Genomic DNA, 115,343 nt, shown 5'->3' on the forward strand with positions numbered 1-115,343 from the left:
GCGAGCCCGACGGGGCAGGCACACCCCCACTGCGGACCACCGGGAAGGGCGCACACCGCAGACGCAGCGGCCGGGACACAGCACCGTCGGCGAGCCCGACGGGGCGAGACAGGTCCCGCGATGCGGACCGCCAGGGAAGGGCGCACGCCGGAAACACGGCGGCCGGAGACACGGCGGCCGGGACGCGACACGATCGGGCGAGCCCGGCGGGGCAGGCACACCCCCTGCTCCGAGCCACCAGGAAAGGCGCACCCGAGAGACGACAGCGGGGGCGCAGTACGGCCGGCGAGCCCGACGGGGGCGAGACACGCCCCCTACTACCGGCCGCCAGGAAAGGGCGCACGCCCGAGAGGCGGGAGCCGGGACGCAACACGGCCGGCGAACACGGCGGGGCAGGCATGCCCCCTGCTCCGCCCCAGCGGGAAACGGCGGGCGGCACCGTCGGCGAGCCCCACGGGGCGGGGCATGTCCTCAGCCGCGAGCCGGCGGGGAAGGGCGCACGCCGGTGACGCGGTGATCGTGGTGCGGCACGGGCCTGGGGTAGTCGCCGCCTTCGCGCGCCGGGGCGTGATCCTGTGCGCCGGCTGTGTCGGGGGCGACGGGCCGGCGGGTGGACCTTCTTCGGCGGCCGCTCTCGCAGGTTCGTGACCAGCGGGGCGAGATGCTGTCGCGCCCGCGCACGGCACCCCGACCGTGACCCCCGAGCAGAAGCTTTGACCGTCCCTTGACCTTCCCTTGGTGTCTGTTTTGAGCCATCCCGCGATATCACTCAGGTAAGCCTCAGATAACTTAGGTCAGCCTCACCAAACATGTGACACCCGTCACGTGATGTTCAACGTCCGCACCAGGAGCCCGCATGCGAGCCGCCAGACTGTCCGTCGTCACCGCCACCGCCGTGGCGGCACTGACCGCCGTCACGGGGTGCACGGAGAAGGGAAGCTCCGGCGACAGCGACCGCGTGATCGACGTGACCGCCACGGACAGCAAGTGCGAGGTCTCCAAGAAGGAGTTCCCGGCCGGCCACCTGGAGCTGGCGATCGAGAACAAGGGCTCCAAGGTCACCGAGGTCTACGTCCTCTTCCCGGACGACCGGATCGTCACCGAGCGCGAGAACATCGGCCCGGGCACCAAGCAGAAGGTCACGGCCGAGGTGAAGGCCGGTACCTACACGATCGCCTGCAAGCCCGGCATGAAGGGCGACGGCATCCGCCAGGAGGTCAAGGTCACCGGCGGGACCGCGGCCAAGCGCGACCCGCGCCTCGACGCCGCCGTCGCCTCGTACCGCCAGTACGCGCAGGAGCAGGCCGACGCGACCCTGCCGCTGGCGAAGACCTTCGCCGCCGCCGTCAAGGCCGGTGACCTGGAGGCGGCCAAGAAGGCCTACGCCCCCTCCCGGATCGGCTGGGAGCGCACCGAGCCGGTGGCGGAGTCCTTCGGGGACATCGACCCGAAGGTCGACGTGCGGGCGGACGGCCTGGAGGACGGCCAGAAGTGGACCGGCTGGCACCGCCTGGAGAAATCCCTCTGGCAGGACAAGAAGATCACCGCCGAGGACAAGACCCTCGCCGACCAGCTGATCACCGACCTCACCGACTGGCAGAACCGGGTCGGCAAGGCGGACATCACCCCGACCTCCATGGCCAACGGCGCCAAGGAACTCCTCGACGAGGTCGCCACCGGCAAGGTCACCGGCGAGGAGGAGCGCTACTCGCACACCGACCTCGTCGACTTCAAGGCCAACGTCGAGGGCGCCGAGAAGTCGTACGAGCTGCTGAAGCCGGTCGCCAAGGAGCACAACGCGGCCCTGGTCACCGAGCTCGACAAGCAGTTCGCGGCGCTGAACACGCTGCTGGACAAGTACCGCGCGGACAAGTCGTCGTACGACTTCACCTCGTACGACAAGGTCGGCGACGCCGATCGCAAGCAGCTGTCGGACGGTGTGAACGCGCTCGCGGAACCGCTGTCCAAGCTCGCCGCCGCCGTCGTCACCAAGTCCGCCTGAGGCCGGGGTCATGACGGACACGACCCACGAGTCGACGCCCTCGCGCCGCGCGCTCATCGGCTGGGGCGGGGCCGGGCTCGCGCTCGGTGCCGCCGCGGCCGGCGGCGCGGTCGCGATGACCCGCACCGGGGACGACCTCACCCCGACCGCCGCCGAGGCCGGTGCCGCCGTGGAGTTCCACGGCGCCCACCAGGCCGGTATCGCCACGCCCGTGCAGGACCGGCTGCACTTCGCCGCGTTCGACGTGACGACCGAGGACCGCGCCGAGTTCGTGCAGATGCTCAAGGACTGGACGGCCGCGGCCCGCCGGTTGACCGCGGGCAAGGCCGTCGGGGAAGGGGCGTACGGCGGTCTCGCCGAGGCGCCGCCGGACGACACCGGGGAGGCGCTCGGGCTCAAGCCCTCGCGGCTGACGCTGACGATCGGCTTCGGTCCTTCCCTCTTCGGGAAGTTCGACCTGGCCGACCAGCGGCCCGAGGCACTCGTCGACCTCCCCCAGTTCGCCGGGGACAACCTCGACAAGAACCGCAGCGGCGGCGACCTGTGCGTCCAGGCCTGCGCGGACGACCCGCAGGTCGCCGTGCACGCGATCCGCAACCTCGCCCGGATCGGCTTCGGCAAGGTCGTCATCAGGTGGTCGCAGCTCGGCTTCGGCAAGACGTCCTCGACCACGCCCGACGCGCAGACCCCGCGCAACCTGATGGGCTTCAAGGACGGCACCCGCAACATCGCGGGCACGGAGACGGACCGCCTGGAGAAGTTCGTGTGGGCGGACTCCGCCAAGGACGCCAAGGACGCCCCGTGGATGCACGGCGGCTCCTACCTCGTCGCCCGCCGCATCCGTATGCACATCGAGACCTGGGACCGCACCTCGCTGCAGGAGCAGGAGGACGTCTTCGGCCGCGACAAGGGTGAGGGCGCCCCGGTCGGCAAGGCCAAGGAGCGCGACAAGCCGTTCCTGCCGGCGATGAAGCCCGACGCGCACGTCCGGCTCGCGCACCCCGACTCCAACGGCGGGGCGACGATCCTGCGCCGCGGCTACTCCTTCACCGACGGCACGGACGGTCTCGGCCGGCTGGACGCCGGGCTGTTCTTCCTGGCCTACATGAAGGACGTCAGGGAGGGCTTCATCCGTATCCAGCGTCATCTGGCCACCGACGCGCTCAACGAGTACATCCAGCACGTGGGTTCAGCGGTCTTCGCCGTCCCGCCCGGCGTCCGCGACAAGGACGACTGGTGGGGCCGCACGCTGTTCTCCAAGGAGGCCTGACCCGTGTTCTCCAACTACCTGATCGGTCTGCGCGAGGGCCTGGAGGCCTCTCTCGTCGTCTGCATCCTCATCGCCTACCTGGTGAAGACGGGCCGCCGGGACGCCCTGAGGCCCATCTGGATGGGCATCGGCGTCGCGGTCGCGCTCGCCCTCGGCTTCGGCTGCGCACTCGAATTCGGCTCGCAGGAGCTGACGTTCGAGGCACAGGAGGCGCTCGGCGGCTCCCTGTCGGTCATCGCGGTCGGCCTGGTGACGTGGATGGTCTTCTGGATGCGGCGCACCGCCCGGCACCTGAAGTCCGAGCTGCACGACAAGTTGGACGCCGCCCTCCAGATCGGCACGGGCGCGCTGGTCGCCACCGCGTTCCTCGCCGTCGGCCGCGAGGGCCTGGAGACCTCCCTGTTCGTGTGGACCTCGGTGCACGCGGCCGGCGACGGCACCCCGCGCCCGCTGATCGGGGCGGCCCTGGGCATCCTCACGGCGATCGTCCTGGGCTGGCTGTTCTACCGCGGCGCCCTGCGCATCAACCTCTCCAAGTTCTTCACCTGGACCGGCGGGATGCTGGTCGTCGTGGCCGCGGGTGTGCTGGCGTACGGTTTCCACGACCTCCAGGAGGCGAGCTGGCTGCCCGGCCTGAACGACAATGCCTTCGACATCAGCGACACCATCCCGCCCGACAGCTGGTACGGCACGCTCCTCAAGGGCGTGTTCAACTTCCAGCCGGACCCGACCGTCCTTCAGGTCACGGTGTGGCTGCTGTACTTGATCCCGACGCTCGCGCTGTTCCTCGCCCCGGTAGGGTTCGCCTCCGGGAAGGGGAAGGTGAAGGCACCTGATGAGCAGGGATCGCGGCCCTCTAAGGCTCCGCAGGCTTGACCGGAGCGCACTGATAGCAGCCTCTGTGACCGTTTTGTCGTTGACGGCGAGCGGATGCATGGTGGTGCACGGCGAGCGGGAGGTGCTGCCCGCGACCACCAAGGCGGAGGCCGCCAAGGCGCTCCAGCAGTTCACGAACGCGTACAACGCGGCCGACAAGGCGTACGACAGCTCGCTGGACGCCGCCCATGTCACCGGCGCGCTCGGTGCCATCGACGCGGCACGGTTGAAGGCCGGCAAGGCCAACAGCCCGAGCGGCAACGCCTCGCACACCCCGCTGAAGCTGTCGGACGTGACGTACACGATCCCGAAGAAGGCGGGCTGGCCGCGCTGGTTCGTCGCCGACGCGGCCGGCAACAAGGGCGGCACCGCGCGCTGGCTGTTCGTGTTCACCCGCGACGGCATGAACGAGCCGTTCCAGGTGGCGTATCTGACGCTGGTGGCCGAGGGCAAGGTGCCGCAGTTCAAGAAGGACGCGGACGGCTGGGCCGAAGCGGTCCCCGCGGACTCGACCGGTCTGGCCACCGAGCCCGGGAACCTGAGCAAGGACTACACGAACTATCTGAAGAGCGGCGGGGACGGCTTCGCGGACGGCTCGCACACCAGCGTGTGGCGGGCGGACCGGGCGAAGGGCGCCATCCGGCCGGGGCTGGCCACCCAGTACATCGACGAGCCGCTGGCCAACGACGCCTACGCGCCGCTGGCGTTGCGCACGACGGACGGCGGGGCGCTGGTCTTCTTCGCCACGCACCACTACGTGAAGGAGACGGCCGCCTCCGGTACGTCGGTGCCGGATCCCGGTGCCGCCGTGCTCGCGCTCACGACCGGCGAGATCAAGCAGTCGCTGATGATGGAGTTCGTCTCCAACGAGGTGGCGCTCGACCCGCCGAAGGGCGCGGGCGGCCGGCAGGTCGACGTGATCGGGCGGATCCAGGGACTGACGTCCGCGAAGGGCTCGTAGGCAGCCCGTAGGCACCGGCCACGGCCCGTGTGCCAACGGCTGCTACCGGCTGTCACCGGCGCAGGGGCCAGGCCGCGCTCGTGTGGTCCGGCTCCTCGCCGACGTGGCGGGAGCAGACGTCGGTGAGGACTTCCAGGAGGCTGAGCGGGTCGGGCAGCGGGTGTTCGAGGCCGCGGACCCAGTGCACGGCCTGGTCGCCGGGCAGCCGGGCCGGCGGTACGAGGACGTAGGAGCCGCGGCAGTGCCACCGCAGGCCGGGGTGTTCGTCCGCCGTCTCGGGGTGGCAGTCCAGTTCGCACGGCCACCACTCGTCCTCGTCCTCGGGGGTGCCGCGGGTGAGGGTGAAGAAGAGCAGCCGCCCGTCGTCGCTCTCGGCGACCGGGCCGACCTCGATGCCGGAGTCCAGAAGCCGCTCCAGGGCCTCCCGGCCGGCCTCCAGGGGGACGTCCAGGACGTCGTGGACCATGCCGGTCGCGGTGATGAAGTTGGCCTGCGGCTGGTGCCGGGCCCAGCGCTCGATCTGGGCGCGGTCGGTGGTCGACTGGGTCTGCCAGGCGAAGGACACCGGGTGCCGGGCGGGTGTGGGACAGCCGACCCGGTCGCAGGAACAGCGGTATCCAGGGGCGGGATGCGCGGCGGGCGCGAGCGGGAGTCCCGCTGAGGCGGCGGCCAGCAGCAGGGCTTCACGGCCGCCGTCGTCCCCGGCGGCGGCCTCCTTCGGCCGGCGTCCGCGCAGCCACTGGGAGAGTTTGCCCTGCAGGCCGGTCAGGCCCCCCGACTCCGCGCTCATCTACCACCCTCGCCTCGCTGTCGTGCCAAACAGCATGCCTCATGGTCCCACCTTCCTCTGCTCCGGGGGGCCCTGAGCGGATATGAGGGGTTCGGAAGCAATGCCCGTTGACCGTGTACGGGTCAGCGGGGTGCGATGCCGTGGAGGGCGTAGTCGACGAGGGTGTCGGTGTAGTCGTAGCTGATCGGGCCGGTGTGCTGGAGCCAGCGCTGGGCGAGGGGGGACACCCAGAGTTCGAGGGCGATGCGCGGGTCGATCTCGGGGCGCACCTGGCCGGCCTCCTGAGCGGCGCGCACCCGGTCGACGTACAGCTGGAGCGAGGGTTCGAGGAGCTTGGCCACGAAGGTCCGGCCGACCTTCTCGTCGACGACGCCCTCTGCCGCCAGGGCCCGGGAGGGGGCTTCGAAGCGGGGGTCCTTGAGCTGGTCCACGGTGAGCCGCAGTACGGCCTTGAGGTCGGCGGCGAGGTCGCCGGTGTCCGCAATGGCGTACGTCTCCTCGGGGCCGGCCTCCCGTGCCGCCTGCGCGCTGAGGTCGAGGAACGCCTCCATCAGCACCTCCGCCTTCGAAGACCACCAGCGGTAGATCGTCTGCTTGCCGACCCCCGCGCGGGCGGCGATCCCCTCGATCGTGGTCTTCGGGTAGCCGGCCTCCACGACGAGGTCGAGAGCTGCGTCGTAGATGGCGCGACGGGACCTCTCACTGCGCCGGGTGGTGTCGGGGGCGGACTGCTTGGGGTTCTGGGTGGCCATGGGCCGAACCTATCAGGTTGACAAGACGGTGCGTCTCGCCGGAGAGTGAGGAGGTGTTGAGTGAGACGATACGTCTCGTCACGTGTTGGGTGAGGGAAAGGGGCAGGTCATGGCGCGAGGTGGAAAGGGCGGCATGCTCGGAGTGGGCGGCACTCGCAGCAACATCGGCCGCAAGGCGCTGCGCGGAGGCAACCGCGACGGCCGGATCGGCGGCGCGCGGGACCCGCAGGCACACAAGCGCGAGCTGCTGCGGAAACTCCAGGAGAAGCGGGAGGCGGACGGGGCGGGGGAAGCGTCGACGTGACCGCCGCCCCCGGTGGATCGGGCCTAGGACTGGCTCAGGACCTGTCCGCCGGGGGCCAGCCGTCGCCCCAGGCCGCGTCCCTCGCCGCCTTGTACAGGTCCCCGTGGCGCTTGGTGACCGTACGCCGGGCCACCTGCTCGTCGGGTTCGCAGAGGTCGAGGAGGACCTGGCCCTTGCGGATCTGGGGGCGGCGGATCACCCGGGCGGGCACCGGGGTGGCGGGGAGCCGGGTGGCCGCGACGTAGCTGAACTTCTCGTCCTCGTACGGCAGCGAGCCGCCCTTGACCTGTCGGTGGAGGGAGGAGCGGCTGACCCGCGCCGAGAAGTGGCACCAGTCCTCGCCGGGGACGATCGGGCAGGCGGCGCTGTGCGGGCAGGGCGCGGCGACCCGGAAACCGGCGGCGATCAGGCGGTCGCGGGCCTCGATGACACGGGCGTACCCGGCGGGGGTCCCGGCCTCGACGATCACGACCGCCTGCGCCGACGCCGCCGCGGTGTCCACGAGGGCGGTGCGGTCGGCCGGGGTGAGTTCGTTGAGGACGTACGAGACGGTGACCAGGTCGGTCGCCGGCAGGGCGAGGTCCTGGCCGATCCTGGCGCGCTGCCAGCGGGTGTGCTTCAGGGTTGGGTGGGCGGCGGCGATCTCGCGGCCGAGGGCGAGCGCGGGGTCGGACCAGTCGAGGACGGTGACCGCCCGGTCGCCCGGCCAGGTGGCGGTGACCGCCCAGGTCGCGGCGCCGGTGCCGCCGCCGACATCGGTGTGGTCGGCGGGGGTCCAGTCGGGGACGGCCTCGGCGAGTGCCTCCAGGGCCGCGTGGACCGCCTCGAAGGTGGCGGGCATGCGGTAGGCGGCATAGGCGGCCACGTCCGCGCGGTCGCGCAGGATCGGGGTGTCGGTGGGGGTGGCTCCGCGATAGGTGGCGATCAGCCGGTCCACCGCCTGGGCGGCCCGCTTCGGAGGGAGGCCGTCGAGGAGGGCGGCGAGGGCGCTGCGGAGGGTCTCGGCCGGGGGCACGGGGGCGGTCACCCGGTGATTCTAGGGGCGGCGGGCGTGGGGACGACCCTCGCGGGTTCCCTGCGGGGGCGTGCGGGGCTGGGCTCGCGGGTGGCGTGCGGGGGCTTACGGGGCTGGGCTCGCGGGTTCCCTGCGCGGGCGTGCGGGGCCTGGGCTCGCGGGTTCCCTGCGGGCCCCACGGGGCTTCGCTCGCGGGTGGCGTGCGGGGCGCCTACGGACGGGGCCGAAGCCCACGCCACCCGCGGGGGGCCTCACGGGTTCCCTGCGGGGGCTTACGGGGGCTGGGCTCGCGCATTCCGCGCGGCGGGCCACCGGGCTGGGCTCGCGACGGTTGGGAGGCCGCCTGCGGATGCGGCGGAAGCCCACGCCACCCGCAGGAGGCCTCGCGGGTTCCCTGCGGAGGCTTACGGGGCTGGCCTCACGCATTACCCACGGCGGGCCACCGGGCTGGGATCGCGGATGGTTGGGGGCCACCTACGGCTGGGCCGGAAGCCCACGCCACCCGCGGGGTGGGTGGGCCTCGCGGGTTCCCTTCGGAGGCTTACGGAGCTGGCCTCACGCATTCCCCACGGAGGGCCACCGGGCTGCGCTCGCGGATGGTTGGGGGGCCACCTACGGCTGGGCCGGAAGCCCACGCCACCCGCAAGGTGGGCCTCCTGCGGGGGCCCACGGTGCTGGCCTCGCGCATTCCCCACGGAGGGCCACCGGGCTGCGCTCGCGGATGGTTGGGGGCCACCTACGGCTGGGCCGGAAGCCCACGCCACCCGCAAGGTGGGCCTCCTGCGGGGGCCCACGGTGCTGGGCTCGCGGCGTGCGGGGCGCCTGCGGACGGGGCGGGAGCCCGCGCCACCCGCACCGCTCACGGCGGGGTGGGCCTCACGGGCCCCCAGGGACGCCTACGGACGGACCCGAAGCCACGCCTCCACACCCCCGCGCCGGTACGCCTCACAAGCCCCCGCAAAGAGCACTCGCAAACGGAACCGAAACCGCACCCCCACACCCCCGCGCGGGTACGCCTCACAAGCCCCCGCAAGAGGCCCCCGCAGACGGACCGGAGGTCACGCCCCCCGCACTGCCCGCGCCACCCGTGTCGCCGCCTCCGCTCGTGGGCGGTTTTCCGGGGGGCGTCTCCTCGGGTGCACCGTGTTGGCCAGGAGCACCACGAACGTGTCCGTCGCCGGGTCCAGGACCAGTGACGTGCCCGTGAAGCCCGTGTGGCCCGCCGCTCCCCGGCCCGCCAGCTCCCCCATGAACCACTTCTGGTCGATGGCGAAGCCCAGCCCGGGCGGGGTCAGCAGCAGCTCCACGAAGTCCGGGCCGAGGATGCGGGCGGGGCCGTACGCGCCGCCCGCCAGCAGGGCCCGGCAGAAGATCGCGAGGTCGCGGGCGGTCGAGAAGAGGCCCGCGTGGCCCGCCACCCCGCCCAGCGCCCACGCGTTCTCGTCGTGGACCACGCCCCGCAGCATCCCCCGGTCCGCCTTGGCCCACGGCCGGCGCTGATCCTCCGTGGCCGCCGCCCCCGGACAGGGGCCGAAGCGGGTGGACGTCATCCCGAGGGGGCGGGTGATGCCGTCGTGGACGAGGACGTCGAGGGGGCGGCCGGTGATGCGTTCGAGGACGTGCTGGAGGAGAAGCGGGTTGAGGTCGGAGTAGGTGTAGGTGCCGGGGACCCCGACGGGCGGCTCGGCGCGCAGCAGGTCCAGACGGTCCTCGTCGGTGTCGCAGTCGTGGAGCGGGAGTTCGGGGCGCAGTCCCGAGGTGTGGGTGAGCAGCTCACGGACGGTGATCCCGTGGGTCACGGCCGCCGTGAAGTCGGGCAGGTAGGCGCCCACCCGCGCGTCGATGCCCAGCGTGCCGCGCTCGATCTGCTGCACCGCCGCCACGGCCGTGAACAGTTTGGTGAGGGACGCCAGGTCGAAGGGGGTGTCCGTCCGGACGGGGACGCGCGCCCCGGGGGGCAGTTCCACGCCCGCGTCGGCTTCGGGGTCGTAGGAGGCGTAGCGGACGGCCCAGCCCGAGGCCTCCTCCACGGCGATCACCGGGCCGCGCCCCGCGACGAGGACGGCGCCGGGGGCCCAGGGGCGGTTGCCGGTGGTGAGGGTGCGGAAGTCACGGACGAGATGCCGGAGTTCCCCAGGGTCGAGCCCGGCCCGTTCCGGTGTGTCGGTGCGCAGTCTCGGTGCGCTCAGCTCTCCGCCCCCTCCGTAGTCGCACGCTTGTTCCAGGGACGGCACATTGCCATGAAACACAGGAGCGCTACCAGTCCTGCCGCCAACTGGACGACCGCCATCGGGACCGCCGTGTCCTCTCCCGCCACCCCCACCAGCGCCGAGGCGACCGCGCCGATCAGGAAGGAGGTCGTGCCGAGGAGGGCGGACGCGGACCCGGCGGAGTGCTTGGTGCGCAGCAGGGCCAGGGACTGGGCGTTGGGCAGGGTGACACCCATCGCGGACATCAGGACGAAGAAACTGGCGGCGACGGGGAACAGGCCCACCTCGCCGAAGACCCCGGTCGTCATCAGCAGCAGAGCCGCGGCAGCCGCCGTCACGGTCAGCAGGGCCACGCCCAGGACCCGGTCCAGCCCGACCCTGCCCACCAGCACCTTGCCGTTGATCTGGCCGACCACGACCAGGCCGACCGAGTTCACGCCGAACAGCAGGCTGAACGTCTGCGGGGACGCGCCGTAGATCTCCTGGACCACGAACGGGGACGCCGAGATGTAGGCGAACAGCGCGGCGAAGGCAAAGCCTCCGGCGAGCATGTAGCCGGTGAACGGCAGGTCGGCGAGGAGCCGTCGCATGGAGTGCAGGGCGTCGGCGACGCCGCCGGTGTGCCGCTCGGCGGTGGGCAGGGTCTCGGGGAGCCTCGCCCACACCAGGACGGCGAGCAGCGCCCCGATGGCCGTCAGGACCACGAACACGCCCCGCCACTGCGTCACCCGCAGGATCTGCCCGCCGATCAGCGGCGCCACGACGGGCGCGACCCCGCCGATCAGCATGAGGGTGGAGAAGAACCGGGCCATCGCCACGCCGTCGTACAGGTCCCGGACCACCGCCCGGGCGATCACTATGCCCGCGGCGCCCGCGAGACCCTGCACCAGCCGGAAGCCGACCAGGAACTCCACGTTCGGCGCGACGGCACACAGCGCGGTGGCGACGACGTACACGACAAGACCGGCCAGCAGCGGGCGCCTGCGGCCCCAGCGGTCGCTCATCGGGCCGACCACCAGCTGACCGAGCGCCATGCCGAGCAGACAGGCGGTGAGGGTGAGCTGGACGGTCGCGGCCGGCGCGTCCAGGGAGTCGGTGACCTCCGGCAGCGACGGCAGGTACATGTCCATCGCCAGCGGGGGCGTGGCGGTGAGGCCGCCGAGGAGCACAGTGATGAGCAGGCCGGTACGGCGCACGGCGGCGGTGGACGGTTCCGTGCCGGCCGCGGTCGTCTGCTGCTCCAGGCGCGGTGTCGGTGCCCCGTGCTCGGGCATGTGCCCCTCCCTCTCCTATTGGTCCGCCACCTATGCTCTCAGCTCGTACAGGGTGGCGACGGTCAGGTGAGCGAGGGTGGAGCCGGAATGACGGAGCAGAGCGTGCGCTGGGGAATTCTGGCGACGGGCGGGATCGCGGCGGCGTTCACCGCGGACCTGGTGGATCTGCCGGACGCGGAGGTGGTCGCGGTGGCCTCCCGGTCCGAGGCCTCGGCGAAGGCGTTCGCGGAACGGTTCGGGATCGAGCGGGCGTACGGCGAGTGGGGCGCCCTCGCCGAGGACGCGGACATCGATGTCGTGTACGTCGCCACCCCGCACGCGGCGCATCGCGCGGCCGCCGGGCTGTGTCTGACCGCCGGACGCAATGTCCTGTGCGAGAAGGCGTTCACGCTGAACACCCGCGAGGCCGAGGAACTGGTCGGGCTCGCGAAGGACCACGGGCGCTTCCTCATGGAGGCCATGTGGATGTACTGCAACCCGCTGGTCAGGCGGCTCAAGGCCCTCGTCGACGACGGCGCGATCGGTGAAGTGCGCACCGTGCAGGCCGACTTCGGGCTCGCCGGGCCCTTCCCGCCCTCGCACCGGCTGCGGGACCCGGCCCAGGGCGGGGGCGCGCTGCTCGACCTCGGGGTGTACCCGGTGTCGTTCGCGCATCTGCTGCTCGGGGAGCCCTCGGACGTCACGGCGAAGGCGGTGCTCTCCGAGGAGGGCGTCGACCTCCAGACGGGCGCGCTGCTGTCCTGGGACAGCGGGGCGCTCGCCTCCCTGCACTGCTCGCTGACCGGCGGCACCGCCACGATCGCGTCGGTCACCGGCTCGCTGGGCCGGATCGACATCCCGAACGGCTTCTTCCACCCGGACCGTTTCGTCCTGCACCGCGACGGGCGCGACCCCGAGGAGTTCGTCGCCGACCCGGCCGACGGGCCCCGCAACAGCCTCAAGCACGAGGCCCGCGAGGTGATGCGCGCGCTGCGGGCCGGTGAGACGGAGTCTCCGCTGGTGCCGCTGGAGGGCACCCTCGCGGTGATGCGGACCCTGGACGCGGTACGGGACCGGATCGGTGTGCGCTACCCGGGAGAGCTCCTCACCCCTGCGTGAACCCCTGCCTGAGCCCCTGTCTGAGCCCCTGCCTCACCTACGCTGCGGGTTCATGGACACCAAGAACGTGAAGACCGCCGTGGTGACCGGCGCGGGCTCCGGGATCGGCCGCGCGGTCGCCGTGGAACTGCTGCGGACGGGCTGGTCGGTGGCGCTGGCCGGGCGGCGGACCGAGACGCTGGAGGAGACGGCGGCCCTCGTGCCCGAGGGCGCCGCTCTCGCCGTACGGACGGACGTCTCGCTCCCCGAGGACGTGGCCGCGCTGTTCGCCGCCACCGTGGAGCGGTTCGGGCGGGTGGATCTGCTGTTCAACAACGCGGGGACCTTCGGGCCCGGCGGGGTGCCGGTGGAGGAGCTGCCGTACGAGGCGTGGCGGCACGTGGTGGACACCAACCTCAACGGGGCGTTCCTGTGCGCGCAGGCGGCGTACCGGCAGATGAAGGAGCAGGACCCGCGGGGCGGGCGGATCATCAACAACGGCTCGATCTCGGCGCACACCCCCCGGCCGCACTCCGTCGCCTACACCGCGACCAAGCACGCTCTCACCGGCCTCACCAAGTCGCTGTCGCTGGACGGGCGGCCGTACGGCATCGCGGTCGGGCAGATCGACATCGGGAACGCGGCGACCGACATGACCGCGGGCATGCGGGCCGGAGTCCTCCAGGCCAACGGGGAGGTCGTGCCGGAACCGGTGATGGACGTGGCCGACGTGGCGCGCACGGTGCGGCACATGGCGGAGCTGCCGCTGGAGGCGAACGTGCAGTTCGCGACCGTACTGGCGACGGCGATGCCGTACGTGGGACGTGGCTGAGCAACCTATTTGCACAATCGGAATATGTGATTCCACCCCCTTCGCGGCCGGTCGGAGGCTTATGCTCATCACGCGCCCTCCACAAGAGCTTCACACTTGGGGGGTGGCGTTCCGTCGACCTCACCCGAGGGGGGAGCGCGGCGGCCGTCCATGGACCGGGTGGGGGTGGATCTCGCGTGGGACCGCGAGGTACGCACCGGTCCGTGGACGGCCGCCGCGCACATTCTCAGCTCGCGCACATCCCTTCCCAGCCTGCGCACATCCCTTCCTCACGGCCCCGCAATCCTTCGTCCCTACCTTGAGGGCGCGCCCACAGCGGGCGCCAAGAACCTTCGAGGAACGGGATGTTTGGCATCTATCTCAAGCGCGAGCTGGGCCGGCGCAAGAAGGCGGCCCTGGTCATCGCTCTGGGTCTGGCGCTCGGTATCGCGCTGGTCATCACCGTCAACTCGGTGTCGGCCGGCATGACTCAGGCTCAGGACAAGGTCCTGAAGTCGCTGTACGGCCTCGGCACCGACATGACCGTCACCAAGGCCAGGTCGGCCCCGACGTCCGGAAGTTCGGGCAGACCGAACTTCCAGTTCGACGCCAACTCCAACGACAGCGACGACACACAGAGCTCCGACCGCGTGATGACCCAGGGCGGCCAGGCCCTGGCGTCCAGTGTGGTCACGAAGGTCGCCCAGCAGAAGGGCGTGGCGAGCGCGGTGGGCGCGCTGACCCTGAACGTCACCAAGGTCGACGGCTCCTTCACCCAGGGCAAGGCGCAGAGTTCCGGTGGAAGCGGCGGGAACAGCGGTCCGGGCGGCAACGGCGGTAACAGCACCGCCGCTCCCCAGGTCCAGGGCGGCGGCGCCAACTTCGACGTGAACTCCTACTCCGTCGCCGGTGTGGACGTCACCGACCAGATGCTCGGGCCGCTGGCCGGCTCGAAGATCAGCACCGGCAAGACCTTCACCGCCGCGCAGACCGACGCGAAGGTCGCGGTCGTCAGCAAGTCGTACGCCAAGGAGAACTCGCTCAAGGTCGGCAAGACCCTCAAGATCTCCGGCACCAAGTACACGGTCATCGGCATCGCGACGCCCGACAGCAGCGAGTCCACCACCGACGTCTACCTGCCGCTGAAGCAGGCCCAGACGCTGGCCGACGCCAAGAACCAGGTCACCACGATCTACGTCAAGGCGACCGACTCGCAGCAGATCGACTCCGTCAAGGCGGCGATCCAGAAGAACATCCCGGGTACGACCGTCACGACCTCCGCCGACCTCGCGGAGACGGTGTCCGGCTCGCTGTCCACCGCCTCCGACCTCGCGGCCGGCGTCGGCAAGTGGCTCTCCGTCGCCGTGCTCGTCGCCGCCTTCCTGGTGGCCGCGCTGCTGACCTCCTCGGCGGTCTCGCGCCGGGTACGGGAGTTCGGCACCCTGAAGGCGCTCGGCTGGCCGAGCCGCCGGGTCACCCGGCAGGTCGTCGGCGAGTCGATCGTGAACGGCCTGCTCGGTGGCGCCCTCGGCATCGGACTCGGCCTCGCGGCCGCGTACACCGTGACCGCGATCAGCCCCAAGCTGACCGCTCAGCTCGGCAGCACCGGCGGTGGCGGCATGGGCGGCGGTCCGGGCGGTGGCGGCCCCGGACAGCAGTCCGCGCAGAACACCATGGAGATCGCGCTGTCCGCGCCGGTCTCGATGACCGCCATCGCGCTCGCCGTGGGCCTCGCGGTGACCGGCGGTCTGATCGCCGGGGCGTTGGGCGGCTGGCGGGCGTCCCGGATGCGGCCGGCGGACGCGCTGCGCAGCGTGTCGTGACAGCGCCCGCGCTGTCGTACCACCCCACTCTTCCTCTCCACGGAGTTCACATGTACAGACTCACGGGCGTCACCAAGCGCTACACGCGCGGCAAGGAGACGGTCGAGGCGCTGCGCGGCGTCGACCTGACCATCGAGGACGGCGACCAGCTGGTCATCCAGGGCCCCACCGGCGGCGGCAAGTCCACGCTGCTCCAGATGATCGGCGGACTGGACCGCCCCACCGAGGGCAGCGTCGAGCTGGACGGTGTCGACCTCGCGAAGATCAGCGAGGCCAGGCTGACCCGGCTGCGGGCGGAGAAGATCGGCATCATCTTCCAGTCGTTCAACCTCATCCCGACACTGACGGCGCAGGAGAACGTGGAGACGGCGCTGGTCCCGCTCGGCGTCAAGCCCGCCGAACGCCGTGAACGGGCGGCGCAGGCGCTGCGCTCGGTCGGTCTCGGCGAGCGGCTCACCCACGCGCCGGCCGAGCTGTCCGGTGGGCAGCAGCAGCGGGTGGCCATCGCGCGGGCGCTGGTCAAGAAACCGAAGGTGCTGCTCGCCGACGAGCCGACCGGCAACCTCGACGAGTCGATGCGGGACGAGATCATGGCGTTGCTGGAAGGGCTGTGGCACGAGTACGGGTTGACGTTCGTCATGGTCACCCATGACTCGTCGATCGCCCGGCGGGCGCCACGGCTGGCGACGATCAGGGCGGGTCAGATCGCTTTGACCGAACAGTCGTTGACTCAGGGGTAGTCGCCGCGCCAGGCGGGGCCGTTCACCGTGCGATAAGCCTGTTGATCTCGGTCAACTGGTCGGCGGTGAGCGGCCCCTTCTCGATCGCGCCCGCGTTCTGCTCGGCCTGGGCCACCGACCGGAAGCCCGGGATCGGCACCGTGCGTGGGCTGCGGGCCCAGATCCAGCCCAGGGCGCCCTGGGCGAGCGTACGGCCGTCGCTCGTGAGGATCTCCTTCAGCGCGTCGATGCGGGCCAGCCACTGGGGGTCGGCGGACGCGCCGTCACCGAAGCCCTGCAGCCAGGCCGGGGGCCTGCTGCGGATGTCGCCGGCGTCCTTGGGCCCTTGACGCTTGCCGGCCAGCAACCCCATGGCGAGCGGGCTGCGGTTGATGCTCGCGAGCCCCGACTCCTCGCACAGGGCCAGCATTTCGGGCGCGTCCTGCATCACGTTGAGCGCGTGCTGTACGGCCGCGCAGTGCTCCCCCTCGGCGAACAGCGCGGCACGGGCCGGGTCGTCGGTGCTCCAGGCGTAGGCGCGGATGAGCCCCTCGCGCACGAACTCCTCGCACAGGTCCCTCAGTTCGGCCGCGAGCGCCGGGTCGAGGTCGGAGAGGTGGAGCTGGTAGAGGTCGATGCGGTCGGTGTCCAGGCGTTGCAGGGACGCGGTCAGGGCACGGCGGGCGTACTCGGGGGTGTGGTCGGAGCCGGTGAGGGTGCGGGTGTCCTCGTCGAAGACGTTGCCCCACTTGGTGGCGAGGACGACGTCGTCCCGGCGCTTGCCGAGGGCACGGCCCAGGACGCGTTCGCTGTGCCCGGCACCGTAGGTGTCCGCGGTGTCGAAGAAGGTGATGCCCAGGTCGAGGGCGCGCCGGACCGCCCGTACGGACTCCTCGTCGTCGACCTTGCCCCAGCCGAGCGGCTGCCCGTCGGCGGCCTGCCATTCGCCGCCGATCGCCCAGCAGCCGAAGCCGAGCGCGCTGATGTCGATGCCGGAGCGGCCGGGGGTGCGTGTGATCTCCATGCCCAGGAACGTTAGGAGTTGGAGTGCGCTTCAGGGCAAGGGCTTTCCGCGCCCCGGTTTTCCGGGGTTCAGGCCTGGCCGGTCTCGAAGCGGGAGATCCTGCCGTCCTCCCCGACCGTGAAGTCCCAGCGGGTGCGCATCTCGCCCCACGCGTCGTTGCGGTAGTGGGCGAGGAGGGAACGGCCGCCGTTGGACTCGTTGTCGACGTCGAGATGACCGTGGGAGGTGAAGATCTCCCGGTCGACCCACTCCTCGAGGTCACGGTCGCTGCCGTCGTCCGCCATGGTCGCGCCGGGCGCGAGCAGGGCCAGGAGGGCCTCGCGGTCATGGGCGTTGACGGCGGAGACGAAGGCGCGGACGGCCGGGTCGCTGAGTCGGGCGGTCTGAATCGTCATGCCCGTCAGACTCACACCGCTCCCCCGGGCCCGCCACCCGAACGGCCGCGCGAGTGTCCCGGGCAGGTGTGAGCGGTGCGACGGTGGAAACGCGAGGGGGGTCTCGTTCCACTTCTTGTGCTGGGAGTCATCGTGACCGCATACGACCGACGTGATCTGGGCCTGCTGCTGCTCCGGCTGGGAACCGGGGGTGTGCTGGCCGCCCACGGCGCGCAGAAACTGTTCGGCTGGTTCGGCGGCGGCGGCCTGGAGGGAACCGGCCAGTTCATGGAGTCCGTCGGCTACGCGCCGGGCAAGGCGAGCGCCACCGCGGCGGGCCTTGCCGAGGCGGGCGGCGGCACTCTGCTGGCCCTGGGCCTCGCGACCCCGGCCGCGGGTGCGGCGGCGGCCGGCGCGATGGCCGGCGCGGCCGCGGTGCACGCGCCCAACGGCTTCTTCAACGCGGGCGGCGGCTACGAGTACGCGGCCACCCTGGGCCTCACGGCGGCGGGTCTCGCGGTGACGGGCCCGGGACGCCTCTCCCTGGACCACGCCCTCGGTCACACGGTGAACCGGGGCTGGATGGTGCCGCTGGCCCTCGGCGCGACGGCGCTGGCGACGACGCTGGTCGTGGGGGCGCGCAATCGGCGGCTGCGGGAGAAGGAGCGAGGGGACGACGACGGGCAGGCGTCGCTGTTCGCGGAGGAAGAGGCCTTGTTCGGGGAGTAGGCGAGCGGGACGGCACGCCGTGGCAAGCTCCTCCCCATGAGTGATCACGGCACGCCCTCCCCCGACCTCTGGAAGTCGGTCGACGCCCTGTGGACCTGGCTGGAGTCGGATCAGCCGGTGAGCGGCCGTGAGGGCCTCCTCCTGCGCATGCTGAAGCTCTCCGAGGAGGTCGGCGAGGTCTCCGAGGCCGTCATCGGGGCGATCGGCCAGAACCCCCGCAAGGGCGTCAGCCACACCTGGGAGGACGTGCAGGGCGAGCTGTGCGACGTGGTGATCACGGCGCTGGTGGCCCTGCGCACGCTGACGCCGGACACGCGGGAGGTCTTCCACCGCCATCTGAGCCGAGTGACGGAACGTTCGCTGGAGCACGGGCCCGGCTGACTCCGTCACCCGGTCGGCCTACGCCCCCGGGCTCCCCGCACCCCGCTCCTCCGAGGATGAACCGGACGACGGCAGCGGTCGGAGGAGCCTCATGAACGACACCCCCGCCCCTTTTCCCGCCCCTTTCACGGAACAGGACTACGCGGCTCGTATGGCCAGGGCGGTCAGGGAGGCGTCCGGAGCCGGTCTGGCAGGACTGCTCATCACCCCCGGCCCCGACCTGGTCCGGCTGTGCGGCCACCGGCCCACCGCGACGACGGAGCGCCTCACCCTCCTCGTCCTCGCCCCGGGCTCGGAACCCCGTCTGCTGGTCCCGTCCCTGGAACGCCCCGACGCGGAGGCGACTCCGGGCGCGGACGCCGTCCGCATCTCCGACTGGCGCGACGGCCAGGACCCGTACGCGGCGGCCACCGGCCTCCTCCTGCCCAACGGCCGCTACGGCGTCTCCGACACCACCTGGGCCGTACACCTCCTCGGCCTCCAGGAGGCCCTGCCGCTCACCACCTACCGCCCGCTGTCCGTCGTACTCCCGCTTCTGCACGCGGTGAAGGACGACCACGAGGTGGCCCGCCTCGCGGCGGCGGGAGCGGCGGCGGACGCGGCGTACGAGGAGATCCTGTCCGTCCGCTTCACCGGCCGGCGTGAGACGGACGTGGCCGCCGACCTGGCCCGTCTGCTGCGCGCACACGGCCACAGCGAGGTCCTCACTGCGGTGGCGTCCGGCCGCAACAGCGCGGATCCGCATCACAGGACGGGTGAACGGACGCTCAAGAAGGGCGACATGGTGGTCCTGGCCTTCGGCGGCCTGAGGGGCGGCTACAGCTCGCACACGACCCGCACGCTCCATGTGGGCGAACCGACGGAGGAGGAACAAGCGGTCCACGACACCGTCCGTACGGCCCAGCGGACGGCCTTCGAGGCGGTGGCACCGGGTGCGACCTGCCAGGAGATCGACCGCAGGGCACGCCGGGTGATCGAGGACGCGGGCTACGGCGAGTACGCCACCGAGGGCACCGGCCAGGGCATCGGAGTCCGCCCGCACGAGCCGCCGTACCTCACCGGGACCGACGCGACCTGCCTCGTGCCCGGCATGTGCTTCTCGATCGGGTCGGGGGTGCGGCTGCCGGGGCGGTTCGGGGTGCGGGTCGAGGACGTCGTGACGTGCTCGGAGGACGGGGGCCGGTGGCTCAACGAGGCGGACCGGGCGCTGGCGGTCGTGGAGTGAGCGTGCCGTGCCGTGCCGGGTCAGGACGTGGCCGGGCCCCGGATCCGTCGGGGGAGGTCGGATCCGGGGCCCTGGTGCGGTGGCGGTCAGGCGATCTGCTGCAGCTTCGGGACGATCACGTGTTGGACGTGCTCCTGGACGGTCTGCATCGGGACGCGCCGCGCCTCCAGCACCACGGTGCCGTGCGGAGCGGCGTGCTCGCGCACCGGCGGACGGGACTCCCACTCGACGCCGCTGCCGACCAGGACGGCGATGAACCGGCCCGTGTCCAGCAGGGAGAGCGCCTCCTCGTCACGGGTCACGCCGACCACGCTGAAGCCGCCGGCCTCGATGATGTCGGTGGAGGCGTCGACCAGGTGCCGCTCACGGCCGAGGACCAGGACGTTCTTCTCGTTGCTCATGCTGTCACCTCGGCGGGCTCGGGGCTCTCGGCGGCCGCGTCGGCGGGCCGCGAGTGCTTGGGCAGGGTCAGGAAGCCGGCGGCGGCGATCACCAGGATGCCGGCGTCCAGCAGCAGGACGGTACGGAACGCGGAGGAGTAACTGACCGAGTCCGCGCGGGCGATGGCCCCGCCGAAGGCGGCGGCGACCTTCGGGTCGTTCTTACGGCAGTCGGCCGGGACCTCGCTCGGGTCGACCGAGTCGGCGCGCTTCCGCACGCAGCTGCGGAAGTCGGCGAGCAGCTGGTCCTGGGAGGTGGCGCCGGCACTGCTGAGCGCGGACTTCAGCGTCGGGGCGGCCTCGTCGGCCGCGTCGCCGGACGCGCCCGCGACCTGGGCGAAGAAGATGACGCCGGTCAGTGCGACACCGAGCGCCATTCCGAGCTGCTGGACGGTGTTCAGCAGACCGGAGGCGTTGCCCGCCTGTTCGCCGGGGACCTGGCCGAGCAGCAGGTCCAGGGTCGGCGCGACGATCAGGCCGAAGCCGACGCCGGAGACGATGTGCACCGGGATGATCTGCCAGGACGCGAGGCTGTGGCCGTAGTGGGCGACCAGGACGGAGAAGGCCACGAAGCCGATCGCGTTGACGATGCCACCGGCCACCAGGACGTTGCGGCCGAACTTGGGGACCAGCTTGTCGGGGGCGTTGCCCGCGCCGATGCCCACGCCGATGGCGAAGGTGGCGGCGGTCAGGCCTGCGTGCATCGGCGTCCAGCCGAGGCCCTGCTGGAGGAAGAGCGTCCAGACGAAGAAGAATCCGCCGACCGCGATCCAGAACAGGAACCACACCGCCATGCCGATGGAGAACGAGCGGGAGCGGAACACCCCGAACTCGACCAGCGCGGAGCCGACCTTGGCGAAGCGGCGCTTCTCGTAGGCGAGGAAGACGGCGAGCAGCACCAGGGCGCCGGCGATCATGCCGTAGGTCCAGGCCGGCCAGCCCAGGCGGCGGCCCTCGGTGAGCGGGTAGACGAGCAGGGCCACGGCGGCGAGGGCCAGCGGCATGCCGAGCAGGTCGAGCTTGGGGCGCTGCGGGGCACGGGACTCGCGGATCACCAGGGCGCCGGCGATCAGCGCCGCGATCCCGACGGGGACGTTGACCAGGAAGATCGGGCGCCATTCCCAGCCGAAGAGGTTCCACTGCACGACGACGCCGCCGAGGGCGAGGCCGAAGACCGCGGAGGAGCCGGTGACCGCGCCGAACACGGCGACCGCCTTGCCCCGCTCGCTCGGCGGGAAGATCACGTGCAGGATCGCCAGGATCTGCGTGACCATCAAGCCTGCCGCGGCGCCCTGCACGAACCGGGACACGATCAGCATTTCCGGGTTGACCGCGACACCGCACAGCAGCGAGGCGACGGTGAAGGCGGCCATGCCGATCAGGAAGACGCGCTTGCGTCCGAAGATGTCGCCGAGCCTGCCGCTGAGGATCAGCAGGGCGGCGAAGGAGAGCACATACGCCGCGATGACCCACTCGATCTGGGCGTAGTCGGCGTGCAGGTCGCGCTGGATGCTCGGGACGGTGACGTTGACGATCGTCGTGTCGACCAGGTCCATGAATCCGGCGATCAGGACGACGGCGAAGGCCAGGCGGCGCTTCGGGTCGGGTGCGGTGCCACCCGCGGCTTCCTGCGGCGGGGCGGCGGGAACAGATGCGGAGATGTCTTGGGTCACGAAGCAAGTATGCACTTCTAGTGACTATCCCTCAAGGTGATAATTACTCGGAGGTATTATGGCGAGCGTGAGTACCCCATCGATGTTCGACCACCCCGCCTGCGTGATGACCCACCTCAGCGCCCATGTGCAGGAGCAGCTCGTCGGCGTGCTCGCCCCTCTGGGCATCCACCCCCGCCAGTTCGGCCTGCTCGACCTGCTGATCGACCAGGACGGCCTCAGTCAGCACCAGCTCGCCGGACCGTTGAACGTGCACCGCAACGTGATGGTCGGCCTGGTCGACGAGCTGGAGCGGCGCGGCCTGGTGGAGCGCCGCCGCCACCCCACCGACCGCCGTGCCCACGCCGTCCATGTGCTCCCGGCCGGCCGCGAGCTGCACACCGAGGCCGAGTCCCTCATCAGCGGCTTCGAGACCCGGCTGCTCGGCGGACTGGAGCCGGAGGAGGCGCGGATCTTCGTCACCCTGCTCAAGCGGGTCTTCGCACACGCCGGACTCGCCGGGGATCTGCACCCCGGGCTGCTCACGTCCGAGGGCGCGCTCGCGGAGAGCCGCTGACCGACGCCGAGGGCCCGTCCGCCGGTGCCTCCGGCGGACGGGCCCCTGGGGGGGCGGCCGGTCAGACGCCGTCGGCCAGCCGCTCGGCGACCAGGTCCGCGGTACGCAGGGTGTAGGAGTTGATCAGGTTGAGGCTGGTGTGGGCCTCCCTGGGGTGCACCTCGAGCGAGTGCCGCCCCGACCACGCCCGGTCGAGGTCGTACAGCCCCTCGATCGGGAAGATGTCGTCCAGCGCGCCGCAGATGCTCAGCACCTCGGTGGCCGGCGCGGCGCCGGGCTCGATCGCCAGCTCGTCGAAGCGCGGTTGCAGGTCGGCACCCGGCTCGGCGCCGAAGGCGAACCGGAAGTTGTCCTTGAGCCGACGCGGCAGGCCGTCGAACTTGGCGATCACCGGCCCGCCGCCGAAGTTGACGACGCATCGGAAGTGCTCCCCGAGCCCCCGGGCCACCCGCAGCGCCAGGTAGCCGCCGAAGCTGATGCCCGCGAAGGCCAGCCGGTCGGCGTCGATCCCCGGCTCGGTGCGCAGCGCGTCCAGCAGCTCGGCGACCACGGGCTCCATCTCCGCCAGTACCGGGGTGCGGCCCAGCCGCAGCCCCTGGCCCGGTCCCTCGAAGAGCACCGCGGCGATCCCGCGCTCCAGGTAGGCCTCTGCCAACGCCACCACCTCGACCTCGGTGGCGGAGTCCAGGCCGTTGGAGAGCACCACCGCGGGCAGCGGCTCGCCCGACGCGCGCATCGCCTCGGTGCGCAGCACCCAGTAGCCCGCACCGGTGCCGGGCAACGATCCCTCGGTGACGTCGAGGTCGGTGCCCGCCAGACTTCCCAGGAAGCAGTCCCGGATGCGCTGCCGCAGCCGCTGTTTGACGGTCCGGTCGTCGAAGTACTGGAACTCCGCCCAGTGGTAGGCCGCCGCGGCACCGCGCAGCGCGCGGCTGCGCCCGGCCACCGTGCCGGACGCCTCGGCGAGGGCGGTGTAGCTCTCCGCCCGGTCGGTCCAGCGCTCGCGCCAGTGGTTCCAGAACCCGGCGGAGGCGAGGTCCAGGTCGTCGACGGGGAAGCCGTCGAGCGCGGCCGCGATGTCGCCCCAGTGCACCTGCGGGGCGTAGCGCGCGTTGAGGAACATCAGCCGCGGGAAGAGGTAGCCGAGCGCGCGGTACATGTGCTCGGGGACCCGAAGGCGCTCCGTGGGCTCACTCAGCTCGGTGGGCTCGCTCATCTCCTTGCGCCCGCTCATCTCCGTGTGCTCACTCATCGGAGCCGCCCTTCAGCAGTACGACCCGGGCCGGGTCGACGGCCGCGGCCACCTCGCCGCGCATGATCTTCCCGTTGGCGCTGCGGGCGAACGGCTGCGGGGTGGCCCAGATCCGGTCGGGCCACTTCTCCGGTGCCAGCGCGCGACGCAGTTCGGCGGTGACGAGCTCGCGCAGCTCCTCCTCGCCGCGCTCGCCGACCGGGCCGCACAGGCAGGCGACCGGCAGTTCGTGCGGGCCGTCGGGGTTCGGGAGGCCGACGAGCACCACCTCGTCCGCGCCGGGGGTGTCCGCGAGCACCGCCTCGATCTCCTCGGGGTAGATGCGGTGGCCGTTCTCGCTGAGCAGCACACCGGCGAGCCGGCCCTTGAGGACCAGGTCGCCGTCGGGGCTCCACTCGGCGAGGTCGCCGGTGCGCAGCCACTCGCCGACCGGCTGGAGGACACCGGTGGCGACGTCCACGTAGCCCTCCATCACCGAGTCGCCCCGAACGCAGATCTCGCCGACGCCGTCAGGGTGGCCGGTCACCGGCTCCAGACGCACCGTCAGGGAGTCGTCGGGCCGGCCGATGCAGTAGACGTGCTTGAGGTAGCGGGCCTCGGCGTGGCCCTGCTCCGCCAGGAAGCAGAACGGGCCGTAGGTCTCGGTCAGTCCGTAGCCCTGGATCCAGTCGCAGCGCAGCAGTGCGCGGCCCTGCTCCAGCACCGCCCGGGGGACGGCCGCCCCGCCGTAGGAGACCACCCGCAGGCAGGACAGGTCGTCCTCGCCGGTGGCCGCGGCGGTCACGAACTGCTTGAGCGCGACCGGGCGCAGCGCCAGGTGGGTGGCCCGGTGGCGGGCCACCTGGGCCGGCCACTGCGCGGGGTCCGGGGTCTCGGGGAAGACCACGGTGGCGTCGTGCAGCAGCGCGCCGAAGGAGTTGATCACGCCGGTGGTGTTGTTCATCAGGCCGGTCATGAAGATCCGGGCGGTCGGGCCGTAGCCCATGGTCCGGGTGACCCAGCCGATCCTGGTGACGATGTGCGCCTCGTTGATGCTGATCGCCTTCGGCTTGCCGGTGGTGCCGCTGGTGAACAGCATCAGGAAGTGCTCCACCGGTTCGGGGTGGAGCACCTCCACCTCCCCCTCCGCCTCGGGTGCCTCGCCGGTGGGGAACGGCAGCTCCACCACGGTGGCGCAGCGCTCGCGCAGTACGTCCAGACCGGCCCGGTCGCGCTTGAAGTGCAGCACCACGTCGGGTTCGGCGGCGTCCGCGATGGCCAGCCACTCGGGCAGCGCCGCCGCTTGGAGGCCGTAGGGCATCAGCAGCCGCAGGCCGAGCGAGCTGGCCGCGGCGAGGAAGAACACCGCCTCCGGCCCGTGGTCGAGCAGCGCCAGCACCCGCCGGCCGGGGGTCAGGCCGCGGTCGAGGAGGGCCGCCTGGGTGCGGGCCACCTCGTTGCGGACCTGGCGCCGGGTCAGCGAGCGTTCGCCCGCGACCATGCACACCCGGTCGGCCCCGGTGTCCGGTGACAGCGCGAGGCCGACCAGCTTCGGCGTCGAGGTCATGGGCGCCGCACCACCGTTGCCGCGTACGCGCAGGCCGCCCCCATGGTGGCGCGGCTGTTGGCACCCAGGGTGTCGCGGACGTGGGCGCACGCCTGGTCGAGGGTGGTGCCCGCGCCGAGCACCCGCTGCACGGCGGCCGGGTCGATGGCCACGGTGTGGTGCGAGACGATCGCGGTGCCGGCCGCCGACTTCTCGAACTCCCACAGACCGCTGTGCCCGGACAGCAGGGCGGGCAGTACGGTCTGCTTGTAGGAGATCGACTCGCCCGGTACGCACAGCCGGATCGAGGCGGTGGTGTGGGTGTGGCCGTCGGAGGTGACGGTGTCCATCTCCATCCACTGCACTCCCGCCGGGTCCTCGGTGAGCTCGACCCGGCCGACGTGCGGCAGCCGCTCGGGCCACAGGTCCGACCGGTGCACGAAGTCGTAGACGTCGGCCGGGTCCAGGCCGGGCTCCTCCATCCGGTCACTGAAGGACAGGACCAACCGCTCGGGCGGGTACGGGAGTTCGGCGAACTCGCCGATGGAGGCCAGCTCCTCGACGCTGTTGCGGTCCACCGCCTGCGCGATCCACTCCAGCGCCTGGGGGTCGTCGTCGACGGCGGTGAAGGTGTGGGTCAGCACGATCCGGGTCCGGCCGTCGTCGGCCGGGTGGAAGGACCAGTCGCCGGACATCGAGGCGACGGGCGCGGTGGAGCGGTCCTGCCGGAAGGAGATGCGCAGGGTCCGCGGGTCCAGGGTGCGGCGGGAGGTCCAGGTCGCCACCTTGCCGTTGGTCTGCGCCCACAGCTCGATCCGCTCGTCGGCGCCGTGCCGCTCGATCTGCCGTGCCCGGACGCACGGCCCGAGCAGCACCGGCCAGCGGCTCACGTCCGCGACCAGCGCGTACAGCCGGTCGGCGGGGGCGCGCACCACCCGGCTGTGCTCCATCTGTCGGGTGAGCGGGCTCATGCGGCCGCGGCCTCCTTCGCGGAGCGGACCAGCTCGGCCAGATCGCGCGGGGTGCGGGCCTCGAAGAGCAGCTCGTCCGGCACCGACACGCCGAACTCGCGCTCGATCGCGGAGGCGGTCTCCATGAGGGCCAGCGACTCGTAGCCGAGCTCGTCGAAGGAGGTGTCGGCGAAGTCGGCCTCGGCGGAGGCGGACTCGGGGGCGCCCGCGCTGGCGATGATGATACGGCGGATCTCGTCCACGGTGATGTTCACAACTGTCTCCTCAGGAAAGGTCGTTGGTGGCGTCGGGGGCCCAGGCACGGACGACGACGGCCGAGTTGAAGCCCCACAGACCGCGGGCGACCACGAGCGCGGTGCGCACGTTCGCCTCCCGGGCCCGGTCGCGGACCAGGTCGATGCCGTACTCGGCGGGCACCTCGCGGGTGCCGGCGGTCGGCGGGATCACGCCGTCGCGGATCGAAAGGAGCGCGGTGGCGACGTCCAGCGAGCCGCCGCCCGCATAGGTGCGGCCGGACGCGGCCTTCGGTGCGGTCACCGGCACCGCGCCCGGGCCGAACACCTCGCCCAGCGCGGCCGCCTCCGCCCGGTCGAGCTCGGGCACCCCGACCGCGTCGGCGAAGACGACGTCGACCTGGCCTGCCGTCACCCCGGCGTCGGCGAGCGCCGCCTCGATCGTGCGGCGCAGCGCCGGGGGCCGGCCGGAGCCCGGCGCGGGGTCGAAGCCGCTGGCGTAGCCGGCGATCTCGCCGAGGATGTCCGGGGCGCCGCGGCGCAGTGCCGCCTCGGCGTCCTCCAGTACCAGCAGCGCGCCGCCCTCGCCGGGGACGTAACCGTCGGCGTCCCGGTCGAAGGGCAGGTAGGCGCGGTCCGGGTCGGTGCCGGTGCACAGCCGGCCGCCCGCGATCTGCGAGGCCCAGCCCCACGGGTCCAGCGCGGAGTCCACGCCGCCCGCGACCACCAGCGGGGTGCCCCGGCGCACGGTGCGCCGGGCGTGGCCGAGGGCGTCCAGGCCGCCGGCCTGCTCGGTGACCAGGGCGCTGGAGGGGCCGCGCATGCCGTGCCGGATGGAGATCTGGCCGGCGTTCACCGCGTAGAACCAGGCGAAGGACTCGTAGACGCTGACCGTCTGCGGGCCTTCGGTCCACAGTTTGTGGAACTCCCGGTGGGTGAACTCGAAGCCGCCGAGCGCGTTGGCGGTGACCACGCCCATGTCGTAGTCGACCAGGCTGGCCGGGTCTACCTTGGCGTCCTCCAGCGCCCAGCCGGCGGCGACCAGCGCGTACCGGGTGGAGACGTCGGTCTGCGGGAGCAGCCGGTCCGGCAGGTGGTCGGCGGCCTCGAAGCCGCGGATCTCGCCCGCCAGTGTGGCCGGGTACTTCGCCACGTCGAAGCGGGTGAGCGCACCGAGCCCGTGCCGGCCTTCCCGGGTGGCGGCCCAGTACTCCTGGGTGCCGAGGCCGTTGGCGGCGAGCGCGCCGATCCCGGTGACTACGGTCCTGGTCATTCCCTCTCCCCCGTCGGGCGCTGCAACACCATCGCGGTCTGGAAGCCGCCGAAGCCGCTGCCGACCGTCAGCACGGTCCGCACGTCCCGTTCGCGCGCGGTCAGCGGTACGTAGTCGAGGTCGCACTCGGGGTCGGCCTCGTGCAGGTTGGCGGTGGGCGGCACCACGCCGTTCTTGATGGCGAGGGCGCAGGCGGCGATCTCCACCGAGCCGATGGCGCCCAGCGAGTGGCCGACCATGGACTTGATCGAGCTGACCGGGGTGCGGTACGCGTGGTCGCCGAGGGCGCGCTTGACCGCTGCGGTCTCGTGCCGGTCGTTCTGCTTGGTGCCGGAGCCGTGGGCGTTGATGTAGTCCACGGCGGTCGGGTCGATACGGGCCTGGTCCATGGCGACCCGGATCGCCTCGGCCATCTCCCGGCCGTCCTGCTTGAGTCCGGTCATGTGGTACGCGTTGCAGCGGGTGCCGTAGCCGGTGACCTCGGCGTAGATCGGAGCGCCGCGGCGCCGGGCCGACTCCAGCGTCTCCAGTACGAACACCGCGGCGCCCTCGGCGAGCACGAACCCGGTGCGGGACCGGTCGAACGGGCGGGAGGCGGTCTCCGGTTCGTCGTTGCGGGCGGTGGTCGCCTTGATCGCGTCGAAGCAGGCCACCACGATCGGGGTGATCGGGGTGTCGGTCGCGCCCGCCACGATGACGTCGGCGGAGCCCTCCTGGATCAGCTGAAGGGCGTGCCCCACGGCGTCCAGGCCGGAGGTGCAGCCGTTGGAGACCAGCGACACCGGCCCCTCCGCGCCCACCTTCCACGCCACCTCGGCCGGCATCACGCTCGGCGCCAGGTAGTCGAACATGTGCGGCGACAGCCACTCCTCGCTGTCCACCAGCCAGTTGCGGCCGGAGTCGGACAGCACCAGGTACTCGCGCTCCAGGCTGGTCGCGGCGGCCACCGCACTGCCCAGGGTGACGCCGATGCGCGCCGGGTCGATGCCCGCGAAGTCCAGGCCGCTGTCCTGCACGGCCTCCTGGGCGCAGACCACGGCGAACTGGGTCGCCCGGTCCATGCGGCGGATCTCCCGCTGGCTCAACCCCTCCCACACCGGGTCGAAGTCCGCCTCGCCGGCGATCTGCGACCGGTACGGCGACGGGTCGAAGAAGCTGATCCGCCGGGTCGCGGTGCGGCCCGCGGTGAGCAGATCCCAGAACTCCTTGGTGCCCCGGCCGCCCGGGGCGCGTACGCCGATACCGGTGATGACCACTCGTCGGCTCATCACAACCCCCTCTCTCTCAGAAACCGTCGTGGTCGACGAGCCGCTCCTGGTTGCGCAGCCGCCCGTCCTCGCGGACCAGGACATCGCGCACCACGCAGCTGCGGACCATCTCGGGGCCGTCGCCGGGGCGGGTGGTCAGCACCAGCGCGTAGCAGGTGCTGCGGAGCCGGCCGTCGGCCGGCTGCTCGACGTCGACCATCGTGAACAGGTGGCGCCGCTGCTGCGGGTCCGCGGCCAACCGCTCGCGCACCTCGTAGAGGTCGGACAGGATGCCGGCCCGGGTGCGGGCGGGCTCCCGGCCGGGCGTGTGGCCGAAGACCGCGTCGTCGGTGAACGTGTCGGCGTACTCCTCCACCTTGCCCGCGTCCAGCGCCTGCATCTGGCGCGCGTAGTACTGAAGAACCTCTGCGTACAACTCGGCGCTGACGCCGGTCGACTCCATCTCCTCGAACCCCTTCACCCGACCGTTGTTGCGCTCAGTCTTCAATCGCGTCCAAGAGCCCCGGTCGAGACCGGCTCAACGCCCCCGCGATCACCACGGGGCCACGAAGGGGCTGGGGTGGGCGCTCGGCTGGAGCGCCGCCCGCGCGAGGGACGAGGCTGGTACCTCGTGCGCGACGCGAGAACAAACGGCCCCGCGATCACCACGGTCGCGTCGAAGCGACTGAGGCGGGCGCTCGCCGATGCACCGGCCAGGCGAGGCCGGGACCTCGAGCCCAACGCCAGGACGAACACTCCCCACCATCACCCCGCTCGCCTTGCAGCGACCGGCGGCGGGCGCACACCGAGGCACCGAGGCACCGACCGCGCGAGGCTGAGACGTCGAGCCCAACGCCAGGACAAACACCCCCCACCATCACCCCGCTCGCCTTGCAGCGACCGGCGGGAGCACACAGAGGCACCGAGGCACCGACCGCGCGAGGCTGAGACGTCGAGCCCGACGCCAGGACAAACACCCCCCACGACCACCACCCTCGCCCCGAAGAAACCCACGCAGGCGCACGCCGAGGCGCCGGCCGCGCGAGGCCGGGACCTCGTGCGCGACGCCAGGACGTCCCCCACGACCACCACCGTCGCCCCGAAGAGACCGGTGCAGGCGCACACCAAGGCACCGACCGCACGAGGCCAGGACCTCGAACCTGACGCCAAAACGAACACCCCCCACGACCACCACCACCCTCGCCCCGAAGAAACCCGCGCAGGCGCACACCGAGGCACCGGCCGCGCGAGGCCGGAACCTCGTGCGCGACGCGAGGGCGGCGGAGGTCCTGAAGGAGACGCGGCAGCCCCGCTTGCCGGGCACGGGGCCGTCCCGGGGCTGGAGCAGGGCTCGACCGGGGCGCGAGTCGGGGCGGCGACCGTGGGGTGCATGGACACATCGACTTCCACCGCCACCGAGCGCCGGGTCGCGCTGGTCACCGGTGCCACCAGCGGCATCGGCCACGAGATCGCCCGCACCCTGGCCCGCCAGGGCCACGCCGTCTACCTGTGCGCCCGTACCGACAAGACCCTCAAGGACACCCTCGCCGAGCTGCGCGCCGAAGGCCTCGACGTCGACGGCAGCACCTGTGACGTCACCTCGCCCGAGCAGGTGCGGGCGCTGGTCGCCGCCGTCGTCGAGCGGTACGGGCGGCTCGACGTGCTGGTCAACAACGCCGGCCGGCCGGGCGGCGGCGCCACCGCCGAGGTGCCCGACGAGCTGTGGTTCGACGTCATCGACACCAACCTGAACAGCGTCTTCCTCGTCACCAAGGCCGCGCTGACCGGCGGCGGCATGCTGGAGCGCGGCACCGGACGCATCATCAACATCGCCTCCACCGGCGGCAAGCAGGGAGTCGTGCACGCGGCGCCGTACACCGCCTCCAAGCACGGCGTGGTCGGTTTCTCCAAGTCGCTGGGCCTGGAGCTGGCCAGGACGGGCATCACCGTCAACGCGGTCTGCCCAGGCTTCGTGGAGACCCCGATGGCTGAGCGGGTCCGTGAGCACTACGCCGGCATCTGGGGCGTGGACGAGCAGGAGGCGCACAGCCGGATCACCACCCGGGTGCCGCTCGGCCGCTATGTGGAGCCGAGCGAGGTGGCCGCGATGGTCTCCTACCTGATCTCCCCGGGCGCCGCGGCGGTCACCGCGCAGGCGCTGAACGTCTGCGGCGGCCTCGGCAACTACTGATCGGCCCCTTCCACCTGTAATGCCCGGGTGCCGGGACCTCGGTCGAGGTCCCGGCACCCGGGCATTACAGGCTGTGCGGCAGTCAGACCTTGAGCACCTGGTCGACCCAGCCGCGGGCGGCCGGCTCGAACTGCAGCGCCACATGGGTGGAGATGGCGGTGACATCCCGCCACAGCCGCTGCATCGGGCCGGAGACCGCCTGCCCCCGGGTGCCGGACTGACGGAACAGACGGTCCACCGCCGCCACCGAAAGGTCGACCGCGAGGGCGCAGTCCCGCAGGTTGCGGGTGGCTTCCAGCGGGCCGGCGACGCCGCCCTCGTCGGCCAGCCGGGCGGCCCGCCCCAACAGCAGCCGGGCCGCGTCCACTTCACCTGCCGAGCGGGCCAACGCCTGCTCGGCGGAAGCTCGTACGCCCTGCACCCCCGTGGTGCCGGGCAGGTGCGGGGCGTTGCCGACCTTCTCCGCGAAGTACGCCGAGAAGGTGCGGACCATGCCGAGCGCGGCGCCGACCGCCGGTGCGGCGAACATCAGGCCGTTGACCGCCTGGAGCGGGGCCCGGTGGCAGGCCGCCGCCACCCCGCCCCAGGCCTCGCTGGTGCGCCCGGCGAACAGGTCGGCCCGGTCGAAGGAGAGGTGCTCGGGCACGAACACCTCGTCGAGGACCAGGGTGTTGCTGCCGGTGGCGGCCATGCCGACGCTGTGCCAGGTGTCCTCGACGCGGTACGCGGAGCGCGGCAGCGCGAACAGCCGCGCCTCACTGCCCGTCCCGGTCTCCACCAGGCCGCACATCAGCGCCCAGTCCGAGTGGGAGACTCCGCTGATGTACGGCCAGCGGCCGCTCACCAGCCAGCCGCCGGGCGCCGGCACGGCCGTACCGAACGGCGTCACCGACCCCACAAGCACCGCGTCCGGGCCGGCCGCCCACACCTCAGCCTGGCCCTGTTCGGGCAGGAACGCCCCCGCCATCCGGGCGATCGAGGCGATCAGCGAGGCGCACCAGGAACTGGCCGGGCACTCCTCGGCGATCACCTCGACCGCCTCCACCAGTTCGGTGAAGGAACCGGCGGTGCCGCCGACGGCCGCGGGGGCGAAGTGCCGGGCGAATCCCGCCCGGACGATCTGCCGCAGTACGGCGGGATCGACGTCGCGGGCCCGTTCGGCGGCCTCGGCACGGCGGCCGGCGACGGGTGCGAGGGCGGTCGCGGCGGTGGACAACCCGGTGGTTGGTGTCACAGTTGGCGCGACGGCTGCTGGGGCGGTGGGCATCCCGGCGGTGGGCATCTGTCTTCTCCTCACTAATCGGTGCTCAGGAGGCGGCCGGCAGCCGGTGGAAGGTGTTGCGGAAGAAGGTCAACGGCCCCTCCTCGCGCTGCACGGCCAGGTCGATCACCTCGCCGATGACGATCACGTGGTCGCCGCCGTCCACCTCGCGGTCGATCCGGCACTCCAGATAGGCCAGCGCGTCGGACAGCACCGGCACACCGCTGATCCCCGGCCGGGTGTCGGCCTCGACGGTGTGCCGGGTGTGCCGGCTCGCGAAGGACCGGCACAGCTCCTCCTGGTCGGCGGCCAGGATGTTCACCGCGAAGGCGCCGGTCCGCCGGAAGAGCGGCAGTTCGCCCGAGTCGTTGTGGATGCAGACCAGGATCAGGGCCGGGTCGAGCGAGACCGAGGTGAAGGAGTTCACCGTCAGTCCCACCGTCCGCTCGGCACTGCCGGTGGTGATCACGGTGACGCCGGTGGCCCAGTGGGCGCAGACGCTGCGGAACGCCTGCGGGTCCACCAGGGCCGGCTCCTGCTGCAGCACACTCGCCGCGCGGTGCTCGCTCATGCCGCACCGTCGAGCAGCGGGTCCACGAACAGGCCCTGGCTGCCCTCGGAGATCTCCTCGGCCCGGGCCAGGGTCAGCAGCACCGGCCCGGTGTACAGACCGTCGCGCTGCCAGTCGTCGGGACGCAGGCTGATCGCGTACGGGTTGACGGGCGCCTCCGGGTCCAGGCCGGCGTCGAGTTTGCGGGCGGCCCGGTGCAGGACGGCGACCGCCAGCGCCTCGGCGACCCGGACGTCCCGGGCGAGCTCGGCGGCCAGTTCGTCGTCGGTGTAGTCGACGACCAGGGTGGCGTGGCTGTCCTTGATCGCCTTGGCCGGCACATAGGCGGCCGCCGGGCCGTCGGTGACGACCTTCTCCAGCTCGTTCCAGTCGCGGAAGACCTGCTGGACACGGTCGTTGAGCGTGAACAGCTTCTCGAGGTCGCCGCGTACGCGCTTCATGAACCCGTAGTCCAGGAAGCGGTCCTTGACGAAGGTCAGCACCACGCCGACGTGGTTGAGCATGGCGTCCCAGCACAGCTTCGGCACCATCACCGCGGGGTTGCCGAAGGCCGGGTAGTGGTCCTCGACCTTGGAGAGCACGAACTGGAAGGTGCGCAGGTGGAGTTCGTTGTAGAACTCCAGCCGCTCGGTGATGTCCTCGCCCGCGAAGTCCCGGGTGACCAGGTCGGTGGTGACGCTGTTGCCGTAGCCGATCATGTCCGAGCCGGGCGAGTAGAAGGCGTCCGCGAAGGCGCCGGCCTCGCCGACCAGCATCCAGCGGTCCGGCGAGTACACCCGCTCGGTGCCGAAGGCGAAGTCCTTCAGGCTGATGAAGTCCGCGACGTCGCCGGTGCGGCCGTCGACCACCTCGGCCAGCTGCGGCTCGTTGACGCGCAGCCACTCCTGGACCTTCTCGAAGGTCTGGATCCCCTCGTACGGGTGGACCCGCGGGTCCGCGCAGACGCCGACCGAGATGTGGTCCGAGCCCAGCGGGATCAGCCACACCCAGTAGCCCTCGCCCATCAGGTGGTTGGTGGAGAACTTGCGGATGCCGGGGCGGTTCATCCGCTCCATCCACCCCGGGTCGTCCTTGCCCCACTCCTCCAGGTCGATGCCGCCGGTGAGGCGGAACCAGGAGGCGTTGATGGTGTGCGCCACCTCGCGGGCGAGGCCAAGCTTCCGCTGGACGAAGTGCGCGCGGCCGGCCGCGTCGACCAGCCAGCGGGCGGCGATCGTCCGCTGCTCGCCGCCCTGGGTGTACGTCACCGTGTGGTCCTGGTCGCCCTCGCGCAGTTCCACGTCGGTGATCGCGGCGCCCTGGCGCAGGTCCGCGCCGGCGTCGAGCGCCATCCGGGTCAGCTCGTTCTCGAACCGGCCGCGGTCGATCTGGTAGTTGTCGTGGGCGGGGAACTCCCGCGGGCCGAGCTCGATCCGCCGGGTGAGGTCCTGGTTGCCGCCCGCGGGCTGGAAGAACCGCAGCCCGTTCTTCTTCAGGTGGAACTTCTCCAGGTGCTCCTTCATCCCGACGGTCTGTGCGAAGTAGTGCGCGCCCGCCGGCACCGTCGACTCGCCGACCTTGAACGCCGCCTCCGGCGCCAGGCCCTGCCGTTTGTCGAGGATCACCACGTCCGTCTCCGGCCGGGCGTTCTTGAGCTGGACCGCGAGCGTGAGACCCGCGAGCCCGCCGCCGAGGATCACCACATCGGTCGTAGCCTGATCCACCATCGCTCCTCCTGCTGGTAACAAGTCGTCAAGAAGTCTGTGCGGGCGCTCTCGGGGCCCGCTCAAGCCCGCGTGGAAGCGGTCGTCCGGTGCGTCACTCCCCCTCTGCGGCCACCTCGGCGACGACCTCGAACAGGCCCGGATTGGCGGTGGCGTACGGCGGGTTGACGGCCTTGCGGGCCTGGAACTCCGGGTCGGCCTGGAGCGCCTTCCATGCCTCGACGCTCGCGTAGTGGGCGACGTTCACCAGGGGCAGCGAGGCCTCGCCGATCGCCTGGTGCATCCGGAAGTCGACGAAGCCCGGGGACTCACTGGCCCGCTCGGCCCGGGGCCGCCAGGCTCCCAGGAACTCCTCGACCCGCTCGTCCGGCAGCTCGAAGGCGTTGACCATGGTCACGCCCGCACCGTCCGCCCGCTGCCCGGACGCGACCTCGCCGATCACGCGGTAGACCCCGCGGTGGACGGTCCTGGCGTACTTCTCCGCGCCCGGGCCGCCCCGCTCGCCGGCCGCCGCGGCGGCGAGGTCCGCGGTGCTCGCCCAGTCGGCGACCGCGACCAGCGGGAAGCGGTGGTCGGCGCGCAGGGCCTTGTGCAGGCGGGCACCGCGGAAGCCGGGCGCGGTGCGCAGCAGCTCCAGGTGGGTGCGCCAACCCGCGATGAATTCCTCGGTGTTGTCGACCGGCGCTTCGAGCACCGCGATCAGGGTGACCGGGCCGCTCTCGTCGTTTGTGCTCACTGGTGAGTCCTCTCCCCGTGGGAAACGTCGTGTCGTCGGGCGTGAATGCGAGGGAAGTCGTGGCGTCAGGCGTGGCAGGCGGGGAATCCGCCGTGCAGCTCCGCCATGCCGCGGACCATCTCGTCGATGGCCGCGAAGTCCTCCGGGCGTCCGCCGCGGAGTTCGCCGTAGGCGCGGTACAGGTTGGGCACCAGCCGTTCGGTGTCCAGGAAGTCGGCGAACTCGCCGAGGTCGGCGGCGCGGGCCGCCTCCAGCGGGTCAAGACCCTCGGCGAGGCCGGCCTTGGCCACGTCCAGCAGCCAGGCGAGGTAGCGCTCGGTGGTCTCCAGCAACTCCGGGCCGCCGACCGGGCCGTGCCCGGGCACCACGGTTACCGCGTCGAGCGCGCGCAGCCGGGCCACCGCGTCGCGCAGCCCGCTGACCGAGCCGGTCAGGACGAACGGGGTGACCGCGTTCATCACCAGGTCGCCGGCGAACAGCACCCGGCGCTGCGGCAGCCACACCACCGTGTCGCAAGAACTGTGCGCGGGGCCGAAGGCGCGCAGCAGGACCTCCTGCTCACCGATGTGGAGCGTGAGCTCATCCGCGAACGTGACCTGGGGCGCGGCCGGTTCGACCGCGCCCCAGTCCACGTCGGGCCACAGGCTGGTGAGGTGCAGTCCGGTACGGATCGCCTCCTGCCGGGTCCGTTCGGCGGCCACCACGACCGCTTCCGGGAAGAGGTGGTTGCCGAAGCTGTGGTCGCCGTGCGAGTGAGTGTTGACGAGCAGCCGCGGGGGCTGCGGCGCGCTGCCCGCGACCAGCTCGCGCAACCGTCTGGCCCGGGCCTCGGTGGCGGCGGTGTCGATCAGCAGCGCGGTGCCGCCGTCGACCACCAGCCCCGCGTTGTTGAGGCACCAGCCGCCGTCGGGCTGCAGGAAGGCGTGGACCCCGTCGGCGATCTCTTCGAGTCTCGGTGCACCGGTGAAAGCTGCCATACGGCCACTGTCGTCCGGCCCGCTCGACGGCCACTCGAAGCGCCCCAGATCACCGGGCCGGCCGCCGGCTGTACCCGGGCCGGAACGCAGCGGTGCGCTCCCGGCGGCACCGGCGGGCAGCACCTAGCCCGGACGGCCCCGACCCTCAACACAGGCCGCCCCACGGTCACCGGGCCAGATGCCAACTGTGCCCGGCCCGGAACCCGGCGGAGCGCTACCAGCGAGCCCTGCCGGGCCCGGACGGACTCGACCGCTCCTCAGCAGCGCGGGCCACCACAACCGCCAGCAACGCCACCGTGTCCTCCAGCTCCGCCTGCCCACGCACGGCCCGCACCACGGGCCGCTCCTCGACGGCGGGCCCGATCACCGGGCAAGACGCCAACTGTGCCCGGACCAGAACCCGGCAGTGCGTCCCAGCGATACCAGCGAGCCCTGCCGGGCCCGGACGGACTCGACCGCTCCTCAGCAGCGCGGGCCACCACGACCGCCAGCAACGCCACCGTCTCCTCGGACGCCAGCCGCCCACGCACGGCCCGCGACACAGTCAGCCCCACGGCGGCGCCCCCGGGTCACCGGGCCAGATGCCAGCTGTGCCCCGGCCGGAACCCGGCCGTACGCTCCCAGCGATACCACCGCGCGGCGCCGGGCCCGGACGGCATCGACCGCTCCCCCCCGGCATTTCGGGCCGCGGCCATCGCCACCAGCGCCGCAGTCACCGCCGCCACCTCCTCCGGTGTCGGCCGCCCACGCACGATCCGCACCACGGGCCGCTCCTCGGCGGCGGACCCGGTCACTGGGGCGGGTTGCCGTGCTTGCGCATCGGCAGGTCGGCGTGCTTGGTGGCGAGCATCTCCAGGCCGCGAACGAGTACGGCCCGGGTTTCGGCCGGGTCGATGACGTCGTCCACCAGGCCGCGCTCTGCGGCGTAATACGGGTGCATCAGCTCGGCCCGGTACTCCTCGGTGCGTGCCCTGCGTACCGCCTCCGGGTCCTCGGCGGCGGCGATCTCCCGCCGGAAGATCACGTTGGCCGCGCCGTCGGCACCCATCACGGCGATCTCGTTGGTCGGCCAGGCCAGCGCCAGGTCCGCGCCGATGGAACGCGAGTCCAGCACGATGTAGGCACCGCCGTACGCCTTGCGCAGCACCACGGAGATCCGTGGCACCGTCGCGTTGCAGTAGGCGTACAGCAGCTTGGCGCCGTGCCGGATGATGCCGTCGTGCTCCTGGTCGACGCCCGGCAGGAAGCCCGGCACGTCGACCAGGGTGACGATCGGGATGTTGAAGGAGTCACAGGTCTGCACGAACCCGGCGGCCTTCTGCGAACTGTCGATGTCCAGCACCCCGGCCAGTGAGCGCGGCTGGTTGGCGACGATGCCCACAGCCCGCCCGCCGAGCCGTGCCAGGGTGCAGATCACGTTGGTCGCCCAGCGCTCGTGCACTTCGAGGTGCACCCCGTCGTCGACCAGTTCCTCGATCACCGCCCGCATGTCGTAGGGGCGGTTCCCGTCGCTGGGCACCAGCTCGTACAGCGCCTCGCCGCGCCGGTCGGCCGGGTCCTCGGTGAACACCGCCGGCGGTTGCTCCCGGTTGTTCTGCGGCAGCAGCGACAGCAGATAGCGCACCTCCTCAAGACACGTCTGCTCGTCGTCGTAGACGAAGTGCGCCACGCCCGACAGCTCCGCGTGCACATCGGCGCCGCCGAGGCCGTTCTGGGTGATCTTCTCGCCGGTGACGGCCTGGACGACGTCCGGCCCGGTGATGAACATCTGGGAGGTCTCGCGGACCATGAAGACGAAGTCGGTCAGCGCCGGCGAGTAGGCCGCGCCGCCCGCGCACGGGCCGAGCATCACGGAGATCTGCGGGATCACCCCGGAGGCGCGCGTGTTGCGCTGGAAGATCCCGCCGTAGCCGGCCAGCGCGGAGACACCCTCCTGGATCCGGGCGCCGGCACCGTCGTTCAGCGACACCAGCGGGGCGCCCGCGGCGATCGCCAGGTCCATGATCTTGTGGATCTTCTGGGCGTGCGCCTCACCCAGCGCACCGCCGAACAGCCGGAAGTCGTGGGCGTACACGAACACCGTGCGGCCCTCCACCGTCCCCCACCCGGTGATCACACCATCGGTGTGCGGACGGTTGCCCTCCAGCCCGAATCCGGTGGCCCGGTGCCGCCGCAGCGCCTCGACCTCCTGGAAGGAGCCCTTGTCGAGGAGTACCTCGATCCGCTCACGCGCCGTCAGTTTCCCTTTGGCGTGCTGCCGTTCGGTTGCGGCAGGACTGGGCCCGTCCAGGACGAGCTGCTTGAGGTCGTGCAGTGTGTCGACGCTCCGGCGCATCGGACTCGTAGGAGTCGTCGGACTCATCGGACTTGTTATGTCGTGATCACTCATCGGGTCCCCCGTTTCCCTTGCTCGTTCCTCGCGGGCTTCTCATGGCTGACGTGTCCCGGCCGTTCCCTGAGCCTGGGTGGGGGCTTCGACCGGGAGCAAGCCGCCTCCAGAGGGGTGCGAGAGCCGGTCGAGCCGCAGCAGACGCAGCATGGGGTCGGTCGCCACGGTGGTCACCAGGGTCATCACCACCAGCACCGCGAACAGCCGGGAGTCGATCACCCCCAGCGACAGACCGACGTTGAGCACCACCAGCTCGGTCAGGCCGCGGCAGTTCATCATCACGCCGAGCCCCAGCGACTCCCGGTTGCCCTCACCGGCCAGCCGGGCCGCCGCGAACGTCCCGCCGATCTTGCCGGCCACCGCCACCAGCAGCACCAGGGCCAGCACGCCGAGCGCCGAGAGCGAGAACACCGACTGCAGCCGGGTCTGCAGACCCACCGCGGCGAAGAAGAACGGCAGCAGCAGCCACAGCGCCAGGCCCTCGGTCCGGTGCGCGAAGTCCCGCACGGTCCGGGAGGAGCGCGGCATCACCACACCCGCCAGGAAGGCGCCGAAGATCGCGTGCACGCCGAGCACATTGGTGGTCACGGCGCAGATCAGTACGAAGAAGGTGATCAGGGTGCCGACCGGCAGCGCCCCGCTGTGCCGGCTCTCCAGCACCCGCAGCACCTGCGCCAGCGCCGGGCGCACCGCGAACCACAGCACCAGGGTGAAGGCCAGCACCTCGGCCACGGCGACCAGGACGCCCAGCGGCGAGTCGCTGCGCACCTCGGCGACCACCACGCCCAGCGCACACCAGGCGGTGACGTCACCGACACCGGCCATGGCCAGGCCCATCGCACCGAGCCGGGTGCCTATCAGGCCGCGGTCGGCGAGGATCCGGGCCAGCACCGGGAACGCCGTGACCGACACCGACAGCGCCACGAACAGCAGGAACGGCCCGGTCTGCACTCCGTCGGGCTGATATTCGTCGCGCAGTCGCAACGCGGCCAACATGCCCAGCAGGAACGGCACCGCGAGCGCCGCGTGCCCCGCGGAGAGCACCTTGCCGCCGAGCCTGCGCAGCATCGTCAGCGGCATCTCAAGCCCGATCAGGAACATGAAGAAGACGACGCCGACCTGCGCCAGGTTGTTCATGATCGGCGTCACCGCCGCGGGGAACACCTCCTTGGAGAGACCGGGCGCCAACTCCCCGAACACCGACGGCCCGAGCAGCAGGCCGGCCAGGATCTCCCCGACGACCGGCGACTGCCCGACCGCGCGAGCCGCCAGCCCCAGCACCCCCGCGGCCGCGACCACGACGGCCCCGGCCACCAGCACCTGCCCGACCAGATCGGCCGGCTCGCTCACCTTCGTCGCGCCGGTGATCTCCTTCGCCGGGTGATCGACGCCGTACCTCAACAGCAGCAGCGCCAGCGCCAGCGGTACGAGGACCAGCAGCCCGTAGGTGATCACGGCACGGGCGGCGCTGCGGAAGTGGGGTGGATCGTCTTGCGGTTCGCCCGAGAAGGGCAGGGATGGATCACGGGTCATGGCCAGGGTTCTCCTCACAGAACGATGGCTACGTCACCACTCCGGAACAGCCGGGGCGGCATGGCGCGACCGCCCCGGGCAGCCGCGTACCGGCCAGGGACGGAGCAAGGCTCCGTCCCTGGTTGTCGGTTGTGGGGTGTTGAGGTCGGGTGTCGGGTAGGTGCCCGCTGGTTCAGCCGGTGCGCAGCAGGGTGGTCACGGAGCCGCCGTGCGCCCCTTTGAGCACCTCGGCCTGAAGCCGCTGCACGTCCGGGGCCGGTTCCAGGCCGAGCTCGGACTTGAGCACCCTGCGCAGGTCCTGGTACGCCCGCAACGCCTCGGCGCGGTAGCCCGCGGCGCGCAGTGAGTCGATCAGCTGGGCGTGCAGCCGCTCGTTGAGCCGGTGCTCCGCGACCAACGACCGCAGTTCGGGGATGAGTTCTTGGTGCCGACCGAGCCGGGCGTCCGCCTGGATGCGCAACTCCAGTACGCGCAGCCGCAGTTCGCACAGGTGCGCCCGGTGGATCGTCAGCTCCGGCCCCAGGTTGATGTCGGCCAGCGCATGCCCGCGCCACAGGCCGAGTGCCTGCCGCAACCGCTCGGCCGCCTCCGCGACATGACCCTGCCGCCACAGACAACGGCCCTGCTCGGCCACGGTCAGGAAGCGCTCGGCGTCGGTCCCACCGGTGCGCAGGACGTAACCCGGCGCCTTGGTGACGATGTCGCAGCGCCGGTCACCCTGCGGTATGGAGTCCAGGATCCGGCGCAACTGGTAGACGTAGGTCTGCAGCGTGGTGGCCGCACTCCGCGGCGGCCGGTCGTCCCACAGCTCGGCGAACAGGGTGTCGGTGCTGACCACCCGGTTCGCGTTGAGCGCCAGCAGCGCCAGCACCGCCTTGACCCGCGGCGCGGTCGGCGCCAGGTCGCGCCCACCCGCGATGACCTCCAATTGTCCTAGCACATTGATCGTGACCACGATCTTTTCCCCCGTCCACAGTTGTCTTGCTCCCCGTCGATGCGGAATCGATTCGATTTCAACCAATTACCCGTCGATCCCGCAGAGGCAACAATGCCTTTTTACCCGACCGGACGCCAGGACCTCTCAAGCCCACCTCGAGACATGCTTGAGCGCTGAAGATTATCCAAGTGCGGCGCGGGCACTCCTTTAGATAGTGCCGTCATGGAACTCCACCAGCACTTAGTAAAATCGGGTACGCCGATTGTGAATTTCCGGTTGCCGGTAGGAACACTTGGCCAGGAGCCGGGACGCTGGCATACATGAGGTGATATATCATCATTTCGATGCTCCTGCTTCCGCTCCTGCGCAGGTGGGCGCACCTGCCAAGGCCCCCGCAGCGCCAGCCCCCAAGCCGCCCACCCCCAAGGACACCGGGATCGAACCCTTGAGTGTGTGAAATGGCACACTCGGTCCGCACACTCAAATAAGCGGAAAGAAGAATTCCACCTCGCGGCATGATTGACCGCTCCGCCGAAGATTTCCGGATCACTCCGACCTCCTGATTGCGGGGTAGATACAGATGGAAAGCGCTTGAGCCTCGCCGTGCCGAGTGGACAGACAAGTCGGGCTGTATGCCGGGCCTGTAGAGATCTCTTCCGACAGCGGCGAAGGGTACGAGATCGGGACTCCTGGCTGGACGAAACCGCGACGCCCCGGGGAGCCGCCCGAGCTCACTGAGCGGACCGCTCGTGGAATCACGCCGCGGATCACCCGCAAGGGCAAAGACTCCATCCAACGGCTGGCCAGGCACGTCTGGGCGTCGGAATCGTAGGAGCCGTAGGAGCCGTAGGAGCCGTAGGAGCCGTAGGAGACGATGTGCGCCGAAGGTCCGAAGCAGCCGCACTGGCCTGGCGGTTGGCGCCGACTTATTGGACAGCCGTGATCTTGGTGCCCTGGTGTGCGTTGCCGCCTGCCGTGGCGCTCAGGGTGGCGGTGGGGGCATGCGCCACCGCTCTCGGTCACGGCCCTGGAACTGACCTTGCCCGATCCCGATCCCTGTATCGCCTCAGCCCGGCCGGACGTTGGTGATCTCCACGGAGAGCACCGTGCCCGCCGAAGCGGTGCTGACCAGTGACGGCCTGTAGCTGAGTCTGGTCTGCTTCATCAGCTCGGCGGTCTGGATCACCGGCCCGGACTGGTCACAGATCCCCACTGCTGCCCAGATAGGTGATCTCCGGTTCCACGGTCATGTTGCAGCCCGCTGACCCGAAGCACTGTCGCGCTTGCGGTGCGCAGGTCGTTCGAGAAACCGTCAGCGTCGACCTCGACGTACGTCGGTTCCGGGTCCGGCTCCATGACGGGGCTGACGGCGTCCGCGTCCGGGACGCTCGATGCCGCGACGCCGGCCGGTTTGTCGTCGTCGCTCGTGGATCGCACGGCGACACCGCCTGTGGTGACGATCGCGCTGGTGCAGAGCCTCCTCGGTGGAGTCGGCACCTCGGGCGGCGGGAAGGCGGGCGGTTGCGCAGAGCTGTCGACCATCCTCAGTTCCACCCTCCCAGCAGACCCGAACTGAGCTGGGCCATACAGATGTTGTAGTCGCCGGCCGCGTGGGCCTTCTTCGTCTTCCCGCCGACCGTGACGGAGCAGTGGATGTCACCGGACCCCTGGAGCTGTGCCGTGACGCTGAAGTACATTGCGTCGTCGTCAAGAGGCAGGGTGGCCTCGAACTTGCCGTTCTCGAAGGCGCCGTCGCGGTTGTCCGAGTCGGACCCGTAGGTGATGTTGAGCGGCCCGAGGGCGCCCGCGGGCGCGGTGCCCCACACTTTGAAGATCACGACCTTCTTGCCGGTCTTCTTTTCGGCCTTGTCATCACTGCCTTCGGCGGCGTCCGCCGCCTCGTGGCCCTTCGACGGGGAACCACCAGCCTTGAAGCCCCCGGACTTGAAGCCACCGGCCGTGGAACCACCGGTCTTCGTGTCGTCGCCCCTCGTGGAGTCGTTCGAGCTGGAGCCGCCACTCGCGACAGCACCGATGAGAGCGATCAGAACGAAGAGACCGACGAGACCGAGACAGCCGCGGGTACTGCTGCTGGCTCATGGTCCCCCCTGGGGCATATGTGGTGCAGTGCAAGGTATGTGACTTGCACAGACATCGAACGGTTTCCTCAAACCGGATGGATTCACCTGATCGTGGTGAACTCCAGGCAAATCAAACACCTCGACCATCTCTTCGCGCGGTCCCCGCCTTGCCCTTCGACGCCGACCGCGTCGGCCGGCCGCAGGGACCGCTGGTCGACGAGCACCGCCGTCGGCGTGGGGTTACAGGCGTAGGCTGCTGAGCAAATGGGGTTTTAATAGTTTCAAATGGGCAATTCGGGTAACAGCGACGTGGGAGCTGTCGGATCCGGCGTCCGATCTGCCCGGGAGGCCCGCAGCGAGTGGCCGTCGGCAGCCTTGGGAGGCGCGGGCGGATCACACAGGCGCCAGGAGGAAGATCGATGACCCGGCGCGATGACCCGCGCACCGCGGCGGCCCGGGTGTTCGCCGACGGCGGCGCGTTCGGCGAGCTTCTGTCAGGGATCGACTGGGCGGCGACGCCGCTCGGGCCCCCCGTCTCCTGGCCCGGCCCCCTGGTGGAAACCCTGAGCCTCATGCTCACCTCTGAGCATGGGATGGCTCTGTACTGGGGGTCTGAATTCGCCACGCTGTACAACCTGGGCTCCACACCGATTGTCGGCGCCAAACACCCCTGGGCGCTCGGCAGACCCTACAAGGAGATATTCCCCGAGGTCTGGGCCCACCCCGTGAGCTCCCACTTCCACTATGTGACCGACTCCCGCAAGCCCCTGCTGGTCCCGGATGAGCTGCTCATCATGGAGCGCCACGGCTTTTTGGAGCAGTGCTACTTCGACTCCGCCTTCCAGCCCGTGCTGCTGGATGACGGCACCGCCGGCGGCGTACTGCAGATCCTCACCGAGACGACCGGCCGGGTACTGGGCGAGCGCCGGCTGCGCCTGCTGAGCGAGACCGGCACGCGCACGGCCGGGCTGCCCACTCCGGGCGAGGTCGCCCGCGTGGTCGCCGAGGTGGCGGCCTCCTACCCCGACGAGATCCCGTTTCTGGGCCTGTACCTGGCCTCCGAGCCAGGGATGCAGCGGCCGGCGGCCTCCACCGGGCTGCGGTCGGCGCCCGAGAGCGGCTCGCTGAGTGCGGCCGACGGGCCGGAGGCGGCGGCCCGGCTGGCGCAGGTGGTCGCGGACGGTACGCCGGCCACGCTGCCGGCCGCCGCGTTCAACGGCGGCAGCATGGCCGGGCAGCACGCCGCGGCCTCCCGGCTCCCGGTCGAGCAGGCGCTGGCCCTTCCGCTGCACGCCGCGGGCCAGGTGGAGGGCGTGCTGGTGGTGGGCATCAACCCCTGCTTCCCCCCGGCCGGGGCCTACCACGACTTCCTGGAGGTGCTCGCCTCAGCTGTGGCCGGGGCCCTGTCGGCCGCGCTCGCGCACGAAGAGCAGCGCAGGCGGGCAGAGGCGCTGGCCGAGCTCGACCGGGCCAAGACCGCCTTCTTCGCCAACGTCAGCCACGAGTTCCGCACCCCGCTCACCCTGCTCCTGGGCCCGCTCCAGCAGGCCCTGGCCGACGAGGACCGGCCCGAGCGGCACAAGCAGCTGGAGCTGGCCGAGCGCGGCGCCCTGCGTCTGCTGAAGCAGGTCAACACCCTCCTGGACGTCGCCCGGGCCGAGGCCGGGCAGACGCGCCCCACCCTTGAGCCGGTCGACCTCGCCAGTGCCACGGCCGAGCTGGCCGGAGTGTTCCGGTCCGCCTTCGAGGCGGCAGGGCTGACGCTGGAGGTGGACTGCCCGCCGCTGCCCAAGCCGGTGCCCCTGGACCGGGAGATGTGGGAGAAGATCATCCTCAACCTGCTCAGCAACGCCCTGAAGTTCACCTTCACCGGCGGCGCCCAGGTGCGGGTGGCCGCGGTCGGCGACCGGGCCAGGCTGACCGTGACCGACACCGGCACCGGCATCTCCGCTGACGAGCTGCCGCGCCTGTTCGAGCGCTTCCACAGGGTCCGCGGCGCCCGCTCCCGCTCCCACGAGGGCAGTGGCCTCGGCCTGGTGCTGGTGAAGGATCTGGTGGAGGCGCACGGCGGCACCGTCGGCGTGGACAGCCTCCTCGGCCAGGGCACCACCTTCACCGTGAACCTCCCCTTCGCCTCCGCCCAGCCGCCCCGCCCACCCCCACCCCCACCCGCGGCCGACGCCGGACCCCCCGTGGACCTCCCCAGGGAAAGGGGAGGGGGCCGCCCCAGCCGTACCGCGGCCTATGTGGACGAGGCGCTGGGCTGGCTGGCGGCCGAGCCCGTCCCCGCCGCGAACACCTCGGCGGCACGCGCCCCGCACGCCGCCGCGACCCGCGAGACCCTCCACGACCCCAGCCCGCACGAAACCGACCGCCCCCAACGGGCCCGCCTGCTGGTCGTCGACGACAACGCCGACATGCGCGCCTACCTCACCCAGCTCCTGCGGCCCGACTACGACGTGCTGCTCGCCGCCGACGGCCTGGCCGCCCTGGAGATGGCCCTGGCGCAGCCTGTGGAGCTGGTGCTCAGCGACGTGATGATGCCCCACATGGACGGCTTCGAGCTGGTCCGGGCGCTGCGCGCCGATCCGCGCACCGCCCGCCTGCCCATCGTCCTGCTCACCGCCCGCGCCGGCGAGGAGGAATCCGTGCAGGGCCGGCACGCCGGCGCCGACGACTACCTGGCCAAACCCTTCTCCGCGCGCCAGCTGCTGGCGCGTGTCCGCACCGGGTTGGAACTGTCCCGGCTGCGCGAACAGGCCCTGACCGAGACCCGCAACCAGCTGGCCGTGCTGGCCTCCCTGGCAGACGCGGGCCTGCGGCTGGCCGCCACCCTCGACCCGGACCGGATACTGCGGACCACCGGTGAGATCCTGCTGCCCGACTTCGCCGACCAGATCAGCGTCCACCTCACCCCTGCGGCACCCGCCCCGGCGCAGTCGCCCCCGCCGTACATCGCCGGCACCCCCCTTCTCGCCGACGAGGCCCTGGCCACCGCCGCCACCCGCGCGATCAACGGCACCGCCCCGGCCCCGGTCGGCCCGCACCCGGCGCCCGCCGGCGTGCTGGCCCTGCCGCTGCACGCCCATGACCAGACGCTGGGGGCCCTGGTACTGGTCCGGCACACCGGCGGCTATTCCGCGGTCGAACACAAGTATCTGGAGAACCTCGCCCACCGCCTGGCCCTGGCCTACGACAACGCCATCCGGTACCACAACGAGCGCCGCCTCGCCCTGACCCTGCAGCGCGCCCTGCTGCCCCACCGCCTGCCCCAGGTGCCCGGAATGCGCCTGGCCACCCACTATCGGGCCAGCAACCGCGGCGCCGAGGTCGGCGGCGACTGGTACGACGTTCTCGCCCTGCCCGACGGCGCCGTGGGGCTGGCCATCGGCGACGTCATGGGCCACGACGTGGAAGCCGCCACGCTGATGGGCCAACTCCGCTCCGCCCTGCACAGCCTCGCCCTGGAAGGCGCCGGCCCGGCCCAGGTGCTGACCAGGCTGGACGCCTACCTGCAGTCGCTCACCACCGAACGCTTCGCCACCTGCCTCTACACGGTCTACGACCCACACCGCCACCGCCTGTGCTACGCCGCCAGCGGGCACCTGCCGCCCCTGCTGCTAGCCGCCGACACCGCCTACCTGGAGCTGCCCCCGGAACTGCCGCTGGGACTGGGCAGCACCCCGGTCGACCACGAGGTGGAGTTCCCACCCGGCACCGGCCTGCTCCTCTACACCGACGGCCTGGTGGAGAACCGCTCCCTGTCCCTGGACGACGGCCTGACAACCCTGCGCCAGACCTGCGACGCCCTGCCCGCCGCCGCCCGCTCCGACCCCCAGCGGATCACCGAACAGGCCCTGGAACTCCTGAACACCCCCGACCGGGTCGACGACGACGCCGCCCTCCTCGCAGCCACCGCCGAACCATCGCGCCGAACCGGCGACCCGCAGACCTGACGTCGGGTGACACACCGGAGTAGTGCGGTATGCGGCTGGAGGGAGCCTGACGCACAGCAAGACGCTGCTTGAGTTCACCCGAAACTGAGAGCCTGCAACCGCCGCCTATGGGCCCACACTGCAGAGGCAGCGTCGCTTTGATCTCGTCGTCCTCGAGCGCGGGCCCGCCTCGACAACAGCCGGGGCGGATTGCCACCAAGACGGGGCAGGCGCTGGCTGACGCGGTGCTGGACACGAGGTCGCTGGACGGGCGGCGCTCGGCGACCGAGACTCCACCTGCCCGCCCCCCTCTGGGCCACCGACCCGGCCGGCTTCGGCCAGGTCGGCTGCGTCTACACCGCGCAGGGCTTCGAGTACGACTGGTCCGGCGTGATCATCGGCCCCGACCTGGTCTGGCGCACGGACCGCTGGGTCGTGGACCGCTCTGCGTCGAAGGACCCGTCTTTCACGAAGTCCACTCCGGACGACGACGTCGACCGGCTCAGCCGCAACACGTACAAGGTGCTGCTGACGCGGGGAATGGTCGGGCCAGTCCTGTACTCGACGGACTCGGAGACCCGCGAGAAGCTGCGGTCGCTGATTCATCCGGCGTCTCGGGCCGAGGTGCCGGCGCTCGTGTAGTTCAGCGGGCGCGAGAGGCGGTCATCTCTTGTGAACTGGATGTGCAGCGCAGGAGGTGAGTGGCCGCCCGCCACGCTGCTCGTGAAGGATGGTCCCCCGCTTCGCGCACGCGATGGCCGACCTGCGGTGACAAACGCTGGCGGGGGCAGCCACCGGGAGCTCTGCTCGTACGCTGGGTCGAAAACGGATGCTCTCGGCAAAGAGTACGTTGATCAACCGTCGCTGGGCATGACGCAACTGCACGAGGGGACCAGCTACTCATCATGGGCGCACAACGAAGCGCACAGGTTCGGAGAGCACCTGCGCTGCCGACTGCAGGTCCGCCAGCCGCCTCGCCAGCGTCGATTCGGCGAGCCTAGGTGGCAGTGCGTCCGCGAACTTCAGTCCTTTGACCGCCCGCTCGTCGACCTCCGGCAGGCACAGGTGGTCTGGGGCGGCTACCGAAGCCTCTTTCCAATCATTGGGGGTGAGGTCCTCACGCAGGCGGATCCAGCAGTCGTTGATCTGCTGGGCAGGCACGGCGACCTCGGCAAGCGTCGCTGCGAGCGTGGCGTTCGCCCGATGCCCGGCCCATGTCCACCACCTCACGTATCCACCTGAGCCACGAATGATCACCGTGCCTCCTGGATGCACCTCTTCCATGAAGTGCTCCCGTGCTTCGGCCAGGTACTTCTCCGCACGCGCCGTGAGGTCCACCGGCGGGTTCGCGCCGAGGAGCACTTCTCGTACTGCGCGCGTGAGTTCGAAGGAGATGCCGAAGTCGAGTCTGGCGCCACTCCACTTCGCTCTGCCGCCGCCGTCGACGGGTTCGACGAAGCACCGCTTTCGCTTCCAGTCGATGTACGTGACCTGCCAGCTCCGCCCGGCCAGGAGCAACCGCCGTGGTCCGTCGATCCGTTCGGTGAGCAGACTCGGATCCGTCCTGCCGATCTCCTTGCGGCCTTGGAGCACGGTGAACTGCGGAGGTGCGGTGAACACGGCCGTGAGGTTCATGAAGTGCCGGTGACCGAAACGCCGTTCGGCTTCGGGGCCGATGAACAGGAGTCCGCCGTCCTGGTCCAGGTAGCCGTTGTCGACCAGGTGACGGACGATCGGCTCGGCGGACTGGCCGAACGGGCCGAGGCCGTTCCACCACTCCTGCCAGAGGCGGTCCCCGACCCGCGGTTCCTGCAGGCACAGCGCGAGAAGCTGCTGAGCCACGATGTGCCGCGGCTCCGGCGGGGCGATGACGGGCTCCACCCAGCCGCGCGACCATTGCATGAGAAGAGCCGCCGCTCCGAGCAGTCCGTCGCGATCCAGCGCGAGAAACAGGCAGTTGCGTGACGTTCCGGGCCTGCGTCCGGTGCGGCCCAGCCGTTGCAGGAAGGAGGCGACGGTGAGCGGAGCGTCGATCTGGATGACCCGGTCCAGGTCCCCGACGTCGATGCCGAGTTCGAGGGTGCTCGTGGAGACGATCACGCAGTCACGGGCCTCGGCGAAGGCCTGTTCCGCGCGACGGCGTTCGTCGACGGAGAGAGAGGCGTGGGAGAGGAAGGTCGTCACGCCCTTGGCGCGCAGTTTCTCGCCCAGTTCCTCGACGAGCCTGCGGGACTCGCAGAAGACGAGCCGTTTCTCGCCGCGGTGCAGGGCCGCGATCATGGTGGCGGCATTGTCGACGGATCCCACGTAGTCCAGCTGGATGTCCGTCGGGGCCGTCGACGCCGCTGCCGATGTCTTCGGCTTCGGGTCGGCGAGGTGCGGTGCCACCACCGCGGACGGCTGCCTGCCCGCTCCGGATCCCTGCAGCCACAGCAGCAGCTCGTGCGGGTTTCCCACCGTCGCGGACAGCCCGACTCGTTGAATGGGATGTCCGACGACACGCTGTAGCCGTTCCAGGACGGCCAGCAGATGCCAGCCCCGGTCGTCCCCGGCGAAGGCGTGCACCTCGTCGACCACCACGGTGCGCAATCCGGAGAAGAAGGAGGTGTGGTCGACGTTGGCGCTCACCAGCATCGCCTCCAGCGACTCCGGCGTGGTCAGCAGGACGTCGGGCCGCGCGGCCAAGATCCGCTTCCTCGCGCCGGAGGTGACGTCCCCGTGCCATAGGGCGGCCGTGCGCCCGAGCCACGAGGTGTACGTCTCCAGCCGGGGCAGCAGGTTGTTCAGCAGCGCCTTGAGCGGACACATGTAGAGGACGGACGTCCCCGACCACTTCTGCTGCACCATCTTCGACAGCAGTGGGAACGACGCGGCCTCCGTCTTGCCTCCGGCGGTGGGCGCGAGAAGGATCGCGTCGTCGCCCGCGAGCAGCGGCCCGATGGCCTCTTCCTGGAGGGGGCGCAGTCCGGGCCAGCCGAGCGTGTTGACGACGTGGTGGACCAGCGCGGGTTCGAGGTCGTCGATACCGCTCACGGCATCTCCAGGTCGATGTCTTCCGCGCGTGCGGCCGCCGCGTTGCGTTCCACTTCGGTCAGCTCGCCGTCCGTGATGGTGAGCGCGTAGTGCTTGCGTGGATCGAAGTCCTGGAACTCGTCCACCCGGTCGAGCACATCGGCGACGAGTTTGCGCAGGAAGACACGGGGTGCGACCCCGACCTTGCCCCCGAGTCCGCCGGTCACGGCTGTGGCGAGTTCCATGAGATACGCATCGTCCACCTGCTGCTCGACTCGTTCCGGATGCCGGGCGGCGCCCGCGTACAGGTCGCGCACGCGCCTGCCCAACTCGCCGAGTCGTTCCAGGTCGAAGCCCGCAAGTCGCAGTTGGACGGCTCGCGGGGAGTCGAAGCGCGGGTCGGTGGTGAAGTCGGTCGCCAGCCGCTGCGCGAGTGGCGGGAGCCGCTGCGCGCCCTGCTGACCGTCGTAGAAGGCCGGTGTCCCCGTGATGACGAGGAACAGCCCTGGGAAGCGTCCCGCGTCGATCTCGTCGAGGAGCTGCCGCAGTGCGTTGAGGCCCTTCTCCCGTACGTCACCGCGCACCCGCTGAAGGGTCTCGATCTCGTCGAGGACGAGCAGCAGACCGGGGTGGCCGCAGTCCCGCAGCACGGTGAGCAAACCCTGGAGGAAGCCGAGTGCCGCGAAGTGGTCGAGGTCGCCCCGCACCCCGGCGGCCCGGCGTGCTGATGCGGCGACGGACTTCTGACCGCCGAGCCAGGCGATGAGGGCTTCCGCGGTCGCCGCGTCGTCGGCCGCGACCGCGCGCCGGTATCCACGCAGGGCCGCGGCGAACGCCGGTGTGGTGCGGGCCACTTCGGCGAGCCGACGCTCCATCAGCGCGTCGACAGCTTCACCCAGCGCCGCTTCGTCCTCCTCGTCCACGTCCCCGTTGTCGAGGACCTCCTCCTCCAACGTGTAGAACCAGGAATCGACGATCGCTCGCAGCGCACTGGGCTGGTGGGTCGCCGTGGACAGCCGCTCGGTGAGCCGTCGGTACACCGTCTCCAGCCGGTGCAGAGGTGTCTCCGTCTCGGAGATCTGGACCTCAGCCGTGGCGAGCCCGGCGCGCTTGGCCCGTTCGGCGAGCCAGCGTGCGAAGAAGGTCTTGCCGGATCCGTACTCGCCACGGATGGCGTGGAAGGCGGCTCCGCCCCGCGCCACCGTGGCCACATCCTCGTCGAGGGCACTGGTGAACCGGTCGAGGCCGACCGCGAAGAGGTCGAGCCCTGAGTGCGGCACGGTGCCCCGGCGCAGTGCGTCGACGACTTCCCGCCGCCGGACCGCGCTCACGTCGGGCGACGACGTCACGTTTTCTCCTTCGGGAAGAACTGGTCGCGCAGCAGGGTCAGATCGAGTTTCACCGTGTGCCCGGCGTCGATGAAGCCGAGGACTGGGTAGCCCTCGATGTTGAGCAGCCTCTGCAGGGTGGCGATGAACCCGTCGATGTTGCGCCGCACCCGACCGGTCGCCGAGATGGCCCCGGCGAGGGCGGCCGGTGACATGGTGCCCCCCGCCCCGGCCAGCGCGTCGATGACGGCCGCCACGACCTTGCTCTCGGGGGCCTTGCGTACGTACTCCTTTTGCGCCTCGTACACCTCGCTGGCGACTACGCGCTCGCCCAGGGTGGCGGGGGCGGCTCCGTCGGCGGCAGGTGCCAGAAGGTCGTCGGCCGCGAAGAGCCCCTCGCCGGCCGGCTGCTCCTTCGGCTTCCCTCGCTTCGGCTTCCGCGGTGCCTCTTGCATGGCAACGTCCTCGGGCCGCCCACCCTTGCGAGGAGCCCACCATTGCGGGACGGCCTGCTCCCGAGGCAAGACCTCCCACCCCCTCGGCACCAGGTCGCGGTCAGGCACCAGGACGAGCAGCGGCACGGTGACCTCCGCGAGCGAGGCTCCACCGTGGTAACCAGCCCGGCGGCCGGTGTAGCGGATGTCCTCCCGCCAGGGCGCGACGATAGTGCCGCCGCCCTCCAGTACGCGGGGCCCGGACAGCTGGACCTCGCCGTCCTTCGCCGCGCCCGTACGCCATCGGGCCGAGCCGGGCCCCTCGCCCTCGTCCCCCACGGGTCCTTCACTCGCACCGCGCTCCAGCACATGCCCATGATCCGCGACGAGCACAACCGGGCGCCCGTACCCCTTGGCCGCCGACAGCAATTCCCGCAGGTATGTGACGTCACCCAGACTCCACTGGGTACGCCGCCCCTGCTGTCCCTTGTCCAGGGCGTCGTCGATGGTGTTCAGCACGACGCCGACCACTGCCTCCGAGGCCAGCGCGGCCATGATTTCCTCGGAGAGGAACCTGCCCGCCCCTCCCTCTATCCCGGCCTTGTGGAAGAGCAGAGCATCGAGTCGCCGCTGCCTCCAGAAGGCAGCGAAGCCCGAACTCTCCTTCGTCTGCCCGCCCTTGACGGCCGTACCGGTGAGCAGGGACGCGCGGCTGACCTCTGTGACCGAGGGGAGCATGGACACCGCGGCCATCCGCTGCGGCGCATCCGCCGAGACCGCCTCGCTGGGCACGACCTCGGTCCAGCCCTCGCGCTCGACCTCCTCGCCGAGCTGGGCCGCGACCGCACAGCTCATGCCGTCCAGTATCAGGACGAGGGGAGCCGTGTCGCCGGCCAGCGGCCTGACCGCTTCGGCCAGCACGTTCTCGACGACCAGGCAGCCGCCGGGATGGAGAGCGGTGGCATTTGGCGCCCAGGACACCAGCCTCCGCGCGAACTCCTCGTCCAGCCGCTCGCGCCGCTCTCGGGCCGCCTCGTACAGAGCACTGAGGTCCTCGCCTGTGACGGCGTCCCCCTCGGGGTCTCCCGCCCACAGCACCGCGAGCGCCCGGTCCGCCCAGCCCCAGTCCCCCGCCTGGTCCCGGACTCCGGCCGCCACCGACGCCACGGCCGGGCGCGGCAAAGCCAGCCAGCGGGCGACCCGTACGGCCATCTCGGCCACGCCGACGCGTTCCGGGTTCAGCCGGGCCAGCATATGCGCGTTCAGCTCGGCCAGGGCCGCTTCCCCCGCTGCCGGGGAGGTGCGGGACGCTGCCGCCACCTGCCGCAGTTGGGCCGTGAAGCTGGACGGCAGGAAGCGGTTGGATTCGACGGCCGTGGTGAGTCCGGCGCTCTCGGCGAGCTGGTCGGCGCGGTTGAGGACGGCAAAGACTCGCGTCCGGGCTTCGGCGTTGTGCCGGGCCTCTCCGATCCAGCGGATGAGGGCGCCTTCAACGGCCTCGGTGAAGGACTGCAGCTCGGTCCGGCGCGGCATCACCTGCCCGAACAGCCCGCCCACGGCGAGCACCACGTCCGGGCTCACTGCCGGATCGCGCAGGACCGCTCCCAGCAGACCGAGCGGCATCGCGTCCTGTCCGCGCCCGGTCTCCGCCAGGGACATCAGAACCGGTGCCGCCGGGCCGGCGGTCTCACCGAGCCACTTCTTCAGCTCGTCCCGTTCGGTCTTGTCCAGCTCCGCGAAGCGCAGGGGCCCCGCGGGAGTACGGGACCACGTGAGAAGTGCGTCCAGATCGACGACAGTCCCTGCCGCCGGGCCCGCCTCGCCATCGCCGTTGCCCAGCCCGAGTCGCGCCACGACCAGCGCGCGCAGGGCCGCGTCCCGCGTCAGGACGGAGCCCGCACGCTTCCAGCCCTGGGAGGGCTCGGCGTCGAGCAGCGCCTCCAGCAGCCAGCCTTCGTCGTACATGCGTGGGTCGAGTCCGGCAGCGCCGAAGCGCTGCATGACGATCTCAGCGTTCTCCACCGTGAGCGTCTGCCGCCGTACCGCCTGCCCGCGCAGGTCCCAGCCGATCTGACCGTCATCGACGCCGGTGGTGACGACGAGGAGGTCCGCACCGGCCGCCTCTTCCCGGTGCCTCGTCCACTCCTCCAGGATGCCCAGGACGGACGCCTGGTGGCTGACGCGGACTCGCCGCGTCTCCTCCCCAGTCCGCACGGTGAACTCCTCGGGCGCGCCGGCCGTGTAGCGCCCGTGTACCAGGACGAGCCGCCGGTCTCCGAGCCCGGAGGCGTGCGTGGCGAGCAGGGCCTCGATGGTGCGGCGGCCCACCTGGGGCAGAGCGGCCATCAGTGACCGGCCTCTTGGTCGTCCGCGGGCACGGGACGCCAGATGACCTGGATGCGCGTGCCCGGATGGGCAGCGAGGTACGACCTGATCTCCCCCTCCACATCGGCGACTGTGGCGGCGAGAGTTGCTTCGAGCCGAGTGGGCTCGACGACATGCGGAGCACCCGGTCGTACGTCCTGAGCAGGTACGTCGACAGTCCGCTCGCCACCGTCGGACCGCTGGGGCGCACCCTCCGTCACGCCAGGCCCCGACTGGACGACCGGCTGCCCGTGTTCCGTGAGGCTGACGTCGTCCGCGGTCGGCTGCGGTAGTGGTGCCACCGGTTGGGCCACCTGCGCCAGGCGTGCCACGTCGTTGATGAGGGCCAGCGCCCGGTCCTGGAGCTGGTCGAGCACCGGGACGAGCGAACGGGCCTGCTCGTGGTCGTTCGCCGTCTCCTCGACGACGCGGATCAGCCGCGCCGCCCGGTCCCCCACGCTGTCGTCCCGCCCGGCGAAGCCGCGCACACTGTCGAGAAGCTTCCAGTTGGTGTCGTCGAGCGCGGCCAGCACATCGGGCGCCTGCTTGAGGGCCGCCCCGATCTCCGGGTCGGTCACGTCGTAGGCCACCGCCGCGAGCTCGCGTACCACCACGGCCGTATCTTCACTGCGGGCGAGCCGGGCCACCAGGTCGGCCGCGGCCTTCATGGACTTCATCCGTGGAGCGTCCGCTCCCTGCGGACCTCGCAGTCCCAGCTCCTCGGCCCGCCTCTGCAGCACGGACCGGACCCCGCTCACGGCGTCCCGGTGCCTTTCGGCCACTTCCTTTACGCCGGTGGCGAGTTTGGCGACGTTCAGCGCGATGAGCGCAGGCGGTACGGCAACCCCGAAGATCCTGCCGGCCCGTTCACGCGCGGTCGCGAACTCCTCGTCGGTCGGCTTCTCGACGGCGCGCAGACCGTAGCCGGGGCCGATCCGCTCCAGCTCCGGCGCCTGCTGCAGCGGCGAGGTCTGGTACACCCACGTTCGGTCGTCGAGCAGCGCGTACGTCGCGATGATCAGGTTGCTGACGTTCTTCTCCAGGCCCGTGAACCCGAGCTGACCGATCCACTTGCGGATGTCCTCGACGGACAGGTCCGTCCCGGCGTGGCCGTCGGCGGCCTTCTGGTTGATCCGCAGCCGCCAGTCGCGGCTGACGTTCAGCGGACCGTCGTGTACCTCGCCCAGCCCTAGCGGGTGCACGATCTTCTTCACCACGGCCAGCTGGTGGCTGTCGACGACGACCCGGCGCTCGCCGCTCTCCATCGCCCGGCCGATCCATTCGAGCGCCGTCTTCAGCTCGCGCAGGGTGACCGGCTTGCGGGTGAGGGCGGGATCGAAGTCGGGGTGCTTCGGGTAGAGCACGGCGAACATCTCGTCGGCCAGGGCGTAGAGGTTCTTCTCGAAGCCGACCCCCGGCTCGGGCTTCTTCCGCGTGAAACCGGGCCGCAGCGACCACAGGTGCTGATCCGCCGGAACCTCGGCTCCGACGTTGGCGGCCTCCGCCTTACTGATCCCGTACAACTGCTCCAGAACGGCGGAGAGTTGGGTCGTGAGGTTGTCGCTCTGCGCCTTGAGCTGGTGGCGGATCTGGATCCGTTCCTCGGTCGAGCGGGTGGCCGTGACGTCGTCTAGCCGGTCCCGTTCCAGCAGATAGTTGATCTTCAGGAGCCGTCCGAGCTGCCGGGCCCGCTGCTCGGAGAAGAAGTCGGGCAGCCAGACGATGGTGCTACCGGTCCGCCCCGACCGCTTCAGGTTTTCGATCCGCTGAACGTCCTCAATGGGCGAGCGCTGGGGCTCGTCGAAGGGGTAGTCCAGTACGAAACGGATGTTGCCGTCCATCTGCGGTTCGAACTGCTCGTCGGGCAGATGCGGATCGCGTACGTTCCCGAAGACAAACTCAGCGGTGCGCTTGGTACCCCGCCAGACGATCTCGCGCTCGCACACGAACGCCTGGGTGTCCCGGATGCCGAAGGCCTCCCACAGCTGGTCCTTGACCCACTGCCGCCGCTGCCCGACCTTGTCCGCGACCCCCTGGACCTCTTCGAGCAGCGGCTCGACGTCCAGGTCGGACAGGTGCAGATGGAACACCGGGTCGGCGTCGCCCTCGCTCCTCAGCTCTCCGAACCCCTGGGCCTGGAGGTCGCGCAGCGCCTTCACCGCGATCGATCCGGCCGACCCCACCCGCGCCCGGATCGTGCCGTGGTTGAGCGCGGCGAGCCGTCCACCGGTCAGCCGTGCCAGAGCCGGCACATTGGGCGCGAGCGCGCCGAGCAAGAGCGTTTTGACGAGCCGGTCGTCCCGCCGGTAGCGCGGATCGTCAACGGACCCGTACTTCTCCAGCAGATGGGCTCGCACGCGCGCGTGGAAGCGGTGCGCGATCTCGGACTCCCGGCGCAGCTTGGCGGTGAACGCCTCGCCGGTCCCCGACGCTATGACGTCCCACAGGTCGCCGATCGGGATCAGCTCCCCCATCTTCAGGTCATCACGACGGCGCCGAAGCAGCTCCTGGACGAGCTTCAGACCGGTGCGTTCGCGCTGCAGCGCTCCGGAGAGGTCCACGAGGACGTTGAGCAGCGCGGGCGACAGCGGGTACAGGGTGCGGAAGTCGTCCCAGCTCGCCGAGGTCCGCCCGTGCGCGTCGAGCAGCACCTGCCGGACCTCGTCCTTGGACGACTCGACGAGCGTGAACGCCTCGTCGCGGGCCGACTCCATCCCGGGTTTCGGCTCCAGCACACGGCGCTTGATGATCTCGACGAGGTTGCTGTCCTCCAGGTTGACGACGTCGACGCGCCCGGCCAGGTACTCGATCTGCTGCTCCAGGTTCTGCACCTCGGCGCCGGCCACGTCGGAGCCGATGAGCTGCGACAGGTCGCGCTGACGCGAGATGAAGGAGACGATCGGCACGGGCCGGTCGGTGTCCCCGGACTCGATCAGCTTGACCAGCCGCTGCACCTGGTCGCGTACGAAGTCCTGCTCGCCCATGTGTGCCTGAAGCCAGAGGATCAGCTCGTCGAGGAACAGCACGATGCCGTCGTAGTTGAGGGACTTGGCGTGCCGGGAGATGACGGACAGCCCGTTCTCCAGCGGCACGAAGGCGTCCTTGTCGCCGCGGGCTCCTTGCGCGTACGCAGCCATGGGCCCGGAGAGCAGCGCGGACACGAGTGCCTCGCGGTACGGGTCTCCGGCGGGCGCGTCGAAGGCGCGGTTCAGGTCGGCGGAGGTCCAGCTGCCCGCGGCCGGGGCCGCGTCGTCCGCGTCGAGCAGGTCGAGGTCGTCGTCATCGCTGTCCGCGCCGCCGACACCACCGCCCGGCGACACCGCGGCGGCACCGTCACCGAGCCACTGCACGAACTTCGCGTCGTCGGCGAGGAACTCCCGCTGCCTGCGCGCGTCCACGAGCGCGGAGTCGGCCCGGTAGACGGCGGGGGTCGGCTTGTCCGAGTGCTGAGAGCGCACCGCGTGCACGTACCCGCCGAGGATGGCCGAGTCGAGGTCCGTGGAGCCCACGAGGTGGTACGGCACCATGAGGAACCGGCTGTCGCGCAGCCAGTCGTCGTGCTCGGCGATGACCTCCTGGAGCCGGGGCTTGGAGCGGGCCGCCGCGTTGTTGTTCAGGACGGCGTGCAGCACGGTCAGGAAGTGGCTCTTACCGGCACCGAACGATCCGTGCAGGTAGGCGGCGTGCGAGTTCCCGGACCTGACCGCCGCCCCGACCAGCCCGAGCGCGCTCCGGAAGGCCCCCTGCAGCTGCTCGGTGACCACGTACTCGGCGACGCGGGCATCGGTTTCGGTGAACCCACCGGACAGCTCGACCTTGAAATCGCCGGCATGGACGTCTTCCTTGATGTCGATGACATCCTTCAGGAAGAGCTCGCTGGTGGGCATCCGGCTCTCGTTCCCTCGCTCGGCAGCAGTCGGAGCGCGCTGATCTCGCGCGCGACATCCAATCTTGCCAGTCTTGCGATGCCTTGCGCCTGGCCAGACGCAAGTTCCGTGACGCGAGTGTCACGTTGAGCGACCCACGCGGGCGAAATCGTCGCGGAACGCAACAGATGAGCACCTCACTGTGACATTCGCCTGAGTGCGGCCCTGCTGACGACCTGGCCGAGAACCGCTTACGACCGCATACGACCGTCTTGCGCTCCTTTTCGACCGGCTCCGACACTCATGAACAGCGGGATGTGCTTCATGACCGTGAGGGGGACCCCATGGGGGGCGACGGGATCGAGGGCTTACTGCGCGACCGGTTACTGATCATGGTGAACGACAGGTCGGCGATCGGCCTGCTGCCACACATCGACGGAAACGCCGGAGGCTTGCTTCTCACAGGTGTCGATGCGGCGGTGAGATGCCGGAACATACGCAACAGCTACCCGGACACGGTTGTGGCCGTCGACTACGGCGGCCACGAGCACCGGGTCGCGACCGTCGACCGGCCCTTCGGTTATCAGGCGGCCGACGGCTGGCACGCGCTCGACTTCTCCGGCCTGGAGGAGGTCCTGAACGGCCAGCTGGCCAACAAGGCGGCGTTCGCGGTGACCCCGACCTGCTTCATACCACCGGACGAGGACGGCGACGCCCGCGTCCTGCGTGCGGTGATCACTCAGGCCAACCGGCTGCAGCGGACAGACACGGTCGTCCTGCTGCCGTGCAGCTGCCGCTGGCTGCGGGACGAGTCGCTGCTGCACCTGGTGGAGGCGGTACGGGCCAGTCGGCACCCCGTGGCGCTGATCATGCAGCACTACAAGGACCCGTTGGAGCGCGTGGGCGTGGCCGAGGGCCTGCGCGTGCTTTGCCGGTCGTGCCCGCGTCTGCTCCTGTGGCGCACGGACCTGGCGGCTTTCGACGCGCTGGCGCACGGGGCGCTGGGCACGGCGGTGGGGGTCACCGCCATGCTCCGCCACGGCATGGACCCGCGCCGCAAGGGCCGGGGCTGGCGGCCGTATCCGGTGGTGCTCGTCCGCGAACTGCTGAAGTACCACCGGGTGGAGGTGCTCCAAAACTGGTTCACGCGCGTGGATCCGTGGACGTGCGGGTGCCCGGTGTGCGAGGGCGCCGAGTTGTCGCGCTTCAGCGAGAGCAACGCCGATGTGAGGGAGTCTCAGTGGCACAACACGTGTGAGCTGTACGCGCTGCACGACGAGTTGATCTCGGCCGATGCGGGCGGGGACCGGCTGGAGTGGTGGCGGCAGATCGTCGACGACGCGGTCGCCCGGCATCACCTGCTGACCTCCGATCTCGGGGACGAGGTCGCGCATCCTCCGGTGCTGCACTACTGGCAGCGGGCGAGCCCGCCAGCGGTTCCGATGCCGTGACGGTTGCTGGTGGTGTTCTCAGTTCTCAGGGGAGGTCGATCTCGGCCCAGACGACCTTGCCGGGTCCTGGGCGGTCACTGACGCCCCAACGGGAGGCGAGGGCGTCGACGATGACGAGGCCACGGCCGTGGTCGGCCGCCGCGTCCGGGGTCATCGGTGGTGCGGCGACAGGGCGGTCGCCTCCGGTATCGGCGACCTCGATGCGGAGCGCGTCCGTACGGTGCTCAAGGCGGAGGGCGAAGTCCCGGCCCGGTACGCGTGCGTGGAGTACGGCGTTGGATGCCAGCTCGGCGACGACGAGGGCTACCGCGTCGGAGAGGGCCGAGCCGAACGGGAGCCCCCAGACGTCGAGTTGGCGCGTGGCGAGGTGGCGGGCGAGGCGGGCACCGCGCCGGGTAGCGCTGAGCTGCTGGAAGAACATACGTACGGTGACGGCTGGTTGGGCCTGAGGTGCGGTCATGCGGTCCAGCGTCGTGGGAGGGAGAGCGCCTCAACAGGCACGACACTGGTACAGCCGCGGCTGGGTGGGTTCACTGAGTGGACAGGGTGGGTGACGCCTCGTAACCATGAGTGGGTTGATGTCCCGGTGGGGTACGTGGGAGGTGGGCCGGGCGTGTTGGACGGCGTCGCGAGCAGTGAACCGGAAGTGTCGGACGGCCTCAAGAGCTTCGGCGCGGTCCTGAAGGCGTTGCGGGAGGAAGCGGGGCTGACACAGGAGGAGTTCGCGCCGCTGGTGCGCTACTCGGTACATGCGGTGGCCAAGCTGGAGCAGGGGAAACGGTTCCCGTCGGGGAGGTTTATCGAGCGGGCGGGGGTGGTCCTTGAGGCGCCGAGGGTACTCAAGGCGGCGGCCCGGCATCTGACGCGGAGGCAGGGGCTGGCGTCGTGGTTCGTGCAGTGGGCGGGGATCGAGGAGGAGGCGATCTCGCTGTACGCGTACGAGTGCCGGGCTATTCCTGGGTTGTTACAGCCGGAGGCGTACGCGCGGGCGGTCTTCCTCAACAGTTTGCCTCCGCTGACTGATGAACAACTTGAACGGCAGGTCGAGGCACGGCTCGGACGACAGCGCATCCTGTCCGAGAAGCAGAACGTCGCCTTCAGCTTCATCATCGAGCAGGCGCTGCTCGAACGCCGGACAGGCGGTGACGAAGTTACCGGCATCCTCATCGACTACTTGCTCAAGCAGACCGAACTCCGCAACGTTCAGCTTCAGATCATGCCTCTGCGCCAGGAGGATCACGCGGGTCTCGACGGCCCCATGTACCTGGCGGAGTCTCCGGAGAACCAGTGGTTCGGCTACTTCGAGGGCCAGCAGGGAAGTGCCCTCATCACCAGCTCGAAAGACACCAGCGCCCTCCTTCAGCGCTATGGCAAGATGCGGTCGCAGGCCCTCAGCCACGAGGCGACCGTGGGCCTGTTGAAGGAGATGCGAGGAGCGCTATGAGCACCACCGAGCTGACTTGGTTCAAGAGCAGCTACAGCGGGACACAGGGCGACAACTGTGTTGAGGTCGCCATGGCCGGAGCCGTCCACGTCCGCGACTCCAAGCAGAAAGAGGGCGAAGAGCTTGCCCTCTCACCGACCGCTTGGTCGAAGTTCGTCGGCTATGCGACTGACGCCCGAGTCTGAATCAGCCCCAATGTCAGTGGGGACGCCTGGAGTTAACGGATCCGGTCGCCCCCACTGTTGCGTTTTGCCTACTCGATGTCGAGGGCGGGCTGCTCCGGAGCACTCGCCTTCTTCGAAGCGGCAGCCTTACGCCCCCGCGTCCGCTTCACTGGCCGCCAGGCCTTGAGTTCCGTCGCGCTGAGCCGATGCTTGCCCAGCTGCTCGTCGAGGAATGCATCGCAGTCCTCCGCCGGCACGGACTCCCACTCGGCGTCGTACTCACCATGCCACTGCCGCACCCAGGGCATGACCTCATACAGCCCGGCAAGCAACGGGGTGAGCCGCTCGGTGTCCCAACCGCTCTGCTCCGTCCGATCCTCGATGAGATTGATGAGTGCTTGGGCCTGATCCTTGTGATCCCACCCGGCCCACCCGAGCAGCACGGTCGGGTCGGCGTCGGGCCCAGCTTCCAGATAGGAGATGAACCGCTCCTTGGGCACGTCGAGTTTGCCGCGGTTAGACCAGTAGGAGGATTTGAGGAAGTCGGCGGACGAATACTTCGGCGGTACGGGGACAGCGAGCTGCTGCCCGGTCCGGTCCTCCTCCCGTTGCTTCTCCCAGACGTCTTCCCAATCCTCACGCTTACGGAGGCCGGAGTCCTTGTACCGCATGGCGGCGAGGAACGGCACATGCTCGTCGGAGACGACATCGGCGAGCACCTGCCCGAGCGGGAGGTCGGGCTTGTTGAGGTGATCGGAGGCGTACAGCGCGGCAACGGCGTTGAAGTCGGGATCGGAACTCAGTGCATCCGCAAGCTGGTTGACGGTAAGCGGACGAGGCTGCTTCACACCCTCACGCAGGCTGAACCACAGCGCGGGATCCTCACACCGGTCCAGCAACCAGGTGCGCAGGGCGGCCTTCTCCTTCTTCTCCCAGGGCTCGACGGACCACCGCCGCTTGCATTCGGGCCGTTCGATGAGCCCAATATCCTTGCGCCGCTCGATGATGTCGATACGGGCCTGCACGATGTCTCGGTACCAATCGGGCCAGTAGCGTGGAATCTCGGTGATGGGCGTCGACCCGTGTCGCTCGAACCACGCGGTGTCGACCTCACCACGCGCACGCTTCCGCGCCAGCACCATCTCGAACGCCCGCTCCCCAAGGTGCACTTCGGGCACGATATCGGGCTCGGGCTCCGGCGCGGTGGTCCGCGCCAGGTCGGCCTCAGACAGCAGTCCGTATAGACCGTACACCTGCCAGTCCAGCTCTTCCTGGAGGGCAATCATGCGCTGGCGGATGCGGATGCTCTCGATGTGAGCGTCGTCAAGAACTTCGCGAGTAGGGGCGCTCGCCTCGCGGACAGCGGAGACTTCGCATTCGGCCAACTCCTGGGCCAGGGTGTCAAGTACGCGTCCGATGTGGAGCGGCAGTCGCTCAGGCAGCGGGAACTCCTGAAGCTTCGTTCCCGTGAACTCAAAAAATCGCTCCCACCCGGCACTAGTAATGCCCCCTCCCTCTCCACGGTTCCCCTTGTCGTGGCACACCTGCTTCATCCAGAAACAACCGGTCGAAGAGTTGAGCACACCCATCAGCTTCAGGTGCTCATCCTCTCCCGCTCCTTCTGGCAGCTTGATCACTGGCGCTGACTGCTTGAATACATTCCCGCCCCGGTCTAGCACGAAGTGATTGTGAGTCGCGACAAACGCAAAGATAATCGACAACGGCGTCCGCAGTTTGCTCGGGTACAGCTCCTGCCACTCATACCAAGACATGCCACGTTCCAACATCGGCACACCAAAACGCCGCCTATGAGAGATGGCCGTTCGATAGATCGAGAGAACCCGTGCGGTGGTCCCGATATCCGCCAGAGAGAGCGTCTCGAAATCTTCGCCATACACCCAGATCGCGTCCACCTCACTCCGCGCCGTGAAATCCCGGATTACGTCACCCGTAATCATCGGCCTCGTCTGCACTACGGCCAAGCGTCTTGCGGCACCGTCCGTAGGTAGCAGAAATAGGTCATCCTCTCCCGTCACAGAGCTAATACCAGCGGACTCCGCGATGGCACCAAGTTTCCGCACGGCGACCCTCTCAAGTCGCTCTAGCAGTTCACCCGCTCCGCCACCGCTCACCGACCAGGGATGTGCACCAAAGCTGCCAGCCGAGGCATCCTCCACCGACACCCACTCCGACTCGCTCCCGGGCTTGCCCACTTGCTCAACAATCGCCCGCCAAACAGCCGCCTCTGCCGGAACGTCGGGCTGTGATGGCTCCCCTCTAACACCCAGCACCGCCCGAACAGCCCGCTCAGGGTTCGGCACCCGATTCCGCCCCACTAGAATCACGGTCGGCGTCCCATGTCCAGGAATAAACGCTCCCGACGTGTCGATCACATGCGATAGCTCAATCCGCTCGCGGAAGACAACCTCGATGAGCTTCTTGCCGAACTCCCGTTTCATGAAGGAATTCGAGGTGATCTGACCCACGAAGCCACCACCACCCCGACTGCCACCCATGCCCTTCACAGCCAACTCGAACAATCTCTGCGCGAACGGAACAGACAAGGCATACTTCCCCGAGCAAGCGTCATACGCCGCCCGATAATTCTCGTTCTCCTGCTTGTCCTTCACGGTGATGTAAGGCGGATTCCCCACCACAACGTGATACGACCCCCGCCCCAGCAGATCCACCCGCCGAGCGAACTCCCCCACATCCTCCGTAGAGTAAACAAAGGCGCCCCCACCCTCAGAGCCGTCCCCCTCCACCTCAGCAAACAACGTACCCAAGTCCGTCTGAATACCCGCCGCATCCCGCCCATGCAGCAACGAATCCCCCACCGCCACATTGATGGGAAACACCGGCGCATCCGCCAACCGCTCGGCCCCCGCAGCCCGAATAGCCGCAACCAGCAGCCGGAACCGAGCGATACTCACCGCAAACGGATTCTTGTCGCACCCGTGGACGGACTCCAGAGCCCTCCGCACCACCGACCACTCGTCCGCGCCCGGCTCCGCCTCCCGCCACTTCTCGACGAGCCGCTCGAAGATCCCCAGTAGAAAGTGCCCTGACCCGCACGCAGGGTCGATCGTCCGCAGCCCCCGTCGCTCAACGCCCCCCGGCCCCTCCACCATGGGATCCAGCCCGAACTCCGCGATGGCCGGCTCCAGCGTCAGATCGAGGATGAACTCCTCGACGAACTCCGGCGTCTGCAACAGGGCGTACGTCTTCCGGGCATGGTCGCTCAGGTCCTGGTACAGGTCACCAAGGAACCGCGTATCCCAGTCCAGATACGAGAAGTCGTAAACGATCCGTCCGTCCGCATCCCACCGCCGCCAGAACCGCAACATATCCGTCGCGGTCTCATAGCTCGGCATCAGCTCCCACAGCGGATTGTGCGCCTGGTCGAAGAGACCGGCCACCGTCTCATGGGCCCCCGCAAGATACTCGAACGCCTCAATCAACCAGTCCCGGTCGTTGTGATCAGGATGCTCCCGGAAGTGCGCCTCATGCCGCTCCTCCGCCTCAACCAACCGCTCCCCCGGCCCGGCGATGAACGGTGCCTCGATCAGCTCGTGATCCTCACAGAACCGTACGAAGACACAGGCCAGCACCCACGCAACGGCAGCCTGAGTCACCCGCTCGTCCCGCCACGCGCCGTACGTCGCCGCCGTACGCTGCGCCTCCCGGGCCCGCCGGTACTCGGATTCCAGCCGGACTCGGTACTCGTCCTCGGACTCACTGCGCGCACGCAGATCGTCCTCAAGAACAACGACCTGCCGCCGCAGATCCTTCAGCAGCGCCGCCTGGTCCAGCCCCGCCCGCGCATCCTGGCCCGTGACCGTCACTCTTCGCATCCCTCTCGCAGCACCACGTCACCCACCGCACATCGCTATACGGTTTCGCATCCCAATCCTGCCAGCACCGTCGACCGCAACAGATCCCGCAGGAGTCATCGCAAAGTACTCTCATCTGCCATGATCACGCCGCTAAGGTGATCACCGTGACGGCTCAGACACCTCCTCCGGTCCCGGCGGCCCCGAACACACCCACGGCCCCGGCACCCGCGGCCTCCACGCCGGCACCCGCACCCGCCCACCAGCACGCTTTCTTAGAGGTGGGCCGCTGCCACTACGACGCGGCAACGCAACTCGCCAAGTCGCCCCCGCTCTTCGGCTCCGCCGACCATCTCGCCGGGATCGCCGCGGAGTGCGCCATCAAGGCGATGCTCCTCGACTTCTTCGGTTCCGTACAGGACACCCCGCTCGGGATTCCCTACAGCCCGACGATCAGGAACAGACCGACACAGAGCCAGAGACAGGCGGACAAGGCCTGGAAGGAATCCCAGCACGGTCACCTGCCGTATGTGTGGGACCAACTCCTCCTTCTCGCCAACGGCCACCATGGCGCCACCGTGCTCGCCCAGCTCCCCCAGCAGAATCCCTTCCGCGAATCCGCCGACGAGTGGGACGTGGCCCACCGTTACCGTGACAGCGGCCAGATATCTGAGCAGCGCGTGAAACGTCACCTCGCCGCGGCCCGTACCGTCATCGCCGCCTACCAACAGGCGAAGTAGCCCAAGCAGAAGCAGAAGACGCAGCCGAAGTGGAAAAGCAGGCGCCCACCCCATGAACCCCACCCGATTCGACGCCGCGTGGACCGCTGCCCTGGGCCACGCCCACCGAGCCGCCGAGACCGGCAGGGACACCGTCCTCGTACGCGACCTGTTCGGACGCGCGTCGCTCCTCCTCGACGACGAGGACGAGCCGATGTCGGCCGAGGAACTGGCGTCGCTCGCGGAGGAGTTCCGACGCGACACCCAGGCCTTCGCAGGCGCCCAACCCGTCCAGGCCGCGTCCACGATGTTCGCACCGGAGATGTTCTTCGCCTCGCCCGAACTCATCGTGCAGGACGGGGGCGAGCCGGGAAGCCGCGGCCGGGTCGCCGTACTCGAACGGACCGTCGTGGGCGCAGACTGGGCCCGGGAGACCGCACCGGGCGCTTCGCCGCAGCCCGAGGTGCGAGAGCGGCGCGTCGCTCTGTACGGGTTCAAGGGCGGCGTCGGGCGCTCCACCGCCACGGCCGTCCTCGCCCGACACTTCGCCGAGAAGGGCCGCTGCGTCCTCGTCGTCGACCTCGACCTGGAGTCCCCGGGAGTCTCCTCGCTCCTGCACAGCTTCGACGAACTACCCGATCACGGCATTGTCGACCACCTGGTCGAAGCCGGCGTCGGCAACGCCGAAGGGCTGGACCTCGTCACCCAGAGCTCTTTCTTCGTGCCCTCCCAGGGCAATGGCGAGATCTGGCTGGCACCCGCCGGAGGCCGCCCCCGCGGCGACTACGACTACCTCGCGAAGCTGAACCGCATCTACAGCGACCTCCCGCCCGCCGAACCGGGCGGCGCACCCAAGCCGTTCTGCGTGCGGCTGGAGGAGGCCATCGCCGCCTGCGAGGCGCAGGTGGCCGGGATTTCGCGGCAGCCAGACGTGGTCCTGCTCGACAGCCGGGCCGGCATTCACGACATCGCCGCCGTCACCCTCACCCAGCTCAGCGGGCTCTCCCTGCTCTTCGCGGTCGACAACCCGTCCACCTGGTACGGCTACGGCATGCTGCTCTCCCAGTGGAAGCAGCACCCGGACCGAGCCGTCGACCTGCGCGAGCGCCTCCGTATCGTGGCCGCCATGTTCCGGTCCGCCGGGGACATACAGCGCCTGCACAAGCTCCGCGACAACGCCCAGAAGATGTTCGCCGACACGCTCTACGACGACGCGGAGGGCGCGGACCTGGAGGCGTACCACCCGGCCCTGGAGGACGACCAGGCCCCGCACACGCCCATCCCGATCCTCTTCAGCCACGACCTGATCGGCCTCGACCCGCTCCAAGACCGCGACTGGCCCGAACTGCCCTTCGTGGAGGCCGCGTACAAGAGGTTCCTCAAAGAGGTCGAACAACTCGTCTTCCCGAGCGAGGAGCTGTCATGACGGACGCGCTGTCCACCGACGAGTACCGGACACTGCTCGCCACCGCCCCCGGCAGCGCCTTCGACGCCGACACCGTGAGCCCCGACGTCACACGGCTTTTCACTCCGTCGAGCCACCGACGCGCGCTGGACCCCGACGTGACGGTGGTGCGCGGCGCACGCGGCTCCGGTAAGACCGTGTGGACCAAGGTTCTGAGCGACGACCGGATGCGCGAGATCGCGGCGGCCTCGTACATGATGCCCCGGCTGGAACGGATGACGGTCGCCACGGGCCACGCGAAGGGCGGCGAGCCCAACCTGCACCACCCCAGCAAGAACGTCATCAGCAGGCTGCTGGAGGATCCCCGAGTCACACCTCAGCACCTCTGGTCCGCCGTCGTCCTGACGGGACTCCAGGCCCCGGAGATCCTGCGCATCGAAGGCTGGGACAAGCGCGTCCGCTGGGTCGCCGACCACATGGAGTCCTACGAACGCGCCCTGTGGACGATCGACCAGGAGGCCCGCAAGAGCGGCCGTACCCGCCTGCTGATCTTCGACGCCCTGGAGCACCTCCACAACGACCGACAGCTCGTCGACCGCCTGGTGTCCGGCCTCTTCGAGGTGGCACTCGACCTCCGCATGAGCACCAGCGCGATCCGGGCGAAGATCTTCGTCCGTCCGGACATGTACGAAAGCGCCCCCATGCACTTCCCCGACGCCTCGAAACTGGGCGCAAACGCGACCGACCTGACCTGGACCACGGAGAACCTGTACGGCCTGCTCTACCACCAGCTCGGCAATCACCCGAGTCCCGAGGCGGAGAAGTTCCGGGCGTGGACCGGCAGTTGGAACAGGGAGGGCGAAGGCCGGTTCATCGCCCCCGTCGACGTCATCGCCACTCCGAAGCGCCAGCACGATCTGTTCGTCACGATGGCCGGCCAGTACATGGGCACGAGCCACCGCCGCGGCCACACGTACACCTGGCTTCCCAACCACCTTCAGGACGGCCGGGGCCAGGTGAGCCCGCGCACCCTGCTGCAGGCCGTCTCCACTGCGGCGACAATCACCCGGGACCGGCATCCTACGCACGAGCACGCCCTCCACTACGACGCCATCCGGGCGTCCGTGAGTACCGCTTCCCAGATCCGCGTGGACGAGATCACGGAGGACATTCGCTGGGCCGCGGTCGCCGTCGAGCAACTACGGGGCGGCCAGGTGCCGATGCAGCCGTCCGTGGTCCTCGCCTACTGGCGGGACGCCTCCCTCACCGGGAAACTGCGCGAGGTCCTGGCGAACGGCTCGCAGGGCAGCGGCCCCGAGGACGTCGACAACCACCGTGAGCTGATCGACGAGTTGGAAAGGCTCGGCGTGATGACACGACGTGCGGCGGGCGCCACCGACCTGCGCGACTACGCGGTCGACATCCCCGACGTCTACCGCCTGGCCTTCGGCATCGGCCGCAAGGGCGGCGTTTCCAGGCGCGCCCACTGACGACCGGCTGGGCCCTGCGCTCGCCCTTGGTGGTGGGCGCGGGTCTAGGCCGCCGCCACTGCCACCGCCGCCAGGAAGTCGCCGTCGAGGTACGCCCGTTCCCCGTCCCCGCCGATCACCTCGACCGTCCGCCCGTCCAGGTGCGGGACCTGCGTCCGCGTGTCCACGGGGCAGAGCAGCCACAGCCCATGCGGGTCGTCGGCCGGTCGGCGGGCCGCCGTCTGCAGCCGGACCAGGAGGTCGTGGCCGCCCTCGGCCCAGTACCGGGCGAGCAGTCCCGCGTCATGCAGGAAGAGGACCGTACGCGGCGCCGCGGCCCGCTCCAGCAGGACGGCCTCCAGGCGCACCCACACCGCACGTACGAACGAGGCGAGCCCCCGTTTGATCTGCCCTGGCGCGGAGCTCGCATCGGCGCGCAGGACCTTCTCCCAGTCCTGCCCCTTCGCCGCCGCCAGCGCACGGAACTCGGCGAGGAACTCCCGCCCCAGGTCGACACCTTCGACGGGGAACGCCGCGGCCACCGCCTCGGCCGCACCCGGCAGCCGGCTGCCCTTCACCGTCAGCGCGAGGAAGCCACCACGCTGCACGCTGGACGCGAGCCTGGCACGGGTGGCGGCATGCGGATCCCCGTCCACCTCCGCGACCGCCGGGACGCCGCGCCCGGGTGACAGGTAGCTGGTGCCCGTCCCGGTGGACGTCCACTGGCCGACCGACTCCAGGGCCGGCGGGAAGAACCGCTCCAGCTTGGTGTCGTACCGAAGCTCGAAGCGCGCCTCCCTGAGGGGGTCCTCCAGCTCGACGTACGTCGGCTCCCGCTCCCCGGAGAGGGCGTCGAGCACCGGGAAGCGGGCACGCAGCCTCGCCAGCAGCTCGGCGACGGTGATGCCACGGTCCCGTCGTACCCCCGCCCCCGCCTGCGAGACCCGCAGGGCGCGGTCCAGGCTGAGGTCACGCGGATACAGCTCAAGACGGGGAGTGACCTCGGTCCCGACTGCGACTGCGGCTGCGAGGGCTACCAGCCGAGTGTCCGCGAGCGGTGCGAAGCCCTCCGGGGCGGGCACCGCACGCAGGTCGCGGATCACCGCAGCCCGCCCCGGCAGCGGCTCCTGACGCGCCAGACGCTCCGCCTCCGTCCCCAACTCGGCCGCATAGTCGGCCAGTTCGCGGGGGCTGGGGTCGTCTGTCCCGGGCAGCGACTCCCCCGCGATCAGTACGGTGTCGCCTCGCCGGTGCACGGCCAGTCGCGGCTCGTGCTGCTCCGCGCCCTCGCCGTCCCACAACTCGGCCTCGGTGGCGGCCCGTACGACGGCCAGCGCCCTCGCGAGCGTGCGTTCGGGCGTGTCGTCGCCCGCACCGTGCCGGACGCGCAGCTCGGCTGCGGCCTCCTGGGCGGTCATGACCCGCCCGGCCGCCGTCACGATCTCGACGAGCTCGTCGCGCACCCGCCCCAGCCAGTCCGCCTCGGCCCACTGCTTGATTTCGATGCGGTGATGACGGGAGACCGGTGGCTGCTTGATCTTGAGATGGTCGGCGATGCGTGCCTGGACCGGCCAGGGGCCCAACGGCGACAGCCCGCCCTCCTCGGGCGGCAGGCCCAGCGTGAGCCGGACCACGGGCGCACGGTGGGAACCCTTGCGACCAGGCTCAGGGGTGAGCCGGGCGGCCATGTCGTCTATCGACAGGACCAGCGGCCCGTCCGGCTCGGAATCGCCGTCCGTACGCGCGGCCGGCAAAGCCGGTCGGACATCAGCGCCACTGGGCTGCCGAAGCGCGACCGCCCACTGCTTGCGACGCCGATTGAGCTCCTTGCGTACCAGCGCCCCAGCGCCCCGCGCCTTCGAGATCGCGTACGGCTGGACGTTGAGCAGCTCCCCCACGTTGGTGGCGCCCAGCCCGTGCGCCACGGACACGGCACGGGGCGACAGGCCTGCGGCCTCCAGCAGGGTCTCGGCGTCCGCGGCCTCCGCGGCGGCGTCGCGGGCCTCCTCGGCGTCCTCGGCCTGAGTACCGACCGTGGCGGGGGTGGTGGCCGGCTTAGTCGCGTCGGCCGCCCGGAACACCTCGCGCCACTCGTCGTGCATCTGCCGCAGCGTGTCGAAGCGTTGCTCGGTGTCGCGGTGCAGCGCCCGTCGGAAGAAGGACGTGAGGCCGTCATTGAGAGCTGGCTCGAACAGCTCTGACGCGACGTACAGTTCGGCAGACTCGTTGGTGAGCGGGTCCACCTGTCCGTCGCCCCACATGGGGCGCTCTCCGCCGGCCATCTCGTGCAGGGTGACGGCCGCCGCGTACCGCTCGGCGTGGTCGTCGTAGTACGGCCGGCGCATGGAGCCGAGGAACGGGTCCAGGTAGCCGCGCGTGCCCGCCTTGATGTCACGCTCCGAGGCGTCGGCGAGGGAGAAGTCGAACAGCTTCAGACGCCAGATCCGGTCCTTGCTGTGGTGGATGCCGAAGTTGTCGGGCTTCAGGTCACGGTGCAGGACTCCGTTGGCGGCCAGCTGGTCCATCGCCCTGAACAGGTCATCGCCGAAGCGCTCCAGCTCGTGGTACGTCAGCTTGCCCTTGCCCCGCAGCCGGGCGCCCAGGGACTGCTCACCTGCATACTCGAGCTGCAGGACGGTCCGTCCAGCGATCTCGCGCAGCCCCTCGCCCCGCAGCTGCACGATCGCGCCGCCGCCGACCTCCTTGAGGACGCCCGCCTCGGCACGCAGCCGTTCCGCCTTCTGCTCGTCCAGCGCGACCTTGAAGACCCACTCGTCGATCTGTACGTCGCCGTCCTCGTCCTCGACCGCGCGCTCCACGAGAAGGGCGCGGGCCGTGGCGCCGGTGCCGAGGACACGCCGTACGGACCATTCCGTGTCGAGCGACTGGCCGGGCAGTGCCTCCAGCGGGTCGACGCCGATGGCGGTGGGTGCCTCGGGCAGCACGCTGGCGCGCTCCGCCCTGTCCAGCAGGTCGAGGAACTCTTCGGCGGAGCCGAGGCGTTCGTTGACGTCGGAGCGGGTCGCCTTGAAGACCAGCTCGTCGAGCGCGTCCGAGAAGCCGTCGGCGACCGCGTACAGATGCAGGCCCGAGTCGGTGCGCAGGCGCTCGCTCAGGGCACTTCGCTGGGTGGCGGGAGGCTGACCGGTGAGGATCAGGTACGCGACCGCGCCGAGCCCGAACATGTCCAGGTCGGCCGGATCGGCGTACGGCTGGTCGGTCTCGGGGGCGAGATAGAGGCGGGCCGCGTCCTCGATCAGAGCCGCGTCGAGCGCCGAACCGCCGATGGACCGGAAGAAGGTGGCATTGCTGTCGAAGTCTCGGGCCGCTGTCTGCCAGTCGGTGATGCGCAGTTCGGGGCGCGTCCCGTCGGAGCGGAAGGAGACGTAGACGGAACTGGCCGCCAGGGCCCGGTGGTAGAGGGCGCGATTGTGCGCGTAGCGGACCGCTTCGGCGAGCTGCCGTACGAGGTCGAGGCGGATCTCGGGGGTGAGCTTGCCACCGTAGGTCGCCAGGTACTGGTCGAGGCGCAGGTCCGTGTGCTTGTGGCGGAAGAGGATCGCCGGCCCGCCCTGGTGCTCCCGGATCTCGACGGCCTCGACGATCCCGCGGTGCGTGATGCCCTGGAGTACCTGGTACTCACGGCGGGCCGCGCGATCGGTCGACTTCTTCGCCGCCTCAGTGGCCATGTGGCCGACCAGGTAAATGCGGACGCGGCCCTCCTCCTGCACAAGTCCGTCGTCGCGCGTTGCCAGGCGGTCCTCCCAGGACTGCCCGCGGTCCAGGGGATGCGGCTGCAGTTTCCAGGCGTCGCCGAACCGGAGATGGGCCGTGGACTGCTGCACGCCGATGGCCTTCAGCAGACGCGGCAGCGCGTCCCGAGAGAAGTCGGGCGTGATGCGACGGTCGGGGCGGTCCGGCGGCAGCCCGAGGAAGTCCTGCCAGATGCGCTTCAGACCGGTGGGGCGGTCGTCGCGCCCGTAAACCTTGACTCTTTGGACATCGTCAAGATGGCTCTCGAGGTCCGGAGCCGAGAGGAAGATCGCCGGTTCCACACGCGGCACCGACCGTTCCGGGATGCCCAGCTTGCGCGCCGCCCACAGGAGCCTGCTCTTGAGGTCCTTCGACTTGGCGTCGTTGAAGTGGAGTGGGTTGTTGATCGTCCGGGTGCGGTCGGAACCTCGGAAGTTCCAGGTCGATCCGCTGTTCTCCAGTCGCCCTGGATGGCTCTTGATCTCGACGAGGTAGAGGCCAGCCGGCACCGCGATCAGCAGGTCGCACTCGTTGATACGGCCCGACTGCGCGGTGAAGGAGAACGTGGCCCAGGCCCGATACGGCTCAGCGGCCGGCATCAGGCGACGTACGTGGTCGAGAGCGTCCTGCTCCCAGGGGTACGGGGAGGGCCGGTCCTGGAACCATTGCTGCACCGGACGCGGCGGTGCCGGCTTGGGCACCGGGCGCGGGCCTCCTGCCGTCACCGTTCGACCTCCGCTGTCTCCTCACGCCCTTCCGGGCCAAAATCCCTGGTCGACCTTACCGCGCCCCACTGACAGGCAGCATCCGTTTGGCTTGCTCCCAAGGTGGACGGGCAGGCGGCGGCCGTCGAAGACGGTGTCCGCTCCCACTGCCTGCGGGGAAGACCGTCTGGACCGGTCTCAACCTCTAACTCCAATCGGATGCCGGGCCGTTGGCCCGATCGGGGGTGTGCCCTGTGAGATAGGCTTTTACTGCTGCGCACCTTCCCGGAGGGTACGAGGCGGAGTCCACGGTCCAGTCCACTGGCCCGTGAGTGACGAATGGGGCGGATGCCCGGTAGGGCGGTCCTACCATTCCGAACTCACACCATGGAGTGGGCCTTTATGGAACCGGTCGAGTACAAGCCTGCGCGTCGTCCCTGGATCCGCGAGATCCTGGCCGGCGCCGCCGCGGGTGTGATCTCCAGCCTCGTGTTGGAGGCACTAGCGGTGGCAGCGCGCCACCTCATCTGAGGCAGGCATGTGGCGGGCCCGGCGAGCCCGCCACTCTTCAGCCTGTCTGGCTTCCGCCATCACGAGGATCCGTCAGAAGAGCAGTTCCTGCCCGGGAGTGGTGTCGTGGCCCTTCCTCTTCGGGCTGGGGAGATGCGGTATCCGCGCCTCGGCAGGGAGGTTTTCCCAAGTGGGCCGCAGGCCGTGTATCTGCACGTCACCTACGCGGCTCTTGAGATACACCTGTGTCTCCTCATCCGTGGAGTACAGCACCGTCGCCCGGCTCGCCCTGGTCATGAGCACGTGGTACGCGTGCCGAACACATCGCGCGAACTCCTCCTCTTTTTCTTCCTCGCTTCCCTTCCCCTCACGGAGCTTCATGTCGAATGAACCGGGCACTTTGACGCGTTTGACCTTGCTTTCCGGGTCCTCACGCCACTGCCCCTTGCGGTAGACCCAGCGGTCGCCGCGTCTCACCATGTCGTCGCCGAGGATCACCCCGCACCAGTCCCACTCAAGGCCCTGAGCCGTGTAGACGCAGCCGATCTGGTTGATGCCATACGGGTGCACTGACCATTTCGTGGACGGGGGCACCGCTCCGTTCTCTCGGAAGGAGTCGCCTTTAGCGTTCCACGGTCGGTGCCAGTCTCCGATCCGCACGTCTGCCTCCAGGCGAGCGGCCTTCCCCTTTCCTACCGGTTCGGTCCACGGCCAGCAGAAGCCGGCCACCATCCGAGCTGTCGCTCCCGCCTCCGCCTCGGTCCTGATGATGTACTCGAGTTCCTCTGGACTGTCTGCCACTTCGACATGCATCAAACCGTCGGGGGTCCACTCGGTGGTTCCTGCCTCGATGTCGAGGACAGCCCGCACCCAGCGGATGTAGGCGTCGCTTCCCCCGCAGCGCCATTCCTCCCTGAGCCCATAGCGGAGTGGAGTGATTCCCCGCGCTCTTGCAGCTCCCTCAATCAGGCTCGCCGTTCCGACTTCCTTGGGGCGCACAGACTGGCTCTCGTCGAGAAAGAACACCGTGAGGCGCGAGGCATCGAGCAGATCGTCCACCTGAGGCTGTTTGCCCGACTTCTCTTCTCGTTGGTACATGTCGATGGTTCGCTCTCTCACGCGATGCGCCTCGTCGCAGATGAGGACGTCCAAGGGAGGGTCCGGAGGCGTCACGAAGTGGCTGAAATAGGCGAACCTCTTCCTGAACTCCTTGTCGGTGTAGCCCACCTGCTCCTGGAGCGCCCCGTTGAAGGCACGGCTGCCGCTGGCGTACTTCACCGTATGGCCAGCTGCCTCGAAATCGGCCCTGAGCTGTAGCCCCACCGCGCTCTTCCCGGTACCTGCACCACCCGTCACGATGAACACCGCGCGTCCGTCGTCCGGCGGCGGAGCAGGCTCATCGGGATTGCCGAGAACCAGGGCGGCCCGCTGCAGAACACTCGCCGCCACTCTCTTCTGCTGCCCCCGCAGGGTGAACACCGTGTCCTCTCCGCGAGATCTGATCATCGCGTCGAGAAGCGGCGTGTTGCGCAGGTTCATGAACCGCAGGAGTTGCTCGGCCTCCGAAGCCCCGCCGTCCTCCGCGAAATGCCGACGCAGGTCCGCAAGGAGCAGGCCACGACTGTCCTGGGTGTACACACGCTCATAGGCTCCAGTCGGCGCCAACGTATCGAGCAGCGGTCGAACCGAGTCGTCGGTGGCATTGTGCAGGTACGCGAATCCGCCGCATTCGACCGTGATGCCGCGCAGCGGTCCCTGGTCTCCAGTGAACAGTTGGTATGTGTGCCTGAGTTGCAACGCAGGGTGCTTCTTGGGCTTCTTGTATCCCGGCACCCTCACGAGCTCCGCGGTGGCAGCTTCCACCCGCGTCACCATTGACCATCTCTTCAGCTCGACGAGTTGGAACGACGGCAGACGCGTCTCGGGGTGTCGCCCGACAAGCACCACGTCAATGAGGGGCGGCTCCCCCTTCTTCGGTTCGTCGACCGTCGCCGCGCACTCGACGACCATCTCGACGTTGCCCCGCTCCGCCTCGACCAGGTCTTCAGCCAACTCGACCAGGCTCTCGGCCCATGCCTCCCGTTCGGTATCGGACACGTCGCGCCCTCGGAAGTACCGGTATCTGGCGGCGAGATGCGGTAGCATCCGCCGCCTTGAGTTCAGAGTGAGCAGGTCCTGCGCAGACAGCCTCAGCAGGAGCATGGACACGAGGTGGTTCCCCCAGGGCACGAGTGACTCGTGCGGGTGGGGGCGTGTCCTCGCGTAGAGGAAGCCCGTCGGGCCGCAATTGGTACGGGTGATCTTAGGGAGCGCGGTAGCTCACGCGTGCTCCTGCCGCCAACTCGCGGCTTGTCAGCGGTAAGTTGGCGAAAAAGCTGCGGATTTCAGGCTGGGCGCTCACGCCGTGACGGCCACGCGCCGCACAGCACCCACCAGCTCCCGTAGCTTCTCCTGCGTCTCCCGGTCCGTGGAGTAGAGGACCGTGCCTACCATTCCGCGGGTCAGGAGCACCTTGTACGTGTTGCGGATCAGACGGTCCACGTCGGCGTCCGGTGTCGAGCGCTTGAATACCGGGTCCTTGGACGCCGTTCGATCCGTCACCCATCGGTCGCCGCGCCACACCAAGTCGGGGCCGATGATGACGCCGGACCAGTCGTACTCGAAGCCCTGAGCGGTGTAGACGCAGCCGATCTGGCCGAAGCCCGCCGGGTCCGTGGCCCACAGGGCGGACGGCGGTGCGCCGGAGACGGAGCGGTCGCCGCGCAGGTTCCAGGGGCGCGCCCAGTCGCCGATCCTCACGTCGTCCGGCAGGGGCTGTCCCGGCTTGGGTTCCGGGGACCAGGGCCAGCAGTAGCCAGCGGACATGCGAGCACTGTAGTTCTGACCGCGGCGGCCGTCCAGGAAGCTCTCCATCTCCTCCGGGCTCTCAGCCAAAAGGAGTTGCATGCGGTCATCGGGGTCCCACACGACCGGGCCGCCCGGCTCCAGGCCCAGGAGCCGCACCACCCAGCGCAGATAGGCGTCGCTCCCGCCGCAGCGGAACTGGCTCTCAAGCCTGACGACGGGGCAGTTCAGCCCCCTGCGTGCCGCTGCAGCTCGGATGTCTTCCACCGTGCCCATCTCACCCGGGCGCACGACCTGGTGCTCGTCGAGCAGGAAGACGGGCACTTTGGCCACGTCTATCAGTTCGTCGATTTGCCGCTTGCCGGTCCGGTGCGCGGCCGGTGTGTACCGGTTGGCAGATGTCTCACGGACGCGGTGCGCCTCGTCGCAGACCAGGACGTCCAGGCTGTTCTTCTCCGTCGCCATGAAGCTGTTGAAGTACTTGAAGAGCTCCTGCACTTCGCGCTTCCTGGCACCCGCGACCTTGCGCATCGTCTTGGTGAAGGACTGCGACCCGGTCGCATGCAGGGCCGGGATGCCCCGCCGGTACAACTCACCGAGCAGGGACAGCGCGATCACGCTCTTGCCGGTGCCAGGACCACCGGTGATGACCACGACTTCCTTGTGGTCGGACCGCTGGGCCTTGCGTACCGCGTTGAGCACCTTGCGGTAGGCGACTTGCTGTTCGTCGAGGAGCACGAACTGCTCCCTCTCACGGACTTCCTGAGCGGCGACCGCCATCAGCTGCTTCGACGGGACCGTCTTGCCCGCGAGCAGCGCGTCGGCGGCTGCGGCGCCCGGATGCTCAGGGCTGAGCCGGGCACGAAGGTAGTCGATGAACCCACCACGGGTGTCACCCGCGAACAACTGGCCCCACTCGTCGGACTCGATCTCGCGCAGTGCACCCACATCGAACTCGGTTGCGTTGTGCAGTAAAGCCACTCCCCCGACCCGCTCCGGGTGTCCGGCGACAGCGCCGTTGAAGTTGACGAGGTATTCGCAGTAGCGGCGCACCTGCTCGATGGGGTTGAGGACCGGCTGAGTATAGGAAGGGACGTGGCAAAGGACCGGGTCGTCCTCATCGGGGACGACATCGCTCCATTGCTTGAGCTCCACCACGACATAGGAGGGGTCGCCCGTGCGTGGGTGTATTCCGGCGAGGACCGCGTCGGCTCGCTTGCTGTTCATCGGGAGCGCGTACTCCAGCATGACCTCGACGTCACCGAGACCCGCTTCATTGAGCGCGGCGGTCAGCGCGGGAATGCTCCGTTCCCAGGACCGCGCCTCCGAGGAGTTGGGCCGATAGCCGTGCATGTGGGCGAACTGCTCGGTGAGGTGGAGGTAGAGCGAACTGTCGAGCGCCATGGCGGCGACCGTTTTCGCAGACGCGCGGAACAGCAAGGACTTCCCCCGGGCAGCACGAAATGACTCGTGCGGGTGGGGGCATGTCCTTCAAGACTCCACCGAGGTGGAGCGGAAGCCCGTCGGGCCGCGATGACGACGGGTTAGAGGTTACCTGGGCGGTGGCGAGGGACAACGACAGGGTTTCGAGGTCGCGGAGGGCTCCCGCCCCTTACGCCCCTGGCGCCCTCGGACCACGCTAGTCCGGGTTCCCGGTGCTCGCGAGTGATCCGTCGATGCGGCCCTACTCTCGGTCGCCCTGACGCGGCCGCGTTACGGTCGCGAGCAATCACCGGGCAGCATGGGCCTATCCCTGGGGTCTGGACCATCAATCGCTCAACGGACAACCAACGGCCAACAACCCATCCACCGGGGGCCCTTGATCGCTCCCAGACCTCGCGGAACGTACCCCGTCGCCCCGGCGCCCGGTGATCCGGCAGGATGACGCCATGACCGACGGGTTGGACGTGTGGACGACTGCGGCAGGGTTCGACCGGAGCGCTGTGGCCGAGGACGAGGCTTCGGCGGCGGACGAGCGCAAGCAGGTGCTCGGACAGTTCCCCTTGGAGGAGTGGGCGCGCCTGCCGCTGGAGCGCTACGCGCTGGGTCTGGACCCTTCCCGTTCGGGGACGACGTACTGCCGGATGATCGAGTTCGGCACGCCGAACCTGGGCAGTATCAGGGGCGGCAGCGCGGCGAAGCACATCCCGCGCAGGACCTGGCCGCCGCCCTGGCGACCGAGTTCACCAGCGGCGAGCCGGGCCCCGATGCCTGACCGAGCCGAGATCCGTCTCGGCGAGTACCAGTCCGTCCCGCTCAATAGCGGCCAGCTCACTCCCCGGGACGTCGAGCGCCTGCGCGCCCTCGAAGCCGGGCGTCACCTCACCTTGGCCCCGGACCGGTCGGGATGGCGGCTCAAGGCCGTGGCGACCGTCGGGGTCCTGGTCCTGGACCGCGTCCGTGTGGTCATCGAACCCAAGTTCGCCATTCCGGGCGAGCGGCTCATGAGCTGGCTCACCTACGCCTTGGACGCGCCCGCCCCCGTCCCGGCTTCCACACGAAGTTGGGCCACCAGGCCGGACGGCTACGCCGACCTCGTCGCCGCCGCCCTGCTGCAACAGTGCGAACAACTGGTCCGCGAGGGGCTCCGCCGTGACTACGTCCGACACGACGGCGTCGAACCGGTGCTCCGAGGTCGCCTCGATGTCGCCGCCCAGGCGATCCGCCGATACGGCCAACTCGATCGGCTGCACATACGCACCTTCGACCGCGAGGCGGATATCTGGGACAACCGTGTCCTGGCAACTGCCTTGAAGGCCACACTCGTTCTGACAGCCAGTCCGGACCTGGCACGCGACCTGCACGGCATCATGGGCGCGTTCCCGGGTCCTGCAACCCCAGCCGCGGCCCTCCGCGCCCTGGACCGGATCCCGTACACGCGCCTGAACTCCCGCTACCGCGCCGCCCATACGTGGGCGCGACTGCTCCTGAACCGCGGAGGCGTGACCGACCTGCTCGCCGACCGGGGCAACACGGCAGTTGGCCTCCTGCTGGCCATGCCCGCCCTGTGGGAGGCCGTCGTTCGACGGCTCGGCACCGAAGCCGGCATCTCCCTGGGTGGCCGTGCCGTCCCGAGCGGCGGTGACACGGCCATCACTGTCCGCGGGGACCTCCGAAACGCCTCGACCTTCCGTCCCGATCTGCTGCTCAGCCTCCCCCTGCCCGGCACCTCGCAACGCGCCCTGCTGCCGGTGGACGCCAAGTACAAGCGATACGACCGCCATGGCGTCAGCGCCGACGACGTCCACCAACTCCTCACGTACAGCGCGGGGTACGCCCCCAGCGGTGATCCGTGCGGTGTGATCATCCACCCTCGGTCAGAGGGGCACACCCACCGCGTCCTCCAGGTGGGCGGCCCGCGGGGGCGGCTCGGCACCATCCACGTCCTCGGCGTGGATACCCAGGCGGACCCTAGGCATGCGAGCGCATGGATCAGGGCGGCGCGGCCCTGAGCCGATCACCGGTCGGGCCGACGCGCGTGTCCGACGAACAGAACCGGGCGTACCACCGACGCAGCGCCCTGGTCCCCTGTTCATGCGCGCGCAGCACAGGGCACCCCTCGCGGGCCTCGCGCAGGGCCCCGGTTCGGAAGACGAGATTGAGAAGGGGCGTCAGAAACGGAAGTCGGCGCTGCTGTCGGATGCAGACAGCATCCGCATCTCGCTCGTGCTGTCGTCTGCCGGGGTGGTCAGCGCCACGCGATGAGCGACAGGAGCACCCGATGTCCTAGCCGATATGCCCGCCGACGGAAACAGCTGCGGACCTCACCGAAGGGGCGCCCTCCGGCCGCAAAACCAGGGCGGGCCTTCGGAGCATGGAGCCAGTGAGTCCGCCGGAGTACCGAGTCCTGCAGGGAGTTCGATGATCTTAGGACTTTTGAGGGACTTCCCTCCGCCTAACGCTGCAAGCCTTCGAGAGATCGGAAAGAGCCTCCGTCCCAGATCAGAGGCCCCATCCCAGGCAAAGCCGCAGGTGGCGGCAGACGAGTCGGGCTGTACGCCGGGTTCTGTCGCCCGGTCGCCTCGCGGCGGCCGGGGAGACGGCCATCCATCTAGGGTCGACGTTGCCGTCGGCCTCGTGCGGTCTACCCACGGACTCGGGCGGGCAGCCCTCGAACGTCCGCGCAGAAACACCTGGGTGTTTCCTTTTGACCTTGCTCCGGGTGGGGTTTACCTAGCTGCTCAGGTCGCCCTGGGCACTGGTGGTCTCTTACACCGCCGTTTCACCCTTACCGAGGACCGAAGTCCCCGGCGGTTTGTTTTCTGTGGCACTTTCCCGCGGGTCACCCCGGGTGGCCGTTAGCCATCACCCTGCCCTGTGGAGCCCGGACGTTCCTCGGGAAGCCCCCTGAGGGACTTCACGCGGCCGTCCGCCCGGCTCGTCTGCCGTGTCGACCATGTTACCGGGCGGGTGACGGCCCCCTGACCGGAGGCGGTCGCCAGTACCGAGCCCGCCAGGATCAGGGTGAAGGCCGCCACGATGGCCGCCGTCAGTGGCTCGGACAGGAAGATCGCGCCCGCTGCCACCGCCACCGCCGGATTGACGTACGTGAACACCGTCGCCCTCGTCGGACCAGCCTCCTTGATCAGCTCCAGGAAGGCCACGAAGGCGACCGCGGTGCAGACCACGCCCAGGGTGGCCAGCGCGGCCAGGACCGAGGCGGAGGGCATCGCCGACGGCCAGGTCATCGCCGCCGCCGGGGCGTAGACCAGGGCCGCGAGGGCCAGGCAGGGGGCGATGAGCTGGAGGGTCGGGACGTCCTTCAGGTAGCGAGCGGCGATCAGAGGGGCCGTCGCGTAGCCGATCACCGTTATCAGCACCTCGGCCAGGGAGCGGGCGTCGCCGCCGGTCAGGTGGGGGACCGTAAGGACTCCTACGCCGGCCAGGCCCAGGCCGAGCCCGACGACGCGCCGCACTCCCAGTCTCTCCGTTTCGCCGAAGAAGCGGGCCAGGGCCACTCCCACGATCGGAACGCCCGCGATCAGCAGGCCCGCTGTCGAGCTGGACAGGTGGCGTTCCGCGTCGGTCAAGGTCCACCAGGGGCCGATGATCTCGATGCACGCGAAGGCCAGCATCGGGCGCCAGTGGGTGCGAACGGTGGCGGGCAGGCCCCCCTGCCGTACCGCGAAGGGAAGGAGCAGGGCCGCGCCCAGCGCACAGCGCGTGAACACCACCATCGACGGGGACAGCGGGGCATCCACCGCCACCTTGATCAGCAGGTAGGGGATGCCCCAGACCACTCCCATCAGGGAGAACAGGAACCAGCCGCGCGCAGTCATGCGGCCATGTTCGCCACGTCAGCGGCGGGCGTCTTGAACGCTGTTGCGGTACGCCGCCGGGGTGACCCCCAGGACCCGCCGGAACCAGCGGGTCAGGTGCGCCTGATCCGCGAAGCCCACCAGGCCCGCGACCTCGGCCGGCTTGAGTCCCGACTCCAGCAGTCCGCGGGCCCGGTGCACCCGGTACTGCGCCAGCCAGGCGTACGGCGGCATCCCCATCGTCGTACGGAAGGCTCTGAGGAGTTGGTAGCGGGACAGGCCCTGTTCGGCGGCGAGCAGAGCCAGGGAAGGGGGCTCCAGGAGGTCGTCGGCCAGGCGGTCCCGCACCGCGTGGGCGATGTGGGCGGCGCCCGGCACCATGTCGTGCGTCGCGCGGGCCGTGGAGTGGCGGCACGCGAGGGCCGTGAACAGCCACGGGAGACGGGACTCGGTCTCCAACGGGTCCGGGCAGGCGCTCAGTTCGGCGTGGGCGCGGCTGAGTGCGGTGGCGAGCGCGGGGTCGTCGAGGAGGGGCTCGGGGAAGTACGGGAGACCGCAGCCGAGGGTGCCTTCGGTGAGGAGGGAGGGGTCGGGGTACAGGGCGCGGTAGGCGTAGCCGCCGTCGGGCGCTGCGGGACGGCCTGTGTGCATCTCGCCGGGGGCCAGTACGACGATGGAGCCCGGGCCCGGGCGGAGGTGGTCGCCTCGGTAGTCGATGACCTCGGAGCCGCCCACGCAGATGCCGATGCTGAACTGCTCGTGCGTGTGCGAGGCGTAGACGTGGCGGTCGAAGCGGGCGGTCAGGAGGTCCAGCGGGGGGCCGCAGCGGCCCAGCCGTGTTCTCGTCCACAGTGCCTGTTCCGCCACGGTCCGTCCCCCTGTCCGTCTTGCTCAGAGCTCAGAGCACAGAGGGTCCAACGCCCTAGCACTCAGAGAAAGTCCGCGGTCTCCAGGTCGAAGGCGAACGGGGCGGGCAGAGTGATCGGCTTGCCGAACGAACGGGTGCAGTGTTCCCGGTAGTCGTCCTTCTCCGGGACACTGAACAGGGTGACCGACGAGGCCTCTCGGTCGACGAGCAGGTAGAGCGGGATGCCGCCGCGGGCGTAGCAGCGGCGCTTGGCCTCGCGGTCAGCCTTGGGTTTCGTAGACGTCACCTCAAGGACCATGGCGACTCCATCGCAGGGCATCCAGGAGTCGGCACTCGCGAAAAGGTCGAGGTCAAGAGGGGCGAGCGTGACGTCCGGGACCACATGATTCTTCGGACATGCCTCGCCGCTTCTCAGCTTCAGGCCCTTGTTCCCGGAGAAGTCCATCTCGGTGCGCGAATGCTTGATCACTTGCCGCACAATCCGGCTGATGCACTTCTCGTGCTCCCCGTCCGGCGGCGGCGTCACAACGATTTCCCCCTCGATCAGTTCAGCCCGGAAACCCTCCGGGGTGTCGAGGGCCAGGAAGATCTCCAGCAGTCCCTCAGCCGGCGTGAGCGGCTCATGGGCCACGGCACTCATGTCACGCCCCTCCTCCTGTCGCTCGCCAGACTGGGACATCGCAAGATCACCTGTCCGAGAGATCGGGAACCGTTGCCTCGATCGTGGCACACGCTCAGCGCCGTCGTCATGCACCTTCAGGCGGGCGTGAAGCGCACCTTCGCGGCCCCCGGAGGCATCCTCGGATCCGACCGCACGACCTTCACCCGCAGCCGCTCGCCCAGCGACAGCCCCTCCCCGTCGATCCGGCCGATCACCGCCGGTGTCTCCAACTGCACGGTCCCCACCGTCGGCCGGTGTTCGTCGACGTCCACCACGCAGCCGTCGAACACCTCCCCCACCCGGTCCTTCAGCACCGCCGCCTCGACGAGGTCGACGCAAGCCCGTTCCACCGTGGCCGCACGGTGGCCGCCCTCGGACATCTCGCTAGGCAGCGCGTCGAAAGCGGCGAGCACCCACTCCGGCACCGGCTCCCCCGCGGCCGCCGCCAGGCAGATCTCGGACGCGTACCGGTCGACCAGGCGCCGCAGTGGTGCCGTGCAGTGGGCGTACGGGGCGGCGACCGCCGCGTGGGTGGTGAGGGAGGGCAGGGCGCCGTCGCGGAAGACGGTGTAACCGGCGCCCCGCAGCAGCGTCGTGCACTCCTGGAGGAAGGCCGCATGGGACGGGATCCCCGGGTCCAGGGAGCGGATCAGCGCCGCGTACGACACATGGTGCGGCCAGTCGATGTGGAGGGCGAGCGCCGTACGGCGGAGGCGACCCACCGCGCCATCGGGGGCGGCGGGGAGGGTGCGGAGCACTCCCGTGCCGTACGCGAGCATCAACTCCGCCGCCGCCATACCCGTGAGCAGGGAGATCTGGGCGTTCCAGCCGTCGGCGGGCAGCGGAGCGCGGTACGTGAGCTCGTACGTGCCGTTCCGCTCGACGATCTCCTGCTCGGGGACCCGCAAGGAGATTCCGCCGCGCTCGATCTCCAGTCGCTCACGGAGCGCACCGACCTCGCTCAGCAGAAACAGCGGCTCCTCGGCCGTACCCGAGTCGACCGCCCGCTGCACGCCCTCGTAGTCGAGCCTGGCCCGGCTGCGGACCAGGGCCCGGCGGACGTCGGTGGCGGTCGTACGGCCGTCCGCGTCGAGGTCGATCGTCCACAGCGCGGCCGGGCGGATCTGGTCCGGGAGGAGGCTCGCGGCGCCCTCGCTGAGCGCCGGCGGATGGAGCGGGATGCGGGTGTCCGGGAAGTACAGGGTCATCACCCGCCGGTGCGTCTCCGTGTCCAGCGCCGATCCGGGGACCACGAAGGCGGCGACGTCCGCGATGGCGTACCGGAGGCGGTAGCCGGTGCCCCGCCGGGAGAGGTGCATCGCCTGGTCGAGGTCGGTGGAGGCGGGCGGGTCGATGGTGAAGAGGGGGAGGTCGGTGGCGTCCTCGTACCCCTTCAGGTCGGGCACCCGTTCCGCCTCCGCCGTCGCCTCGGGCGGGAAGTCCGAGGGCACGCCGAGTTCGGTGCGCAGGGCGGCGAAGGCGGCCCGTAGCGGGACGTCGGTCACACGTATGCGGCGGCGGGGCATACAGCGAGGGTAAGCAGATCGGGCCCCGTACGCTGTCCGGAGCTCAACAGAAGGAGATGTTCCGTGCTGGTCCTGCTGCCTCCCTCCGAAGGCAAGGCGTCCTCCGGTCGTGGCGCCCCGCTGAAGCTGGAGTCGCTGTCGCTGCCGGGGCTCAACGAGAGCCGGGAGGCCGTCCTCGACGCGCTCGTCGAGCTGTGCGCCGCCGACGAGGAGAAGGCGCGCGAGGTGCTCGGGCTGAGCGAGGGGCTGCGCGGCGAAGTCGCCAAGAACGTCGAGCTCAGGACCGCGGGGGCGCGGCCCGCCGGAGAGATCTACACGGGTGTCCTCTACGACGCCCTCGACCTGGCTTCCCTCGACGCGGCCGCGAAGAGGCGTGCGGGGCGTTCGCTGCTCGTGTTCTCGGGGCTGTGGGGCGCGGTCCGGGTGACCGACCGGATTCCGTCGTACCGCTGCTCGATGGGGGTGCGGCTGCCCGGGATCGGGGCGCTGGGCACGCACTGGCGGACGCCGATGGCCGCCGTCGTCGACGAAGCCGCCGGGAAGGGCCTCGTGCTCGATCTGCGGTCCTCCGCCTACGCGGCCGCGTGGAAGCCGAAGGGTGAGGTCGCGGGACGGACGGCGACCGTACGGGTGCTGCACGCGCCGACCCGGAAGGTCGTCAGCCACTTCAACAAGGCGACGAAGGGGCGGATGGTGCGCAGTCTGCTGTCGGCCGGGGTCTCCCCCAAGGGGCCGGCCGAGCTGGTCGAGGCGCTGCGGGAGCTCGGGTACGTGGTGGAGGCCGAGGCTCCCGCGAAGGCCGGGCAGGCGTGGGCGCTGGATGTGCTGGTGGACGAGGTCCACTGACCGTCTCAGGTTGCAGAGGGTGCAACGGTCATTGCGTGTATCGCAGTGCTTCGGCACGATGACGCCATGGCCTCCCCCTCGCATGCCTCGCAACATGCCTCGCCGCACGCCTCGCTGCTCGACCTCGCGCCCGTCGTCCCCGTGGTCGTGCTCCAGGACGCCTCCGACGCCGTACCGCTCGCGCGCGCCCTGGTCGCCGGCGGGCTGCCCGCGATCGAGGTGACGCTGCGGACACCGGCCGCGCCGGACGCGATCCGGGCGATCGCCGAGGAGGTGCCGGACGCGGTGGTCGGGGCCGGGACCGTCATCACGCCCGGGCAGGTGCGGGAGTCGGTGGCGGCGGGTGCGCGCTTCCTCGTCAGCCCGGGCTGGACGGACGTACTCCTGGAGGCGATGCGGGGGTCCGGGGTGCCGTTCCTGCCGGGGGTGTCCACGGCCTCGGAGGTCGTGGCGCTGCTGGAGCGGGGGGTGCGGGAGATGAAGTTCTTCCCGGCGGAGGCGGCGGGCGGTACGGCGTATCTGAAGTCCCTCGCCGGGCCGCTGCCGCAAGCGCGGTTCTGTCCGACGGGCGGGATCGGGCCCGGTAACGCCCCCGAGTACCTCTCCCTGCCCAACGTCGGTTGTGTGGGCGGCACTTGGATGCTGCCCACCGACGCGATCGCCGCGCGCGACTGGGGGCGGGTGGAGGCGCTGGCCCGGGAGGCGTCCGGACTTTCCGGCCTACGGCCGCAGGTGTGACGTGTCGTTGAGGAGCCGCACGCTCGCGTTGCCGTCGGCGTAGTACGCGACCACCGACATGGACGCCGCCGAGAGTTCCATGCGGAACAGGGACTCGGGCGGGGCGCCGAGGGCCAGGCGTACGAACGTCTTGATCGGGGTGACGTGCGTGACGAGCAGGACCGTGCGGCCCGCGTACGCCGCGACGAGCTTGTCCCTGGTCGCGGCGATCCGGGTCGCCGTGGCCGCGAAGCTCTCGCCGCCGCCGGTGGGTTCGGCCTCCGGGTCGGACAGCCAGGTGGTGAGGTCGTCCGGGTAGCGCTCGCGCACCTCGCCGAAGGTGAGGCCCTCCCAGGCGCCGAAGTCGGTCTCGATCAGGCCGTCCTCGACGGTGACCTCAAGACCGAGCCGGTCGGCCACGGCCTGGGCGGTCTGCCGGGTACGGGTCAGGGGCGAGGTGAGGATGTGCTGGATCGTGCCTCGCTCGGCCAGGGCTTCGGCGGCCCTCCTGGCCTGTTCCCTGCCGATGTCGGACAGGGACGGATCGGTGCCGCCGCTGCCCGAGAACCGCTTCTGCGGGGTCAAGGGCGTCTCCCCGTGCCGCAGGAGCACGAAGGTGGCGGGCGCGCCCATGTCGGCCGGGGCCCAGCCGGGGCTTGCCACGGCCTTCGCGGCACGCACGTCGGCCTCGGCCTGGGCGGCACGTACGTCAGCCACATCGGCCTCCGCCTCGTCAGCGGGCAGCTGCCGCACCGAACTCGCCGACGCCCCCGAATCCATCGCCTCGTTCGCCAGCCGGTCCGCCCGCTTGTTCTGCTCGCGCGGGATCCACTCGTACGTCACCCGCCCCGGCGGAAACACCCGCCCCGCCTCCAGGGCGAGCGGCTTCATGTCGGGGTGCTTGATCTTCCAGCGCCCCGACATCTGCTCGACGACGAGCTTGGAGTCCATGCGGACGTGGACACGGGCCGTGGGGTCCAGGTCGTGCGCGGCGCGCAGGCCCGCCAGCAGCCCCCGGTACTCGGCCACGTTGTTGGTGACGACGCCGAGGTACTCGTACGCCTCGACCAGCGTCTCCCCCGTCACCGCGTCCAGCACCACGCAGCCGTAGCCGGCCGGCCCGGGGTTGCCCCGCGAGCCGCCGTCGGCCTCGACGATGAACTCCCGCACGCCCGACGCCTCTTACAGGCCGGAGTCGGACGTGCGCACCAGGATGCGACGGCAGTTCTCGCAGCGCACCACGGTGTCGGGCGCGGCCGCGCGGACCTCGTTGAAGTCCGTGATGGACAGCTCCTGGCGGCAGCCCTGGCAGGTGCGCTGGTACAGCTTGGCCGCGCCGATGCCGCCCTGCTGCTCGCGGAGCTTCTCGTAGAGCTTGAGGAGGTCGGCGGGGACGGAGGCGGCGATGACCTCGCGCTCCTTGGTCACGGAGGCGATCTCGCCGTCGAGGGTCTCGAAGGCCGCGTCCCGGCGGGCGGTGGCGTCCTCGATCTTCGACTGGACGGAGGAGACGCGTCCGGTCAGCTCGGCCACCCGCTCCTGTGCGGACTCCAGACGCTCCATGACCTCTAGGACGACGTCCTCCAGGTCGCCCTGGCGCTTGGCGAGGGAGGTGAGCTCGCGCTGGAGGTTCTCCAGGTCCTTGGGCGAGGTCACGGCTCCGGAGTCCAGGCGCTGCTGGTCGCGGGCGGCGCGCTGACGCACCTGGTCCACGTCCTGCTCGGCCTTGGTCTGCTCGCGGGCGGTGTCGCTCTCCTCGGTCTGGGCGGCCACGAGCAGGTCGCGCAGCTGGGTGGCGTCCTTGGTGAGCGACTCGATCTCGGCGTGCTCGGGCAGCGACCTGCGCTTGTGGGTGAGCTGCTGGAGGCGGACGTCGAGGGCCTGGACGTCGAGGAGGCGGATCTGGTCGGCGGGCGCGGCGTTCAGTTGGGGGCTCCAGGTGAAGGGGAGTGGCTGGTCCAGGGGTCGGTGACCGTCTTGGAGACGTGCACACGCAGGTTCCAGCCGTGGCGGTCGGAGATCTCGTCGAGCTGGGCGGCGGCCAGCTCGCACCAGGGCCACTCGGTGGCCCAGTGCGCCGCGTCGAGCAGCGCGAGAGGACTGTGGGCGCGAGCCGCGATGAACTCCGCGACCGGGTGGTGGCGCAGGTCCGCGGTGAGGAAGGCGTCGACACCGGCCGCGCGCACCTGGTCGAAGAGGCTGTCGCCGGAACCGCCGCTGACGGCGACCGTGCGGACGATGGCCTCGGGATCGCCGGCGACCCGGATGCCCTGAGCGGTGGCCGGCAGGCGTTCGGCGGCCCGCGCGGCGAGTTCACGGACGGTCGTCGGGGGGTCGAGCTCGCACACACGGCCAAGCCCCCGGCGCCCTTCCGGGTCCGTCGGGTCCGGCACCAACGGCCGTACGACACGGAGGTCGAGCGCGCCCGCGAGGGCGTCCGAGACGCCCGGGTCGGCGCTGTCCGCGTTGGTGTGGGCCACGTGCAGCGCGATGTCGTTCTTGATGAGGGTGTGGACGACCCGGCCCTTGTAGTGCGAGGCCGCCACGGTCGTCGTACCGCGCAGATAGAGGGGGTGGTGGGTGACCAGCAGGTCCGCGCCCAGCTTCACCGCCTCGTCGACGATCTCCTGGACCGGGTCCACGGCGAAGAGGACCCGCGCGACCTCCTGGTCGGGTTCGCCCACGACGGTACCGACCGCGTCCCAGGACTCGGCCCGCTCGGCGGGCCACAGGTTCTCCAGCGCGGCGATGACTTCAGACAGACGGGGCACGGGGAAAGGCTACCTGCCTGGTCTGTCCGGCTGAACCTGTGCCGTCGGCCGACGGAACCCGGGCCCCGGGAACCCGTGCCCCGTCGAGCACAGTCGCCCCGGTTTCCTCAGGCGAATCGTTCCTGTGCCACCCCTTTGTGTGAAGGAGAAGCCTGCCCGTCCCACGCCCGTGCGTGCGAAAACTAGTTTCGTGACCGGAGGTGACCGGACGATGACGGCCTGTGCCATCGAACCCGCGGCGGCGAACGAGGAGAACGGGGAGAACGGGGAGAACGGGGAGAACGGGGACGGGGGGACCTCGCGGACGGAGCGCGCTATCACCGAGGACGGGGACACACCGCGGACTGAGCGCGTGATCACCGAGGACGGCGAGGGATCGTCCAGACCGCGGACCGAGTACGTGATCACCGAGGACGGCGGGATCCCGCGCACCGCATGCGTGATCACCGTCGACGGCTCCTACGCGGCCCGCCTCGCCCGCGACGGCGACTCCTGGTTCCCGGAGCGCTGGACCCTGGACGGCCCCGAGCCCTACGCGGTGCCGCTGCCCGGCAACCAGCCCGAGGAGCCCGGCACCGAGGTGCAGCCCATGGGCGACGGGCGGGTGCTGATCAGGCGGTTCGCGGACGGGCGGCACGCCTTCTCGCTGCTCTACCCGACCGCGCCCCGGACCGGCGAGCTGCCGCTGGGCGCGGTCGAGTGCCCGGACGAGGGGACCGTCCTACGGCTGCTGCCGCCGGCGCCGGGCGGCGAGAAGGCGTACGCCCTCGCCGTGGGCCCGCGCTCCAGTGCCGTGTGGCTGGTGGCGGGCGGCGCCTTCGGGCCGGAGCACGTCGCGCAGGTCCCGGGGCGCTGCTCGGGCGGGGTGTGGCTGGACCGATCCGGGCGGATGCTGGCCCTGGACCGGGAGACGGACGGGCGGACCAAGGCGGTCGTGGTCGATCTGGAGCGGGGCGGGGAGGTGTCGCCGCTGCTGCAGATCGCCGACGGCAGTGACGACCGGCTGCTGCTGGCCGACCCGGACAGCGGGCTGCTGCTGATCTCCTCGGACGCGCCGTCGCCGGGGCGGCCGCGGCTGGGCTGGGGGGTGCTGGGCAGCACGCTGCCGGTGCGCTTCCCGGAGTGCCTGCGGGTGCCGGACTGCGCACTGACACCGTTCGCGATCCAGCCGGGGCAGGTGCTGGTGCCGGAGAGCTGCGGGGTGGCGCTGCGCGTCGACGGGCCGATGGGCAGCTGGGTGGGCGTGTGGCGGCCCGCCGCCCGGCAGGTCCAGCATCTTCCGGCGCCCGGCGGGTGGCTGGCGGGGGCCGGGCTGTGGACCGAGGCCGGGGAGCTGCTCCTGCCGTACGCCACGGCGGACACGCCGTGCGGGGTGGCGCGGTGGGCGGCAGCCCCGGGGAGCGGGGCCCCCGCAGGGGAAGCGGAGGGTCCGGGGGGAACGGGGGCAACGGGGGCGGGGGACGCGGGCCCGGAGGGTTCGGAGGGCGGCGGCGGGAAGCTCGCGGGGGCGCCCGAACCGGACCCTCCGGAACCGGTCGTGGCCCGTCCTGTGCCCTTGCAGCAAGCCCCGTTGGGCAATCTTGTAACGAAGTAGTGCCGGTTGGCCCGGCCGCCTGGATTGGCCCTGTGGTGTGCCGGTTAAACTCGCCCCGCTGTAAGAAAGATCATGTTGACGGGGTGAATTACTTCCATGAGCGACGCCAGCACGAACCAGTCGACTGCCGACGTCCAGGAGTCCACGGGCCACGGTAAGCACCGGGGTCCGGTCTCGGTCCAGGACAGCGACACGGCCCCGCGTGGCCGTCACCGCAAGTCGGTCGAGCAGACCGAGGCCGCGGCCTGAGGTCAGACGGCGACACACGGCCCGCTCCTCGTCCGGGGAGCGGGCCGCTTCGCGTCTACTCCCGTTTGAGCCCCAGGACTTCGGCCGCCGCGAAGGTCTCCCCGGCCGGCCGCCGCGCGTAGTGCGGGGTGAGCAGCGCGTCCAGTTCGTCGTAGGTGAACGTGTCCTGCTTGCTGTCGAACTTGGCCTGTACCCGCGGCCGTTCGACCACGACGACCATTCCTCCGTGCACGACGAGCAGCTGGCCGTTGACACGCTCTGCGGCGGGTGAGGCCAAGTAGCCGACGAGCGGGGCGACATGCTCGGGGGCGAGGGGATCGAGCCCCGACTCGGGCTGCTCCAGGCCGGCGAAGACGTCCTCGGTCATCCGGGTGCGGGCACGCGGGCAGATGGCGTTGGCGGTCACGCCGTACTTGGCGAGCGCGAGGGCCGTCGAGGTGGTGAGTCCGACGATCCCGCCCTTGGCCGCCGCGTAGTTGGGCTGCCCCGCGGACCCGGCGAGGAACGCCTCCGAGGAGGTGTTCACGATCCGGCCGTAGACCGGCCCGCCCGCCGCCTTGGACCGCTCCCGCCAGTGCGCGGCCGCGAACCGGGTCGTGTTGAAGTGGCCCTTGAGGTGGACCCGGATCACCGCGTCCCATTCGCCCTCGGTCATGGAGAAGACCATGCGGTCGCGCAGGATGCCCGCGTTGTTGACGAGGATGTCGAGCTTGCCGAATTCGGCGATAGCCAACTCCGTGAGTTCACGCGCCTGTTGGTGGTCGGCCACGTCCCCGGTGTGGGCGACGGCCTGTCCGCCCGCGGCTCTGATCTCGTCGGCGACCTGCTCGGCGGGGCCCGCGGAGGCCTCGCCGGAACCGTCCCGGCCCGGTTGCCCGAAGTCGTTGACCACGACGGCGGCGCCGAGCCGGGCCAGCTCCAGCGCCTCCGCCCTGCCGAGCCCCCGGCCGGCGCCGGTGACGATCGCCGCGAGCCCATCGAGCGGCCGCGCCCCCGGTCGCGCCCCCGGCCGCACACCTGGTTGTGCCCCTGCCTGAGTCCCTGTCTGTGTCATACGGGGACCTCAGATCTCGATGCAGGTACGGAGTGAACTCCCCGTGCGCATCTGGTCCAGCGCCTCGTTGATCTCGCTCAGCGACACCCGGTGGGTGATCAGACCGTCCAGGTCGATGCGGCCGGCCCGCCACAGGGCGATGGTCCGCTCGTAGGAGCGCAGCACGTCCCCGCCGCCGTACAGGGAGGGCAGGATGCGCTTCTCGTCGAAGAACAGCTCGAACATGTTGAGCTGGAGGTTGTCGTCCATGGCGCCCGCGCCGACGACCACCAGGGTGCCACCGCGCCGGGTGGTCTCGTACGCCGTCCTCGCGGTCGCCGACTTGCCGACGACCTCGAAGACGTAGTCGAAGCCCTCGCCCGCGGTCACCTGCTGCTTGGCGTCGGCGAGTTCGTCCGGGGAGACGGCCCGGGTGGCCCCGAACCCCAGGGCGGCCTCGCGGCGCGAGGCGACCGGGTCGACGGCGACGATCTCGGCGGCGCCCTTGAGGCGGGCACCCTGGATGGCGGAGATGCCGACGCCGCCGCAGCCTATGACGGCGACCGACGAACCGGCCTCCACGTCCGCGGTGTTGAGCGCGGCCCCCAGTCCGGTGGTGACCCCGCAGCCGATCAGCGCCGCGATGTCGAAGGGCACGTCGTCGGGTATCGGCACCGCGCAGCCCGCGTCGACGACGACCTCCTCGGCGAAGGTGCCGGTGCCCGCGAAACCGAACACGTCCCCGCCGGGGCGCCGGAAGTTGGGGGTGCCCGCGTTCATGAACCCGGCCAGACACAGCTCGGTCTGCCCGCGCTTGCAGGCGGGACAGGCACCGCAGGCGGGCAGCCAGCAGACGACGACCCGGTCGCCCGCCTTCAAGTGGCTGACGCCCTCACCGACTTCGACGATCTCGCCCGCGCCTTCGTGTCCGGGCACGAAGGGCGCCGGCTGCGGGAGGACCCCGGCCATCGCGGACAGGTCCGAATGACACAGGCCGGTGGCCCGTATCCGGATCCGCACCCTGCCGGGTCCGAAGCCCACCGCCTCGACGTCCTCGAGGACTTCGAGCTTTTCCTGGCCGATCTCGTGCAGTACGGCTGCGCGCATGGTGCGGCTCCCCTCGTACGGCGTTGTGGGTTCAGGAGTGTTCGACGACGGTGTCGGCGAGGACGGGTGCGTCGTCGCGCTCCACGGCGCTGACGGCGACCCTGGTGGACTGCGGTGTGTGCCACATACGGATCCGCAGGGTCTCCCCCGGGTACACGACCCCGGCGAACCGGGTCACGTACGACCGCACACGGGTCACGTCCCCGCCGAGCAGTGTGTCGACGACCGCCTTGAGCGTGATGCCGTAGGTGCACAGCCCGTGCAGGATGGGCCGTTCGAACCCGGCGACCTTCGCGAACTCCGGGTCGGCGTGCAGCGGGTTCCAGTCGCCGGAGAGGCGGTAGAGCAGGGCCTGGTCCTCGCGGATGGGCCGCTCGACCGTCCGGTCGGGCTCACCGGCGGGGGGATCGAGGCGGGCTGAGGGGCCCCGGTCGCCGCCCCAGCCGCCCTCTCCGCGCACGAAGATCTGGGCGTCGTTCGTCCACAACGGGCCCTCGGCGTCCGCCACTTCGGTCCGCATGACCAGAACGGCCGCCTTGCCCTTGTCGTACACGGCGGCGATGCGGTGGGTGGCGGTCGCGGTGCCCTGGGCGGGAAGGGGGCGGTGGATGACCAGTGACTGACCGCCGTGCAGGACCTTGGCCAGATCGACCTCGATGCCGGGCATGGACAGGCCGCCGATCACTCCCGGCGATCCCGAGCCCGCGACCGTGGCGAAGCTCGGCAGGACGTGCAGCCGGGACTCGAGGGTGTAGCGCAGTTCGTCGGGGTCGGTGGCGGGGCTGGGTTTGTCGGGATGCGAGCCCGCCCCGATGCCGAGGTGGTAGAGCTGGACGTCCTTGGAGTTCCAGGAGATCTCGCCGGTCCGGGGTTCGGCGGCGAGGGCCTTGGCTGCGTCGATGGGCATACGGCTCCTGACAGGGGCTCGGTCAAGACCTCGGTACGGCCGTCCGCACCGTCGGCCGCACCGAGGTCGTCGCGGGCCGATCTAGAACGCGTTCCAGTCCGGCGCCCTCTGTATAGCCGAGCACAACGCACTTGTGAAGGCTCCTGACGGGGTGTCAGGTGGAGTGTCAGGCGGACCCGCCCGGGTGCCGGCACCGTGACATTTGTACTGCCCAAGTCCGTACACGCACATCTGCCGCGCGGAGTCCGCGATACGTAGCGTCGTCGGTATGGCAACAGGAGACACGAGCGGGTTCGTACGCTGTCCTGTCGTACCGGCGGCACGCCGGGCACCTCTGAGCGGAGGAACGGTCATGTTCTGGTCGCACAAGCTCTCGTGCCGCGTGGACGAGATCCGCGAGGGGGTCCGCGAGGCGCGGAAGCACCAGCGGTCCTACGAGGCGAACAAGCGGCGCCTCAACGCCGAGTACAAGGCGGCGCAGCAGGCCGGGGAGGTCCCCACGAAAGCCGGCCTGGGCAGCGGGTTCGGTCTGCTGCCCTGGCTCCTGATGGGGATGGGCGCCTTCTCCAACCTCTTCCAGGGCGAGGCCTCGAACCCCTGGATCGGCGGCCTCGGGCTGTTCACGTTCAACTCGCTCTACATCTACGTCGCCTTCCGCGCCTTCCGCAAGGAGACCCGGGAAGCGGTCTCCACACGGGTGGCGCTGGGGCTGTTGGGATTGGTCACCTGCGGTCTGGCGATGGGGTACGGCGGCAACTGGCTGCTGTTCTTCCCCCTGTTCGGGCTCGCGACGGGCGCGGTCGTGCGGCTGCCGCACCTGCGGTGGGTGAGTGCGGTCGTGACCGTCGTGGCCGGCGCGGCCTCCGTCTTCCGTGACGGCTGGGGCGGACTCGACACCGCGTACGCCACATGGATCTCCACGATGGTGACGGCCGCGATCATGTCCCTCTCCGAAGCGGTACGGCAGTTGCGGGAGGCCCGCGAGGAACTGGCCCGGCGCGCGGTCGAGGAGGAGCGGCTGCGCTTCTCCCGCGATCTGCACGACCTGCTCGGGCACACGCTGTCGGTGATCGTGGTGAAGTCGGAGGCGGCCCGGCGCCTCGCCCCACGCGACCTGGACGCGGCTCTCGTGCAGGTCTGCGACATCGAGTCGGTCGGCCGCCAGGCGCTCACCGAGATCCGTGAGGCGGTCACCGGCTACCGCGAGGGCAGCCTCAGCACGGACCTGGACCGGGCCACCTCTGCTCTGCGCGCCGCGGGGATCGAGCCCGTGGTCCACCGCTCCGGCCCCCCGCTCTCCGCCCGGACCGAGGCACTACTGGGGTGGGTGGTCCGCGAGGCGGTGACCAACGCGGTACGGCACAGCGGGGCGGAGCGCTGCGAGATCTCCGTGCGGGGCTCTGCGGAACGGGTACGGCTGCGCGTCTGGGACGACGGTCGGGCACCGGCTGGGGAGACGCCCGTCGCCGGGAGCGACGGCACGGAATCGACCACCCGGACCGGCGCGGGCACGGCACCGGTACCGGTACCGGCGGTGGCAACGCCGGGCATCGGCGGCACCGGTCTCAAGGGGCTCGCGGAGCGGCTGTCCGCGGCCGGTGGGTGGCTGGAGGCCGGGCCGGGGCCACGGGGCGGATTCGTGGTGCAGGCCGAGTTGCCGGTCGAGTCGGAGGAACCTGCGGGGTCCGAGGCTCCGGCCCGACCCGGGAACCCGGCGGCCACCGTGAGCGAGTCCCGGATCGGCGAAGCTGCCCGATGACACCGCACAGAGCCGCCCACACCGCCGGTCGGCCCGCCCGCTCCACCGGCCCGTCCCCCGGCTCCGCCGGTGCTGCGGTCCATTCCTCCGCTCCCCCGGTCCACTCTCCAGTTCTCAAGGATCAGGCGCGTCGGCGCAACACAGTCGCACCTCCTCCGCCTCCCGCCCCGCGCCCTACCCTTGGGCCGTGAACGAGATGCCCCGGGACCACCGGCCCGCCAGGTCCATCCGCGTGTTGCTCGCCGAGGACCAGCAGATGATGCGGGGGGCGCTCGCGCTGCTGCTCGGGATGGAACCGGACATCCAGGTCGTGGCCCAGGTCGCGGCGGGGGACGCGATCGTGGACGCGGTCCTCACGCACCGCCCCGACGTGGCGCTGCTCGACATCGAGCTGCCGGGGATGAGCGGTCTGGAGGCCGCCGCCGAACTGCGCGACCAGGCGCCGGACTGCCGGGTGCTGATCCTGACCACCTTCGGAAGACCTGGTTACCTGCGCCGGGCCATGGAGGCGGGTGCCGCGGGTTTCCTCGTCAAGGACGGTCCCGTCGAGGAGCTGGCCGCCTCGATCCGCCGGGTGCTGACCGGCGAGACCGTGATCGATCCCGCCCTCGCCGCGGCCGCCCTCAGTGCCGGCCCGAGCCCGCTCACCGCCCGTGAGTGCGATGTCCTCAGGGCCTCCACGGACGGCGCGACGGTGGCCGACATCGCCGACAGGCTCCACCTCTCCGAGTCCACCGTCCGCAACTACCTCTCCGCCGCCATCGGCAAGACCGGCACCCGCAACCGGATGGAGGCGGTACGGGCGGCCCGGCAGCAGGGGTGGCTGTGAGGCGGGCCGTGCCCTACTCGACCACCTCCGCCGACTTGTACTGCGTCCCCTTCGGCGCCAGGCACACGAACCAGTCGTAGGGGGAGCCCTCGACCCGGCGGATCGCCTGGACGTCGGTGCCGGTGCCGGTGCGGGCCCTGCCCACCACGGTCGCCGTCTCGTTGGTCCAGACGCAGTTGACGCGCTGGGCGGTCCTGGCGACGTAGCCGATGACGAGACGCACGTCCGCCTTGTCGTCGGGCTGGAGCGGGAGCGAACCGGACATGAGGTCCGTGCCGGTCATGGCGTCCGACTCGGGGACCGTGTTCTCCATGACCTTCGTCGTCCGGGCGCCGTAACCGCGGTAGACGAAGTAGGTGACCTTGCCGATCAGGTCGGAGGCCCTGTGGGCGTCCGGCGGGGTCTCGCCCCGCTTCGCCATGGCGGAGCGCTGGGACTCCGCCTGCCGCTCGTCCCGCGGGGCCGGCCACACGTCGATCAGGACCCGCCACCTGGTGCCCTGGTCGGTGCCGCTCGCCAGGGTGGTGCGCACCACCCTGGACGGGTCGGCGTCGGCCGCGACCGACGGCCGGGTCGCCGCCTGCCCGCCGTCCCCGCCCGGCAGCCCCGCCACCGCGAGCGTCGCCGAGGAGCCGGCGAGGACCAGTGCCGTGGCAGCGGCCACCGCCCAGCGGCGGGCCCGGCGCCTGCGACCGCCGCGGAGCACCGACTCGTAGGGGGCTATGCCGATCTCGACCTCGTCGGCGGCGTCGGCCAGCAGGAGGGCGATGTCGCTGTCACTCATGTCGTGGCTCTTCTCCCGGTCCGCGCTCATCACTTCCGCCCTCCCTGGGTCACCATGTCGGCCAGTCCGGGTATGGCGCGAAGTTTCGCGATCCCCTTGGCCGCGTTGCTCTTCACCGAGCCGACCGAGCAGCCCATCGCCTCGGCCGTCTGGGTCTCGGTCAGGTCCTCCCAGTACCGCAGGACCACCGCCTCCCGCTGTCGCGGCGGCAGCTGGGCCAGCGCCGTCATCAGGGCGCTGCGGTCGTCGGCCTGGGCGATGCGGTCACCGGTGTCGGCGACCTCGCGCACCAGACCCGAGTCGTCCCCCCGTGCCAGGAACTCCCTGAGCCGCCTGCGGTGCCTGCGCGCGTGCGCGTTGATCATCACGCGCCGTACGTACGCCTCCGGATCGTCCGCCGAGCCGACCCTGCGCCAGGCCACATAGACCTGTTCGAGGGTCGACTGGACCAGGTCCTCCGCGGCGTGCTGCTCCCCCGTGAGGAGAAATGCCGTCCGCATCAGCCGCGGCCAGCGGCCGATGACAAAGCTCTGGAACTCCTCGTCCCGAGCCTGTTTCCGATCCCCCATGGGCACCTCCTAGATGAATAAAGGAGTCCATGAGCGGCCCGGACCGTTGCCTCACCCGGCCGGGATTTTCCTCGGCAGCCACACCAGCATCAGCACGACCGCCCCGGCCAGCACGCCCGTCCCCACCCGGAACGCCAGCGCGTACCCCTCCGTCAGCGCCTCGGGGGAGTCCGCACCCCCCGTCCGGGCCGCCGCCAGCGTCGACAGGACCGCGAGCCCGAGCGAACCGCCCATCGTGCGCGAGGTGTTGACCATCCCCGACACCAGCCCGGCCTCCCCCGGTGCCGCCCCCGACGTGGCCAGCGAGGCGAGCGGGGTCGAGGCGAGACCCGCGCCCAGCATCATCAGGATCCCGGGACCCATGATCGAGGTGACGTAGCCGCCGTCCGAGGTCATCGTCGACCGGCCCGACGCGCTCATGCCCAGGTCGGCGCGGATGGAGGGCAGCGCCACGTTGACGACCGACACGTCGAGGACGACCAGGAACTGGCCCGCGCACGCCAGCACCACCACCAGTCAGGCGGGAGGCGTGGAGCGGACACGAGGGGGTCTGCGGGTGCCGTCAGCGGCTTCGAGCATGACGGTCATGGTCTCAATCCGCTCCGACTTCCCCAAGAGAACATAAAGAAATCGTTAGTACGCCGAAGCATCGGAATAGTTGCCCAGGCATACGTAGTTCAAGCTGCACGTAAGCCGATCTTCCAGGCCCGGAGGCCTCCCTCACATGACGCACACGCCGACAGACCAGCCCACCCGGAGAGCGTCCGGCGCTGTCGTCCCGGTGCTCGCCTTCGCGGGCATCGTGGTCGCGGTGATGCAGACCCTGCTCGTCCCGGTCATCAAGGACCTGCCGCAGCTGCTGAACACAGAGCCCAGCAACGCCACCTGGGTCCTGACGTCCACCCTGCTCTCGGGCGCCATCGCCACCCCGATCATGGGCCGCCTCGGCGACCTGTACGGCAAGCGCCGCATGCTCATCGTCAGCCTCGCCGTGATGGTCGTGGGCTCCCTGGTCAGCGCCCTCACCAGCGATCTGCTCACGATGATCGCTGGCCGCACGCTCCAGGGCTTCGCCATAGGCGCGATCCCCCTCGGCATCGGCCTGATGCGCGACATGCTGCCCCGCGAGAAGCTCGGCTCGGCCATGGCCCTGATGAGCTCCTCGATCGGCGTCGGCGGCGGACTCGCCCTCCCCCTCGCCGCCCTGATCGCCCAGCACGCCGACTGGCACGCCCTCTTCTACGTCGCCGCGGGCCTCGGCGCCCTCTCGATCGCCCTGACCCTCCTCGTCGTACCGGAGTCCCCCGCGCGCGCGGAGGGCACCTTCGACGTCCTGGGCGCGATCGGCCTCTCCACGGGTCTCGTACTCTTCCTCCTCCCGATCACCAAGGGCAGCGACTGGGGCTGGACCTCGGGCACCACGCTCGGCCTCTTCGCCGCCGCCGCGGTCGTCCTCCTCCTGTGGGGCTTCATGGAGCTGCGGGTCAAGGCCCCCCTGGTCGACCTGCGCACCACGGCCCGCCCTGCGGTCCTCTTCACCAACCTGGCGTCGATCATGGTCGGTGTCTCCTTCTACGTCGTCTCGCTCGTCCTTCCCCAGCTCCTCCAGCTCCCGAAGGCGACCGGCTACGGCCTCGGCCAGTCGATGGTCGTCGCGGGACTCCTGGTCGCTCCGCTGGGCCTGACGATGATGTTGACCGCGCCCGTGTACGCCCGGCTGTCGGCGAAGTACGGCCCCAAGGTCACCCTCATCCTCGGCATGGTGATCATCGCGATCGGCTACGGCGCCGGCCTGGGCCTCATGAGCGCGGCCTGGCAGAGCCTGGTCATCGCGGTGGTGCTGGGCGCGGGCATCGGTCTCGCGTACTCCTCTCTTCCCGCGCTGATCGTCGGCGCGGTGCCCGCGTCGGAGACGGGTGCGGCGAACGGCCTCAACACGCTGATGCGCTCCATCGGTACGTCCGTGTCGAGCGCCGTGATCGGGATGGTGCTGGCGAACACGGCGAACGACGTCGGGGGCGTCGCCGTTCCGACCATGCACGGGTTCCGGGTGTCCTTCCTCATCGCGACCGGTGCGGTGGCCGTCGGACTGCTGATGGCGCTGTTCCTGCCGAAGCCGAACCGTGCGCCGCAGCTGCGTGCGAGCAGCGAGGAGGACGCCGGAATCGAGCAGGCCGACGAGATGCTGAGGGGCTTCCGTGGCCGGGTCCTCGACTCCGCGGGCACGCCGGTCCCCCGGGCCAAGGTCACGTTGATCGATCGGCGGGGGCGGCAGGCGGGGGCAACCCTGTCCGGTGACGACGGCACATACGTCCTCACCGTCCCCGCCCAGGGCGCCTACGTCCTCGCCGCCCGCGCCACCGGCCACGGCCCCCTGGCCTCCTCGGCCACCCACGCGGGCGACGACCGCGCGATCGACCTCGACCTGGCCCTGCCGGGCGAGACGGTCACGGCCTGACCGCCCCGACCCACACCGCACCCCCGTCCCGGACCGAGGACGGGGGTGCGGTGCGTCGGGGGTGCGCGGGGGCCGTATCCCCCGCACACGGCCGACCGCCCCGCACTCCGCAACCGATCACCGAGCCGCCCACCACTGCGACACCCCCTCCCCCTTAGGCTGCCCGTACCGGACGACTGGAAGGAATCGCCATGGCCGTGGCTCCCAAGCCCGAGGTTCTCGCCGCTTTCGAGGGCGCGAAGGGGTTCATGCCCCTGGGTGAGGGGCTGGCGCTCTACGAGGCCGCTCTGGACGCCGGGCGGCTCGGGCTGCCGCTCCTGGAGGTCGGTACGTACTGCGGCCGGTCCGCGATCCTGCTGGCCGACGCCGCCCGCGAGGCCGGCGTCACCGCGCTGACCGTCGATCACCACCGGGGCAGCGAGGAGCAGCAGCCCGGGTGGGAGTACCACGACCCGGAGACCGTCGATCCCGAGCTCGGGCTGATGGACACGCTGCCCACCTTCCGCAGGACCTTCCACCGGGCCGGCCTGGAGGAGCACGTGGTCGCCCTGGTCGGACGCTCTCCCCAGATCGCCAAGATCTGGGGGTCCCCTCTCGGCCTGGTCTTCATCGACGGCGGCCACACCGACGAGCACGCGAACGCCGACTACGAGGGCTGGGCCCCGCACCTGGCCGAGGGCGGGCTGCTCGTCATCCATGACGTGTTCCCCGAGCCCGAGGACGAGTTCACCGGTCAGGCGCCCTACCGGATCTACCTCCGGGCCCTCGACTCCGGCGCCTTCACGGAGGTTTCCGCGACCGACTCGCTGCGGGTGCTGCGCCGGACGCGGGCGGGGACCCGGGAGCAAGGTTAGAGTCGCAGACGTGTCGTACGCAGGCCCTGAATTCGGTTCCCCCCAGCCCCGCCGCCCCCGGCGCCGCCCGCTGGCCGTCGCCCTCGCCGTGCTCGTGCCGGGCGCCCTGATCGGGTGGCTGGTCTACGGAGGTGTGAGCGGAGCGGCCGACGGCAACGGGACGGCGGCCGCCGCGAGTCCGCGGGCGAGCGCTCCGCCGACCGTCTCCTCCACCACCGCCGAGGACAAGAAGCCGCTCGGCTCGCTCCGGGGCAAGGTCGTCGTCATCGACCCCGGGCACAACCTCACCAACTTCCGGCACACGGCCGAGATCAACCGCAAGGTGGACATCGGTACGAACCGCAAGGAGTGCGACACGACGGGGACGTCGACCAACTCCGGTTACGCGGAGGCCAAGTTCACCCTCGACGTCGCCCACCGGCTGCGCACCCTGCTGGAGCGGCGGGGCGCGAGGGTGAAGCTGACGCAGGACGGCGACCGGCCCTACGGCCCCTGTGTGGACGAGCGGGCCAGGATCGGCAACCTGGCGAAGGCCGACGCCGTGGTGTCGATCCACGCGGACGGCGCGGGCGCCGGGCAGCGCGGCTACCACGTGATCCTTCCCGGCCGCGTCCACAAGGGCATCGCCGACACCCGCCGGATCGTCGCCCCGTCCGCCGAACTCGGCAAGCGCATCGCGCACGACTTCGGACGCGCGACGCACACCGCCCCCTCCAACTATGTCGGCCACGGCACCGGCCTCGACACCCGCACGGACCTGGGCGGCCTCAACCTGTCAAAGGTTCCCAAGGTGTTCATCGAATGCGCCAACATGCGCGACAGCAGGGACGCGGCCCTGCTCACGAGCGCGGCCTGGCGCCAGAAGGCCGCGCAGGGAATCTCTGAGGGAATCGTGAGTTTCCTGCACGGGTGACGATCTGGGCACGGATCCCGTCGTACGCTCCGCCCGGCCGGACGATAGGGTCTACCGACGACGAGACGACCTACGAAGGACTTGAAGTGAATATCCGCTCCCTCACTCGAGGCGACGGCGTGGTGATCGGTGCAGCGGTGTTGCTGTTCATCGCGTCGTTCCTTGATCTGTACTCGGTCGACGGAGTCTCCGACGACGCGGACCTGCCCAGTGCATGGGCGAGCGGTCCGGTCGTGATGGGGGTTGTTCTCGCGGGCATCATCGGCGCCGCCCTCGTCGTCGTGTCACGCAACCTGTCCCAACTCCCCAAGGTGGCGGGCCTCGACCTCGGCCAGGTCGGCACCGCGTTCACGGTCTTCGCCGCCTGGAGCGCGCTCGGGAACGTCTTCGACCCGCTGAGCGCCGCGGACTACGGCTCCAGTTCGGACACCGTCAGCGCCGGGGTCGGCCTGATCCTCGCTCTCGTCGCCACCCTGGTCATGGCCGCGGCCGCCGTCGCCACCCCGCTCGTCCCCGCCCTCCAGGCCGGCCTCGTCCCGGCCCCCAAGCCGCCCCAGCCGCAGCCCTACGGCGCCCAGCCGCCCGGTGGTTACGGCTACCCGGGCGCCCAGCCCCAGCAGCAGGGACAGCAGCCGTACGGCGGTCAGCCGCAGCCGGGGCAGCCCTTCGGCGCCCAGCCGCAGCCCCAGGCGCAGGCCCCGCAGCCGCCGGCCGCGGAGTTCTCGCCGTTCTGGTTCGCGGTGCCGGTGCCGCGTCCGCTGTTCGCGGAGGACGGTTCGCCGACGCCGATCGCCGAACTCGCGCCGGGTACCTGGTACCTGGCGGTCGAGCAGCGCGGTCCGGCTCTGGTCGCCCAGACGCAGGACGGCCGCCGTGGCGTGCTCCAGGACACCAGCGGCATCCAGCGCGGCTGAGCCCTTCCAGGTCGTAGGACGGCCCCTCGCCCTTCCGGGCGGGGGGCCGTTGCCGTACATTCGCGAGCGGCCACCGGAGAACTGACAGTCCGTCAGGAGGCGTCGTGCGACTCGGCCTTGCGCTCGGCTACTGGGGCCGTGGCCCCTCCCCCGACCATGTGCCGCTGGCCCAGGAGGCGGAGCGGCTCGGCTATCACTCGGTGTGGACGGCCGAGTCGTGGGGTTCGGACGCTTTCACCCCGCTCACCTGGATCGCGGCGCGGACGTCAACGATCGGGCTGGGTACGGCGGTTGCGCAGATGGCGGCCCGGTCGCCGACCACGACCGCCATGCACGCCCTCACCCTGGACCATCTCTCCGGCGGGCGGGTCATGCTCGGGCTCGGACTGTCCGGGCCGCAGGTCGTCGAGGGCTGGTACGGCCGTCCGTTCCCCAAGTCGCCGCTGACCGCGACCCGGGAGTACGTCGACGTCGTACGGCAGGTGCTGAGACGTGAGGCGCCGGTCGAGGTGAACGGCCGCTTCCACTCGCATCCCTACCAGGGCCCGGACGGCACCGGGCTCGGCAAGGCGCTGAAGCCGATCACCCATCCCCTGCGCGCCGATCTGCCGATCCTGCTGGGCGCCGAGGGTCCGAAGAACGTCGCCCAGACCACCCGGATCGCCGACGGCTGGCTGCCGCTGTACTGGTCGCCGAACCGGCCCGAGGTCTACGGGGACGCGCTCGCCGAGGCCCCGGAGGGCTTCCTCGTCGCCCCCATGGCCCAGGTGCGGGTCTGCGACGACGTGGCCGAGGGGCTGCTGCCGGTCAAGACGATGCTCGGCTTCTACATCGGCGGGATGGGCCACGCGGCCCGCAACTTCCACGCCGACCTGATGGCCCGTATGGGATACGAGGACGAAGCCCGCAGGATCCAGCGGCTGTTCCTCGAAGGCCGTCGCGAGGAGGCCGTGCTCGCCGTGCCGGACGCGTTCGCCGACGAGATCTCCCTGGTCGGCCCGCGCGAACGCATCGCGGAGCGGCTGGAGTCGTGGCGCAAGGGTCCGGTGACGGACCTGCTGGCACTGGCCCCGGACCGGCAGTCGCTGCGGGTGCTGGCGGAGCTCAACGCGTGACGCCAGGTTTCGCCGGAGAAATCGCGGCCATTCGAACACCATGTCCACTCATACGCGCCGTGGTGCCAATTCAGCCGGGACGGTCATAGCGGTCGTCGCCGACATCATGGCCCTCATCCTGGGCCTGTGGATCCTGATGTACCTGCTGGACGCCAACCGTGCGAACGACTTCGTGCAGTTCATCCACGATGCCGCTCGCTGGCTCGCCGGCTGGTCCTACGACCTCTTCACCTTCGACGAGGCCTGGGCCCGGGTCGTCGCGGGCTACGGCCTGGCAGCGGTGGTCTACCTGTTCGTGGGCCACGCCATCGCCAACCGGGCCCACCGCCACTGAGCGCTCCGCTTGGGGGTGCCGCTGGGGTGCCGTCATCGTCTGCGGCGCCGTCGTGGCTGGTCGCGCAGTTCCCCGCGCCCCTGCAGGGCGAGACCGGACCGCGCGGCCTCAGGCGCAGCGGTCCGGATCCAGCCCCAGTGGCAGACGATCTCCGGCGAACACCGCGCAGGTGGCCTCGTGGCCGCCCAGCGCGGCGACGGCGAGCAGCAGTGACCCGGCGGTCCAGGTGGTCAGCTCCTGTGGCCACACCGCCCCGTCCTCGAACACGTACCCGGTCCAGTACAGGCCGCTGTCCGCGTCCCGCAGATGCTGGATCGACTGGAGGATCTCCAGGGCCCGGTCGGACTCGCCCATGACCCACAGGGCCAGCGCGAGTTCGGCCGACTCCCCGCCCGTGACCCACGGGTTGGGGACGACACAGCGGACGCCGAGACCGGGTACGACGAACCGCTCCCAGCCGTCCTCGATACGGGACTTGGCCTCCGCACCGGTCAACGCCCCGCCCAGGACCGGGTAGTACCAGTCCATGGAGTAGCGGTCCTTGTCGAGGAAGCGTTCGGGGTGCCGGCGGATCGCGTGCCGCACCGCGCCGACCGCCAACTCCCAGTCGGGCTGCGGCTCTTCGCGCTGTTCGGCGATCGCGAGCGCGCACCGCAGCGCGTGGTGGATGGAGGAGGAGCCGGTGAGCAGCCCGTCGGTGACGGGCCTGCCGTCGTCCTCCCGCTTCCACCCGATCTGCCCGCCGGGCTGCTGGAGTTCCAGGACGAACTCCATCGCCGCGTACACCGTCGGCCACATCCGGTCGAGGAACGTGTCGTCGCCGGTGGAAAGGTAGTGGTGCCAGACTCCTACGGCTACGTAGGCGACGAAGTTGGTCTCGCGCCCGCGGTCGGTGACGTCCGCGAAGTGCCCGTCCTGGTACGCGGCGTACCAGGAACCGTCCTCGTTCTGGTGCCGTGCGAGCCACTCGTAGGCGCGCTCGGCCGCCTCGTGCTCGCCCGCCGCGTCCAGGGCCATCGCGGCCTCGGTGTGGTCCCACGGGTCGAGGTGGTGCCCGCGGAACCACGGGATCGCCCCGTCCTCCCGCTGCACGGCCAGGATGCCTGCGACGGTCGCGGCGGCCTGCTCGGCGGTGAGGACCCCGGGCAGGACGAGGTGTTCTGTCCGGGGGGTCGTCACTTGGCGTCCACCCGGGGGAGGTGCGGCTTGGTCGCGTAGGCCACGAAGCTCTTGCCGATCAGCGGGTTCAGCGCCTGCTCGGCGACCCGGGTGGCCAGCGGTTTCTTCATGATGTCCCAGACCAGCAGCTTGTGGTACGCCTGCACCGGCAGCGCCTTGTCGTTGTCGACGCCGAAGGCGCACTTCAGCCACCAGTACGGGGAGTGCAGGGCGTGCGCGTGGTGGGTGCCGTAGGGCTTCAGGCCGGCCTCGCGTATCTTCGCGAGCAGTTCGTCCGCCTTGTAGATGCGGATGTGGCCGCCCTCGACCTCGTGGTAAGCGTCGGACAGGGCCCAGCAGACCTTCTCGGGGCCGTAGCGCGGGACGGTGACGGCGATCCGGCCGCCGGGCTTCAACACCCGGACCATCTCGGCGAGTACGCCCTTGTCGTCGGGGATGTGCTCCATCACCTCGGAGATGATCACGACGTCGAAGGACTCGTCGGGGAAGGGGAGGGCCAGCGCGTCGCCCTCCATCGCCGTCGCGGTGGCACCCTCGGGGGCCTCCCCGGCCTCCTTCATCGCCGCGAACCACTTGGCGACCTCGCGGATCTCGTCGGCGTTCTGGTCCAGGGCCACGACCTGCGCGCCGCGCCGGTAGCACTCGAAGGCGTGCCGGCCGGCCCCGCACCCGAGGTCCAGGACGCGGTCACCCGGCGCGAGCGGGAACCTGGAGAAGTCGACGGTCAGCACGTGGCCCTGCTTTCGGGATAGAGACCGGTGTCAGTGGTGGGGGCTGCGGGGGCAGCGGTCTTCGAGGAGGCGACGGCGGACATGGCGCCGTTCGAGGGCGCCGGGGGCGCCGGGGCGGTGTCGGCACCTGTGCCTGTCGGGGCGTCGGCCATCGCCTCTCGGTATCTGGTGACCGTTCCCTCGGCGGCGCGTGCCCAGGTGAAGCGGGCGAGGACGCGCTCGCGTCCCGCCGCCCCGAGCCGTGCCCGCAGGTCCGGGTCGCCCAGCAGTCGGCTCAGCGCCACCGCCAGGGCGCCGGAGTCGCCCGGCGGTACCGCGAGGCAGGTCTCGCCGTCGCGGCCGGCGACCTCGGGGATCGCGCCGCCCGTGGTGGCGACCAGCGGGGTGCCGGTCGCCATGGCCTCGGCGGCCGGCAGGGAGAAGCCCTCGTAGAGCGACGGCACGCAGGCGACCTCCGCCGAGCGGACCAGGTCCACCAGTTCGGCGTCCGAGATGCCCTTGACGAACTCGACGGCACCTTCGAGGCCGTAGCGCTCGATCGCGGCGGCGACCGGGCCCTCCGTGGGCCGCTTGCCCACGACGACCACGTGGGCCCCGGGGTGTTCCGTGCGCACCTTCGCCAGTGCCTCGACGAGGAAGACCAGGCCCTTGAGGGGGACGTCCGCGCTGGAGGTGGTGACGATCCGGCCCGGGACCACGGGGACCGACGGATCCGGCGAGAACTGGTCGGTGTCGGCGCCGATGTGGACGACGTGGATGCGGTCGTCGCGGACGCCGAGGTGGTCGACGATCTCCTGCCGCGAGGTGCCGGAGACGGTGAGCACGGACGGCAGCCGGCGGGCCACCCGCTTCTGCATGCGCGTGAAGGAGTACCAGCGGCGCTTGGACAGCCGCTGCTGCCAGCTCTCGGCCGCGTCCAGCTCCAACTGCCGGTCCACGGTGATGGGGTGGTGGATGGTGGTCACCAGCGGCGCGCCCACGTCGCCCAACAGGCCGTAGCCGAGGGTCTGGTTGTCGTGGATCACGTCGAACTCACCGCTGCGGGCCCGGAGATGGCGTCGGGCCCGCAGGGAGAAGGTCAGCGGCTCAGGGAAGCCGCCGGTCCACATCGTGGCGACTTCGAGGGCGTCGATCCAGTCCCGGAACTCGTCGCGCCGCGGGGTGCGGAAGGGGTCCGGGGAGCGGTAGAGGTCCAGGCTCGGCAGCTCGGTCAGGCTCAGGCCGTCGTAGCCCGGGTCGAGGACCGGGTAGGGCTGGGAGCCGATGACCTCGACGCGGTGGCCGAGGCGGGCCAGTTCACGCGAGAGGTGCCGTACATAGACGCCCTGCCCGCCGCAGAACGGGTTCCCTTTGTAGGTGAGGAGCGCGATACGGAGCGGTCGCTCGCCGTCGGCGGCCGGGTCCTTCGAGGGCCCGGCCTGACTGGCCTCAGCGGTCACTCTGGGCCCCCTTCTGCCTGCACTGTCCCGCGAGATTACGACGAGACGGTAATCTAGAACAAGTTTCAGACTTGATCGTTCAGGAGGCTCTGAATCTACCGGCAGGTAGGGGTCCTGTGAGCGGTGGATCAGGTGATTCACGCCACGAACGCCGCGACCGCGCCACGGCCCGGCACCCTGCCATGCTGTGTGATCGCGAGCCCTCACGGACCGTCACGGAACCCAAGGTGGACAAGGTGGCCAAGTCGGCCGGAGTGGAAGCCAGTACCGCACGACCCGACGCGCCGGCGCTGACCGAGCGGCAGGAGGCCCGGCGCCGCCGCATCCTGCACGCGAGCGCGCAGTTGGCGAGCCGGGGCGGGTTCGACGCGGTGCAGATGCGGGAGGTCGCGGAGTCCTCACAGGTGGCGCTCGGCACCCTCTACCGTTACTTCCCCTCCAAGATCCACCTGCTGGTCGCCACCATGCAGGACCAGCTGGAACACATGCACGGCACGCTCCGCAAGAAGCCGCCGCAGGGCGAGACGGCCGCCGAGCGGGTCGCGGAGACCCTGATGCGGGCCTTCCGCGCCCTCCAGCGTGAACCGCACCTGGCCGACGCGATGGTCCGCGCGCTGACCTTCGCGGACCGCAGCGTGAGCCCGGAGGTCGACCAGGTCTCCCACCAGACCACGTTGATCATCCTGGACGCCATGGGCCTCGCGGACCCGACGCCCGAGCAGCTCTCCGCGGTCCGCGTCATCGAGCACACCTGGCACTCGGCGCTGATCACCTGGCTCTCGGGCCGCGCCTCCATCGCCCAGGTGAAGATCGACATCGAGACGGTGTGCCGCCTGATCGACCTCACCGAACCGCGGCCCTGAGAAAACAGGCCCCGCCCGAACCGGGGTCCCGCCGAGCCCGCCCGAACCGCGGTCCCGAGGAAATCGGTCCTGCCGGAACCAGGGTCCCGCCGAACCCGCCCGAACCGCGGTCCCGAGGAAACCGGTCCTGCCGGAACCAGGGTCCCGAAAGAACCAAGCCCGCCGGAACCGGGGTCCCACCGAACCCGGCCCCGCACAAAAACCGGCCCCTCCGAACCACAGTCCCGAGGAAACCGAGCCCGCCCGAACCGCGGCGCCGGGAAAACCGGGCCCGCCCGAACCGCGGTGCCGGGAAAACCGGGCCCGCTTGAACCGGGGTCCCACCGAACCCGGCCCCGCACGAACCAGTCCCACCGGCACCGGGCTCCCACCGAACCCGGCACGGTCCTGACCGAACCCGCCCCGCCCGAACCCCAGGCCCGCCCGGACCCCGGCCCTCGCCGAACCCAGCCCAGCCCCGCCCGGGCCCCCGGACCCGCTCGAACCCGGGCCCAACCACCCCTCCCCGCCTCCAACCGACGGCCACAAGGAATGACCTACGAGACGGGTTCCCTTCGCCGGCATGGTCCGGATCAGGTCCTGGAGGTCGCCGTCGAGTCTTCCCGCTGCTCTCCGGCCTCTCAGCCCGACCGTCGACGTCGGCCCCGGCGGAAACCTTCGCATCTCGCCCGAGTCGGCTACTCCGGTTGGACTCCCTCACTCGTCTCGTAGGCCTACGTCCAGAATAGAACGCACGTCCGGGAATGAAACCTCTCAAACCGTGTTTTTCCCGGGCCCTACTCCTCCGGCGGGAACACCGACTCCCCGCTCCCCAGCAGCCTGATCATGATGGCCTCCACCGGGCAGTTCTCCGCCGCCGCCAGGACCTTCTCGTTGGCGTCGGTCTCCGGGTCGGCAGGGTGGGACTGACGGGCGGTGTCCAGGCGGAAGCCCTCGGGGGCGGCGTGCACGCACTGCGCGGAGCCGATGCACAGGGAGCGGTCGACCTCGACGAGCCAGCGGTCTCCCATCGCCGCTCACGCCTCCCAGCCGGCCGGAAGATGGATCATCTTGTGCTCCAGGTACTCGCCGTATCCCTCCGGACCGAACTCCCTTCCCAGGCCGGAGTTCTTGTAGCCGCCGAACGGGCCGAGCATGTCGAGGCTGAAGGTGTTGACGGAGTAGGTGCCGGTACGGACCTGGCGGGCCACCTCGATCCCGCGCTCGACGTCGGCCGTCCACACGCTGCCGGAGAGGCCGTAGTCCGAGTCGTTGGCGATCTTCACGGCCTCGGACTCGTCGCCATAGGGAAGCAGGCAGATCACCGGGCCGAAGATCTCCTCGCGCGCGATCCGCATCGAGTTGTCGACGTCCCCGAAGAGCGTCGGTTCGACGTACCAGCCGCGGTCCAGGCCGGCCGGGCGCCCGCCGCCGGTGAGGATCTTGGCGCCCTCCTCCTGGCCGATCCTGATGTAGTCGAGGTTGCGGCGCTGCTGGCGTTCGGCGACCAGGGGGCCGACCTGGGTGGCGGGGTCGAGCGGGTCGCCGACGACCAGTGAACTCGCCGCCGCGGCAAGGGCCTCGGCGAACTCGTCGTAGCGGGAGCGGGGCAGCAGGATGCGGGTCTGGGCCACGCAGGCCTGTCCGTTGTTCATCCAGGCGGACGGGACGATCCCGGCGACGGCCGCCTCGACGTCCGCGTCCGGCAGGACCACGGCCGCCGACTTGCCGCCCAACTCCAGCGTCACGCGCGTGAGGTTGCGGGCGGCGACCTCCATCACGCGCTTGCCCGCGCCCACCGACCCGGTGAAGGAGACCTTGTCGATCCCCGGGTGCCCGACCAGGTACTCACTGACCTCGCGGTCGGCCGGGAGGATGGACAGGACACCCTCGGGCAGCCCGGCCTCCTTGGTGATCTCGGCCAGGATGTAGGCGTCCAGCGGCGACTCGGGCGACGGCTTGAGCACCACCGTGCAGCCGGTGAGCAGCGCGGGCGCGAGCTTGGCGGCGGCGACGAACTGCGGGACGTTCCAAGGGACTACGGCCGCCACGACCCCTACCGGCTCGCGGCGCACGAGGATGCGGCCGAGGACTCCGTCGCGCTGCTCCTCGTAGGTGAAGTTCCGGGCGACCGTGATCGCGGAGTCCCAGACCATCATCGCGCCGAGGGCCTGCGCGAGGACGCTCCAGGAGTACGGCGAGCCGTTCTCGGAGGAGATCACGCGGGCGATCTCCTCGTGCCGTATCGCGATGGCGTCCTTGATGCGGGTGACGACCTCGATGCGCTCGTCGAGGGACATCCGCGGCCAGGGCCCCTCGTCGAAGGCGGTGCGGGCGGCGGCGACCGCCGCGTCCACGTCCGCGCGCGAGGCGTGCGGCACTCGTCCGATGACCTCCTGGGTGTGCGGGGAGATCACCTCGATGACGTCCTCACCCAGGGGGTCGGTCAACTCCCCGCCGATGAACAGCTGTCCGTGTTCCACGAGCTCGGCCATGGCGAACGCCTCCCAGGGCGGCTTGCTGACGAACCATCAGATACGGAACTGATACCAGTTCCCCTCCGAGGAGTCCACGGGCCGCGCACCACGGCTGTTGGTGACCTCGGGCTACCGTCGAAACCCGTTCTAGTTATAGTGCTGGGAACGCGGTGATTGGGGAACTCATGGCGCAGGTGCACGACCACGGCGGTGGCGTCCGGTCCATCCAGGTGCCCATCCCCGACAACCCCCTCGGCCACACGCTCGTGTACGTCGTCGACACCGACCGGGGGCCGGTGCTGGTCGACACCGGCTGGGACGACCCGGACTCCTGGGGCACCCTCGCCGAGGGGCTGACCGCGTGCGGGACCGACGTCGGCGAGATCCACGGCGTGGTCATCACCCACCACCACCCCGACCACCACGGCCTCTCCGGCAAGGTGCGGGAGGCCTCCGGTGCCTGGATCGCGATGCACGCGGCGGACTCCGCGATCGTGCGGCGCACGCGGGAGACCCGGGCCGAGCGCTGGTTCACCTACATGACGGCCAAGCTGGAGGCCGCCGGCGCCCCCGAGGAGCACGTGGCACCCCTGCGCACCGCGCGCCGCCGTGAACTCCCGGGCTTCTCCCCCGCGTTGCCCGACCGCGAGATCGTCCCCGGCGAACTCCTCGACCTCCGCGGCCGCAGACTCCGCGCGATCTGGACCCCGGGACACACGCCGGGCCATGTCTGCCTGCACCTGGAGGAGGAGCACCCGGCCCGGCTGCCGGGCCACGGACGGCTGTTCTCCGGCGATCATCTGCTCCCCGAGATCACCCCGCACATCGGCCTGTACGAGGACCCCGACGACGCCACCGTGACCGACCCCCTCGGCGACTACCTCGACTCCCTGGAACGCGTCGGCCGGCTCGCCCCCGCCGAGGTCCTCCCCGCCCACCAGTACGTCTTCACCGACGCGGGCGCCCGGGTGCGGGAGTTGCTGGCCCACCACGAGGAACGCCTCACCGACCTGCGCTCCCTCCTCGCCGAGCCCCTCACCCCCTGGCAGCTCGCCGTGCGCATGGAGTGGAACCGGCCCTGGGACCAGATCCCCTACGGATCACGGAACATCGCGGTCTCGGAGGCCGAGGCGCATCTGCGGCGGCTGGTGAAGCTGGGGCACGCGGAGGCGGTGACGGGGAGCGATCCGGTGACGTACGTGGCGGTCTGATCTGGACGAGGGGCGTCGCCGTCGCATCACGGGCGGCCCTCGGGCGCTTCCCTACGGGCGAGTACAGTAGCCAGGTCGTATCACACCCGTACGGGGAAAGCCGGTGCAATTCCGGCGCTGACCCTCCCCCAGTGCCCTAAGGGCCTGGGAGGTGCCCCCACCGTGAGCCACCCCCCGGGGCGGTGAGCCGGACTGCCCCGCACGGTTCGTGACCGGCTCGCGTGCATCGGCAACCGGCCGGTGTGCGGCACCGTCGAGGTATACGGAGCCGAGCCGCCCGGGGTCCTCCCGTGCTGCCCGGCTCTCCGCAGGGAGAAGGGCATCCGCCGATCATGAACGTCCGCCGCAGCGCCGCGGTCCTGGCCGCCACCGTCGTGATCGGCACGGCCACGCCCGCCGTCGCCGCCTCGCCGTCCCCGTCGCCGTCCCTGCCCTCGGGGCTGTACGGCAGCAGCGACCCCACGTACGACGGGGTATGGCGGCAGTCGCTCGCACTGATCGCCCTGTACCGAGCGCACGCGGAGCCCGCCGCCGAGGCCGTCGACTGGCTCGCCGGACAGCAGTGCCCGAGCGGTGCGTTCCCGGCGTTCCGCGCGAACCCGGCCAAGGCCTGCGACGCCAAGCTGATGGTCGACACCAACAGCACGGCTGTCGCCGCCCAGGCCCTGTCCGTGGTCGGCGGGCACGGCAGCGCGGTCACGAAGGCGGTGGCCTGGCTGAAGTCCGTCCAGAACAAGGACGGCGGCTGGGGCTTCGCCCCCGGCGGGGCCAGCGACGCCAACTCGACGTCGGTGGTGATCGGCGCGCTCATCACCCAGCACACCCGCGTCTCGACGATCCGCAACGGCGGGAAGTCGCCCTACGACGCCCTGCTGAAGCTGTCCCTGCCCTGTGCCGACGGGGGCGCCTTCGCCTACCAGCCGGACAAGAAGGGCAAGCTCAGGGCCAACGCGGACGCGACGGCGGCGGCGGTCGTCGCCGGGCGCGGAACGAACTTCGTGACGGCGCGGGCCGACACCGGCAGGGAGACCACCTGCGCCGACGCCCCGGACCTCACCCCTGCGCGGGCCGCGGCCAACGGAGCCTCCTTCCTCGCCGAGGCGGTCGCGAAGGACGGCTACCTGAAGTCCGTCCTCCCCGGCGCCGAGGACCAGCCCGACTACGGCAACACGGCGGACGCGGCCGTAGCCCTCGCAGCGCAGGGCGGTCCCGAGGCCGCGCGGAGGCCGCTGGCGTGGCTGGAGCGGAACTCCGCGAAGTGGGCCGCGCAGAGCGGCCCGGCGGCGTACGCCCAGCTGATCCTCGCCGCCGAGGCGAGCGGCGCCGACCCGGGCGACTTCGGCGGCACGGACCTGGTGAAGGAGCTCACCGCGACGGGACCGGCGCCGGTCACCGCGTCCCAGGACGACTCCGACAGCTCCGTGTGGTGGATGATCGGCGCGGGTCTCGCGGCCGGCGCGGGCATCGGCTTCCTGCTCAGCAGCCGCAACAAGAGGAAGCGGCCGTGATCCGACGGGCGGTCCTCCTCTCCCTCGTGGCGGGCGTCCTCCTGGCCACCGTGAGCCCGGCCCACGCCACCGGGTACCGCTACTGGTCCTTCTGGGACCGCACCGGCACGACCTGGTCCTACGCCACCCAGGGCCCCTCGACCGCGGTCCCCTCCGACGGAGACGTCCAGGGCTTCCGCTTCGCGGTGAGCGAGGACTCGTCGGACGCGACGAAGCCCCGCGGGTCGGCGTCGTTCACGGGGATCTGTGCGGACACGCCCGCGCGGGAAGGCCGTAAACGAGTGGCCCTGGTCCTCGACTTCGGTACGGCCGCGGACGCCCCGTCCGGCGAGACACCCCCGGCGGCCCGCACGGAGTGCGCGTCGGTCCCCCGGGACGCGAGCACGGCGGAGGCCCTGGCGTCGGTCGCCGAACCCCTCCGGTACGGCACGAACGCCCTGTTGTGCGCGGTGTCGGGGTATCCGGAGACGGGGTGCGGGGAGCCGGTCGCGGAGCACGCGGAGAACGCCGAGAAGGGGACCGCCGCGAAGAAGAGCGCGTCGGACTCCGGTCCGTCCGTGGGCCTGTTCGCGGGTCTGGCGGCGATCGTCCTGCTGGGTGCGGCTGCGGTGTGGCAGACGAGGCGGCGCAGGAATGCCCCGTAGCTCCTCTGTCCGGTCCGAGTCCCTGCACCCCGGCGCCTGGTGGCTCTGGGCCCTCTCCCTCGGGATCGCGGCCACCCGCACCACCAACCCCCTCCTCCTCGCCCTCCTCGTCGTCGTCTCCGCCTACGTGGTGGCGACCTGCCGCCGCCCGACCCCTTGGTCCCGCTCCTACACCGCGTTCCTCAGGCTCGCCCTCGCCGTGCTCCTCGTCCGCCTCCTCTTCGCGGTCGTCCTCGGCTCCCCCATCCCCGGCACCCATGTGCTCGTCACCCTCCCCGAACTCCCCCTGCCCGACTGGTCCCAGGGCATCCGCCTGGGTGGCAGGCTCACCGCGGAGGCCCTCGTCTTCGCGCTCTACGACGGCCTGAAACTGGCCACCCTCCTCGTCTGCGTCGGCGCGGCGAACGCCCTCGCCAACCCCCACCGGCTCCTCAAGTCCCTGCCCGGCGCCCTGTACGAACTCGGCGTGGCCGTGGTGGTGGCCCTCACCTTCGCCCCTCATCTCATCGCCGACGTGCAACGCCTGCGCGCCGCCCGCCGCCTCCGGGGCCGCCCGGACACCGGCATCCGCGGTCTCCTCCAGGTCGGACTCCCGGTCCTGGAGGGCGCGTTGGAACGCTCGGTCGCCCTGGCCGCTGCCATGGACGCCCGCGGTTACGGCCGTACCGCCGAGGTCCCGCCTCGCGTCCGCCGTACGACCACCGCGCTCACCCTCGGCGGCCTGCTCGGCGTCTGCGCGGGAACGTACGGACTCCTCACCGCCGAGGGCGGCACGTACGGCGTCCCCGTGCTCCTCGCCGGGCTCGCCGCCGCCCTCGCGGGTCTGCGTCTGGGCGGCCGCCGCA

93 protein-coding genes, 1 other RNA gene and 3 pseudogenes (1 of these 97 cut by a window edge) are annotated in these 115,343 nt (G+C 70.6%); 42 read left to right on the top strand and 55 right to left on the bottom strand.

Annotated elements, in window-relative coordinates; genetic code table 11:
• Nucleotides 1-856: 856 nt before the first annotated feature.
• Genes efeO through H293_RS0100670 form a run of 4 tightly spaced genes read left to right on the top strand, consistent with a single transcriptional unit; the run spans nucleotide 857 to nucleotide 5,109 of the window.
• Nucleotides 857-2,002 (top strand): iron uptake system protein EfeO, encoded by a 1,146-nt coding sequence (gene efeO / locus H293_RS0100655; protein ID WP_020115951.1) that lies wholly within the window; start codon nucleotides 857-859, stop codon nucleotides 2,000-2,002.
• Nucleotides 2,003-2,012: 10 nt separating this feature from the next.
• Nucleotides 2,013-3,272: an iron uptake transporter deferrochelatase/peroxidase subunit gene (gene efeB / locus H293_RS0100660; protein WP_020115952.1), complete on the top strand. Its 1,260-nt coding sequence runs from the start codon at nucleotides 2,013-2,015 to the stop codon at nucleotides 3,270-3,272.
• A 3-nt stretch (nucleotides 3,273-3,275) separates the two neighbouring features.
• Complete coding sequence (gene efeU, locus H293_RS0100665) at nucleotides 3,276-4,148, top strand: iron uptake transporter permease EfeU (RefSeq protein ID WP_020115953.1); 873 nt, start codon at nucleotides 3,276-3,278, stop codon at nucleotides 4,146-4,148.
• Nucleotides 4,108-5,109: an SCO2278 family lipoprotein gene (locus H293_RS0100670; protein WP_106968222.1), complete on the top strand. Its 1,002-nt coding sequence runs from the start codon at nucleotides 4,108-4,110 to the stop codon at nucleotides 5,107-5,109. The genes efeU and H293_RS0100670 overlap by 41 nt, the downstream gene beginning before the upstream one ends.
• A gap of 52 nt (nucleotides 5,110-5,161) precedes the next feature.
• Here the strand turns inward: H293_RS0100670 and H293_RS0100675 are convergent, their stop codons facing one another.
• A complete protein-coding gene (locus tag H293_RS0100675; RefSeq protein WP_020115955.1) occupies nucleotides 5,162-5,899 on the bottom strand; it encodes a bifunctional DNA primase/polymerase in 738 nt (245 codons plus the stop codon).
• Nucleotides 5,900-6,021: 122 nt separating this feature from the next.
• Nucleotides 6,022-6,651, bottom strand: a complete 630-nt coding sequence (locus tag H293_RS0100680) for a TetR/AcrR family transcriptional regulator (protein WP_020115956.1) — start codon at nucleotides 6,649-6,651, stop codon at nucleotides 6,022-6,024.
• Between the two features lie 109 nt (nucleotides 6,652-6,760).
• On the opposite strand from H293_RS0100680, the gene H293_RS58270 reads away from it, so the two are divergent.
• Nucleotides 6,761-6,955 (top strand): DUF6243 family protein, encoded by a 195-nt coding sequence (locus tag H293_RS58270; protein WP_158694383.1) that lies wholly within the window; start codon nucleotides 6,761-6,763, stop codon nucleotides 6,953-6,955.
• Nucleotides 6,956-6,989: 34 nt separating this feature from the next.
• Here the strand turns inward: H293_RS58270 and H293_RS0100690 are convergent, their stop codons facing one another.
• From H293_RS0100690 to H293_RS0100700, 3 genes are all read right to left on the bottom strand, one after another.
• Nucleotides 6,990-7,982, bottom strand: coding sequence for a small ribosomal subunit Rsm22 family protein (locus tag H293_RS0100690; RefSeq protein ID WP_020115958.1), 993 nt, complete (start codon nucleotides 7,980-7,982; stop codon nucleotides 6,990-6,992).
• A gap of 1,046 nt (nucleotides 7,983-9,028) precedes the next feature.
• On the bottom strand, nucleotides 9,029-10,204 hold the full coding sequence (locus tag H293_RS0100695; protein ID WP_020115959.1) for a serine hydrolase domain-containing protein: 1,176 nt from the start codon (nucleotides 10,202-10,204) through the stop codon (nucleotides 9,029-9,031).
• Nucleotides 10,156-11,454, bottom strand: a complete 1,299-nt coding sequence (locus tag H293_RS0100700) for a multidrug effflux MFS transporter (protein ID WP_020115960.1) — start codon at nucleotides 11,452-11,454, stop codon at nucleotides 10,156-10,158. The genes H293_RS0100695 and H293_RS0100700 overlap by 49 nt, the downstream gene beginning before the upstream one ends.
• An 87-nt stretch (nucleotides 11,455-11,541) precedes the next feature.
• On the opposite strand from H293_RS0100700, the gene H293_RS0100705 reads away from it, so the two are divergent.
• The 4 genes from H293_RS0100705 to H293_RS0100720 all read left to right on the top strand — a co-directional run bounded on the left by H293_RS0100705 (nucleotide 11,542) and on the right by H293_RS0100720 (nucleotide 15,905).
• Nucleotides 11,542-12,552, top strand: a complete 1,011-nt coding sequence (locus H293_RS0100705) for a Gfo/Idh/MocA family protein (RefSeq protein ID WP_020115961.1) — start codon at nucleotides 11,542-11,544, stop codon at nucleotides 12,550-12,552.
• A gap of 52 nt (nucleotides 12,553-12,604) precedes the next feature.
• A complete protein-coding gene (locus tag H293_RS0100710; RefSeq protein ID WP_020115962.1) occupies nucleotides 12,605-13,363 on the top strand; it encodes an SDR family oxidoreductase in 759 nt (252 codons plus the stop codon).
• 344 nt (nucleotides 13,364-13,707) lie between these two features.
• Nucleotides 13,708-15,165, top strand: coding sequence for an ABC transporter permease (locus H293_RS0100715; RefSeq protein ID WP_020115963.1), 1,458 nt, complete (start codon nucleotides 13,708-13,710; stop codon nucleotides 15,163-15,165).
• A 50-nt stretch (nucleotides 15,166-15,215) separates the two neighbouring features.
• A complete protein-coding gene (locus tag H293_RS0100720) occupies nucleotides 15,216-15,905 on the top strand; it encodes an ABC transporter ATP-binding protein (protein ID WP_020115964.1) in 690 nt (229 codons plus the stop codon).
• Between the two features lie 22 nt (nucleotides 15,906-15,927).
• On the opposite strand, the gene H293_RS0100725 is transcribed toward H293_RS0100720, so the two are convergent.
• Together H293_RS0100725 and H293_RS0100730 are read right to left on the bottom strand one after the other, a co-directional pair.
• A complete protein-coding gene (locus H293_RS0100725) occupies nucleotides 15,928-16,908 on the bottom strand; it encodes an aldo/keto reductase (protein ID WP_020115965.1) in 981 nt (326 codons plus the stop codon).
• A 68-nt stretch (nucleotides 16,909-16,976) separates the two neighbouring features.
• Nucleotides 16,977-17,303 carry a hypothetical protein gene (locus tag H293_RS0100730; protein ID WP_020115966.1) on the bottom strand — a complete coding sequence of 109 codons (327 nt, stop codon included), beginning with the start codon at nucleotides 17,301-17,303 and terminating at the stop codon, nucleotides 16,977-16,979.
• 132 nt (nucleotides 17,304-17,435) lie between these two features.
• On the opposite strand from H293_RS0100730, the gene H293_RS0100735 reads away from it, so the two are divergent.
• The 3 genes from H293_RS0100735 (at nucleotide 17,436) to H293_RS0100745 (ending at nucleotide 19,617) form a co-directional block, all read left to right on the top strand.
• The gene (locus tag H293_RS0100735; protein WP_033415149.1) at nucleotides 17,436-18,011 is read left to right on the top strand and encodes a DoxX family protein; all 576 of its coding nucleotides are present in this window, start codon (nucleotides 17,436-17,438) and stop codon (nucleotides 18,009-18,011) included.
• 36 nt (nucleotides 18,012-18,047) lie between these two features.
• A complete protein-coding gene (locus H293_RS0100740; RefSeq protein WP_020115968.1) occupies nucleotides 18,048-18,392 on the top strand; it encodes a MazG-like family protein in 345 nt (114 codons plus the stop codon).
• 91 nt (nucleotides 18,393-18,483) lie between these two features.
• Entirely contained in the window at nucleotides 18,484-19,617 is a 1,134-nt protein-coding gene (locus H293_RS0100745) for a M24 family metallopeptidase (RefSeq protein WP_020115969.1), read from the top strand.
• 86 nt (nucleotides 19,618-19,703) lie between these two features.
• Here the strand turns inward: H293_RS0100745 and H293_RS0100750 are convergent, their stop codons facing one another.
• Both H293_RS0100750 and H293_RS0100755 read right to left on the bottom strand, forming a co-directional pair.
• Nucleotides 19,704-20,018 carry a hypothetical protein gene (locus tag H293_RS0100750; RefSeq protein WP_020115970.1) on the bottom strand — a complete coding sequence of 105 codons (315 nt, stop codon included), beginning with the start codon at nucleotides 20,016-20,018 and terminating at the stop codon, nucleotides 19,704-19,706.
• Nucleotides 20,015-21,730, bottom strand: coding sequence for an MFS transporter (locus H293_RS0100755; protein WP_020115971.1), 1,716 nt, complete (start codon nucleotides 21,728-21,730; stop codon nucleotides 20,015-20,017). Before H293_RS0100755 ends, H293_RS0100750 begins: the two co-directional genes overlap by 4 nt.
• Nucleotides 21,731-21,797: 67 nt before the next feature.
• Here H293_RS0100755 and H293_RS48860 point away from each other — a divergent pair, with 67 nt between their 5' ends.
• On the top strand, nucleotides 21,798-22,286 hold the full coding sequence (locus H293_RS48860; RefSeq protein ID WP_199790118.1) for a MarR family winged helix-turn-helix transcriptional regulator: 489 nt from the start codon (nucleotides 21,798-21,800) through the stop codon (nucleotides 22,284-22,286).
• 61 nt (nucleotides 22,287-22,347) lie between these two features.
• On the opposite strand, the gene H293_RS0100770 is transcribed toward H293_RS48860, so the two are convergent.
• From H293_RS0100770 to H293_RS0100800, 7 genes are read right to left on the bottom strand one after another with little or no spacing between them, the layout of a single operon-like run.
• Nucleotides 22,348-23,538 carry an alpha/beta hydrolase family protein gene (locus tag H293_RS0100770; RefSeq protein ID WP_020115973.1) on the bottom strand — a complete coding sequence of 397 codons (1,191 nt, stop codon included), beginning with the start codon at nucleotides 23,536-23,538 and terminating at the stop codon, nucleotides 22,348-22,350.
• Nucleotides 23,531-25,084, bottom strand: coding sequence for a class I adenylate-forming enzyme family protein (locus tag H293_RS0100775; protein ID WP_020115974.1), 1,554 nt, complete (start codon nucleotides 25,082-25,084; stop codon nucleotides 23,531-23,533). Before H293_RS0100775 ends, H293_RS0100770 begins: the two co-directional genes overlap by 8 nt.
• Nucleotides 25,081-26,034: an aromatase/cyclase gene (locus tag H293_RS0100780; RefSeq protein WP_020115975.1), complete on the bottom strand. Its 954-nt coding sequence runs from the start codon at nucleotides 26,032-26,034 to the stop codon at nucleotides 25,081-25,083. The genes H293_RS0100775 and H293_RS0100780 overlap by 4 nt, the downstream gene beginning before the upstream one ends.
• The gene (locus tag H293_RS0100785; RefSeq protein WP_020115976.1) at nucleotides 26,031-26,288 is read right to left on the bottom strand and encodes an acyl carrier protein; all 258 of its coding nucleotides are present in this window, start codon (nucleotides 26,286-26,288) and stop codon (nucleotides 26,031-26,033) included. Before H293_RS0100785 ends, H293_RS0100780 begins: the two co-directional genes overlap by 4 nt.
• Nucleotides 26,289-26,298: 10 nt before the next feature.
• Nucleotides 26,299-27,540, bottom strand: a complete 1,242-nt coding sequence (locus tag H293_RS0100790; protein ID WP_020115977.1) for a ketosynthase chain-length factor — start codon at nucleotides 27,538-27,540, stop codon at nucleotides 26,299-26,301.
• On the bottom strand, nucleotides 27,537-28,808 hold the full coding sequence (locus tag H293_RS0100795; RefSeq protein ID WP_028807426.1) for a beta-ketoacyl-[acyl-carrier-protein] synthase family protein: 1,272 nt from the start codon (nucleotides 28,806-28,808) through the stop codon (nucleotides 27,537-27,539). The genes H293_RS0100790 and H293_RS0100795 overlap by 4 nt, the downstream gene beginning before the upstream one ends.
• 16 nt (nucleotides 28,809-28,824) lie before the next feature.
• Nucleotides 28,825-29,250, bottom strand: coding sequence for a nuclear transport factor 2 family protein (locus tag H293_RS0100800; protein WP_028807427.1), 426 nt, complete (start codon nucleotides 29,248-29,250; stop codon nucleotides 28,825-28,827).
• A 927-nt stretch (nucleotides 29,251-30,177) separates the two neighbouring features.
• Here H293_RS0100800 and fabG point away from each other — a divergent pair.
• Nucleotides 30,178-30,978, top strand: coding sequence for a 3-oxoacyl-ACP reductase FabG (fabG, locus tag H293_RS0100805; RefSeq protein ID WP_020115980.1), 801 nt, complete (start codon nucleotides 30,178-30,180; stop codon nucleotides 30,976-30,978).
• A gap of 82 nt (nucleotides 30,979-31,060) precedes the next feature.
• Here fabG and H293_RS0100810 read toward each other — a convergent pair whose 3' ends face one another.
• The 11 genes from H293_RS0100810 to H293_RS0100865 all read right to left on the bottom strand — a co-directional run bounded on the left by H293_RS0100810 (nucleotide 31,061) and on the right by H293_RS0100865 (nucleotide 42,923).
• Nucleotides 31,061-32,260: an acyl-CoA dehydrogenase family protein gene (locus H293_RS0100810; protein WP_259294398.1), complete on the bottom strand. Its 1,200-nt coding sequence runs from the start codon at nucleotides 32,258-32,260 to the stop codon at nucleotides 31,061-31,063.
• A gap of 25 nt (nucleotides 32,261-32,285) precedes the next feature.
• The gene (locus H293_RS0100815; RefSeq protein ID WP_020115982.1) at nucleotides 32,286-32,810 is read right to left on the bottom strand and encodes a flavin reductase family protein; all 525 of its coding nucleotides are present in this window, start codon (nucleotides 32,808-32,810) and stop codon (nucleotides 32,286-32,288) included.
• On the bottom strand, nucleotides 32,807-34,516 hold the full coding sequence (locus tag H293_RS0100820) for an NAD(P)/FAD-dependent oxidoreductase (protein ID WP_020115983.1): 1,710 nt from the start codon (nucleotides 34,514-34,516) through the stop codon (nucleotides 32,807-32,809). The genes H293_RS0100815 and H293_RS0100820 overlap by 4 nt, the downstream gene beginning before the upstream one ends.
• A gap of 91 nt (nucleotides 34,517-34,607) precedes the next feature.
• Complete coding sequence (locus H293_RS48865; protein ID WP_020115984.1) at nucleotides 34,608-35,249, bottom strand: antibiotic biosynthesis monooxygenase family protein; 642 nt, start codon at nucleotides 35,247-35,249, stop codon at nucleotides 34,608-34,610.
• Between the two features lie 65 nt (nucleotides 35,250-35,314).
• Nucleotides 35,315-36,226 (bottom strand): MBL fold metallo-hydrolase, encoded by a 912-nt coding sequence (locus H293_RS0100830; protein WP_020115985.1) that lies wholly within the window; start codon nucleotides 36,224-36,226, stop codon nucleotides 35,315-35,317.
• A 569-nt stretch (nucleotides 36,227-36,795) separates the two neighbouring features.
• Nucleotides 36,796-37,020 (bottom strand): acyl-CoA carboxylase epsilon subunit, encoded by a 225-nt coding sequence (locus H293_RS0100840; protein WP_028807430.1) that lies wholly within the window; start codon nucleotides 37,018-37,020, stop codon nucleotides 36,796-36,798.
• Nucleotides 37,017-38,561, bottom strand: coding sequence for an acyl-CoA carboxylase subunit beta (locus H293_RS0100845; RefSeq protein ID WP_020115988.1), 1,545 nt, complete (start codon nucleotides 38,559-38,561; stop codon nucleotides 37,017-37,019). The genes H293_RS0100840 and H293_RS0100845 overlap by 4 nt, the downstream gene beginning before the upstream one ends.
• Nucleotides 38,562-38,654: 93 nt before the next feature.
• On the bottom strand, nucleotides 38,655-40,148 hold the full coding sequence (locus tag H293_RS48870) for a cation:proton antiporter (RefSeq protein WP_020115989.1): 1,494 nt from the start codon (nucleotides 40,146-40,148) through the stop codon (nucleotides 38,655-38,657).
• Between the two features lie 172 nt (nucleotides 40,149-40,320).
• On the bottom strand, nucleotides 40,321-41,103 hold the full coding sequence (locus tag H293_RS0100855; protein WP_028807432.1) for an AfsR/SARP family transcriptional regulator: 783 nt from the start codon (nucleotides 41,101-41,103) through the stop codon (nucleotides 40,321-40,323).
• A 1,048-nt stretch (nucleotides 41,104-42,151) separates the two neighbouring features.
• A complete protein-coding gene (locus tag H293_RS59770) occupies nucleotides 42,152-42,298 on the bottom strand; it encodes a hypothetical protein (RefSeq protein WP_020115991.1) in 147 nt (48 codons plus the stop codon).
• A 331-nt stretch (nucleotides 42,299-42,629) separates the two neighbouring features.
• Nucleotides 42,630-42,923, bottom strand: a complete 294-nt coding sequence (locus tag H293_RS0100865; protein ID WP_020115992.1) for a hypothetical protein — start codon at nucleotides 42,921-42,923, stop codon at nucleotides 42,630-42,632.
• Nucleotides 42,924-43,585: 662 nt separating this feature from the next.
• Here H293_RS0100865 and H293_RS48880 point away from each other — a divergent pair.
• Nucleotides 43,586-47,122 carry a SpoIIE family protein phosphatase gene (locus tag H293_RS48880; protein ID WP_020115993.1) on the top strand — a complete coding sequence of 1,179 codons (3,537 nt, stop codon included), beginning with the start codon at nucleotides 43,586-43,588 and terminating at the stop codon, nucleotides 47,120-47,122.
• Nucleotides 47,123-47,401: 279 nt separating this feature from the next.
• A pseudogene (locus tag H293_RS0100875) lies at nucleotides 47,402-47,743 on the top strand (DNA/RNA helicase domain-containing protein); the annotation flags it as partial.
• A gap of 261 nt (nucleotides 47,744-48,004) precedes the next feature.
• Here H293_RS0100875 and H293_RS0100880 read toward each other — a convergent pair.
• Genes H293_RS0100880 through H293_RS0100895 form a run of 4 tightly spaced genes read right to left on the bottom strand, consistent with a single transcriptional unit; the run spans nucleotide 48,005 to nucleotide 58,126 of the window.
• Nucleotides 48,005-50,134, bottom strand: coding sequence for a DEAD/DEAH box helicase (locus tag H293_RS0100880; RefSeq protein ID WP_020115995.1), 2,130 nt, complete (start codon nucleotides 50,132-50,134; stop codon nucleotides 48,005-48,007).
• Complete coding sequence (gene brxD / locus H293_RS0100885; RefSeq protein WP_020115996.1) at nucleotides 50,131-51,462, bottom strand: BREX system ATP-binding protein BrxD; 1,332 nt, start codon at nucleotides 51,460-51,462, stop codon at nucleotides 50,131-50,133. The genes H293_RS0100880 and brxD overlap by 4 nt, the downstream gene beginning before the upstream one ends.
• The gene (gene pglZ, locus H293_RS0100890) at nucleotides 51,459-54,221 is read right to left on the bottom strand and encodes a BREX-2 system phosphatase PglZ (RefSeq protein WP_020115997.1); all 2,763 of its coding nucleotides are present in this window, start codon (nucleotides 54,219-54,221) and stop codon (nucleotides 51,459-51,461) included. Before pglZ ends, brxD begins: the two co-directional genes overlap by 4 nt.
• A complete protein-coding gene (locus tag H293_RS0100895; protein WP_020115998.1) occupies nucleotides 54,221-58,126 on the bottom strand; it encodes a BREX-2 system ATPase PglY family protein in 3,906 nt (1,301 codons plus the stop codon). The genes pglZ and H293_RS0100895 overlap by 1 nt, the downstream gene beginning before the upstream one ends.
• A 323-nt stretch (nucleotides 58,127-58,449) precedes the next feature.
• On the opposite strand from H293_RS0100895, the gene H293_RS0100900 reads away from it, so the two are divergent.
• Complete coding sequence (locus tag H293_RS0100900; protein WP_020115999.1) at nucleotides 58,450-59,556, top strand: hypothetical protein; 1,107 nt, start codon at nucleotides 58,450-58,452, stop codon at nucleotides 59,554-59,556.
• A 25-nt stretch (nucleotides 59,557-59,581) separates the two neighbouring features.
• Here the strand turns inward: H293_RS0100900 and H293_RS0100905 are convergent, their stop codons facing one another.
• Nucleotides 59,582-60,016, bottom strand: a complete 435-nt coding sequence (locus H293_RS0100905) for an ATP-binding protein (RefSeq protein WP_259294400.1) — start codon at nucleotides 60,014-60,016, stop codon at nucleotides 59,582-59,584.
• A gap of 153 nt (nucleotides 60,017-60,169) precedes the next feature.
• On the opposite strand from H293_RS0100905, the gene H293_RS0100910 reads away from it, so the two are divergent.
• Entirely contained in the window at nucleotides 60,170-61,000 is an 831-nt protein-coding gene (locus H293_RS0100910) for a helix-turn-helix domain-containing protein (protein ID WP_020116001.1), read from the top strand.
• Nucleotides 60,997-61,185, top strand: a complete 189-nt coding sequence (locus H293_RS0100915; protein WP_020116002.1) for a DUF397 domain-containing protein — start codon at nucleotides 60,997-60,999, stop codon at nucleotides 61,183-61,185. Before H293_RS0100910 ends, H293_RS0100915 begins: the two co-directional genes overlap by 4 nt.
• A gap of 68 nt (nucleotides 61,186-61,253) precedes the next feature.
• Here H293_RS0100915 and pglX read toward each other — a convergent pair whose 3' ends face one another.
• Nucleotides 61,254-65,018 carry a BREX-2 system adenine-specific DNA-methyltransferase PglX gene (gene pglX, locus H293_RS0100920; protein ID WP_051138049.1) on the bottom strand — a complete coding sequence of 1,255 codons (3,765 nt, stop codon included), beginning with the start codon at nucleotides 65,016-65,018 and terminating at the stop codon, nucleotides 61,254-61,256.
• A gap of 146 nt (nucleotides 65,019-65,164) precedes the next feature.
• Here pglX and H293_RS0100925 point away from each other — a divergent pair, with 146 nt between their 5' ends.
• The 3 genes from H293_RS0100925 to H293_RS0100935 are packed head-to-tail and all read left to right on the top strand — an operon-like array spanning nucleotide 65,165 to nucleotide 68,611.
• Complete coding sequence (locus H293_RS0100925) at nucleotides 65,165-65,737, top strand: hypothetical protein (protein ID WP_259294401.1); 573 nt, start codon at nucleotides 65,165-65,167, stop codon at nucleotides 65,735-65,737.
• Nucleotides 65,738-65,789: 52 nt separating this feature from the next.
• Nucleotides 65,790-67,142 carry a KGGVGR-motif variant AAA ATPase gene (locus H293_RS0100930; protein WP_020116005.1) on the top strand — a complete coding sequence of 451 codons (1,353 nt, stop codon included), beginning with the start codon at nucleotides 65,790-65,792 and terminating at the stop codon, nucleotides 67,140-67,142.
• Nucleotides 67,139-68,611, top strand: a complete 1,473-nt coding sequence (locus tag H293_RS0100935; RefSeq protein WP_020116006.1) for a hypothetical protein — start codon at nucleotides 67,139-67,141, stop codon at nucleotides 68,609-68,611. Before H293_RS0100930 ends, H293_RS0100935 begins: the two co-directional genes overlap by 4 nt.
• A 44-nt stretch (nucleotides 68,612-68,655) precedes the next feature.
• Here the strand turns inward: H293_RS0100935 and pglW are convergent, their stop codons facing one another.
• Nucleotides 68,656-73,044, bottom strand: a complete 4,389-nt coding sequence (pglW, locus tag H293_RS0100940; RefSeq protein ID WP_020116007.1) for a BREX system serine/threonine kinase PglW — start codon at nucleotides 73,042-73,044, stop codon at nucleotides 68,656-68,658.
• Between the two features lie 390 nt (nucleotides 73,045-73,434).
• Here pglW and H293_RS58280 point away from each other — a divergent pair, with 390 nt between their 5' ends.
• Complete coding sequence (locus tag H293_RS58280) at nucleotides 73,435-73,578, top strand: DUF6408 family protein (RefSeq protein WP_158694385.1); 144 nt, start codon at nucleotides 73,435-73,437, stop codon at nucleotides 73,576-73,578.
• 72 nt (nucleotides 73,579-73,650) lie between these two features.
• Here H293_RS58280 and H293_RS0100950 read toward each other — a convergent pair whose 3' ends face one another.
• Nucleotides 73,651-75,759 (bottom strand): DUF2075 domain-containing protein, encoded by a 2,109-nt coding sequence (locus H293_RS0100950; protein ID WP_259294423.1) that lies wholly within the window; start codon nucleotides 75,757-75,759, stop codon nucleotides 73,651-73,653.
• 195 nt (nucleotides 75,760-75,954) lie between these two features.
• Nucleotides 75,955-77,841, bottom strand: coding sequence for a DUF2075 domain-containing protein (locus H293_RS0100955; protein ID WP_028807433.1), 1,887 nt, complete (start codon nucleotides 77,839-77,841; stop codon nucleotides 75,955-75,957).
• 449 nt (nucleotides 77,842-78,290) lie between these two features.
• On the opposite strand from H293_RS0100955, the gene H293_RS0100960 reads away from it, so the two are divergent.
• Complete coding sequence (locus H293_RS0100960) at nucleotides 78,291-79,853, top strand: McrC family protein (RefSeq protein ID WP_020116011.1); 1,563 nt, start codon at nucleotides 78,291-78,293, stop codon at nucleotides 79,851-79,853.
• Between the two features lie 82 nt (nucleotides 79,854-79,935).
• The gene (locus H293_RS58285) at nucleotides 79,936-80,106 is read left to right on the top strand and encodes a hypothetical protein (protein ID WP_158694386.1); all 171 of its coding nucleotides are present in this window, start codon (nucleotides 79,936-79,938) and stop codon (nucleotides 80,104-80,106) included.
• Nucleotides 80,107-80,380: 274 nt separating this feature from the next.
• Here the strand turns inward: H293_RS58285 and rnpB are convergent.
• The 5 genes and pseudogenes from rnpB to H293_RS0100985 form a co-directional block, all read right to left on the bottom strand.
• Nucleotides 80,381-80,782, bottom strand: an RNA gene (gene rnpB / locus H293_RS53640) — RNase P RNA component class A.
• 115 nt (nucleotides 80,783-80,897) lie between these two features.
• Nucleotides 80,898-81,680 (bottom strand): annotated as a pseudogene (locus tag H293_RS61555) (DMT family transporter); the annotation flags it as partial.
• An 18-nt stretch (nucleotides 81,681-81,698) separates the two neighbouring features.
• A complete protein-coding gene (locus tag H293_RS0100975; RefSeq protein ID WP_020116013.1) occupies nucleotides 81,699-82,526 on the bottom strand; it encodes an AraC family transcriptional regulator in 828 nt (275 codons plus the stop codon).
• A 62-nt stretch (nucleotides 82,527-82,588) separates the two neighbouring features.
• Entirely contained in the window at nucleotides 82,589-83,167 is a 579-nt protein-coding gene (locus tag H293_RS0100980) for a Uma2 family endonuclease (protein WP_020116014.1), read from the bottom strand.
• 116 nt (nucleotides 83,168-83,283) lie between these two features.
• A complete protein-coding gene (locus tag H293_RS0100985) occupies nucleotides 83,284-84,714 on the bottom strand; it encodes an RNB domain-containing ribonuclease (protein WP_020116015.1) in 1,431 nt (476 codons plus the stop codon).
• Nucleotides 84,715-84,777: 63 nt separating this feature from the next.
• On the opposite strand from H293_RS0100985, the gene yaaA reads away from it, so the two are divergent.
• Together yaaA and H293_RS0100995 are read left to right on the top strand one after the other, a co-directional pair.
• Nucleotides 84,778-85,560, top strand: a complete 783-nt coding sequence (gene yaaA / locus H293_RS0100990) for a peroxide stress protein YaaA (protein WP_020116016.1) — start codon at nucleotides 84,778-84,780, stop codon at nucleotides 85,558-85,560.
• Between the two features lie 66 nt (nucleotides 85,561-85,626).
• On the top strand, nucleotides 85,627-86,298 hold the full coding sequence (locus tag H293_RS0100995; RefSeq protein WP_020116017.1) for a bifunctional 4-hydroxy-2-oxoglutarate aldolase/2-dehydro-3-deoxy-phosphogluconate aldolase: 672 nt from the start codon (nucleotides 85,627-85,629) through the stop codon (nucleotides 86,296-86,298).
• On the opposite strand, the gene H293_RS0101000 is transcribed toward H293_RS0100995, so the two are convergent.
• Genes H293_RS0101000 through H293_RS0101010 form a run of 3 tightly spaced genes read right to left on the bottom strand, consistent with a single transcriptional unit; the run spans nucleotide 86,281 to nucleotide 89,048 of the window.
• The gene (locus tag H293_RS0101000; RefSeq protein WP_020116018.1) at nucleotides 86,281-87,447 is read right to left on the bottom strand and encodes a bifunctional RNase H/acid phosphatase; all 1,167 of its coding nucleotides are present in this window, start codon (nucleotides 87,445-87,447) and stop codon (nucleotides 86,281-86,283) included. The genes H293_RS0100995 and H293_RS0101000 overlap by 18 nt on opposite strands.
• Nucleotides 87,448-87,459: 12 nt before the next feature.
• Nucleotides 87,460-88,203, bottom strand: coding sequence for a zinc ribbon domain-containing protein (locus tag H293_RS0101005; RefSeq protein WP_106968242.1), 744 nt, complete (start codon nucleotides 88,201-88,203; stop codon nucleotides 87,460-87,462).
• Nucleotides 88,200-89,048, bottom strand: a complete 849-nt coding sequence (locus H293_RS0101010) for a Nif3-like dinuclear metal center hexameric protein (RefSeq protein WP_020116020.1) — start codon at nucleotides 89,046-89,048, stop codon at nucleotides 88,200-88,202. Before H293_RS0101010 ends, H293_RS0101005 begins: the two co-directional genes overlap by 4 nt.
• 211 nt (nucleotides 89,049-89,259) lie before the next feature.
• On the opposite strand from H293_RS0101010, the gene H293_RS0101015 reads away from it, so the two are divergent.
• Nucleotides 89,260-90,642 carry a hypothetical protein gene (locus H293_RS0101015; protein ID WP_020116021.1) on the top strand — a complete coding sequence of 461 codons (1,383 nt, stop codon included), beginning with the start codon at nucleotides 89,260-89,262 and terminating at the stop codon, nucleotides 90,640-90,642.
• 96 nt (nucleotides 90,643-90,738) lie between these two features.
• Nucleotides 90,739-90,891, top strand: coding sequence for a hypothetical protein (locus tag H293_RS59040; RefSeq protein ID WP_020116022.1), 153 nt, complete (start codon nucleotides 90,739-90,741; stop codon nucleotides 90,889-90,891).
• 55 nt (nucleotides 90,892-90,946) lie between these two features.
• Here the strand turns inward: H293_RS59040 and H293_RS0101025 are convergent, their stop codons facing one another.
• Genes H293_RS0101025 through H293_RS0101035 form a run of 3 tightly spaced genes read right to left on the bottom strand, consistent with a single transcriptional unit; the run spans nucleotide 90,947 to nucleotide 93,938 of the window.
• On the bottom strand, nucleotides 90,947-91,945 hold the full coding sequence (locus H293_RS0101025) for a 3-oxoacyl-ACP reductase (protein WP_259294403.1): 999 nt from the start codon (nucleotides 91,943-91,945) through the stop codon (nucleotides 90,947-90,949).
• Nucleotides 91,946-91,954: 9 nt separating this feature from the next.
• A complete protein-coding gene (locus H293_RS0101030; protein WP_020116024.1) occupies nucleotides 91,955-93,031 on the bottom strand; it encodes a Zn-dependent alcohol dehydrogenase in 1,077 nt (358 codons plus the stop codon).
• A 31-nt stretch (nucleotides 93,032-93,062) separates the two neighbouring features.
• Nucleotides 93,063-93,938, bottom strand: a complete 876-nt coding sequence (locus H293_RS0101035; protein WP_020116025.1) for a MaoC/PaaZ C-terminal domain-containing protein — start codon at nucleotides 93,936-93,938, stop codon at nucleotides 93,063-93,065.
• A 352-nt stretch (nucleotides 93,939-94,290) separates the two neighbouring features.
• Here H293_RS0101035 and H293_RS48885 point away from each other — a divergent pair, with 352 nt between their 5' ends.
• Nucleotides 94,291-95,697, top strand: a complete 1,407-nt coding sequence (locus H293_RS48885) for a sensor histidine kinase (protein ID WP_020116026.1) — start codon at nucleotides 94,291-94,293, stop codon at nucleotides 95,695-95,697.
• A 196-nt stretch (nucleotides 95,698-95,893) separates the two neighbouring features.
• Complete coding sequence (locus tag H293_RS0101045) at nucleotides 95,894-96,526, top strand: response regulator transcription factor (protein ID WP_020116027.1); 633 nt, start codon at nucleotides 95,894-95,896, stop codon at nucleotides 96,524-96,526.
• A gap of 13 nt (nucleotides 96,527-96,539) precedes the next feature.
• Here the strand turns inward: H293_RS0101045 and H293_RS0101050 are convergent, their stop codons facing one another.
• The 3 genes and pseudogenes from H293_RS0101050 to H293_RS0101060 form a co-directional block, all read right to left on the bottom strand.
• Complete coding sequence (locus tag H293_RS0101050) at nucleotides 96,540-97,340, bottom strand: hypothetical protein (RefSeq protein ID WP_020116028.1); 801 nt, start codon at nucleotides 97,338-97,340, stop codon at nucleotides 96,540-96,542.
• Entirely contained in the window at nucleotides 97,340-97,879 is a 540-nt protein-coding gene (locus H293_RS0101055; RefSeq protein ID WP_020116029.1) for a SigE family RNA polymerase sigma factor, read from the bottom strand. The genes H293_RS0101050 and H293_RS0101055 overlap by 1 nt, the downstream gene beginning before the upstream one ends.
• Before the next feature lie 51 nt (nucleotides 97,880-97,930).
• Nucleotides 97,931-98,284, bottom strand: a pseudogene (locus tag H293_RS0101060) (MFS transporter); the annotation flags it as partial.
• A 319-nt stretch (nucleotides 98,285-98,603) separates the two neighbouring features.
• On the opposite strand from H293_RS0101060, the gene H293_RS0101065 reads away from it, so the two are divergent.
• From H293_RS0101065 to H293_RS0101090, 6 genes are all read left to right on the top strand, one after another.
• A complete protein-coding gene (locus H293_RS0101065; protein WP_020116031.1) occupies nucleotides 98,604-100,337 on the top strand; it encodes an MFS transporter in 1,734 nt (577 codons plus the stop codon).
• Nucleotides 100,338-100,528: 191 nt separating this feature from the next.
• On the top strand, nucleotides 100,529-101,191 hold the full coding sequence (locus H293_RS0101070; RefSeq protein WP_020116032.1) for a class I SAM-dependent methyltransferase: 663 nt from the start codon (nucleotides 100,529-100,531) through the stop codon (nucleotides 101,189-101,191).
• 10 nt (nucleotides 101,192-101,201) lie between these two features.
• A complete protein-coding gene (locus tag H293_RS0101075) occupies nucleotides 101,202-102,104 on the top strand; it encodes an N-acetylmuramoyl-L-alanine amidase (protein WP_020116033.1) in 903 nt (300 codons plus the stop codon).
• A gap of 86 nt (nucleotides 102,105-102,190) precedes the next feature.
• Nucleotides 102,191-103,018: a DUF5336 domain-containing protein gene (locus H293_RS0101080; protein WP_028807436.1), complete on the top strand. Its 828-nt coding sequence runs from the start codon at nucleotides 102,191-102,193 to the stop codon at nucleotides 103,016-103,018.
• A 104-nt stretch (nucleotides 103,019-103,122) separates the two neighbouring features.
• Entirely contained in the window at nucleotides 103,123-104,133 is a 1,011-nt protein-coding gene (locus H293_RS0101085) for an LLM class F420-dependent oxidoreductase (protein ID WP_020116035.1), read from the top strand.
• A gap of 40 nt (nucleotides 104,134-104,173) precedes the next feature.
• Nucleotides 104,174-104,467 carry a hypothetical protein gene (locus H293_RS0101090; RefSeq protein WP_028807437.1) on the top strand — a complete coding sequence of 98 codons (294 nt, stop codon included), beginning with the start codon at nucleotides 104,174-104,176 and terminating at the stop codon, nucleotides 104,465-104,467.
• 108 nt (nucleotides 104,468-104,575) lie between these two features.
• Here the strand turns inward: H293_RS0101090 and H293_RS0101095 are convergent, their stop codons facing one another.
• From H293_RS0101095 to H293_RS0101105, 3 genes are read right to left on the bottom strand one after another with little or no spacing between them, the layout of a single operon-like run.
• On the bottom strand, nucleotides 104,576-105,646 hold the full coding sequence (locus H293_RS0101095) for a prenyltransferase/squalene oxidase repeat-containing protein (protein ID WP_020116037.1): 1,071 nt from the start codon (nucleotides 105,644-105,646) through the stop codon (nucleotides 104,576-104,578).
• Nucleotides 105,643-106,377, bottom strand: coding sequence for a class I SAM-dependent methyltransferase (locus tag H293_RS0101100; RefSeq protein WP_020116038.1), 735 nt, complete (start codon nucleotides 106,375-106,377; stop codon nucleotides 105,643-105,645). Before H293_RS0101100 ends, H293_RS0101095 begins: the two co-directional genes overlap by 4 nt.
• Nucleotides 106,371-107,816 (bottom strand): glycosyltransferase family 4 protein, encoded by a 1,446-nt coding sequence (locus H293_RS0101105; protein WP_020116039.1) that lies wholly within the window; start codon nucleotides 107,814-107,816, stop codon nucleotides 106,371-106,373. Before H293_RS0101105 ends, H293_RS0101100 begins: the two co-directional genes overlap by 7 nt.
• 182 nt (nucleotides 107,817-107,998) lie before the next feature.
• On the opposite strand from H293_RS0101105, the gene H293_RS0101110 reads away from it, so the two are divergent.
• On the top strand, nucleotides 107,999-108,679 hold the full coding sequence (locus tag H293_RS0101110) for a TetR family transcriptional regulator (protein WP_020116040.1): 681 nt from the start codon (nucleotides 107,999-108,001) through the stop codon (nucleotides 108,677-108,679).
• Between the two features lie 776 nt (nucleotides 108,680-109,455).
• On the opposite strand, the gene H293_RS0101115 is transcribed toward H293_RS0101110, so the two are convergent.
• Together H293_RS0101115 and H293_RS0101120 are read right to left on the bottom strand one after the other, a co-directional pair.
• Entirely contained in the window at nucleotides 109,456-109,689 is a 234-nt protein-coding gene (locus H293_RS0101115; RefSeq protein ID WP_020116041.1) for a ferredoxin, read from the bottom strand.
• A gap of 6 nt (nucleotides 109,690-109,695) precedes the next feature.
• On the bottom strand, nucleotides 109,696-111,153 hold the full coding sequence (locus tag H293_RS0101120) for an aldehyde dehydrogenase (RefSeq protein WP_020116042.1): 1,458 nt from the start codon (nucleotides 111,151-111,153) through the stop codon (nucleotides 109,696-109,698).
• Between the two features lie 167 nt (nucleotides 111,154-111,320).
• Between H293_RS0101120 and H293_RS0101125 the strand changes: the two genes are divergently transcribed.
• The 4 genes from H293_RS0101125 to H293_RS0101140 form a co-directional block, all read left to right on the top strand.
• Nucleotides 111,321-112,346, top strand: a complete 1,026-nt coding sequence (locus tag H293_RS0101125; protein ID WP_020116043.1) for an MBL fold metallo-hydrolase — start codon at nucleotides 111,321-111,323, stop codon at nucleotides 112,344-112,346.
• A 332-nt stretch (nucleotides 112,347-112,678) separates the two neighbouring features.
• Nucleotides 112,679-113,854 (top strand): prenyltransferase/squalene oxidase repeat-containing protein, encoded by a 1,176-nt coding sequence (locus tag H293_RS0101130; RefSeq protein ID WP_020116044.1) that lies wholly within the window; start codon nucleotides 112,679-112,681, stop codon nucleotides 113,852-113,854.
• Entirely contained in the window at nucleotides 113,851-114,498 is a 648-nt protein-coding gene (locus H293_RS0101135) for an SCO2322 family protein (RefSeq protein WP_020116045.1), read from the top strand. The genes H293_RS0101130 and H293_RS0101135 overlap by 4 nt, the downstream gene beginning before the upstream one ends.
• Nucleotides 114,488-115,343, top strand: partial view of an energy-coupling factor transporter transmembrane component T gene (locus H293_RS0101140; RefSeq protein ID WP_020116046.1) — the 5' portion only. Its footprint extends 236 nt past the window's final position; 856 of the gene's 1,092 nt are visible here — the first part of the coding sequence; the start codon lies at nucleotides 114,488-114,490; its stop codon lies beyond the right edge, outside the window. The genes H293_RS0101135 and H293_RS0101140 overlap by 11 nt, the downstream gene beginning before the upstream one ends.

Origin of the sequence: Streptomyces canus 299MFChir4.1 (assembly GCF_000383615.1) — a bacterium.
GTDB classification, from domain to species: domain Bacteria; phylum Actinomycetota; class Actinomycetes; order Streptomycetales; family Streptomycetaceae; genus Streptomyces; species Streptomyces canus_C.

Excerpts from the sequence above, each read along its gene's own strand:
- efeO (WP_020115951.1), top strand. The coding sequence starts at position 857 with ATGCGAGCCGCCAGACTGTCCGTCGTCACCGCCACCGCCGTGGCGGCA.
- H293_RS0100960 (WP_020116011.1), top strand. The coding sequence starts at position 78,291 with ATGACCGACGGGTTGGACGTGTGGACGACTGCGGCAGGGTTCGACCGG.
- H293_RS48885 (WP_020116026.1), top strand. The coding sequence starts at position 94,291 with ATGTTCTGGTCGCACAAGCTCTCGTGCCGCGTGGACGAGATCCGCGAG.
- H293_RS0101050 (WP_020116028.1), bottom strand. The coding sequence starts at position 97,340 with ATGAGCGCGGACCGGGAGAAGAGCCACGACATGAGTGACAGCGACATC.
- H293_RS0101065 (WP_020116031.1), top strand. The coding sequence starts at position 98,604 with ATGACGCACACGCCGACAGACCAGCCCACCCGGAGAGCGTCCGGCGCT.
- H293_RS0100895 (WP_020115998.1), bottom strand. The coding sequence starts at position 58,126 with ATGCCCACCAGCGAGCTCTTCCTGAAGGATGTCATCGACATCAAGGAA.
- H293_RS0100845 (WP_020115988.1), bottom strand. The coding sequence starts at position 38,561 with ATGCGCCGGAGCGTCGACACACTGCACGACCTCAAGCAGCTCGTCCTG.
- H293_RS58280 (WP_158694385.1), top strand. The coding sequence starts at position 73,435 with ATGGAGTGGGCCTTTATGGAACCGGTCGAGTACAAGCCTGCGCGTCGT.
- H293_RS0101090 (WP_028807437.1), top strand. The coding sequence starts at position 104,174 with ATGTCCACTCATACGCGCCGTGGTGCCAATTCAGCCGGGACGGTCATA.
- H293_RS0100905 (WP_259294400.1), bottom strand. The coding sequence starts at position 60,016 with ATGACCGCACCTCAGGCCCAACCAGCCGTCACCGTACGTATGTTCTTC.
- H293_RS0101125 (WP_020116043.1), top strand. The coding sequence starts at position 111,321 with ATGGCGCAGGTGCACGACCACGGCGGTGGCGTCCGGTCCATCCAGGTG.
- H293_RS0100715 (WP_020115963.1), top strand. The coding sequence starts at position 13,708 with ATGTTTGGCATCTATCTCAAGCGCGAGCTGGGCCGGCGCAAGAAGGCG.
- H293_RS0100680 (WP_020115956.1), bottom strand. The coding sequence starts at position 6,651 with ATGGCCACCCAGAACCCCAAGCAGTCCGCCCCCGACACCACCCGGCGC.
- H293_RS0101120 (WP_020116042.1), bottom strand. The coding sequence starts at position 111,153 with ATGGCCGAGCTCGTGGAACACGGACAGCTGTTCATCGGCGGGGAGTTG.
- H293_RS48870 (WP_020115989.1), bottom strand. The coding sequence starts at position 40,148 with ATGACCCGTGATCCATCCCTGCCCTTCTCGGGCGAACCGCAAGACGAT.
- H293_RS0100705 (WP_020115961.1), top strand. The coding sequence starts at position 11,542 with ATGACGGAGCAGAGCGTGCGCTGGGGAATTCTGGCGACGGGCGGGATC.
- H293_RS58270 (WP_158694383.1), top strand. The coding sequence starts at position 6,761 with ATGGCGCGAGGTGGAAAGGGCGGCATGCTCGGAGTGGGCGGCACTCGC.
- H293_RS0100670 (WP_106968222.1), top strand. The coding sequence starts at position 4,108 with ATGAGCAGGGATCGCGGCCCTCTAAGGCTCCGCAGGCTTGACCGGAGC.
- H293_RS0100745 (WP_020115969.1), top strand. The coding sequence starts at position 18,484 with ATGAACGACACCCCCGCCCCTTTTCCCGCCCCTTTCACGGAACAGGAC.
- H293_RS0101015 (WP_020116021.1), top strand. The coding sequence starts at position 89,260 with ATGACGGCCTGTGCCATCGAACCCGCGGCGGCGAACGAGGAGAACGGG.
- H293_RS0101115 (WP_020116041.1), bottom strand. The coding sequence starts at position 109,689 with ATGGGAGACCGCTGGCTCGTCGAGGTCGACCGCTCCCTGTGCATCGGC.
- H293_RS0100795 (WP_028807426.1), bottom strand. The coding sequence starts at position 28,808 with ATGAGCCGACGAGTGGTCATCACCGGTATCGGCGTACGCGCCCCGGGC.
- H293_RS0100725 (WP_020115965.1), bottom strand. The coding sequence starts at position 16,908 with ATGGAGATCACACGCACCCCCGGCCGCTCCGGCATCGACATCAGCGCG.
- H293_RS0100730 (WP_020115966.1), bottom strand. The coding sequence starts at position 17,303 with ATGACGATTCAGACCGCCCGACTCAGCGACCCGGCCGTCCGCGCCTTC.
- H293_RS0101130 (WP_020116044.1), top strand. The coding sequence starts at position 112,679 with ATGAACGTCCGCCGCAGCGCCGCGGTCCTGGCCGCCACCGTCGTGATC.
- H293_RS0100980 (WP_020116014.1), bottom strand. The coding sequence starts at position 83,167 with ATGAGTGCCGTGGCCCATGAGCCGCTCACGCCGGCTGAGGGACTGCTG.
- H293_RS0101035 (WP_020116025.1), bottom strand. The coding sequence starts at position 93,938 with ATGCCCATCGACGCAGCCAAGGCCCTCGCCGCCGAACCCCGGACCGGC.
- H293_RS0100810 (WP_259294398.1), bottom strand. The coding sequence starts at position 32,260 with ATGCCCACCGCCGGGATGCCCACCGCCCCAGCAGCCGTCGCGCCAACT.
- H293_RS0100995 (WP_020116017.1), top strand. The coding sequence starts at position 85,627 with ATGGCCTCCCCCTCGCATGCCTCGCAACATGCCTCGCCGCACGCCTCG.
- H293_RS0101070 (WP_020116032.1), top strand. The coding sequence starts at position 100,529 with ATGGCCGTGGCTCCCAAGCCCGAGGTTCTCGCCGCTTTCGAGGGCGCG.
- pglX (WP_051138049.1), bottom strand. The coding sequence starts at position 65,018 with ATGCGAAGAGTGACGGTCACGGGCCAGGATGCGCGGGCGGGGCTGGAC.
- H293_RS0100750 (WP_020115970.1), bottom strand. The coding sequence starts at position 20,018 with ATGAGCAACGAGAAGAACGTCCTGGTCCTCGGCCGTGAGCGGCACCTG.
- H293_RS0100950 (WP_259294423.1), bottom strand. The coding sequence starts at position 75,759 with ATGCTCCTGCTGAGGCTGTCTGCGCAGGACCTGCTCACTCTGAACTCA.
- H293_RS0100830 (WP_020115985.1), bottom strand. The coding sequence starts at position 36,226 with ATGGCAGCTTTCACCGGTGCACCGAGACTCGAAGAGATCGCCGACGGG.
- H293_RS0100700 (WP_020115960.1), bottom strand. The coding sequence starts at position 11,454 with ATGCCCGAGCACGGGGCACCGACACCGCGCCTGGAGCAGCAGACGACC.
- H293_RS0100790 (WP_020115977.1), bottom strand. The coding sequence starts at position 27,540 with ATGACCAGGACCGTAGTCACCGGGATCGGCGCGCTCGCCGCCAACGGC.
- efeB (WP_020115952.1), top strand. The coding sequence starts at position 2,013 with ATGACGGACACGACCCACGAGTCGACGCCCTCGCGCCGCGCGCTCATC.
- H293_RS0100800 (WP_028807427.1), bottom strand. The coding sequence starts at position 29,250 with ATGGAGTCGACCGGCGTCAGCGCCGAGTTGTACGCAGAGGTTCTTCAG.
- H293_RS0100720 (WP_020115964.1), top strand. The coding sequence starts at position 15,216 with ATGTACAGACTCACGGGCGTCACCAAGCGCTACACGCGCGGCAAGGAG.
- H293_RS0100985 (WP_020116015.1), bottom strand. The coding sequence starts at position 84,714 with ATGCCCCGCCGCCGCATACGTGTGACCGACGTCCCGCTACGGGCCGCC.
- H293_RS0100775 (WP_020115974.1), bottom strand. The coding sequence starts at position 25,084 with ATGACCTCGACGCCGAAGCTGGTCGGCCTCGCGCTGTCACCGGACACC.
- H293_RS48880 (WP_020115993.1), top strand. The coding sequence starts at position 43,586 with ATGACCCGGCGCGATGACCCGCGCACCGCGGCGGCCCGGGTGTTCGCC.
- H293_RS0100820 (WP_020115983.1), bottom strand. The coding sequence starts at position 34,516 with ATGGTGGATCAGGCTACGACCGATGTGGTGATCCTCGGCGGCGGGCTC.
- pglZ (WP_020115997.1), bottom strand. The coding sequence starts at position 54,221 with ATGGCCGCTCTGCCCCAGGTGGGCCGCCGCACCATCGAGGCCCTGCTC.
- H293_RS0100915 (WP_020116002.1), top strand. The coding sequence starts at position 60,997 with ATGAGCACCACCGAGCTGACTTGGTTCAAGAGCAGCTACAGCGGGACA.
- H293_RS0100770 (WP_020115973.1), bottom strand. The coding sequence starts at position 23,538 with ATGAGTGAGCACACGGAGATGAGCGGGCGCAAGGAGATGAGCGAGCCC.
- H293_RS0100815 (WP_020115982.1), bottom strand. The coding sequence starts at position 32,810 with ATGAGCGAGCACCGCGCGGCGAGTGTGCTGCAGCAGGAGCCGGCCCTG.
- H293_RS58285 (WP_158694386.1), top strand. The coding sequence starts at position 79,936 with ATGCGCGCGCAGCACAGGGCACCCCTCGCGGGCCTCGCGCAGGGCCCC.
- H293_RS0101055 (WP_020116029.1), bottom strand. The coding sequence starts at position 97,879 with ATGGGGGATCGGAAACAGGCTCGGGACGAGGAGTTCCAGAGCTTTGTC.
- H293_RS0101110 (WP_020116040.1), top strand. The coding sequence starts at position 107,999 with ATGCTGTGTGATCGCGAGCCCTCACGGACCGTCACGGAACCCAAGGTG.
- H293_RS0100710 (WP_020115962.1), top strand. The coding sequence starts at position 12,605 with ATGGACACCAAGAACGTGAAGACCGCCGTGGTGACCGGCGCGGGCTCC.
- H293_RS0100780 (WP_020115975.1), bottom strand. The coding sequence starts at position 26,034 with ATGAGCCCGCTCACCCGACAGATGGAGCACAGCCGGGTGGTGCGCGCC.
- H293_RS0100675 (WP_020115955.1), bottom strand. The coding sequence starts at position 5,899 with ATGAGCGCGGAGTCGGGGGGCCTGACCGGCCTGCAGGGCAAACTCTCC.
- H293_RS0101025 (WP_259294403.1), bottom strand. The coding sequence starts at position 91,945 with ATGACACAGACAGGGACTCAGGCAGGGGCACAACCAGGTGTGCGGCCG.
- H293_RS0101045 (WP_020116027.1), top strand. The coding sequence starts at position 95,894 with ATGCCCCGGGACCACCGGCCCGCCAGGTCCATCCGCGTGTTGCTCGCC.
- H293_RS0100935 (WP_020116006.1), top strand. The coding sequence starts at position 67,139 with ATGACGGACGCGCTGTCCACCGACGAGTACCGGACACTGCTCGCCACC.
- H293_RS0100740 (WP_020115968.1), top strand. The coding sequence starts at position 18,048 with ATGAGTGATCACGGCACGCCCTCCCCCGACCTCTGGAAGTCGGTCGAC.
- H293_RS0100930 (WP_020116005.1), top strand. The coding sequence starts at position 65,790 with ATGAACCCCACCCGATTCGACGCCGCGTGGACCGCTGCCCTGGGCCAC.
- fabG (WP_020115980.1), top strand. The coding sequence starts at position 30,178 with ATGGACACATCGACTTCCACCGCCACCGAGCGCCGGGTCGCGCTGGTC.
- H293_RS59040 (WP_020116022.1), top strand. The coding sequence starts at position 90,739 with ATGAGCGACGCCAGCACGAACCAGTCGACTGCCGACGTCCAGGAGTCC.
- H293_RS0101030 (WP_020116024.1), bottom strand. The coding sequence starts at position 93,031 with ATGCGCGCAGCCGTACTGCACGAGATCGGCCAGGAAAAGCTCGAAGTC.
- H293_RS0100900 (WP_020115999.1), top strand. The coding sequence starts at position 58,450 with ATGGGGGGCGACGGGATCGAGGGCTTACTGCGCGACCGGTTACTGATC.